At 60.9% G+C, this 111,338-nt stretch carries 112 protein-coding genes, 6 tRNA genes and 1 pseudogene (2 of these 119 only partly in view); 60 read left to right on the forward strand and 59 right to left on the reverse strand.

Going from position 1 to position 111,338, the window contains the following annotated elements; translation table 11 throughout:
- The 8 genes in view from J3D60_RS25190 to sctU are tightly spaced (at most 10 nt apart) and all read left to right on the forward strand, a layout consistent with a single transcriptional unit that may run on beyond the window.
- Positions 1-720 carry the 3' portion of a FliI/YscN family ATPase gene (locus J3D60_RS25190; RefSeq protein WP_253493198.1) on the forward strand. Its footprint begins 639 nt before the window's first position, so only the last 720 of its 1,359 coding nucleotides appear in the window; the start codon falls outside the window, past its left edge; the stop codon is at positions 718-720.
- Positions 707-1,135: a YscO family type III secretion system apparatus protein gene (locus tag J3D60_RS25195; RefSeq protein ID WP_065938433.1), complete on the forward strand. Its 429-nt coding sequence runs from the start codon at positions 707-709 to the stop codon at positions 1,133-1,135. Before J3D60_RS25190 ends, J3D60_RS25195 begins: the two co-directional genes overlap by 14 nt.
- Positions 1,132-1,590, forward strand: coding sequence for a type III secretion system HrpP C-terminal domain-containing protein (locus J3D60_RS25200; RefSeq protein ID WP_065938434.1), 459 nt, complete (start codon positions 1,132-1,134; stop codon positions 1,588-1,590). Before J3D60_RS25195 ends, J3D60_RS25200 begins: the two co-directional genes overlap by 4 nt.
- Complete coding sequence (locus J3D60_RS25205; RefSeq protein ID WP_253493199.1) at positions 1,587-2,600, forward strand: FliM/FliN family flagellar motor switch protein; 1,014 nt, start codon at positions 1,587-1,589, stop codon at positions 2,598-2,600. Before J3D60_RS25200 ends, J3D60_RS25205 begins: the two co-directional genes overlap by 4 nt.
- Positions 2,597-3,250: a type III secretion system export apparatus subunit SctR gene (gene sctR / locus J3D60_RS25210; protein WP_065938436.1), complete on the forward strand. Its 654-nt coding sequence runs from the start codon at positions 2,597-2,599 to the stop codon at positions 3,248-3,250. The genes J3D60_RS25205 and sctR overlap by 4 nt, the downstream gene beginning before the upstream one ends.
- Positions 3,251-3,257: 7 nt before the next feature.
- Positions 3,258-3,521: a type III secretion system export apparatus subunit SctS gene (sctS, locus tag J3D60_RS25215; protein WP_065938437.1), complete on the forward strand. Its 264-nt coding sequence runs from the start codon at positions 3,258-3,260 to the stop codon at positions 3,519-3,521.
- A 10-nt stretch (positions 3,522-3,531) separates the two neighbouring features.
- Positions 3,532-4,320 (forward strand): type III secretion system export apparatus subunit SctT, encoded by a 789-nt coding sequence (gene sctT, locus J3D60_RS25220; protein WP_253493201.1) that lies wholly within the window; start codon positions 3,532-3,534, stop codon positions 4,318-4,320.
- Entirely contained in the window at positions 4,317-5,414 is a 1,098-nt protein-coding gene (gene sctU / locus J3D60_RS25225) for a type III secretion system export apparatus subunit SctU (RefSeq protein ID WP_253493203.1), read from the forward strand. Before sctT ends, sctU begins: the two co-directional genes overlap by 4 nt.
- Here the strand turns inward: sctU and J3D60_RS25230 are convergent, their stop codons facing one another.
- The 18 genes from J3D60_RS25230 to J3D60_RS25315 form a co-directional block, all read right to left on the reverse strand.
- Entirely contained in the window at positions 5,415-5,765 is a 351-nt protein-coding gene (locus tag J3D60_RS25230) for a transcriptional regulator (protein WP_253493205.1), read from the reverse strand.
- An 11-nt stretch (positions 5,766-5,776) separates the two neighbouring features.
- Positions 5,777-5,980 (reverse strand): HrpT family type III secretion system protein, encoded by a 204-nt coding sequence (hrpT, locus tag J3D60_RS25235; protein WP_253493207.1) that lies wholly within the window; start codon positions 5,978-5,980, stop codon positions 5,777-5,779.
- Positions 5,977-8,100: a type III secretion system outer membrane ring subunit SctC gene (gene sctC / locus J3D60_RS25240; RefSeq protein WP_253493210.1), complete on the reverse strand. Its 2,124-nt coding sequence runs from the start codon at positions 8,098-8,100 to the stop codon at positions 5,977-5,979. The genes hrpT and sctC overlap by 4 nt, the downstream gene beginning before the upstream one ends.
- Before the next feature lie 14 nt (positions 8,101-8,114).
- Positions 8,115-8,507 carry a type III secretion protein gene (locus J3D60_RS25245; protein ID WP_253493213.1) on the reverse strand — a complete coding sequence of 131 codons (393 nt, stop codon included), beginning with the start codon at positions 8,505-8,507 and terminating at the stop codon, positions 8,115-8,117.
- A 1-nt stretch (position 8,508) separates the two neighbouring features.
- A complete protein-coding gene (locus tag J3D60_RS25250; protein ID WP_253493215.1) occupies positions 8,509-8,727 on the reverse strand; it encodes a hypothetical protein in 219 nt (72 codons plus the stop codon).
- A gap of 84 nt (positions 8,728-8,811) precedes the next feature.
- Positions 8,812-9,405, reverse strand: a complete 594-nt coding sequence (gene sctL, locus J3D60_RS25255; RefSeq protein ID WP_253493217.1) for a type III secretion system stator protein SctL — start codon at positions 9,403-9,405, stop codon at positions 8,812-8,814.
- A gap of 11 nt (positions 9,406-9,416) precedes the next feature.
- Entirely contained in the window at positions 9,417-9,965 is a 549-nt protein-coding gene (locus tag J3D60_RS25260) for a type III secretion protein (RefSeq protein ID WP_253493220.1), read from the reverse strand.
- A 13-nt stretch (positions 9,966-9,978) separates the two neighbouring features.
- Complete coding sequence (gene sctJ, locus J3D60_RS25265) at positions 9,979-10,779, reverse strand: type III secretion system inner membrane ring lipoprotein SctJ (protein ID WP_253493222.1); 801 nt, start codon at positions 10,777-10,779, stop codon at positions 9,979-9,981.
- Positions 10,780-10,784: 5 nt separating this feature from the next.
- The gene (locus tag J3D60_RS25270; protein WP_253493223.1) at positions 10,785-11,153 is read right to left on the reverse strand and encodes an EscI/YscI/HrpB family type III secretion system inner rod protein; all 369 of its coding nucleotides are present in this window, start codon (positions 11,151-11,153) and stop codon (positions 10,785-10,787) included.
- Positions 11,154-11,696: 543 nt separating this feature from the next.
- Positions 11,697-12,620 carry a sigma 54-interacting transcriptional regulator gene (locus tag J3D60_RS25275; protein WP_253493224.1) on the reverse strand — a complete coding sequence of 308 codons (924 nt, stop codon included), beginning with the start codon at positions 12,618-12,620 and terminating at the stop codon, positions 11,697-11,699.
- A 311-nt stretch (positions 12,621-12,931) separates the two neighbouring features.
- Positions 12,932-14,032 (reverse strand): redox-regulated ATPase YchF, encoded by a 1,101-nt coding sequence (gene ychF / locus J3D60_RS25280; protein WP_253493225.1) that lies wholly within the window; start codon positions 14,030-14,032, stop codon positions 12,932-12,934.
- Between the two features lie 22 nt (positions 14,033-14,054).
- Positions 14,055-14,639: an aminoacyl-tRNA hydrolase gene (pth, locus tag J3D60_RS25285; RefSeq protein ID WP_003208389.1), complete on the reverse strand. Its 585-nt coding sequence runs from the start codon at positions 14,637-14,639 to the stop codon at positions 14,055-14,057.
- A 167-nt stretch (positions 14,640-14,806) separates the two neighbouring features.
- On the reverse strand, positions 14,807-15,406 hold the full coding sequence (locus tag J3D60_RS25290; protein ID WP_027606889.1) for a 50S ribosomal protein L25/general stress protein Ctc: 600 nt from the start codon (positions 15,404-15,406) through the stop codon (positions 14,807-14,809).
- Positions 15,407-15,544: 138 nt separating this feature from the next.
- Complete coding sequence (locus tag J3D60_RS25295) at positions 15,545-16,486, reverse strand: ribose-phosphate pyrophosphokinase (RefSeq protein WP_003171603.1); 942 nt, start codon at positions 16,484-16,486, stop codon at positions 15,545-15,547.
- A 46-nt stretch (positions 16,487-16,532) separates the two neighbouring features.
- Positions 16,533-16,607 (reverse strand) — tRNA-Gln (locus tag J3D60_RS25300).
- Between the two features lie 37 nt (positions 16,608-16,644).
- The gene (gene ispE / locus J3D60_RS25305) at positions 16,645-17,448 is read right to left on the reverse strand and encodes a 4-(cytidine 5'-diphospho)-2-C-methyl-D-erythritol kinase (RefSeq protein WP_253494035.1); all 804 of its coding nucleotides are present in this window, start codon (positions 17,446-17,448) and stop codon (positions 16,645-16,647) included.
- Between the two features lie 49 nt (positions 17,449-17,497).
- Positions 17,498-18,115 carry a lipoprotein insertase outer membrane protein LolB gene (gene lolB / locus J3D60_RS25310; RefSeq protein WP_065938448.1) on the reverse strand — a complete coding sequence of 206 codons (618 nt, stop codon included), beginning with the start codon at positions 18,113-18,115 and terminating at the stop codon, positions 17,498-17,500.
- Between the two features lie 4 nt (positions 18,116-18,119).
- On the reverse strand, positions 18,120-19,844 hold the full coding sequence (locus J3D60_RS25315; RefSeq protein ID WP_065938449.1) for a tetratricopeptide repeat protein: 1,725 nt from the start codon (positions 19,842-19,844) through the stop codon (positions 18,120-18,122).
- Between the two features lie 274 nt (positions 19,845-20,118).
- Between J3D60_RS25315 and hemA the strand changes: the two genes are divergently transcribed.
- The 6 genes from hemA (at position 20,119) to J3D60_RS25345 (ending at position 25,473) form a co-directional block, all read left to right on the forward strand.
- A complete protein-coding gene (gene hemA / locus J3D60_RS25320) occupies positions 20,119-21,405 on the forward strand; it encodes a glutamyl-tRNA reductase (protein WP_065938450.1) in 1,287 nt (428 codons plus the stop codon).
- Positions 21,402-22,484 carry a peptide chain release factor 1 gene (gene prfA / locus J3D60_RS25325; protein WP_027606884.1) on the forward strand — a complete coding sequence of 361 codons (1,083 nt, stop codon included), beginning with the start codon at positions 21,402-21,404 and terminating at the stop codon, positions 22,482-22,484. Before hemA ends, prfA begins: the two co-directional genes overlap by 4 nt.
- The gene (gene prmC, locus J3D60_RS25330; protein ID WP_065938451.1) at positions 22,485-23,315 is read left to right on the forward strand and encodes a peptide chain release factor N(5)-glutamine methyltransferase; all 831 of its coding nucleotides are present in this window, start codon (positions 22,485-22,487) and stop codon (positions 23,313-23,315) included. It abuts the gene before it with no gap.
- A complete protein-coding gene (locus J3D60_RS25335; RefSeq protein ID WP_253493226.1) occupies positions 23,309-24,064 on the forward strand; it encodes a molybdopterin-synthase adenylyltransferase MoeB in 756 nt (251 codons plus the stop codon). The genes prmC and J3D60_RS25335 overlap by 7 nt, the downstream gene beginning before the upstream one ends.
- Positions 24,057-24,851, forward strand: coding sequence for a glutamate racemase (murI, locus tag J3D60_RS25340; RefSeq protein WP_065938453.1), 795 nt, complete (start codon positions 24,057-24,059; stop codon positions 24,849-24,851). Before J3D60_RS25335 ends, murI begins: the two co-directional genes overlap by 8 nt.
- Positions 24,852-24,954: 103 nt before the next feature.
- Positions 24,955-25,473, forward strand: a complete 519-nt coding sequence (locus J3D60_RS25345; protein ID WP_027606880.1) for an acyloxyacyl hydrolase — start codon at positions 24,955-24,957, stop codon at positions 25,471-25,473.
- A gap of 75 nt (positions 25,474-25,548) precedes the next feature.
- Here J3D60_RS25345 and J3D60_RS25350 read toward each other — a convergent pair whose 3' ends face one another.
- From J3D60_RS25350 to J3D60_RS25405, 12 genes are all read right to left on the reverse strand, one after another.
- A complete protein-coding gene (locus J3D60_RS25350; RefSeq protein ID WP_016977069.1) occupies positions 25,549-25,854 on the reverse strand; it encodes a YkgJ family cysteine cluster protein in 306 nt (101 codons plus the stop codon).
- A 54-nt stretch (positions 25,855-25,908) separates the two neighbouring features.
- The gene (locus J3D60_RS25355; RefSeq protein WP_253493227.1) at positions 25,909-26,388 is read right to left on the reverse strand and encodes a DUF2878 domain-containing protein; all 480 of its coding nucleotides are present in this window, start codon (positions 26,386-26,388) and stop codon (positions 25,909-25,911) included.
- Complete coding sequence (locus tag J3D60_RS25360) at positions 26,381-27,652, reverse strand: cyclopropane-fatty-acyl-phospholipid synthase family protein (RefSeq protein WP_065938455.1); 1,272 nt, start codon at positions 27,650-27,652, stop codon at positions 26,381-26,383. Before J3D60_RS25360 ends, J3D60_RS25355 begins: the two co-directional genes overlap by 8 nt.
- Positions 27,639-28,448: a DUF1365 domain-containing protein gene (locus J3D60_RS25365; RefSeq protein WP_253493229.1), complete on the reverse strand. Its 810-nt coding sequence runs from the start codon at positions 28,446-28,448 to the stop codon at positions 27,639-27,641. The genes J3D60_RS25360 and J3D60_RS25365 overlap by 14 nt, the downstream gene beginning before the upstream one ends.
- A complete protein-coding gene (locus J3D60_RS25370; RefSeq protein ID WP_253493232.1) occupies positions 28,445-29,692 on the reverse strand; it encodes an FAD-dependent oxidoreductase in 1,248 nt (415 codons plus the stop codon). Before J3D60_RS25370 ends, J3D60_RS25365 begins: the two co-directional genes overlap by 4 nt.
- Positions 29,689-30,471, reverse strand: a complete 783-nt coding sequence (locus J3D60_RS25375; RefSeq protein ID WP_253493234.1) for an SDR family oxidoreductase — start codon at positions 30,469-30,471, stop codon at positions 29,689-29,691. Before J3D60_RS25375 ends, J3D60_RS25370 begins: the two co-directional genes overlap by 4 nt.
- A complete protein-coding gene (locus tag J3D60_RS25380; RefSeq protein WP_065938459.1) occupies positions 30,468-30,890 on the reverse strand; it encodes a nuclear transport factor 2 family protein in 423 nt (140 codons plus the stop codon). The genes J3D60_RS25375 and J3D60_RS25380 overlap by 4 nt, the downstream gene beginning before the upstream one ends.
- On the reverse strand, positions 30,883-32,325 hold the full coding sequence (gene phrB / locus J3D60_RS25385; protein WP_253493236.1) for a deoxyribodipyrimidine photo-lyase: 1,443 nt from the start codon (positions 32,323-32,325) through the stop codon (positions 30,883-30,885). The genes J3D60_RS25380 and phrB overlap by 8 nt, the downstream gene beginning before the upstream one ends.
- Positions 32,326-33,255, reverse strand: a complete 930-nt coding sequence (locus J3D60_RS25390) for a MerR family transcriptional regulator (protein ID WP_065938461.1) — start codon at positions 33,253-33,255, stop codon at positions 32,326-32,328.
- 15 nt (positions 33,256-33,270) lie between these two features.
- Complete coding sequence (locus tag J3D60_RS25395; RefSeq protein WP_253493238.1) at positions 33,271-34,236, reverse strand: DUF523 and DUF1722 domain-containing protein; 966 nt, start codon at positions 34,234-34,236, stop codon at positions 33,271-33,273.
- 111 nt (positions 34,237-34,347) lie between these two features.
- Positions 34,348-34,563: a TIGR02450 family Trp-rich protein gene (locus J3D60_RS25400; RefSeq protein ID WP_065924060.1), complete on the reverse strand. Its 216-nt coding sequence runs from the start codon at positions 34,561-34,563 to the stop codon at positions 34,348-34,350.
- A complete protein-coding gene (locus J3D60_RS25405) occupies positions 34,560-35,546 on the reverse strand; it encodes an NAD(P)/FAD-dependent oxidoreductase (RefSeq protein WP_027606868.1) in 987 nt (328 codons plus the stop codon). Before J3D60_RS25405 ends, J3D60_RS25400 begins: the two co-directional genes overlap by 4 nt.
- Before the next feature lie 212 nt (positions 35,547-35,758).
- Here J3D60_RS25405 and J3D60_RS25410 point away from each other — a divergent pair, with 212 nt between their 5' ends.
- Positions 35,759-36,658, forward strand: a complete 900-nt coding sequence (locus J3D60_RS25410) for a TIGR01777 family oxidoreductase (protein ID WP_253493239.1) — start codon at positions 35,759-35,761, stop codon at positions 36,656-36,658.
- A gap of 15 nt (positions 36,659-36,673) precedes the next feature.
- Positions 36,674-37,699, forward strand: coding sequence for a ferrochelatase (gene hemH / locus J3D60_RS25415; protein ID WP_253493241.1), 1,026 nt, complete (start codon positions 36,674-36,676; stop codon positions 37,697-37,699).
- Positions 37,700-37,788: 89 nt separating this feature from the next.
- Here the strand turns inward: hemH and J3D60_RS25420 are convergent, their stop codons facing one another.
- Positions 37,789-39,885, reverse strand: coding sequence for a TonB-dependent siderophore receptor (locus J3D60_RS25420; protein WP_253493242.1), 2,097 nt, complete (start codon positions 39,883-39,885; stop codon positions 37,789-37,791).
- Between the two features lie 112 nt (positions 39,886-39,997).
- Positions 39,998-41,152, reverse strand: coding sequence for a Do family serine endopeptidase AlgW (algW, locus tag J3D60_RS25425; RefSeq protein ID WP_027606864.1), 1,155 nt, complete (start codon positions 41,150-41,152; stop codon positions 39,998-40,000).
- A gap of 102 nt (positions 41,153-41,254) precedes the next feature.
- Here algW and J3D60_RS25430 point away from each other — a divergent pair, with 102 nt between their 5' ends.
- From J3D60_RS25430 to cysN, 3 genes are all read left to right on the forward strand, one after another.
- Positions 41,255-42,013, forward strand: a complete 759-nt coding sequence (locus tag J3D60_RS25430) for a Nif3-like dinuclear metal center hexameric protein (RefSeq protein ID WP_253493243.1) — start codon at positions 41,255-41,257, stop codon at positions 42,011-42,013.
- Positions 42,014-42,149: 136 nt separating this feature from the next.
- Positions 42,150-43,067 carry a sulfate adenylyltransferase subunit CysD gene (gene cysD / locus J3D60_RS25435; protein WP_017137614.1) on the forward strand — a complete coding sequence of 306 codons (918 nt, stop codon included), beginning with the start codon at positions 42,150-42,152 and terminating at the stop codon, positions 43,065-43,067.
- A gap of 9 nt (positions 43,068-43,076) precedes the next feature.
- Positions 43,077-44,975 carry a sulfate adenylyltransferase subunit CysN gene (gene cysN, locus J3D60_RS25440; RefSeq protein ID WP_253493245.1) on the forward strand — a complete coding sequence of 633 codons (1,899 nt, stop codon included), beginning with the start codon at positions 43,077-43,079 and terminating at the stop codon, positions 44,973-44,975.
- Between the two features lie 114 nt (positions 44,976-45,089).
- On the opposite strand, the gene J3D60_RS25445 is transcribed toward cysN, so the two are convergent.
- The 3 genes from J3D60_RS25445 to J3D60_RS25455 all read right to left on the reverse strand — a co-directional run bounded on the left by J3D60_RS25445 (position 45,090) and on the right by J3D60_RS25455 (position 48,456).
- The gene (locus J3D60_RS25445) at positions 45,090-45,986 is read right to left on the reverse strand and encodes an acyltransferase (protein WP_253493248.1); all 897 of its coding nucleotides are present in this window, start codon (positions 45,984-45,986) and stop codon (positions 45,090-45,092) included.
- Positions 45,987-48,086, reverse strand: coding sequence for a phosphate acetyltransferase (gene pta, locus J3D60_RS25450; RefSeq protein ID WP_027606860.1), 2,100 nt, complete (start codon positions 48,084-48,086; stop codon positions 45,987-45,989). It abuts the gene before it with no gap.
- A gap of 79 nt (positions 48,087-48,165) precedes the next feature.
- A complete protein-coding gene (locus J3D60_RS25455) occupies positions 48,166-48,456 on the reverse strand; it encodes a DUF3565 domain-containing protein (RefSeq protein WP_367399680.1) in 291 nt (96 codons plus the stop codon).
- Here J3D60_RS25455 and J3D60_RS25460 point away from each other — a divergent pair.
- Positions 48,455-48,940 (forward strand): peptidylprolyl isomerase, encoded by a 486-nt coding sequence (locus tag J3D60_RS25460; protein WP_003188398.1) that lies wholly within the window; start codon positions 48,455-48,457, stop codon positions 48,938-48,940. The two genes, J3D60_RS25455 and J3D60_RS25460, sit on opposite strands and share 2 nt — an antisense overlap.
- Positions 48,941-49,141: 201 nt before the next feature.
- Here J3D60_RS25460 and rpsT read toward each other — a convergent pair whose 3' ends face one another.
- Entirely contained in the window at positions 49,142-49,420 is a 279-nt protein-coding gene (rpsT, locus tag J3D60_RS25465; RefSeq protein ID WP_003188401.1) for a 30S ribosomal protein S20, read from the reverse strand.
- Between the two features lie 253 nt (positions 49,421-49,673).
- On the opposite strand from rpsT, the gene murJ reads away from it, so the two are divergent.
- The 6 genes from murJ to ispH all read left to right on the forward strand — a co-directional run bounded on the left by murJ (position 49,674) and on the right by ispH (position 57,125).
- The gene (murJ, locus tag J3D60_RS25470) at positions 49,674-51,212 is read left to right on the forward strand and encodes a murein biosynthesis integral membrane protein MurJ (protein ID WP_253493250.1); all 1,539 of its coding nucleotides are present in this window, start codon (positions 49,674-49,676) and stop codon (positions 51,210-51,212) included.
- A 119-nt stretch (positions 51,213-51,331) separates the two neighbouring features.
- Positions 51,332-52,270: a bifunctional riboflavin kinase/FAD synthetase gene (ribF, locus tag J3D60_RS25475; RefSeq protein ID WP_065924072.1), complete on the forward strand. Its 939-nt coding sequence runs from the start codon at positions 51,332-51,334 to the stop codon at positions 52,268-52,270.
- 14 nt (positions 52,271-52,284) lie between these two features.
- The gene (ileS, locus tag J3D60_RS25480; RefSeq protein WP_253493251.1) at positions 52,285-55,116 is read left to right on the forward strand and encodes an isoleucine--tRNA ligase; all 2,832 of its coding nucleotides are present in this window, start codon (positions 52,285-52,287) and stop codon (positions 55,114-55,116) included.
- On the forward strand, positions 55,109-55,621 hold the full coding sequence (lspA, locus tag J3D60_RS25485) for a signal peptidase II (RefSeq protein ID WP_065938470.1): 513 nt from the start codon (positions 55,109-55,111) through the stop codon (positions 55,619-55,621). The genes ileS and lspA overlap by 8 nt, the downstream gene beginning before the upstream one ends.
- Positions 55,614-56,066, forward strand: a complete 453-nt coding sequence (gene fkpB, locus J3D60_RS25490; RefSeq protein WP_065938471.1) for an FKBP-type peptidyl-prolyl cis-trans isomerase — start codon at positions 55,614-55,616, stop codon at positions 56,064-56,066. The genes lspA and fkpB overlap by 8 nt, the downstream gene beginning before the upstream one ends.
- A 111-nt stretch (positions 56,067-56,177) precedes the next feature.
- Complete coding sequence (gene ispH, locus J3D60_RS25495) at positions 56,178-57,125, forward strand: 4-hydroxy-3-methylbut-2-enyl diphosphate reductase (RefSeq protein WP_065938472.1); 948 nt, start codon at positions 56,178-56,180, stop codon at positions 57,123-57,125.
- Here ispH and J3D60_RS25500 read toward each other — a convergent pair.
- On the reverse strand, positions 57,079-57,660 hold the full coding sequence (locus J3D60_RS25500) for a GspH/FimT family pseudopilin (RefSeq protein ID WP_253493252.1): 582 nt from the start codon (positions 57,658-57,660) through the stop codon (positions 57,079-57,081). The two genes, ispH and J3D60_RS25500, sit on opposite strands and share 47 nt — an antisense overlap.
- A 203-nt stretch (positions 57,661-57,863) precedes the next feature.
- Between J3D60_RS25500 and pilV the strand changes: the two genes are divergently transcribed.
- The 5 genes from pilV to thiO all read left to right on the forward strand — a co-directional run bounded on the left by pilV (position 57,864) and on the right by thiO (position 61,170).
- The gene (gene pilV, locus J3D60_RS25505) at positions 57,864-58,349 is read left to right on the forward strand and encodes a type IV pilus modification protein PilV (RefSeq protein ID WP_301294593.1); all 486 of its coding nucleotides are present in this window, start codon (positions 57,864-57,866) and stop codon (positions 58,347-58,349) included.
- Entirely contained in the window at positions 58,346-59,047 is a 702-nt protein-coding gene (locus J3D60_RS25510) for a prepilin-type N-terminal cleavage/methylation domain-containing protein (RefSeq protein ID WP_253493258.1), read from the forward strand. Before pilV ends, J3D60_RS25510 begins: the two co-directional genes overlap by 4 nt.
- 7 nt (positions 59,048-59,054) lie before the next feature.
- Positions 59,055-59,585, forward strand: a complete 531-nt coding sequence (locus J3D60_RS25515) for a PilX N-terminal domain-containing pilus assembly protein (protein ID WP_065938954.1) — start codon at positions 59,055-59,057, stop codon at positions 59,583-59,585.
- 11 nt (positions 59,586-59,596) lie between these two features.
- Positions 59,597-59,998 carry a type IV pilin protein gene (locus tag J3D60_RS25520; RefSeq protein ID WP_253493261.1) on the forward strand — a complete coding sequence of 134 codons (402 nt, stop codon included), beginning with the start codon at positions 59,597-59,599 and terminating at the stop codon, positions 59,996-59,998.
- A gap of 62 nt (positions 59,999-60,060) precedes the next feature.
- Positions 60,061-61,170: a glycine oxidase ThiO gene (thiO, locus tag J3D60_RS25525; RefSeq protein ID WP_065938955.1), complete on the forward strand. Its 1,110-nt coding sequence runs from the start codon at positions 60,061-60,063 to the stop codon at positions 61,168-61,170.
- Here thiO and J3D60_RS25530 read toward each other — a convergent pair.
- Positions 61,157-61,390, reverse strand: coding sequence for a PP0621 family protein (locus J3D60_RS25530; RefSeq protein ID WP_027606845.1), 234 nt, complete (start codon positions 61,388-61,390; stop codon positions 61,157-61,159). The two genes, thiO and J3D60_RS25530, sit on opposite strands and share 14 nt — an antisense overlap.
- Positions 61,391-61,516: 126 nt before the next feature.
- Entirely contained in the window at positions 61,517-62,542 is a 1,026-nt protein-coding gene (locus tag J3D60_RS25535) for an outer membrane protein assembly factor BamD (protein ID WP_065938477.1), read from the reverse strand.
- Between the two features lie 149 nt (positions 62,543-62,691).
- Between J3D60_RS25535 and rluD the strand changes: the two genes are divergently transcribed.
- The 7 genes from rluD (at position 62,692) to J3D60_RS25570 (ending at position 67,804) form a co-directional block, all read left to right on the forward strand.
- Positions 62,692-63,654 (forward strand): 23S rRNA pseudouridine(1911/1915/1917) synthase RluD, encoded by a 963-nt coding sequence (rluD, locus tag J3D60_RS25540; protein ID WP_032886184.1) that lies wholly within the window; start codon positions 62,692-62,694, stop codon positions 63,652-63,654.
- Complete coding sequence (gene pgeF / locus J3D60_RS25545) at positions 63,651-64,376, forward strand: peptidoglycan editing factor PgeF (protein WP_253493264.1); 726 nt, start codon at positions 63,651-63,653, stop codon at positions 64,374-64,376. The genes rluD and pgeF overlap by 4 nt, the downstream gene beginning before the upstream one ends.
- A gap of 146 nt (positions 64,377-64,522) precedes the next feature.
- Entirely contained in the window at positions 64,523-67,087 is a 2,565-nt protein-coding gene (gene clpB, locus J3D60_RS25550; protein WP_027606841.1) for an ATP-dependent chaperone ClpB, read from the forward strand.
- Positions 67,088-67,390: 303 nt separating this feature from the next.
- Positions 67,391-67,466, forward strand: a tRNA-Asn gene (locus J3D60_RS25555).
- A 9-nt stretch (positions 67,467-67,475) separates the two neighbouring features.
- Positions 67,476-67,552: transfer RNA gene (locus J3D60_RS25560), tRNA-Pro, on the forward strand.
- Between the two features lie 5 nt (positions 67,553-67,557).
- Positions 67,558-67,633 (forward strand) — tRNA-Lys (locus J3D60_RS25565).
- A gap of 94 nt (positions 67,634-67,727) precedes the next feature.
- Positions 67,728-67,804 (forward strand) — tRNA-Pro (locus tag J3D60_RS25570).
- A gap of 128 nt (positions 67,805-67,932) precedes the next feature.
- Here J3D60_RS25570 and J3D60_RS25575 read toward each other — a convergent pair.
- The 3 genes from J3D60_RS25575 to J3D60_RS25585 are packed head-to-tail and all read right to left on the reverse strand — an operon-like array spanning position 67,933 to position 70,149.
- Positions 67,933-69,231 carry an NAD(P)/FAD-dependent oxidoreductase gene (locus J3D60_RS25575; protein ID WP_065924079.1) on the reverse strand — a complete coding sequence of 433 codons (1,299 nt, stop codon included), beginning with the start codon at positions 69,229-69,231 and terminating at the stop codon, positions 67,933-67,935.
- Positions 69,232-69,291: 60 nt separating this feature from the next.
- Positions 69,292-69,465, reverse strand: a complete 174-nt coding sequence (locus J3D60_RS25580) for a DUF3094 family protein (RefSeq protein WP_016976295.1) — start codon at positions 69,463-69,465, stop codon at positions 69,292-69,294.
- A gap of 54 nt (positions 69,466-69,519) precedes the next feature.
- On the reverse strand, positions 69,520-70,149 hold the full coding sequence (locus tag J3D60_RS25585) for a DUF1780 domain-containing protein (protein ID WP_027604891.1): 630 nt from the start codon (positions 70,147-70,149) through the stop codon (positions 69,520-69,522).
- A 108-nt stretch (positions 70,150-70,257) separates the two neighbouring features.
- On the opposite strand from J3D60_RS25585, the gene J3D60_RS25590 reads away from it, so the two are divergent.
- The 3 genes from J3D60_RS25590 to J3D60_RS25600 all read left to right on the forward strand — a co-directional run bounded on the left by J3D60_RS25590 (position 70,258) and on the right by J3D60_RS25600 (position 71,702).
- Positions 70,258-70,725, forward strand: coding sequence for an FAD/FMN-containing dehydrogenase (locus J3D60_RS25590; RefSeq protein WP_065938480.1), 468 nt, complete (start codon positions 70,258-70,260; stop codon positions 70,723-70,725).
- Positions 70,722-71,411, forward strand: a complete 690-nt coding sequence (locus tag J3D60_RS25595; protein ID WP_065938481.1) for an energy-coupling factor ABC transporter permease — start codon at positions 70,722-70,724, stop codon at positions 71,409-71,411. The genes J3D60_RS25590 and J3D60_RS25595 overlap by 4 nt, the downstream gene beginning before the upstream one ends.
- A 75-nt stretch (positions 71,412-71,486) precedes the next feature.
- On the forward strand, positions 71,487-71,702 hold the full coding sequence (locus tag J3D60_RS25600) for a hypothetical protein (protein WP_003171680.1): 216 nt from the start codon (positions 71,487-71,489) through the stop codon (positions 71,700-71,702).
- Here J3D60_RS25600 and yacG read toward each other — a convergent pair.
- Genes yacG through J3D60_RS25620 form a run of 4 tightly spaced genes read right to left on the reverse strand, consistent with a single transcriptional unit; the run spans position 71,699 to position 74,587 of the window.
- A complete protein-coding gene (yacG, locus tag J3D60_RS25605) occupies positions 71,699-71,899 on the reverse strand; it encodes a DNA gyrase inhibitor YacG (protein WP_027604888.1) in 201 nt (66 codons plus the stop codon). The genes J3D60_RS25600 and yacG overlap by 4 nt on opposite strands.
- The gene (gene coaE / locus J3D60_RS25610) at positions 71,896-72,519 is read right to left on the reverse strand and encodes a dephospho-CoA kinase (RefSeq protein WP_253493267.1); all 624 of its coding nucleotides are present in this window, start codon (positions 72,517-72,519) and stop codon (positions 71,896-71,898) included. The genes yacG and coaE overlap by 4 nt, the downstream gene beginning before the upstream one ends.
- Positions 72,516-73,382, reverse strand: coding sequence for an A24 family peptidase (locus tag J3D60_RS25615; protein WP_065938482.1), 867 nt, complete (start codon positions 73,380-73,382; stop codon positions 72,516-72,518). The genes coaE and J3D60_RS25615 overlap by 4 nt, the downstream gene beginning before the upstream one ends.
- On the reverse strand, positions 73,379-74,587 hold the full coding sequence (locus J3D60_RS25620) for a type II secretion system F family protein (RefSeq protein WP_065938483.1): 1,209 nt from the start codon (positions 74,585-74,587) through the stop codon (positions 73,379-73,381). The genes J3D60_RS25615 and J3D60_RS25620 overlap by 4 nt, the downstream gene beginning before the upstream one ends.
- A gap of 202 nt (positions 74,588-74,789) precedes the next feature.
- On the opposite strand from J3D60_RS25620, the gene J3D60_RS25625 reads away from it, so the two are divergent.
- The 5 genes and pseudogenes from J3D60_RS25625 to J3D60_RS25645 all read left to right on the forward strand — a co-directional run.
- Positions 74,790-75,200, forward strand: a complete 411-nt coding sequence (locus tag J3D60_RS25625; protein ID WP_065938956.1) for a pilin — start codon at positions 74,790-74,792, stop codon at positions 75,198-75,200.
- Positions 75,201-75,235: 35 nt separating this feature from the next.
- Positions 75,236-76,636 carry an O-antigen ligase gene (locus J3D60_RS25630; RefSeq protein ID WP_253493271.1) on the forward strand — a complete coding sequence of 467 codons (1,401 nt, stop codon included), beginning with the start codon at positions 75,236-75,238 and terminating at the stop codon, positions 76,634-76,636.
- Between the two features lie 48 nt (positions 76,637-76,684).
- A tRNA-Thr gene (locus J3D60_RS25635) sits at positions 76,685-76,757 on the forward strand.
- Positions 76,758-76,907: 150 nt separating this feature from the next.
- Positions 76,908-77,213 carry a DUF6388 family protein gene (locus J3D60_RS25640; protein ID WP_027604882.1) on the forward strand — a complete coding sequence of 102 codons (306 nt, stop codon included), beginning with the start codon at positions 76,908-76,910 and terminating at the stop codon, positions 77,211-77,213.
- Positions 77,214-77,234: 21 nt separating this feature from the next.
- Positions 77,235-77,330 (forward strand): annotated as a pseudogene (locus tag J3D60_RS25645) (outer membrane lipoprotein carrier protein LolA); the annotation flags it as partial.
- Here the strand turns inward: J3D60_RS25645 and nadC are convergent.
- A complete protein-coding gene (nadC, locus tag J3D60_RS25650; RefSeq protein WP_027604881.1) occupies positions 77,331-78,179 on the reverse strand; it encodes a carboxylating nicotinate-nucleotide diphosphorylase in 849 nt (282 codons plus the stop codon).
- Between the two features lie 244 nt (positions 78,180-78,423).
- Here nadC and J3D60_RS25655 point away from each other — a divergent pair, with 244 nt between their 5' ends.
- The 5 genes from J3D60_RS25655 to J3D60_RS25675 all read left to right on the forward strand — a co-directional run bounded on the left by J3D60_RS25655 (position 78,424) and on the right by J3D60_RS25675 (position 84,819).
- Positions 78,424-80,574 (forward strand): DUF1631 domain-containing protein, encoded by a 2,151-nt coding sequence (locus tag J3D60_RS25655; RefSeq protein WP_253493273.1) that lies wholly within the window; start codon positions 78,424-78,426, stop codon positions 80,572-80,574.
- Between the two features lie 61 nt (positions 80,575-80,635).
- Entirely contained in the window at positions 80,636-81,199 is a 564-nt protein-coding gene (gene ampD, locus J3D60_RS25660; protein ID WP_092358802.1) for a 1,6-anhydro-N-acetylmuramyl-L-alanine amidase AmpD, read from the forward strand.
- Positions 81,196-82,032: a regulatory signaling modulator protein AmpE gene (ampE, locus tag J3D60_RS25665; protein ID WP_092488999.1), complete on the forward strand. Its 837-nt coding sequence runs from the start codon at positions 81,196-81,198 to the stop codon at positions 82,030-82,032. The genes ampD and ampE overlap by 4 nt, the downstream gene beginning before the upstream one ends.
- 199 nt (positions 82,033-82,231) lie before the next feature.
- Positions 82,232-84,262 carry a methyl-accepting chemotaxis protein gene (locus J3D60_RS25670; protein ID WP_253493274.1) on the forward strand — a complete coding sequence of 677 codons (2,031 nt, stop codon included), beginning with the start codon at positions 82,232-82,234 and terminating at the stop codon, positions 84,260-84,262.
- Positions 84,263-84,387: 125 nt separating this feature from the next.
- Complete coding sequence (locus J3D60_RS25675) at positions 84,388-84,819, forward strand: hypothetical protein (RefSeq protein WP_065938489.1); 432 nt, start codon at positions 84,388-84,390, stop codon at positions 84,817-84,819.
- Here J3D60_RS25675 and J3D60_RS25680 read toward each other — a convergent pair.
- Entirely contained in the window at positions 84,766-85,542 is a 777-nt protein-coding gene (locus tag J3D60_RS25680) for a TatD family hydrolase (protein WP_253493275.1), read from the reverse strand. The genes J3D60_RS25675 and J3D60_RS25680 overlap by 54 nt on opposite strands.
- A gap of 2 nt (positions 85,543-85,544) precedes the next feature.
- A complete protein-coding gene (gene cra, locus J3D60_RS25685; protein WP_065938491.1) occupies positions 85,545-86,540 on the reverse strand; it encodes a catabolite repressor/activator in 996 nt (331 codons plus the stop codon).
- 294 nt (positions 86,541-86,834) lie between these two features.
- On the opposite strand from cra, the gene ptsP reads away from it, so the two are divergent.
- Genes ptsP through J3D60_RS25705 form a run of 4 tightly spaced genes read left to right on the forward strand, consistent with a single transcriptional unit; the run spans position 86,835 to position 93,921 of the window.
- The gene (gene ptsP, locus J3D60_RS25690) at positions 86,835-89,693 is read left to right on the forward strand and encodes a phosphoenolpyruvate--protein phosphotransferase (protein ID WP_253493276.1); all 2,859 of its coding nucleotides are present in this window, start codon (positions 86,835-86,837) and stop codon (positions 89,691-89,693) included.
- Positions 89,694-90,614: a 1-phosphofructokinase gene (gene pfkB / locus J3D60_RS25695; RefSeq protein ID WP_253493277.1), complete on the forward strand. Its 921-nt coding sequence runs from the start codon at positions 89,694-89,696 to the stop codon at positions 90,612-90,614. It begins immediately after the preceding gene.
- An 11-nt stretch (positions 90,615-90,625) separates the two neighbouring features.
- Positions 90,626-92,335, forward strand: a complete 1,710-nt coding sequence (locus J3D60_RS25700) for a PTS fructose-like transporter subunit IIB (RefSeq protein WP_253493278.1) — start codon at positions 90,626-90,628, stop codon at positions 92,333-92,335.
- 44 nt (positions 92,336-92,379) lie between these two features.
- The gene (locus J3D60_RS25705) at positions 92,380-93,921 is read left to right on the forward strand and encodes an alkaline phosphatase (RefSeq protein WP_253493279.1); all 1,542 of its coding nucleotides are present in this window, start codon (positions 92,380-92,382) and stop codon (positions 93,919-93,921) included.
- Between the two features lie 56 nt (positions 93,922-93,977).
- Here the strand turns inward: J3D60_RS25705 and J3D60_RS25710 are convergent, their stop codons facing one another.
- A complete protein-coding gene (locus J3D60_RS25710; protein ID WP_253493280.1) occupies positions 93,978-96,503 on the reverse strand; it encodes a sulfite reductase flavoprotein subunit alpha in 2,526 nt (841 codons plus the stop codon).
- 132 nt (positions 96,504-96,635) lie between these two features.
- Complete coding sequence (locus J3D60_RS25715) at positions 96,636-98,939, reverse strand: TonB-dependent siderophore receptor (RefSeq protein ID WP_253493281.1); 2,304 nt, start codon at positions 98,937-98,939, stop codon at positions 96,636-96,638.
- A gap of 206 nt (positions 98,940-99,145) precedes the next feature.
- Here J3D60_RS25715 and J3D60_RS25720 point away from each other — a divergent pair, with 206 nt between their 5' ends.
- Positions 99,146-99,826, forward strand: coding sequence for a Fe2+-dependent dioxygenase (locus tag J3D60_RS25720; RefSeq protein WP_253493283.1), 681 nt, complete (start codon positions 99,146-99,148; stop codon positions 99,824-99,826).
- Between the two features lies 1 nt (position 99,827).
- Positions 99,828-100,577, forward strand: coding sequence for a tetratricopeptide repeat protein (locus J3D60_RS25725; RefSeq protein ID WP_159932972.1), 750 nt, complete (start codon positions 99,828-99,830; stop codon positions 100,575-100,577).
- A 49-nt stretch (positions 100,578-100,626) separates the two neighbouring features.
- Here the strand turns inward: J3D60_RS25725 and J3D60_RS25730 are convergent, their stop codons facing one another.
- From J3D60_RS25730 to J3D60_RS25750, 5 genes are all read right to left on the reverse strand, one after another.
- Positions 100,627-101,790, reverse strand: a complete 1,164-nt coding sequence (locus J3D60_RS25730) for a type III PLP-dependent enzyme (RefSeq protein WP_014716890.1) — start codon at positions 101,788-101,790, stop codon at positions 100,627-100,629.
- A 460-nt stretch (positions 101,791-102,250) separates the two neighbouring features.
- The gene (locus tag J3D60_RS25735) at positions 102,251-103,408 is read right to left on the reverse strand and encodes a betaine/proline/choline family ABC transporter ATP-binding protein (RefSeq protein ID WP_017138294.1); all 1,158 of its coding nucleotides are present in this window, start codon (positions 103,406-103,408) and stop codon (positions 102,251-102,253) included.
- A complete protein-coding gene (locus J3D60_RS25740) occupies positions 103,405-104,058 on the reverse strand; it encodes an ABC transporter permease (RefSeq protein ID WP_027604864.1) in 654 nt (217 codons plus the stop codon). Before J3D60_RS25740 ends, J3D60_RS25735 begins: the two co-directional genes overlap by 4 nt.
- A gap of 12 nt (positions 104,059-104,070) precedes the next feature.
- Complete coding sequence (locus J3D60_RS25745; RefSeq protein ID WP_253493285.1) at positions 104,071-104,964, reverse strand: glycine betaine ABC transporter substrate-binding protein; 894 nt, start codon at positions 104,962-104,964, stop codon at positions 104,071-104,073.
- A gap of 20 nt (positions 104,965-104,984) precedes the next feature.
- Entirely contained in the window at positions 104,985-105,701 is a 717-nt protein-coding gene (locus J3D60_RS25750; RefSeq protein WP_027604862.1) for an ABC transporter permease, read from the reverse strand.
- Between the two features lie 331 nt (positions 105,702-106,032).
- Between J3D60_RS25750 and J3D60_RS25755 the strand changes: the two genes are divergently transcribed.
- The 3 genes from J3D60_RS25755 (at position 106,033) to J3D60_RS25765 (ending at position 108,414) form a co-directional block, all read left to right on the forward strand.
- The gene (locus J3D60_RS25755) at positions 106,033-107,616 is read left to right on the forward strand and encodes a peptide chain release factor 3 (protein ID WP_027604861.1); all 1,584 of its coding nucleotides are present in this window, start codon (positions 106,033-106,035) and stop codon (positions 107,614-107,616) included.
- A gap of 194 nt (positions 107,617-107,810) precedes the next feature.
- Positions 107,811-108,056 carry a hypothetical protein gene (locus J3D60_RS25760; protein ID WP_141156740.1) on the forward strand — a complete coding sequence of 82 codons (246 nt, stop codon included), beginning with the start codon at positions 107,811-107,813 and terminating at the stop codon, positions 108,054-108,056.
- A gap of 97 nt (positions 108,057-108,153) precedes the next feature.
- Positions 108,154-108,414 carry a hypothetical protein gene (locus J3D60_RS25765; protein ID WP_092488983.1) on the forward strand — a complete coding sequence of 87 codons (261 nt, stop codon included), beginning with the start codon at positions 108,154-108,156 and terminating at the stop codon, positions 108,412-108,414.
- 112 nt (positions 108,415-108,526) lie between these two features.
- Here the strand turns inward: J3D60_RS25765 and J3D60_RS25770 are convergent, their stop codons facing one another.
- The 3 genes in view from J3D60_RS25770 to J3D60_RS25780 are tightly spaced (at most 10 nt apart) and all read right to left on the reverse strand, a layout consistent with a single transcriptional unit that may run on beyond the window.
- Entirely contained in the window at positions 108,527-109,498 is a 972-nt protein-coding gene (locus tag J3D60_RS25770; RefSeq protein WP_016971590.1) for a peptide ABC transporter ATP-binding protein, read from the reverse strand.
- Complete coding sequence (locus J3D60_RS25775) at positions 109,498-110,466, reverse strand: ABC transporter ATP-binding protein (RefSeq protein WP_065938502.1); 969 nt, start codon at positions 110,464-110,466, stop codon at positions 109,498-109,500. The genes J3D60_RS25770 and J3D60_RS25775 overlap by 1 nt, the downstream gene beginning before the upstream one ends.
- A 10-nt stretch (positions 110,467-110,476) precedes the next feature.
- A protein-coding gene (locus J3D60_RS25780; protein ID WP_027604858.1) for an ABC transporter permease subunit crosses the window boundary here: on the reverse strand, positions 110,477-111,338 show its 3' portion. Its footprint extends 50 nt past the window's final position; the window shows 862 of its 912 coding nt (coding positions 51-912); its start codon lies beyond the right edge, outside the window; the stop codon is at positions 110,477-110,479.

Below are 111,338 nucleotides of genomic sequence, written 5' to 3' on the forward strand. Positions count from 1 at the left end.
GAGTTTCTCGACCATGAGCTCGATGACCAGTTGCGCGCCAAGGCGGTCCTGGTGTGCGCCACCTCTGATCGCTCCAGCATGGAGCGCGCCCGAGCCGCGTTCACGGCCACGGCATTGGCCGAAGGTTTTCGGCGCAAGGGGCAGCGGGTATTGCTGCTGATTGACTCCTTGACCCGTTTCGCCCGGGCCCAGCGTGAGATCGGCCTGGCTGCCGGCGAACCCCTGGGGCGCGGAGGTTTGCCCCCTTCGGTATACAGCCTGCTGCCACGACTGGTGGAGCGTGCCGGGTTGACGCGTGACGGTGTGATCACCGCGATCTATACGGTGCTGATTGAGCAGGACTCCATGAACGATCCGGTGGCCGATGAAGTTCGCTCGCTGCTCGATGGGCATATCGTGCTGTCCCGCAAGCTTGCCGAGCGTGGGCACTACCCGGCGGTGGATGTGTTGGCGAGCCTTTCACGGATCTTGAGCAACGTCGCAGAGCCGGAAGACATCCAGGCGGGTACGGCATTGCGACGGTTGTTGTCGGCGTACCAACAGATCGAGCTGATGCTCAAGCTGGGGGAGTATCAACCCGGCAGCGATGCCCTGACCGATCTGGCGGTGGACAGCCGTCAGGCGGTCGACGGGTTCCTGCGCCAGGACTTGCGTGAGCCTTCGCCGATGGTGACGACGCTGGAGCAACTTAAGGAGCTGACCGCCCATGTCCCATTCTGATGTGCTTCTCGGCGAAGTCGAGACGCTGCGGCGCCTGCGCAGGCACAGGGCTGACCGCGCCGAGCGCGCCTTGCGTGAGGCCAGGCGCGCCCAGCAGGCCCTGCTCGTAGATATCCAGCAGGCTAAGGATGCGCTTGAGCAGACTCGGCAGGAGGAGGCTCGGCAAAGTGCTGAATTGCTCAGTCAGCATCAGGGGCAGGTGCTGAGCCTGAAGGCCTTGAAATCCTGGGGCGCACAGGAACGAACATTATCTGCCAGTACCCGGCGGGACCAAGGCCAGCTGGCGCAATTACAAGGCCAGCAAGACGAAAAGGAAAGCCGCGTCGGGAGTGCTCAGAAACACGTCACCGAGTGTCTGCGGCAGGTGGAGAAGCTTCAGGAGTTATCCCTTCTTCTGGCCCAGGAGCCGACATGACCCAGGTTTCAAATAAACCCGTTGAGCGCCCACGTCCGCGTGAGGTGCGTGAGGAGCGGGAGCCGGGCGCTACGGGCGTAGTGTCTTGGGAACAAGGGCGACTGTTCGCTCAACTGTTTGCCGATAACGATGAAGGCACTGGATCGGGAGCTTCCTTATCGGGAATCAAGGCGTCGGCCGGTGCCTCCATGGTCGAGGCCCTTACCGAGCAATTAGCCCCTCGCATACAGGCTGGTTCCCAGTGGCCGCTGCAGGCGGTGTTGTACTTGCCTCGGCTGGGGCGGATCAATGCCAGCGTTCGCCGTGAACAGAGTGCCTGGAGCATTGAACTGGAAGCGGAACATGACGCCACGGCGCGTTGGCTCAGCGGCGTGCGGCAACAGTGTGAGGACCGGTTCTCGGCAGTGCTGGGGTTGCCGGTCAACCTGCTTGTGCCTAGTACTGGCTGCGCATGAAAGTGCCGCACTTGACCTTTCCCTTGATCAAGAGCGACACGGTTGCCGCACGCCGTCGACTGGGGCGCGGCTTGCGCCTGGCGTTTCAGGTCGCCGGCGAGGACGGCGAGCTGCGGCTGGAACCTGGACGGGCACCAGCAGGTGCCAAGGCGTTCTGCTTCGAAACCGTGTGTGGTGTCCTGGCGCTCGCGGAAGCGGGGCCGTTGCTCAGCCTGCTGGGCGAATGCCCGGTGACATTGGCCCCGTCCGGCAACGATCCGGAGTCCTGGTTCTGGGCTTTGTTCCAGCATCACCTGAGCCCGCAGGTGAGTGCGTTATTGGGGGATATCCGATTGCTGGAGACCGACCGGCCCAAGGGGTTTGGTTGCCGGCTCAGCGTAACCCTGGGGGCGTCGCGGGTTGTGGGCTATCTGTGGCTGGCCCCTGAAACGTTCCTGGCGTTGTGCGACGCCGGGCCGTGGCGCACCACTGCCGGGCCGATGTCGACGCGGTTCCAATTGGCTATTGCCGTGACCCTTGGGCGTTTGCAGTTACCGATTGCACAGGCTCGCAGCCTGCGTACCGGTGATGTGCTGGTGCTTGAACAGACCTTTTTTCAAGCCCAGGGCAGCGGCTACATACAGGTTGGCAAACAGCGGCTGCATGGCTGCATTGACGATGCCACTGGCGCTTTGTGCCTGACCCTTACTTCTATCGAGGACACGTCCATGGACGAAGATTTTGCAGCGCCCCATTATTCGGAATACGAGGAAGGGGAGCCCGTGGAGGATGTATTCGGCCATGAGCCGTTCGATGAGTTGAGCATGGCGCTGAATGTGCGCTGCGGAACGCTGAACCTGACATTGGGTGAGCTGCGTAATCTCGCACCCGGCTCGGTGCTGGGTATTGCCGGTTACGCCCCAGGTATGGCGGGCCTCTATTATGGCGACCGCCCTATCGGCCAGGGACAGTTGGTGGAAGTCGACGGGCGCCTGGGGTTGCAGTTGTCCCGCGTGATGTTCGGTCGATGACGCTTCAGGGGATCGACCCCCTCATTCTGGCCGTATTCCTTGGGGCGTTGTCGTTGATGCCCATGTTGTTGATCATCTGCACGTCGTTTTTAAAGATTGTCATTGTGCTGATGATCACCCGCAATGCCATTGGTGTGCAGCAGGTACCCCCTAGCATGGCCATCAATGGCATCGCGCTGGCGGCCACGCTGTTCATCATGGCTCCGGTGGGTTACGAGATTGCGGAGAGCGTCAAAGCTTCCCCTCTGGACATGAGCAATGTGCAAACATTTCTGCAAACGGGAAATGAAGCCATCAAACCGTTGCGTGCCTTCATGCTGCGCAACGTGGACCCGGATGTGCTGACGCACCTGCTGGAAAATACCGCGCGGCTGTGGCCCGCACAGATGGCGCAGGAGGTGCAACGCGAGGACCTGATCCTGCTGATTCCGGCCTTCGTGCTGTCGCAGTTGCAGGCAGGGTTCGAGATCGGTTTCCTGATCTACATTCCCTTCATTGTGATCGACCTGATCGTCTCCAATCTGCTGCTGGCGCTGGGCATGCAAATGGTCTCGCCGATGACCATTTCCCTGCCGCTCAAACTGCTGTTGTTCGTGCTGGTGTCCGGCTGGTCGCGGCTGCTCGACAGCTTGTTCCTCTCCTATCTCTGAGTGGCTTATGGAACCGATCGTGCTGTTCAAACAGGGCATGTTGCTGGTGGTGGTGTTGTCGGCGCCACCGTTGATCGTGGCGGTGGTGGTGGGTGTGCTGACATCCCTGGTGCAGGCACTGATGCAGATACAGGACCAGACGCTGCCCTTTGGCATCAAGCTGGTGGCGGTGGGTATCACGCTGATCATGACCGGGCGCTGGATTGGCGTGGAGTTGATCCAACTGATCAACCTCACCTTCGAGATGATCGGCCGCTCGGCCCTGAACTGAGGCCTCTCCTGTGCTGCTCTATCTCGAATTCCTGCCCAGCCTCTTGATCGGCATGGCGCGTATCTACCCCTGTGCCTTCCTGGTGGCGGCGTTTTGTTTTCAACACATACGCGGCATGCCTCGGCATACCATTGTGATGGTCATGGCATTGCTGCCCGCGCCGGGTATCCATGCGGCGCTGGAGGGGCAGGATTACTCAGCGCTCATGCTCGGTGGGTTGGTGCTCAAGGAGGTGGCGCTGGGGTTGTTGCTGGGAGTGTTGCTGGCGATGCCGTTCTGGATGTTCGAGGCGGTGGGGGCGCTGCTGGATAACCAGCGCGGTGCGTTGGCCGGTGGTCAGCTCAATCCTTCACTGGGGCCGGATGCCACGCCGATAGGGCACTTGTTCAAGCATCTGGCGATTTTTCTGCTGATGGTCAGCCTTGGGTTGGGCGCGTTGACCCAGGTGATCTGGGACAGTTACCTGATCTGGCCCCCTACTGTTTGGTTTCCGCTGCCTGCTCCCAATGGCATGAATGTATTCATCGGCCTGCTGGGCGATACCTTCACACACATGATGCTGTACGCCGCGCCCTTCATTGCGGTGCTGTTGTTGCTGGAGTTCGGTATTGCATTGCTGGGGGTCTACAGCCAGCAATTACAGGTGAGTACGCTGGCGCCGCCGGTCAAGAGCCTGGCAGGTATTGGTATTGTGCTGTTGTACTTTGCCCTGCTGCAGGACCTGATTGTCGGGCGCATGCTCCAGTTGGGCGACCTGAAACACTCGCTGGGGCTTCTCTTCAAGGCCTCAGTACCATGAGTGACTCGGGGGAGAAAAAGCACCCGGCCTCAGCCAAGAAACTGCGCGACCAGCGCAAGAAGGGCCAGGTCGCCCAGAGTCAGGACGTCCCCAAGTTACTGGTACTCACGGCTATCAGTGAGATCGCCCTGTTAACCGCCGAGACCAGTCTTCAGCGCTTCCAGCAATTGATGGTGTTGCCGATGTCGCGCTTGAGCCAGCCCTTTGTACGCGCGTTTGAAGAGGTGCTGGTTGAAGGGCTGGTCATGTTTGCTTCGTTTGCCCTGTTGATGGTCGGAGTGGCGATCACGACGAAGCTGATCAGCAGTTGGATGCAATTCGGGTTGCTGTTCGCCCCGGAAGCGCTGAAGCTCGATTTCAATCGCCTCAACCCGGTCAGCCAGCTCAAGCAAATGTTCTCTCCCCAGTCGGTGATGAATCTGTTGATGAGCATCGCCAAGGCGTTCCTTATCGGCCTGATTGTGTACCTGGTGGTCTGGCCTTCGCTGGGGGTATTGATCAATTTGGCAAACAGCGATCTGCAAAGTTACCTGCTGGCGCTGATCGCCCTGTTCCGCCATCTGCTGCACGCCTGCCTTGGTTTGCTGCTGGTGTTGGCCCTGATCGACCTGGCCTTGCAGAAGCACTTCTTCGCCAAACGCATGCGCATGACCCAGGTCGAGGTCGTCAAGGAGTACAAGGACATGGAAGGCGACCCCCATGTGAAAGGCCAGCGCCGCTCGTTGGCGTACCAACTGGCCCAGGAGGAGCCGAAGGTCAAGCTGCCCAAACTGGAGGAGGCCGATATGTTGGTGGTCAACCCGACGCACTTTGCGGTCGCCTTGTACTACCGGCCCGGTAAGACGCCGCTGCCGTTACTGATCAGCAAAGGCACCGACGCCGAGGCCCGCACGTTGATCGTACGAGCCAAGGCCGCCGAGGTGCCGGTGATCCAGTGTGTGTGGCTGGCCCGCACGCTGTATACGAAACAGCTCGGTGCAAGCATTCCTCGCGAAACCTTGCAGGCCGTTGCGCTGATCTACCGCACCTTGCGCGAGCTGGATGACGAAGCCAAGCGCGAAACCCTGGAGTTGCCGGAGCTTGAGCGGCGTTGATCAGCGACTGGAAGGTGCGTCCAGGGCACCGAGGTTGGCCAGCGATAACATCCGGCTGAGAATCTTGTCCAGCGTGTTACGCGCTGCCGGCAGCGCGTGCCAGATCACCAGGGCGTACTGGGCATCGAGGTAGATGAAAAAGCCATCGTATAACGACGCGTATTCAAAGCGTCGCTCCAGCACCCATTGCAGTTGCCCGGTTTGCTGCGCTTCACGGGCGATATGCAAGGCCACCCCCGGCTGATTGCCGCCTTGCAGCGCACATACCTTGATGCCGGGAGCGAGCGGCAGGTGAGCGGCAGCGCCGCTCACCAGACTGTCCAGAAATACCTGGCGTTGTGCGTCGGGCATTTCCTTCACGCTCATCGTTCCAGCGATACCGTTTGGTAATCTTTTCGCTCCCCGGCGGGGCCAGGCTCGGCACGCATCTGCGGTGGCCACCAGATCACCATTTTGTCCTTGGTCGATTGCGGGCGCGAGCACGAGTCGCCCTTGCAGGTGGGGGTGCAGCCGGCGACGAGCAGCGCGGTGCCGATCAGGGTGATGCAAAATAAGCGGTGTTTCATGGCGTAGCCTTTTGAGCAGGAGTGATCAAGGAGGGGCGGGGCACACTGAGGTGTTCATCCTTCACCACTGGGCGCATGGCGATAAATACCTCGGCTTCTTCACCCGGCTTGAGCCAGGCGCGCGGCCATACGCTGACGGCCAGGGTCTGGGAGTTACTGCACTCCTTTTCGTCGATACGCACATTGCGTTTGAACTGGTTGCGCAACACCACCACCGCTACGTTGTACTCAGGGCCTGCATACCACTGGCTGCGCTCGGTGTTCAGCGCCAGCAAGTCGCGGGTGTTGCACAGGGTATTCAGCCCCAGTGGCATCGGTGCCGCCTTGAACGCCTTGGGCACTTCACCGCTGACCAAATGCGCCAGGGTGCTGATGATATCGCTGCGCTTGATCACCGGTTGGTGAGGGCTATAGCGTCGCGCCAACGGGGCGAGGGCTGCCTGCAATTCGACTTGGTCGTCCTGGGGCAGGTAGCGCGACGGATCGGCTTGGTCACCGATGACGCGTGGGGTGAGAATGAACAGGCGTTCACGCCGATTGTTCTGTCGTTCGGTGGAGGAAAACAGCGCCTTGCCCAGTAGTGGGATATCACCCAGCAGGGGGACTTTGTTGCGCTTGTCGCTGCTTTCGGTGACGTGGAAACCGCCGACCACCAGCGAGCGCTTTTCCGCCATGACCGCCTGGGTGCTGACTTTGCCTCGGCGTACGTCAAGGTTGCCGGGGAGGGGGTTGGTCTCGTCGAAGTTACCATCTTCGATATCCACCGCCAGATGGATCTGATGGCCGCCCCGGCTGGTGATCACACGGGGCACAACCTGGAAGCTGGTCCCCACGGTGACCGGCAAGATGGTTGCATTCTCTCTACCCGGCGTCAGGTATTGTGTGCGGTTGAAGTCGATCACCGCCGGTTGGTTTTCCAGCGTGAGCACCGAGGGATTGGAGACCATGCTCGCCAGCCCCTTGGCTTCCAGCGCACGTATATCCGCGTAGAAACGCTCGCGGTTTTCAATCGACACCTGCGACGAAGTGCCCGGTGCCATATTGACACCGCCACGGAAGCGACTGTTCTGAAACCCCCAGTTCACCCCGAATTCTCGCAATTGCGTGCGTTCGATATCGAGAATGATCGCGTCGATTTCCACCAGCTTGCGCGCCACATCGAGTTGAGTGATCAGCTCGCGATACATGGCCTGGCGCTCAGGCAGGTCATAGATCAGCACAGTGTTATTGCGTACATCGGCTTCGACGCGAACTCTGCTGGGTGAGACCGGGGCTCGCGAGGTGAGTGTCGGGAGCGGATCCAACGGCCCGGTGTTAACGTTTGTACCCTGCATCTGCCCCAGTAAGGGGTTGCTCAATCGGGGAATGTTCGGTACGAGCGGCGCAGGCTGTGACGGGGAGGGTTGGTTCAGACTGTTGAGGATCGAATTGGAACGCGGCTCCAGCAATCCACGCAGAATGCTGGCCACCCCCGGAATAGTGAGCTTCTCGCCGCGGTAATCCACTTGACGATCCGTCGCATTGGCGAATTTAAGCGGGAAACTCAGCACGCTCTGCTTTTCATCCGGAGAGCGGCGCTGGGTACTGAACTGTTTGATCTGCTCGATATAGCGTCGAGGGCCTGAAACCAGTACCACGCCGTCCTCGGGCAACTCGCCCCAACCGAAACGGCTATCGAGCAGGCCAATATCGGTGAGCGCTTGCTTAAGGTCGGCAATGGTCTCGGAAGAAACCTCCAGGCGCGCCGAGTCTTGCTGGTCCAGCGTGCTGATATAGAGGGTGTTGTTGTACAGATACCACTGGAAACGGTGTTCTACCCCCAGGCGGTCAAGCATCGACTGCGGAGTATTGGCGCGAATCTTGCCATTTACGTTGCCTTCAAGCAGGCCCTCGACATGTAGTTGTGTCCCAAAGGTCTGGGCGAAATCCTCCAGCACTTCCCGGAGGGGCTTATGTTCAGCTTCATAAGCGTAGGCGGTGTTTTTCCACTCGGGGGGGATGGCCGCCAGTGTGTTCCCTGCTGGGGTCAGCAGCCAGGAAAGCAGGATAGCGTTACGCCAGGGAAATCCCTTGGGCGAAGCACGGCGTAAGCGACTGTGCTCGTGGTTCTTGTTATGCATTGCCGGTTCTCTGGTTAGTACGACAGTGAGCGTAGTGAGGTGGGTTTGAGGTTTTGGGGGGGGGGAGCAAGGCACGCGACTGTGGCGCGCCAGGTGTCGCGTTGGTTCAGCAGGGCTTCAAGGTAACCGAGTACGTATGCCTCTCCCTGCCCCCCTGGCAGCTTCTGGATCAGCCACAGCTCACCGCTGTCCGCTTTTTGAGCCAGTGCGCCATGGAAGTGATTCAGGCTTGCAGCGCCCAGGCGCATCCAGCTCTGCAAGGTGGCGGTGTCTGGGCGAGTCAAGGTCAGTTGAACACTCAGCACCAAAGCATCTCCCTGACGATTCAGCATGATTTCGTCATCGCCCTCAAACAAACGGAGTTGTTCTTTGCCGCTGACTAACCAATCACGGACGAACGCTTGCATATTATTGGAAACTTTCAAAAGTGCTTTTGAGCAACATATGCGAAACACGGGTATGTTCCAGATATGCCATCTGGGACAGGGTGCTCTTTACTGCAAGCTCATAAAATAACTTTGCATCAGCCTGCTCTTGAGATGTGAGGGCCCAGCGCTGTTTATAAAGTCTGTGGGCATTTTTGGCGTTTTTAGAAAGCTCCTCTGGAAGACTGTTGAAAATACTCATTAGTTACCCTCTTTATTATGTGGAGGTGCATGGGTTAATAGGATTTTGTCAAGGCTCGTTGTCGGTAATGCAAAGCGGATGCAATTAAATGTCTATCCGGTAGTCTCTCCCATGATTGAAAAAGGCATCGAGCATTGAATTCCAGCTGATACGGAAATCACCCTCGTCGGTTTTCAATACAAGTGTCTGAGCAGGGATTGTTTCGTCGTGGTGAAGCTTCCAGAGCGTGGCTTTGTGATGGGCGAGATACTGTTTTACCTCCTCAAAGTCCTGGGGGTGACAGAGAAGAGCCGCTTCGATCTCCTGAATCTGGTCCGCCAGCAATTGCTTCAGCAGGGCTGCCAGCCGTTGAGGGGCCACCGTTTCGCCAAGCAGGCGTCTAATTGCTTGGTTGGTGATCGATGTTGCGTACTCCTCCAGGTTGTCACACATCGCTTGACGGTCACGTTCCCAGCGTTTGAATTGGGCGTCTGCACGTTGCCAGACATCCAGGGACGCCTTTTCCAGCAGAAGTTCGCACTGTCTCTCTGTCTGGTTTATCAGTTCATCGGCCTGTGCCTTGGCGTGGCTGATGAGCTGGTTGGCGTGCTCCCAGTTTGCAAGCTCCTCCCGGGGGATCAGGCAGCGTGACAATCCCGAAGCATCCCTGGGCAATTCAATGGTGTATCGACATAACATCTCTGTTTTCCTTACGCGTTCGAGTCAAGGAACAGAGAGGCGTTTGCCGATGTCGTCACGCGCCAGACTACGGCTTGCCAGAGCGTGTTCAGCCGGCTGCTTGAGTTTTCGAGTGAGATATTACTTTTCTCAACCGCACATACGCGGTTACGGGGGAACCGCAATCGAAGGCGCTGCCACGTATCGGGTTCTATCCAGCTGGAAAGCAATTGCAGCGGATCAGCATCGGGTGACAGCATGGTAGGGGGCAGCGCCTTGGACAAACGCATGCACCACAGATGCTGACTTTCGCTCAACGGCGGCGCGGCCTCGGGATTGAACGTGCCGTGAACCAGTGTCAGCGCCAGGTTGAGTTGCTCCGTGGATGCGAGGGCCAGGCGAAGTACGGTGGGGTGGGGGGCCGGAGGCAAGCACGCGGCAATGCCTGTGAGACCATCCGGGGTGGAACGTCTGCTGTGATAAAGCACGCTAATTGAAGTGTACTTGTCACCTCTCCAGTTCTCGTGAGCGTGCTCCCAGGGAAACGCCCACCATTCAGCCCAGGCCAGGCGTTCACTCATTGAATGATCGAATCTAGGCATCATGAGCTGGGCCAATTGGTTCCTGCGCTACTTGCGGCCCTCGCAGAAGAGTCTGACGTCGATTGAGCAGGAACAGTGTACCGGCCACGGATGACAACACGCCGAGCAGTGCCGCGATAACGCTGCCTCGCCAAAAACCGAGATCATCGCTGGGCACCAGGAACGGGCCGAAATACACCAGCCGTTGCCGCTCCTGATAAGTGGCAGCAGGCACAAAGATCACGCTGAGTTTCTGCAGGTTATCCACGGCTGTGGTCATGCCTGGAATGCTGCTCGCTACCATCCTGCGAACGCGTGCGCGGATATTATCGGGGTCCAGGCGTGGGTCATGCTTAATGAAGACTGATGCGGATGCGGGCTGGACCGGTTCCCCTGGCGCGATGCGTTCCGGCAATACCACGTGTACCCGGGCAATAATCACCCCGTCAATGTTGGACAAGGTGGCCTCTAGCTCTTGGGATAAGGCATAGATGTAGCGTGCCCGCTCTTCCAGTGGGGTAGAAATAACCCCTTCCTTGCGAAAGGTATCGCCCAGCGTCGTCCGCGCCATTCTAGGTAGCCCTGCGGCTTCCAATGTACGTACGGCGCGTCCAATATCGGTGGCGTTGACCGCCACGACGACACCGTCTTTGGCCGGGATTTTTTGGGCGCGAATATGTTTATCCGCCAATTCCGCGACCACCTCATTGGCTTCTTGCTCAGAAAGTTGCCGATGAAGTTCAACGCGGTCGCTGCAACCGTTTAACGTGCATACAAGAATAAAAAGCAGGGCGGCGGGCAGGGATTTAATCATGTTCACTATTGCATGTTACAGATTTTGTCGATGCATTGGCTTGTCTTGCCAAGGCTCTTTACTAACAGTTGGGTAGTGAGCGCCACATTAGAGAGTTCGCGCGGGTACTCTCTGAATTTTTCAGAGTCCATGCCTTTACTTGATGATTTCAGCGCCCGCGCGAGGCGGATTTTTTTATTTTCGATATAACTTGAATGCTCCGCCAGCAGGGCTAATACAGCAGGGGGGGCGACCGTAGGCGTGCTGGCTTTCGAGCCTTCGAGCATTGACGCGAAGAAACCTACATCCGTGCTGGATATTGGGTTTTTCTGTGTAACATCAATGCCTGTGCGACGCTTATTCAGCGTTGAAAAATCAAATGCTTCTATCTGCATATAGGGCCTGCGGTATAGGGGGCTGAAGCAGGTTGGTGATAATGCCGCATTTGCGATTTAAGCTCATATGGCACCTCCCCGGCTAATGAGCCAAGGAGGTGGTCCTGTTAGCTGCGGATTTCTTTAGCCGCGGCATACAAGCCTGTCTTCCTCCTTGCCTCCATAGTCTCTTGGAACGTTTCTTCTGCGACTGCATCTGCGAGAGCAGAGGCTGCTTCAGCACCACCACCACCACCACCAGCTCTAGCTCCCTGAGCGGCACCATTGTACAAAGGGTTGTTGTATGTGTTTGAACCGTGCATATAACTAGCGGATACACCAGCCATAATAAGACTCCGATTTTGATGTTTTGAGCTTTGATTCACTTGTCATGAGTCAAACCTCGTGGATGTCTGGAACTATTTGTAACTTGAACCAGGCTGTGAGTAGGTGGCTCATGGGGCTAAACCGTTCCAAATAGGTTTGTGGCTATTTGTTTCTATAAATGTGTGTTTTGAGTTGGGTGGATAGGGTTTACCGAATATTTAACAGTTCCCTCTGTCTTCAGGGCAGTGGGATGTCCAATTTCTTCATCCTGTAGTACAGCGTGCGTTTTGCCATACCCAATTCAATCGCCACGGTATCCACACAATACAGGTGGCGGTGCAGCGACTCTTCAATAAGGGCTTTTTCAATGTGCTGCAGGCGTGTCTTAAGGCTCACCTGGGCATCCTGCAGCTCGCTCACCGAGGTTGAAAACGGTGGCAGGCCCAGCACGAACCTTTTGGCCGTAGAACGTAACTCCCGAACATTACCCTGCCAGGTGTGGCACAGCAGTTGTTGCAGCAGCCCGTCGGTGGGCGGCGGGGCAGTGCGTTTGAACCGGTGGGCTTCCTGCTGAATCATCTCCAGGAACAACGGGATGATGCGCTCTCGCCGATCACGTAAGGCTGGAAGCTGGATCTTGACGACATTCAGGCGGAAGTACAGGTCGCGCCTGAAGGTTCCGAGTTCGACCATCTGGTGGAGCGATTGTTGGGCAGACGCGATCACACGCATGTCCACCGGGATGAAGCGGGTTGAGCCCAGGCGCTCCACCCCTCGCGACTCCAGCGCTCGCAGCAGTTTGGCTTGCAGGTTCAACGGCATGCTATCGATCTCATCGAGGTACAGGGTGCCGAGATGGGCTGCCTCGATAAAACCGGCACGGGACTGGATGGCGCCGGTATAGGCACCGCTGTTGACGCCGAACAATTGGCTTTCGGCGAGGCCGTCAGGAATAGCCGCACAATTGACCGCGACAAAATTGCCCCGCCGTGTCGATAGGCGGTGAACCCGCTGCGCCAGGGTATCTTTGCCAGTGCCGGTTTCTCCCAGCAACAGTATGTCTATGTTGAGGGGGGCGGTGCTGCTCAGTGTGTTTTCAATATCCGTGTCTTCGAAGAGTGAAGTATCTTTTTCATTTTCTCCAAGGGTGGAGACCGACATCGAAGAGTTCTCCATTATCGCTCGACTTCAGTGTTGAGAGGACAGTTTGTGTTCGTCAATCAGGAATGAGGGTATAGAACCTATACTGGGATATTGCCGTAAGTGTGTGCCGGAATAATGTAGGAAAACCCCGGTATTATTGAGGTTAAATTGTGCAGCTGCCTGGCTGCATTAAAGGCGGGGGGAGTAAGTAGGGGAAGTCTGATAGTGAAGTGTGAGCGATGCTTGTCCTATGTTAGGAAGTTTCACCCACAAAAAAGCCGATGCAGTGCATCGGCTTTTTTATTTGTCGTAGACTTCGCAGGTAGCGTTTACACGTTGAAACGGAAGTGCATCACATCGCCATCTTTAACAATGTATTCCTTACCTTCCAAACGCCATTTACCCGCTTCCTTGGCACCGGCCTCACCCTTGAACTGGATAAAGTCGTTGTAGGCGATCACTTCCGCGCGGATAAAGCCTTTTTCAAAGTCGGTGTGGATCACACCGGCAGCCTGTGGCGCAGTGGCGCCGACTTTTACGGTCCAGGCGCGGACTTCTTCGACACCGGCGGTAAAGTAGGTCTGCAGGTTGAGCATTTCGTAGCCGGCGCGGATCACGCGGTTCAGGCCAGGTTCTTCCCGGCCCAGGGCCTCAAGGAACATGTCTTTCTCTTCGCCGTCGTCCAGTTCGGCGATTTCCGCTTCGATCTTGTTGCACACCGGCACCACGATGGCGCCTTCTTCGTCGGCGATGGCCTTGACCACGTCGAGCAGAGGGTTGTTCTCGAAGCCGTCTTCAGCGACGTTGGCGATGTACATCACTGGCTTGGTGGTCAGCAGGTGGAAGCCCTTGACCACGGCCTTCTCGTCAGCGCCCATGGTCTTCATCAGACCGCGTGCCGGCTTGCCCAGGGTGAAGTGCGCGATCAACTGTTCCAGCAGGCCTTTCTGGACCACTGCGTCCTTGTCGCCGCCTTTGGCGTTGCGCGCGACTTTCTGCAGTTGCTTCTCGCAGCTGTCGAGGTCGGCGAAGATCAGTTCCAGGTCGATGATCTCGATGTCGCGTTTCGGGTCGACGCTGTTGGAGACGTGAATCACGTTCTCGTCTTCAAAGCAGCGGACCACGTGGGCGATGGCATCGGTTTCACGGATGTTGGCCAGGAACTTGTTGCCCAGGCCTTCACCTTTCGACGCGCCGGCTACCAGGCCTGCAATGTCGACGAACTCCATGGTGGTCGGCAGGATGCGCTTGGGATTGACGATGGCCGCCAGTGCTTCCAGGCGCGGATCGGGCATCGGCACGATGCCGCTGTTGGGTTCGATGGTGCAGAAGGGGAAGTTCTCCGCCGCAATACCGGACTTGGTCAAAGCGTTGAACAAGGTGGATTTGCCGACGTTGGGCAGGCCGACGATGCCGCAATTGAATCCCATGGTGTTTCCCCTCGGAAAAAAGTCAGGCCTTCTGGCTGTGCAGGTTTTTCATCGCGCGGTTCCATTCACCGGCGAAGATATCCGGCAGCACGCCGAGGGCAAAGTCGATGCTGGCATCGAGTTTTTCCTGTTCGGCGCGTGGCGCACGACCCAGGACGAAATTTGAAACCATACTGGCGACGCCTGGGTGGCCAATGCCGAGCCGCAGGCGGTAAAAAGTATTCTGATTGCCCAGCTGCGCGATGATGTCGCGCAGGCCATTGTGCCCGCCATGCCCGCCGCCTTGCTTGAGCTTGGCAACGCCGGGTGGCAGGTCCAGTTCGTCATGGGCCACCAGGATTTCTTCGGGTTTGATCCGGAAGAAGCCCGCAAGCGCCGCGACAGCCTGGCCGCTGCGGTTCATGTAGGTGGTGGGAATCAACAGACGAACATCCTGACCCTGATGCGAGAAGCGTCCGGTCAGGCCAAAATATTTGCGATCGGCCACCAGGTTTACACCTTGGGCGTGGGCGATACGCTCAACAAAAAGGGCCCCCGCGTTATGCCGGGTCTGTTCGTATTCGGCGCCTGGATTTCCCAGGCCAACGATCAGTTTAATGGCAGTCACGACAGGGGCCCTTCCTTTGGAGTTGTGGATAACATCGCTACACCTGCGTGCGGCGAAAGTGGACGACAAGAGATCATTTACTCAAGAGTAAACGCCGCGTTATCGCCCGCTTTCTCGCTACGTTTCGGTCCGCGATGTTTCCTCAAGCTCCGGCAATACAGAGTGGATTACTCTGCAGCGCCTTCTTCAGCTTCTGGAGCAACGCGTGGAGCGTGTACGTTTGCAACAGCTTTGTCATCACCGTGAGCCAGTGCAACGAACTCAACGCCTTTAGGAGCCTTGAGGTCGGACAGGTGGATGATTGCGCCGATTTCCAGAGCCGACAGGTCGACTTCGATGAACTCAGGCAGATCTTTCGGCAGGCAAGTCACTTCGATTTCGTTCAGGACGTGAGAGATCTCGCCGCCTTTCTTGACCGGAGCTTCCTCGCCAACAAAGTGCACAGGCACGATAGCGGTCAGTTTCTGGCCGGCTACGACGCGTACGAAGTCAGCGTGCAGAACGTGACCCTTGGATGGGTGACGTTGCAGGGCTTTGATGATGACGTTTTGCTTTTTGCCGCCAACGTTCAGTTCGATAACGTGGCTGTAGGCCGCATCGTTTTCGAGCAGTTTGGCAACTTCTTTAGCCAGCATGCTGATGGATTCAGGGGCTTTGTCGCCACCGTAAACTACAGCTGGAACCAGGCTTGCGAGACGACGCAGGCGGCGGCTCGCACCTTTCCCCAGGTCGGAACGCACTTCAGCATTCAGAGTAAAATCGTTCATGTTGTATCTCCAAAATAACCACATTCGCCCCAGCGTTTGCGACCAGCGCTAAAGGCGATATGGGCAAAAAAGCCCCGCCCCAACAGTCTGCTGGGGCGGGGCGCTTTTCGTCAGTGAGGTGTTCCGAAGGTTTGACCCTTAGCGGAACATCGCGCTGATCGATTCTTCGTTGCTGATGCGGCGAACCGCTTCGGCAACTACCGGTGCAATATCCAGTTGACGGATACGCGCACAGGCTTGAGCGGCGGCGGACAACGGGATGGTGTTAGTCACCACCAGTTCGTCCAGCACGGAGTTCTCGATGTTCTCGATCGCTCGGCCCGACAGCACAGGGTGTGTGCAGTAGGCGAAGACTTTAGCTGCACCGTGCTCTTTCAAGGCTTTGGCCGCGTGGCACAGGGTGCCGGCGGTGTCGACCATGTCATCAACCAGAATACAGGTACGCCCTTCGACATCACCGATGATATGCATCACTTCAGAGTGATTGGCTTTCTCGCGGCGTTTGTCGATGATCCCGAGGTCCACGCCCAGGGATTTGGCAACAGCCCGTGCACGCACGACGCCACCAATGTCCGGGGACACGATCATCAGGTTTTCAAAGCGCTGGTCTTCAATGTCATCCACCAAGACGGGGGAGCCGTAGATGTTATCTACCGGAATATCGAAGAACCCCTGGATTTGGTCAGCGTGCAGGTCAACCGTGAGTACACGGTCGATACCTACCACGGTCAGCATGTCAGCAACGACTTTCGCGCTGATAGCCACACGTGCGGAACGCGGACGGCGATCCTGGCGGGCATAACCAAAGTAAGGGATTACAGCTGTGATTCGAGTCGCTGAGGAGCGGCGGAAGGCATCAGCCATCACGACGAGTTCCATCAGGTTATCGTTGGTCGGAGCGCAGGTCGGCTGGATAATGAAGACGTCTTTACCGCGGACGTTTTCATTGATCTCGGCTGTAATTTCGCCGTCGGAGAATTTACCGACAGAGATGTCACCGAGAGGGATATGCAGCTGACGTACGACACGTCGAGCCAGATCGGGGTTGGCGTTCCCCGTAAAGACCATCATCTTGGACACGCGCAGTACCTAGAGGCTGAGGGTAACCTGGATGAGTATTAGAAAATGGCAGGGGCGGCTGGATTCGAACCAACGCATGGCAGGATCAAAACCTGCTGCCTTACCGCTTGGCGACGCCCCTGTATCTGTTGCAACGAGTACCCAGTACTCGATTCCTTTTAGAGCAGACTTTGCAGCTTGCGATGCAACATCGAAACGTTGCTTCCCTTTGCTACAAACCCTGTAAGGGTCTCTGTAAGAAGGGCCGAGACTTTATCAGCTTCAGCTTTGCTTGGGAAGCCCCCAAACACACAACTTCCAGTTCCGGTTAATTTTGCTTCGGTAAATTTACCTAACAAATTCAAAGCGTTACGTACCTCTGGATAACGCCTTGCTACAACCGGTAAGCAGTCATTTCGACTGTTTCCCTTGGGAACGGGGCGCACTTTAATGGGAGGAGAGTTACGTGTCAACAGCGGATCTGAAAAAATTTCTGCTGTACTTACAGATACTTGCGGGACAAGCACCACATACCACGGCTCTTCGGGGTATTCCGGGGTGAGTTTTTCCCCCACGCCCTCAGCAAAAGCGGCGTGCCCACGCACGAAAACCGGGACGTCGGCGCCCAGCGTGAGGCCCAGCGCAGCCAGGCCATCATGGTCCCACCCCAGTTGCCACAGATGGTTCAGACCCAGCAGTGTGGTCGCGGCATTCGAGCTGCCACCACCGATTCCGCCACCCATGGGCAAAATCTTATCGATCCATATATCGATGCCCTGGGAACAGCCGGACTGCTCCTGGAGTTTTTTCGCGGCCCTCACAATCAGGTTGCTGTCGTGGGGCACGCCTTCGAATTCAGTGTGCAACTGGATCACACCATCGTCGCGCAGGGCGAAGGTGAGCTCATCGCCGTAGTCGAGAAATTGAAACAGCGTCTGCAACTCGTGATAGCCGTCTTCACGGCGACCGAGGATGTGCAGCATCAGATTGAGTTTGGCAGGAGAGGGCAGGGTCAGTTTTTGTACGGCCACGTTATTGCCCCAGCTTGCGCGGTTGCCAGTCCTTGATCACCAGCGTGACGTCAAGGTCGGTGCCATGCAGCTTGATGCGCTCTGGCAGCCAATAACCGCCCTGTTCCACGTAGCTGAGGTACTCGACCTGCCAGCCATCCTGTTCAAGGGTGGCCAGGCGACTGTCACCGTTGAGGCTCAGGCGGCTCTTGCTGTCCGGCGCGGGCAAGCCGCGGACCCACCACACCAGGTGCGAGACAGGCAGTTTCCAGCCAATCTGCTCCTCCAGCAGCGCTTCGGGCGAGGAGGCCTCGTAGCGACCCTGGTTGGCGACTTCTAGGCTGACTTGTCCCGGGCGGCCGGTCAGGCGCGCGGCGCCGCGCCCCAGGGGGCCGGACAAGCGAATGTCGTAGTAATCCTGGCGTTGCAGCCAGAACAAGGTGCCGCTGCCGGAATCTTTCGGTGCGCGCACCCCGACTTTGCCTTCGATCTGCCAGCCGTCGATGCTGCCGAGCTGATCCTTGTGCTGCTTCCATTGCGCCGGGTTGCCCTGGCCCTCAACGGATTCGCGGGCACCGAAGCCCGCGCAACCGGCGAGCAGGGCGATGAAGCTGAAAACGATAACGTGGCGCAAGAACATAAGCTTAAAGGGTCTCGGATCCGGTCAGGCGCTTGATGGTGCCGCGCAGGATGGGGCTTTCGGGTTGTTCCTTGAGGAATTTTTCCCAGATCTGGCGGGCTTCGCGCTGCTTGCCATTGGCCCACAGCACCTCGCCCAGGTGTGCAGCGACTTCCTGGTCGGGGAAGCGCTCCAGGGCCTGGCGCAGCAAGCGTTCGGCTTCGTCGAGGTTGCCCAGGCGATAGTTCACCCAACCCAGGCTGTCGAGTACCGCCGGGTCTTCCGGGTTGAGCTTGTGCGCCTGCTCGATCAGCGCCTTGGCTTCGTCGTAGCGCGTGGTGCGGTCGGACAAGGTGTAGCCCAGGGCATTCAGGGCCATGGCGTTGTCCGGGTCGCGCTTGATGATCAGGCGCAGGTCTTTTTCCATCTGCGCCAGGTCATTGCGTTTTTCCGCCTGCATGGCGCGGGTATACAGCAGGTTCAAATCGTCGGGGAATTGCAGCAAGGCCTGTTGCAGCACCTTCCAGGCGCGATCGCCCTGATTATTGGCTGACAAGGTCTCGGCCTGGATCAGGTAAAGCTGGATCGCGTAGTCCGGTTCGGCATCCCGTGCAGCGGCCAGGCGTTTTTCTGCCTCATCGGTACGCCCGTTGCTCATCAGGATGTCGGCCTGGCGCAGTTGGGCCGGCAGGTAGTCGTTGCCTGGGCCGACTTGTGCGTATTCGAGCAGGGCGGCCTGTGGGTCACTGCGCTCTTCAGCGATGCGACCCAGGTTCAGGTGCGCCGAGTCGACATGACTTTCGCGCTCGATCAGCTCTTCCAGATACCCCTTGGCCTCGTCCCAGGCCTTGGCTTCCAGGCACACCAGCGCCAGGGAGTAACGCAGTTCATCGTCATCGGGGTATTGCTGGAGCAGGTTGGCGAACTGCACTTTGGCGTCCTCCATGCGGTCCTGCTCCACCAGCGTGCGCGCGTAAGTCAGGCGCAGACGCTTGTCGTCCGGGTATTTCTTGATGCTTTTTTCCAGCAGTGGAATCGCTTCCTTGCCGCGGTTGAGGTTCTGCAGCAGGCGCGCGCGCAGTAGAATCGGCGCGATCTCGCCGTCTTCCGGCGGGTTCTGTTCCAGCAGCTTCAATGCGGCTTCGGCTTCATCATCCTGTTGCAGCAGCAGGGCCTTGCCGAACACCAGTTGACTGTTCTTCGGGTGTTTTTGCAGCAGGCGGTCGAAGCTCTTCATCAGGCCATTGCGGGTGTCCTGGTCGGTGTCGGCAGCCGACAGCGCAAGGAAGTCGAAATGGGTGTCGCCCTTGCCTTGCAGGACTTTCTCCATATAGACCATGGAGTCGTCATAGCGCCCGGCCCGCGCCAACTGAATGGCGGCCGCCCGCTGGGCTTCCAGATCGTCCGGCGCGTTCTTTGCCCAGATCAGCGAAGTATCCAGCGCGGCCTGATCGGCCCCGAGGTACTCGGCAATGCGGAACGCCCGCTCGGAAATTCCCGGATCCTGGGTGTTGATGGCCTGGGTCACGTAGTTATCCAGCGCAATATCGAAGCGATTGCGCTGGCCGGCCAGTTCCGCACTGAGCAGGCTGAACACCGTTTCTTCACTGAACGAGGAATAAACCTTGGGCTTTTCAGGGGCGGGTGTGCTGTCTTCCACCGGCGGTGTACCGTCCGGCGACACGGGTGCCATGGCCTGGCAGCCGCTGAGGAAGACAAAAGCAAGGAGCAACGCGGAAGATCTATTCATATAGGAAGAGGACGACTAACCTGCGGTCGGATCATCATGACACAAGCCTTCGGCCAAACATAACCGTGTAGGAGCGAGCTTGCTCGCGAAAAGCCTGAGGACAACGCGTTTTCTCAGGAGGCCGCGTCATGGTTCACGACCATCGCGAGCAGGCTTGCGCCTACAGATGGCCTTTTTATAGGCATAAGCTACTAGGACAATAGACGACGGTGGTTGTTCTGAATCTTTCGAAGTAGGACAATTGTCGGCTTCCCGACATCATCAGCGATATTGAATGGCCTTCCTCGCACTCGGTATTAACCACAAGACTGCTTCCGTAGACGTGCGCGAGCGCGTGGCGTTTACGCCAGAGCAGTTGGTTGAGGCCTTGCAGCAGCTCTGCCGTCTCACCGACAGCCGCGAAGCTGCGATCCTTTCGACCTGCAATCGCAGTGAGCTTTATATAGAGCAGGAACATCTCTCGGCGGATGTGGTACTGCGCTGGCTGGCCGATTATCACCATTTGAGCCTCGACGACCTGCGCGCGAGCGCCTATGTGCACGAAGACGATGCGGCAGTTCGTCACATGATGCGCGTGGCATCCGGCCTCGATTCGCTGGTGTTGGGCGAGCCGCAGATCCTGGGCCAGATGAAATCCGCCTACGCCGTGGCGCGCGAGGCCGGCACCGTCGGTCCGCTGCTGGGCCGTCTGTTCCAGGCCACCTTCAACTCCGCCAAGCAGGTGCGCACCGACACCGCCATCGGTGAAAACCCGGTGTCCGTGGCGTTTGCCGCCGTCAGCCTGGCCAAGCAGATTTTCAGCGACCTGCAGCGCAGCCAGGCGCTGTTGATCGGCGCCGGTGAGACCATCACCCTGGTTGCCCGCCACCTGCATGACCTGGGCGTAAAGCGCATCGTGGTCGCCAACCGTACCCTGGAGCGCGCCAGCATCCTCGCCGAACAGTTCGGCGCCCATGCGGTGCTGCTGTCGGACATCCCGGCCGAACTGGTGCGCAGCGATATCGTCATCAGCTCCACCGCCAGCCAGCTACCGATCCTCGGCAAGGGCGCGGTGGAAAGTGCGCTGAAACTGCGCAAGCACAAGCCGATCTTCATGGTCGACATCGCCGTTCCCCGGGATATCGAGCCCGAAGTCGGCGAGTTGGACGACGTTTACCTCTACAGCGTCGACGATCTTCATGAAGTGGTCGCCGAAAACCTCAAGAGTCGCCAGGGCGCTGCCCAGGCGGCTGAAGAGATGGTCGGCATCGGCGCTGAAGAGTTCATGGTGCGCCTGCGTGAGCTGGCGGCGGTGGACGTGCTCAAGGCGTATCGTCAGCAGGGCGAACGCCTGCGTGATGAGGAGTTGATCAAGGCCCAGCGCCTGCTCGCCAACGGCAGCAGCGCCGAGGAGGTGCTGATGCAACTGGCTCGCGGCCTGACCAACAAATTGCTGCATGCGCCCAGCGTACAATTAAAAAAACTGACTGCCGAAGGCCGCCTCGATGCGCTGGCCATGGCCCAGGAACTCTTTGCCCTCGGTGAGGGCGCGCCCAGCTCTTCGGATAAAAAATCGCAATGAAAGCGTCACTGCTCAATAAACTGGACGTGCTCCAGGACCGTTTCGAAGAACTGACCGCCTTGCTCGGCGACGGCGAAGTCATTTCCGATCAAACCAAGTTCCGCGCCTATTCCAAGGAATACGCCGAAGTTGAGCCCATTGTGGCCACGTACAAAAATCTCACCAAAGTGCAGGCCGACCTTGAAGGCGCCCAGGCGCTGCTCAAGGACAGCGACCCGGACATGCGTGAAATGGCCGTGGAAGAAGTCCGCGAGGCCAAGGAAAAGTTGGCAGAGCTGGAAGGTGACCTGCAGCGCATGCTGCTGCCCAAGGACCCCAACGACGGGCGCAATGTGTTCCTTGAAATCCGTGCCGGCACCGGCGGCGATGAAGCGGCGATTTTCTCCGGCGACCTGTTCCGCATGTATTCGCGTTATGCCGAGCGTCGCGGTTGGCGGGTCGAGATCCTGTCCGAGAACGAAGGTGAGCACGGCGGCTATAAAGAAGTCATCGCGCGGGTCGAAGGCGACAACGTCTATGGCAAGCTGAAGTTCGAGTCCGGTGCCCACCGTGTGCAGCGGGTTCCCGCGACGGAATCCCAAGGTCGCATCCACACCTCAGCCTGCACCGTGGCCGTGTTGCCCGAGCCGGACGAGCAGGAAGCCATCGAGATCAACCCGGCCGACCTGCGGGTCGATACCTACCGCTCGTCGGGCGCCGGTGGCCAGCACGTCAACAAGACGGATTCGGCGATTCGTATCACCCACTTGCCGTCGGGCATCGTAGTGGAGTGCCAGGAAGAACGTTCCCAGCACAAGAACCGTGCACGGGCCATGTCCTGGCTCTCGGCCAAGCTCAATGACCAGCAGACCAGCGCCGCCGCCAACGCGATTGCCAGCGAGCGCAAATTGCTGGTGGGCTCGGGCGACCGCTCCGAGCGCATCCGTACCTACAACTTTGCCCAGGGCCGGGTCACCGACCATCGGGTCAACCTCACCCTTTACTCCCTGGACGAAATTCTCGCCGGTGGCGTGGATGCGGTGATCGAGCCATTGCTCGCCGAATACCAGGCCGATCAGCTGGCGGCGATAGGTGAATAAATGACCATTATCGCCAGCCTGTTGCGCGCCGTAGACCTGCCCGACTCGCCCACGGCGCGCCTGGATGCCGAGTTATTGCTGGCAGCGGCCTTGGGCAAGTCCCGCAGCTACCTGCACACCTGGCCGGAAAAAATCGTCAGCAGCGAACACGCCCTGGCGTTTGCCGGCTACCTGCAACGCCGCCGCGCCGGCGAGCCGGTGGCCTATATCCTCGGTCAGCAAGGTTTCTGGAAGCTGGACCTGGAGGTCGCGCCCCACACGCTGATCCCGCGTCCGGACACCGAACTGCTGGTGGAAGCGGCCCTGGAATTGTTACCGGCCACACCGGTCAAGGTCCTCGACCTCGGTACTGGCAGCGGCGCCATTGCCCTGGCCCTGGCCAGCGAGCGTCCGGCCTGGCACGTCACGGCCGTCGACCGCGTGCTGGAAGCCGTGGCGCTGGCCGAACGCAATCGCCAGCGCCTGCACCTCCATAACGCCACGGTGCTCAACAGCCATTGGTTCAGCGCCCTGGCAGGCCACGCCTACGACCTGATCATCAGCAACCCGCCCTACATCGCCGCCAACGATCCGCACCTGGTGGCGGGCGATGTGCGGTTTGAGCCGGCCAGCGCCCTGGTGGCGGGCCATGATGGCCTGGACGACCTGCGGTTGATCATCGCCCAGGCCCCGGGCCACCTGAACGCGGCGGGTTGGCTGCTGCTGGAGCACGGTTACGACCAGGCTGGCGCGGTGCGCGACCTGTTGCTGAGCCAAGGCTTCGAGGAGGTGCACAGCCGCATCGACCTTGGCGGTCACGAACGTATCTCCCTGGGACGCCGGCCGTGCTGACCGATCAGGAGCTGTTGCGCTACAGCCGACAGATTCTGTTGCAGCATGTCGACATCGACGGCCAATTGCGCCTGAAAAACGGCCGCGCGTTGATCGTCGGCCTCGGTGGCCTGGGTGCCCCGGTGGCGATGTACCTGGCCGCCGCGGGTGTCGGTGAGTTGCACCTGGCGGATTTCGACACCGTCGACCTCACCAACCTGCAACGCCAGATCATCCATGACACCGACAGCGTCGGGCAGGCCAAGGTCGATTCGGCCATGCGCCGCCTGAGCGTCCTCAACCCCGAAATCACCTTGGTCGCCCACCCCATCGCGCTGGATGCCGATACCTTGGCGGCGGCGGTGGCGGGTGTGGACGTAGTGCTCGATTGCAGCGACAACTTCTCCACCCGCGAGGCTGTCAATGCCGCCTGCGTGGCGGCGGCCAGGCCATTGATCAGCGGCGCGGCGATCCGGCTTGAAGGGCAACTGTCGGTATTCGATCCACGTCGCGCCGAAAGCCCGTGCTATCACTGTTTATACGGGCACGGCAGCGATACTGAACTGACCTGCAGCGAAGCGGGCGTGGTCGGCCCACTGGTGGGCCTGGTCGGTAGCCTGCAAGCCCTGGAGGCCTTGAAGTTGCTGGCGGGTTTCGGCGAGCCGCTGGTAGGCCGCTTGTTGCTGATCGATGCGTTGACCACACGTTTTCGCGAATTGCGGGTCAAGCGTGATCCCGCTTGCAGCGTCTGCGGGACGCAACATGGGTAAGGACGCGCCAATCGGTGTGTTCGATTCCGGTGTCGGCGGCTTGTCGGTGCTGGCTGAGATCCAGCAATTGCTGCCCCATGAGTCCCTGTTGTACGTGGCCGATTGCGGGCATATCCCCTACGGCGAGAAAACCCCGGCGTTCATTCTTGGGCGTTCCCGGTCAGTTGCCGGTTTTTTCCGCGAGCAGGGCGCCAAGGCTTTTGTGATTGCCTGCAACACCGCAACCGTGGCGGCCGTCGCGGATTTGCGCCAGGACTACCCCGATTGGCCCCTGGTGGGCATGGAGCCCGCAGTCAAACCCGCCGCGGCGGCCACGCGCAGTGGCGTGGTCGGGGTGCTCGCCACCACCGGCACCCTGCAAAGCGCCAAGTTCGCCGCGTTGCTCGATCGGTTTGCCACCGATGTGCGGGTGATCACCCAGCCGTGCCCGGGCCTGGTGGAACTGATTGAAACCGGTGATCTGGACAGCCTGGCCCTGCGTCAGTTGTTGCAGGGCTATATCGACCCGCTGCTCAGCGCCGGCTGCGACACCATCATCCTCGGCTGTACCCACTATCCCTTCCTCAAGCCGCTGCTGGCGCAGATGCTGCCTGCCAGCATCATCCTCATCGACACCGGCGCTGCCGTCGCACGTCAGCTCAAGCGTTTGCTGGGCGAACGCGACCTGCTGGCCCTCGGCGATCCTGAGCCTGCACAGTTCTGGACCAGTGGCGATGTGTATCACCTAAGAAATATCCTACCGACACTATGGAAACATTCTGCAGTTGTGCGAAGCTTCGGGTCGTGAAAATTTCGTGAAATGTCGCTGAACTTCTGAGTGTGCGTCAGCTTCTATAGCGAGATGGCCTGTAAAAATTCATACAAACTTTGTTTTCAAAGGACTGTTTCTTATGAAGCGCTTGTTCTGTTTGGCCGCGATTGCGGCCGTAGTGGTGGGACACTCTGTTTCGGCCCAGGCTGCAGGCCTGGAGTTTGGGGTGGGCAGTACCAGCGATTCGACGTTGACCTATCGACTGGGCCTGACCTCGGATTGGGATAAAAGCTGGATGCAGAGTGACGTCGGTCGCCTGACCGGCTATTGGAGCGGCGCCTATACCTATTGGGAGGGTGATGACCGTGCAGGTGCCAGCAGCCTGTCGTTCTCGCCGGTATTTGTGTATGAGTTTGCCGGCCAGTCGGTCAAGCCTTACATCGAAGCCGGGATTGGCGTGGCAGTGTTTTCCCGTACCAAGCTGGAAGACAACAACATCGGCCAGGCTTTCCAGTTCGAAGACCGCCTGGGCTTTGGCCTGCGCTTCACCGGTGGGCATGAAGTCGGCATTCGCGCCACGCATTACTCCAATGCCGGGATCAGCAGCAATAACGATGGGGTAGAAAGTTACTCGCTGCACTACACCATGCCGCTGTAATTCCCAGGAACGCTGCAAAACAGTGTGGGAGGGGGCTTGCCCCCTCCCACATTTTGATCGTCATCAGCCTTCAGATCAGCGGTAGGCCGTGGCGATGCCTTCGCGTTCAGTCAGGCACTCCGGTGCGCCCATCTCGAACTCCCGGCAAATCAGCGGCCGACGCTCGTAAATCGTGCACATCATCGTGTCCCGATCCAGCGCCGCGCACCAGCCGTCATCCAGGCGCAGCATCACTTCACCGCCCCAATCGTCAGTGTCGATATAGCGCTCCGGCACGCCGGTGTCGGTGATCAGCATCACTTCCAGCTGGCAGCAGCAGGCCGCGCAGGTCGAGCAGGTGACGGCGGGTTCGGTGATCTGGGTGTGGGGGATGTTGGTCATAGGCGCGCAGTGTAAGGCAAGCGGGTGACGCAGGTGTGAAAGGTCTGACAGGCGTCAGCGCGCCAGCCGGTGCAGTCCGAGGAGCACCACCGCCCAAAGCAGCGCCAGCCCCGCCATGGTGGGTAGCAGTGGGTAGCCAAAATGCACGCCCGCCAACTGGCTGCCGGCGTAATACGACAGCGGGCCCCCGAGCGCACCCAATGCTGCCGCACGCCACCAGGGCCGCGCACTCCAGGCCAGGCAATGGCGCAGGGTGGTGGCCAGTACCGCCCACAGCAGGATCAGCCAGAACGGAATCAGCGGTCCGGGCTCGCTGAAGTGAAACACCCCCAGGCTGCTCAGCAACGTATCCAGTACCGTGCCCAGCAGCGTCACGCGGATAATCAGCGCGCCGTCGGTGGCCCACGAACTTATCCACAGCAGGTGGATTGCCAGCACCGCCAGCCCCACCAGCAACCAAGGGCTATCGCCACCGAGTACGCAGGCAAACCACCCGCACTGGAACAGCACGGCATTGGCCAGTGGTTTAAGCACTGAAGCGCCCGAGCAGCGGAGGGTTGATGGCCGACGGTTTGGCCAACAGCAATTGCGCCGTGCCAATGGTGCGCTCCATAAAGCCGCCCTCGCAGTAGCACAGGTAGAACTCCCACAACCGCAGGAAATATTCGTCGTAGCCCAACTCCGTCAGGCGGCCATGGGCGTGGCGAAAGTTCTCGTGCCACAGGCGCAGGGTTCGCGCGTAGTGCAGGCCGAAGTCCTCCATGTGCAGCAGGTTCATATCGGTGTCGCGGCTGACGATGTGCAGCATGTTCTGCACACTGGGCAGGGCACCGCCGGGGAAGATATAGCGCTGGATAAAGTCGACGCTGTTCTTCGCCTGCTCGAAGCGTTGCTCGCGGATGGTGATGGCTTGCAGCAACATCAGGCCATCACGCTTGAGCAGGTGCGCGCACTGCTTGAAGTAGGTCGGCAGGAAGCGATGGCCCACCGCTTCGATCATCTCGATGGACACCAGCTTGTCGTACTCGCCGGTCAGGTCGCGGTAGTCCTGCAGCAACAACGTGACCTGGTCTTGCAAGCCCAGGGCCGCGATGCGTTTTTCGGTGTAGGCGAACTGCTCTTTGGACAAGGTCGTGGTGGTGACCTTGCAGCCGTACTGCTGCGCCGCATACAGCGCCATGCTGCCCCAGCCGGTACCGATTTCCAGCAGATGATCGGTGGGTTTGAGCGCGAGCTTCTGGCAGATGCGTTGCAGTTTGTTCAGTTGCGCCTGTTCCAGGCTGTCGTCGGGCGTCAGGAACTGCGCGGCCGAATACATCATGGTCGGGTCGAGGAATTCTGCGAACAGCTCATTGCCGAGGTCGTAGTGGGCGGCGATGTTTTTTTGCGAGCCCTTGCGCGTGTTGCGGTTGAGCCAGTGCAGGCCTTGGGTGAACGGCCGTGCCAATCTGGCCAGGCCACCCTCCATCGCGTCGAGCACATCCAGGTTACTCACCATCACCCGCACCACCGCCGTCAGGTCCGGGCTGGTCCAATAGCCGTGGATAAAGGCCTCGCCCGCACCGATGGAACCGTTGGCCGCCACCAGCCCCCAGACCGCCGAGTCGAGAATCTGGATTTCCCCCAGCAGGTGCGCTTCCCGTGCGCCGAATACCTGGCGCTCGCCGTCCTCGATCACCACCAACTGGCCATGGCGCAGTTGGCTGAGTTGGCGCAGCACGCCCTTGCGCAGCAGCGCACTGGTCATGCCGTTGATGTTCAGGCGGTGGGTCTTGACCGATAAGCTAGGGGATTTCATGGCGGCGATCCTTGGTGTACCCGACTGCTGTGCGAGAGGCGCCGTCGGCGGCCTGATGGGAAAAAATCGGTGTGCGCTTGAGCAACAGGCGCAGGGCCTGCCAGTAAATGGCCAGGCAGGTCTTGGCGGTCATCCACGGATAGCGCCACAGGTAACGGTGCAGGCTGGCGCGGTTCAGCGTTTCTTTGTGCAGGCTCAAGGTGGCGTCGAAGACTTTCACGTCGCCCTGCCAATCGGCCATGTGCACGCCGAGCTTGGTGGCGGGCGGGCTGAAGCTCATGCGGTATTCCAGGTCGCGCGGCAAAAACGGCGACACGTGAAACGCCTTGGCCACGGCGAAGTGCTGGTGTTCATCCGCGCCGAGGGCCTGGGCCGGCAGCACGTAGTGATAGCGCTCGCGCCATGGGGTGTTGGTCACTTCGCACAGGATCGCGGCCAGTCGTCCGTCGGCCTCGAAGCAGTAGAAGAAACTCACCGGGTTAAAAGCCAGGCCCCAACTGCGGGCCTGGGTCAGCAGGCAGATAACGCCCAGGGGTGTATGCCCCAGGGCCTTGCCGACTTCCTGGCGCACGGCATCGGTCAAACTCATGCCGTGACGCGTAAATTCACGCAGGTAGTCCTGTTGGCGAAAGCCGAAGGGCGCCAGGCGACTTGCACCGGCCAGGGGCGACAGCCCGAGCACTTCGTCTTGTTCGCTGAGGTCCAGGTACAGCAGGCCGATGCGGTAGCGAAAGGCATGGGCCTTGGGGGCAAACCGCCGATGGGCGATCCAGCCGCTGTACAGGGCGCTGTTCACAGGCTTTCCCCGAAGGCTTCGGCTACGCGCAGGGCGCTGACGACGCCGTCTTCATGGAAGCCGTTGGCCCAATAGGCGCCGCAGTACCAGGTATGGCGGGTGCCGTTCAGTTCTTCCCAGCGTGCTTGTGCGGCCACGGCGGCCAGGCTGTATTGCGGGTGGGCGTAGGTATAGCGCGCGAGGATCTTCAGCGGGTTGATCATCGACGTCTGGTTAAGGCTGACGCAAAAGGTGGTGGCGCTGTCGATGCCTTGCAGGATGTTCATGTCATAGGTGACAGCGGCCTGGCTCTGCACGTCGCCGCTCAGCCGGTAGTTCCAACTGGCCCAGGCCAGTTTGCGCTCGGGCAGCAGGCGCGTGTCGGTATGCAGCACCACGTCATTGTCGGCGTAGGGCAGGGCGCCGAGGATCTCCTGCTCGGCCTGGCTCGGGTCGCCGAGCAGGGCCAGTGCCTGGTCGCTGTGGCAGGCGAACACCACCTTGTCGAAGGCTTCGGTGCCGGCGGCGCTGTAAATGATTACGCCCTCTGCGTCACGCTCGACCAGATGCACCGGGCAGTCGAGGCGGATCTGCTCGCGAAAGCTGCGGGTCAGCGGTTCGATATAACGGCTGGAGCCACCCTCGATCACGCACCACTGCGGCCGGTTGTTCACCGAGAGCAAACCGTGGTTCTTGAAGAAACGCACAAAGAACTGCAACGGGAAATCCAACATGTCCGCCAGGGACATCGACCAGATCGCCGCGCCCATCGGTACGATGTAATGCCGGATAAACCGTGGCCCGTAGCCCCCGGCTTCGAGGTAGTCACCCAAGGTCATCCCGACGCTGATGCGCTGCTCTTGCAGGTCCAGCGGGGCCTGGCGATTGAAGCGCAGGATGTCACGCAGCATGCCCCAGAAGCCCGGCGAGAGGATATTGCGGCGCTGGGCAAACAGGCTGTTGAGGTTGTTGCCGTTGTACTCGAAGCCGCTGCCCTGGTCGCACACCGAAAAGCTCATCTCGGTGGGTTTGAAGGTCACGCCGATCTGCCCCAGCAAGCGGATGAAGTTGGGGTAGGTCCAGTCGTTGAACACGATGAAGCCGGTGTCCACCGCATAGGGTTTGCCCTCGACGGTGACGTTGACCGTGTGGGTATGCCCGCCGATACGGTCGCCCGCCTCGAACAGGGTGATGTCGTGGCGGCGGCTAAGCAGGTAGGCACTGGTCAGGCCGGCGATACCGCTGCCGATAATGGCGATCTTCACAGGTCGTCCTTTTTCGGTGGCGGGCTGCGCAACATGCGTTTGCCGATGATCAATTGCGCGCGGTTCGGCAGTTTCGACAGCGGCCACAGCGTGGCGATAAACAGTGCGGGGAAGGCGATCTCCAGCGGGCGTTTTTCCAGCTTGGCGAAGATATGCCGCGCGGCCTTGTCGGCGGGCCAGCTCAGGGGCATCGGGAAGTCATTGCGCTCGGTGAGTGGGGTGTCGACGAAGCCCGGGCTGATCACCGTGACATCAATGTTTTCGGTCGACAGGCTGATGCGCAGGGATTCGAACAGGTAGCGCAGCCCGGCCTTGGACGCGCCATACGCTTCGGCCCGTGGCATCGGCAGGTAGGTCACGGCGCTGGCGACGCCCACCAGGTGTGGCGTGCGCCCGGCGCGCAACAACGGCAGCGCCGCTTCAATGCAGTAACTGCTGGCCAGCAGGTTGGTGCGCACCACGTGTTCGATAATCGAGGCATCGAATTGCCTGGCGTCGACATATTCACAGGTGCCGGCGTTGAGGATTACGGTGTCGACCGAACCCCAGGCCGCGCCGATGTGCTCACCGATCTCGCGCACGGTCTGGCTGTTGGTCAGGTCGCCGGCCACCACCAGCACCTGGCCGGGGTAACGTTGGGCGAGCGCTTCCAGCGGGCCTTTGGTGCGTGAACTGAGGGCCACGTGGGCGCCGCTGGTGAGCAGCTCCACGGCCAGCGCGGCACCGATGCCACTGCTGGCACCGGTCAGCCAATAACGACGGGGCGGCAGTGCGTTCATCCCACTCTCCTTTTCAACCAACTGACGACCCCGCCCAACACGGGAAGGTGTTCGTACAACAGGGCGCCGGCGTCGAAGTAATCGCGGTGGCGGTACACCTTGTCACGCCACATCAGGTGCGAGCAGCCTTCCACGTAGATGACCTTGCCCTTGTCCAGGCGTGGGTGGCAGAAACTCATGTTCCAGCGCAGGTAGCCTTCGCCTTCGGCCACCTGGTCGAAACCATGGAAGTCGAAGCGCAGCTGGCTGACATTGCTGTACAACTCGGCGAAATACGTGTGCAGCGCGGTCAGGCCATGGACTTCATGCAGCGGGTCGGTGAAGGCGATGTCCTGGCTGTAGAGGCTGTCGAGCAGTTGCAGGTTGTGCTTGTCCAGCGAGGCAAAGGCCTGGGCGAAGCGGCGCAGGAAGTCACTCATGTTCGGCGACCTCCTGGCGTGAAGGCAGGTTGCGAAAGGCCGCCAGGGCGCGTTCGCGGGATTTTTTCAGGTCGACAATCGAGCGCGGGTAATCCGCCACGCCAAACAGGCCGCCGAGCGCTTGCGGGTTGTGCACTTCCTTCTTGTTCAGCGTGGCCAGCTCCGGCAGCCAGCGCTTGATAAACACGCCATCGCCGTCGAATTTTTCCGACTGGCTCAGCGGGCTGAAAATCCGGAAATACGGCGCCGAATCGGTGCCGGTGGATGAACTCCATTGCCAGCCGCCGTTGTTCGCTGCGAGGTCGCCGTCGATCAGGTGGCGCATGAAGAAGCGCTCGCCTTCGCGCCAGTCGATCAACAGGTTCTTGGTCAGGAACATCGCCACCACCATGCGCAGGCGGTTATGCATCCAGCCGGTTTCCAGCAGTTGGCGCATCGCGGCATCGATGATCGGCAGGCCGGTGCGCGCCTGTTGCCAGGCGGCGAGGTCCTCGGGCGCATCGCGCCAGGCCAGGGCTTCGGTCTCGGGACGGAAAGCGCGGTGACGGGAGACCCGTGGGTAACCGACCAGAATGTGCTTGTAGAACTCACGCCATAGCAGCTCGTTGATCCAGGTGATGGTGCCGATGTCGCCGCTTTCGAATTCGCCCTGGTTGGTTTGCAGGGCGGCGTGCAGGCATTGGCGCGGCGAAACCACACCGGCGGCCAAGTAGGCGGAGAGCTGGCTGGTGCCGGGCTTGGCCGGAAAATCCCGTTCGTCTTTGTAGTAGCTGATCTGCTGGTCGGCAAAGGCGTCGAGGCGGCGGCGGGCTTCGTCTTCGCCGGCGGGCCAGAGGGCGCGCAAGGTTTCGCTGGGCGGTTCGAAGCCGTCGACCTGTTCGGGAATCGGATCGCTCTTGAGCGTGAGCGCGGCTTGGGCCTTGGGTGTTGCGACCCGACGCGGCAGGGCGCTGTGCAGGCGCGCGTAGCAGACCTTGCGGAACTGGCTGAACACCTGGAAGTAGGTGCCGGTCTTGGTCAGCACGCTGCCCGGTTGGAAAAGCAGTTGGTCCAGGTAGCTGTGGAACGTCACGCCGTCGGCTTCCAGCGCCTCAGCGACAGCTGCATCGCGACGGCTTTCATGAATGCCGTATTCCTCGTTGACGTGCATCGACTCCACGGACAGTTCCCGGCACAGTTGGCCAAGTACGGCGGGGGCCTGGTCCCAGGTAGCTGCATGGCGGATCAGCAAGGGAATGTTCAGGGAGCCCAGGGCCTGGCTCAAGTGCTGCAGGTTGCGCAGCCAGAAATCCACTTTGCAGGGGGCATCGTCATGGGCCAGCCATTGCTCGGGCGTGACCAGGTACACGGCCGCCACCGGGCCTCGCTGGCAGGCTGCGGCCAGGGCGGTGTTGTCGTGAAGGCGCAAGTCGGTGCGCAGCCAGATCAAGTGCATTTAGATAAGTCCACGCTGGATCAGGAGCTGATGGGCCGACAACGGGTCTTCGGCCACGAACAATTGCGCAATGTCTTGGGTTAATACAGCCAGCTCGGCCTGGTGGATGCAGACCGTGGGGCCGACGAGCAGTTTTGCGCAATTGACGCCAGCCAGCAGCTTGCTCAGTGCCGGCAATTGCAGGGCCTTGCTCGAATACAGGAGCACGGCACGCGGTTGCAGGTGTTCCGCCGCCAGGGCCAGCTCGCCGGTGGGCAACGGCCAGTCGAAGACTTCCACCGGGCAATCGGCGCTGCTGGCCAGCCAAGCGCTGAGCCACAGGTGCGGCTCCAGCGGCAGGTCGGAGTGGTTGACCAGCAGCAGCGGCGCGCCGTGCAACTGTCGGTTGTTGTGGTAGATGCGTGCACCGAACTTGCTGCGCAGCCAGGACAGGAAAAACACCCGCTCCATCTGTGCGCCGAACTGGCCTTGCCAGCGCTGTTCCAGCTCCTGCAGCAACGGCAACAGCAATTGCTCGCACAGGGTGCGCGGCGGGTACAGCGCCATGGCCTGGTTAAACACATCGTCCACCCGGCGTTCGGCCAGTTCGCTGACGGCCTGCACCAGGTTCTGGCGCAAGGCGTGCCACTCGTTCTCGACGGCATCGGGAAGGGCTTGGGCGGAATCGATCAGGCCTTTGACCTGGCTGACCGGCACGCCGCGATTGAGCCAGGTGAGGATGGTGTGGATGCGTTGGACATGGTCGGCATTGAACAGCCGATGGCCCTTGGGCGTGCGCTGGGGCACGATCAGGCCATAACGGCGTTCCCAGGCGCGCAGGGTCACGGCGTTGACGCCGGTCTGGCGCGCCACTTCGCGGATCGGCAGCCAGCCGTCTTCGAGGGCTTGGGCGATGTCTGCGCCGGGTTCGTCTTGCAAGATAGCGGTCATGACGCTTTTCATGGTTTAGATCGCATTCCGCAGGCTGAGATTTTCCGGGTGCGGCTGCAAGTAGGCCTGCTGCGCGATGTAGCGGTCCGGGTGTTGGCGAAAGTGATGCTTGAGCAGGGTCAACGGCACCACGAGCGGCACGATGCCCTGGTGATACTGGCTGATGACCGTCTGCATTTCCTGTTTGTCATCCGCGCTGATGGCCTGCTTGAGGTAGCCGCTGATGTGTTGCAGCACGTTGGTGTGGGTGCCGCGGGTGGCGCACTTTTTCAGGCCGGTCATCAGGTCGCTGAAATAGCAGGCGGCCACCTCGTCGAGGTTGACGTCCCTGGCCATGCTGCCGAGGCGGTGGCCCAGGCTCTTGTAATGCATCAGGCTGTGGGCCATCAGCAAATACTTGTAACGCGCGTGAAACGCCAGCAGACGGTGGCGGGTCAGGCCCTCGGTCAGCAGTTGCTGCCAACTGGCGTAGACGAAGACGCGGGTCAGGAAGTTTTCCCGCAGTACAGGGTCATTCAGGCGGCCATCTTCTTCCACAGGCAGGTTCGGGTGACGCGCGCAGAACGCCTGGGCGTAGATGCCACGCCCGCCGCCCTCCACCGGCGCTCCGTTTTCACGGTAGACCTTGACGCGTTCCAGGCCGCAGGACGGCGACTTCTGCATGAAGATGTAGCCGCACAGGTCAGTGTGTTCGGCGGCCATTTTGCGGCCGTATGCGTCCAGCGGCGCGGTGACATTCAGCTCGCGGTGTACGGTGCCGACGGCCTGGGGCTGTTCGGCATCGCCCACCAAGCGAATGGTTTCACGGGGGATACCGAGGCCGATCGCCACTTCCGGGCACAGCGGCACGAAGTCGAAGTACTCGGCGAGGACCTCGCTGCATAGCTGGGACTGCTTGTGACCGCCATTGAAACGCACGTTCTCGCCCAGCAGGCAGGCGCTGATGCCAATCTTCGGCTTGATGGACGGTGTGCTGGGCATGGCCAAACCTCTGCAAGATTCCTGTACAAGATCTGAAATCTGTACAACTAAATCTCATCATAGGTTTGATGCTGTACAAGTCAAATATTTTGTACAAGTATTTGCGCGGGGCTATTTCCAGCCGATTTGCCAAGCCTCGGCATTTTGCAGGGTTTGCCAGGCCAGGCGCTCGGCGCGCAGGGTCATCACGGCTTGCAATTCGATTTCCAGCACTGTGCCGTCCTCGTCACGAAACAGTTCGGTGACCAGGAAGTGTTTTTCCTTGTTGCGGGGCCGGGCTGCCGTCCACTTCGACAGCAGCAATTTGGCCGGGTTGATGCGGTTCATTGCAGGTGCTCGATCAACCGTCGAGCGGCTTCCTGGCCACTGAGCCATGCCCCTTCCACGCGCCCCGAGAGGCACCAGTCGCCACACACGTACAGGCCCAGGTCGGCGTCGGCCAGCACCCCGAACTCATGGGCGGCTGACGGCCGTGCGTAGAGCCAGCGGTGGGCCAGGCTGAAGGACGGTGCGGGCATGGCGCTGTGCAGCAATTCGGCGAAGGCACCGTGCAGGTGTTCGATCACCGCGTCCTTGGACAGGTCCAGGTGGGCCTTGCTCCAGGTGCTGGTGGCATGCAGCACCCAGGTGTCGAGGGTCGTGTCGCGCCCGGGCTTGCTGCGGTTGCGCGCCAGCCAGTCCAGCGGGCTGTCTTGCACGAAGCAGCCTTCCATGGGGGTATCCAGGGGCTTGTCGAAGGCCAGGGCAATGGCCCAGGTCGGGTCCATCTTCACGCCGGCGGCGGCACTCGCCAATTTGGGCGCTGCCGCCAGCAGGGCTGTGGCCTGGGGGGCGGGCGTGGCGATGATCACATGGCTGAACGGGCCGTGGTTTTCGCCGTCGGCATCCAACAGGTTCCAGTGTTGTTTGCCTTGGAACACCTCGGTGATCCGGCAGCCGAACTCCACCGGCAGGTCATCTAGCAGGGCGCGGGTGATGGCGCTCATGCGTGGCGTGCCGACCCAGCGGATCTGTTCATCGGGGGAGGGAGTGAGTTGGCCGGACTTGAAGTTGTACAGCTGGGGCTTCCATTGCTCGGCCCAGCCGTTGCTTTGCCAGCGCTGCACTTCGTTGACGAAGCGTCGGTCGCGGGCGGTGAAGTATTGGGCGCCCATGTCCAGTGCGCCGGCGTCGCTGCGTTTGCTGGACATGCGGCCGCCGCTGCCGCGGCTTTTATCGAAGAGTTGTACAACGTGCCCGGCGTCTTGTAACGCTCGGGCGGCGGAGAGACCGGCGATGCCGGTGCCGATGATCGCGATGGGGACAGTCATGGGAGGCCTCGTTTTACCGTTGGGTACAGGCTACGCCGACACCAATAGCTGTACAATATTATTTTTTGGTATAAGTTTTGGCGTACCTGATCGCTTGGCGTGACCTATGGTTAAGCATGAGGCTTAAACAAAAGTCACGCTCGATTACAAATTGATCCCTGCTTATAAAATAGACTAGTGATCGGCGGCGAACGTTACATGAGGAGCGTCCCATGCATATTTTGCTGACCGGCGGTACCGGCCTGATCGGTCGCCAACTCTGCCAACACTGGATTGCCCAAGGTCATCGCCTGACGGTGTGGAGCCGCCATCCTGAAGACGTCGCCCGGTTATGCGGTGCAACGGTGCTCGGGGTGGCTCGCTTGGAGGAGGTGATTGGCGCGGTGGACGCGGTGGTCAACCTGGCAGGCGCGCCGATAGCTGACCGTCCCTGGACCCACAAACGCAAGGCGCTGCTCTGGAGCAGCCGCATCGGCTTGACCGAAACCCTGCTGGCCTGGCTCGAAAGCCAGGCGCAGAAACCGGCGGTGCTGGTTTCCGGTTCGGCGGTGGGCTGGTACGGCGACGGTGGCGAGCGCGAACTGACCGAGGCGAGTGGGCCGGTACAGGACGATTTTCCCAGCCAACTGTGCATCGCCTGGGAAGAAACCGCCCAGCGTGCCGAAGCCTTGGGTATCCGCGTGGTGCTGGTGCGCACCGGCCTGGTACTGGCGGCCGAGGGCGGCTTTTTGTCGCGCCTGTTGCTGCCGTTCAAACTGGGGCTGGGCGGGCCTATCGGCAACGGGCGGCAGTGGATGCCGTGGGTGCATATCAAGGATCAAATCGCCCTGATTGATTTTCTTCTGCACAAGGATGACGCCAGCGGTCCTTATAATGCCTGCGCGCCGCACCCAGTGCGTAACCGCGAGTTCGCCAGGACATTGGGCCAAGCGCTGCACCGCCCGGCGTTCATGCCGATGCCGGCCTTTGCGTTGAAGGTGGGTTTGGGCGAGTTGTCCGGCTTGTTGCTGGGCGGCCAGAAAGCATTGCCCGAACGCCTGCTGGCGGCCGGTTTCACTTTTCAGTTCACTGAGTTGCGTGCGGCCTTGGACGACGTTTCCAGCCGCCGCTAAGAGATAGGATGTTGCATGACGGATCACGCGTTGTTACTGGTCAACCTGGGTTCACCGGCGTCCACTTCGGTGGCCGATGTGCGCAGCTACCTCAATCAGTTCCTGATGGACCCTTATGTCATTGATCTGCCGTGGCCGGTGCGGCGCTTGCTGGTGTCGCTGATCCTGATCAAGCGCCCCGAGCAATCGGCCCACGCCTACGCCTCGATCTGGTGGGACGAGGGCTCGCCGCTGGTGGTGCTCAGCCGTCGCCTGCAACAACAGATGACCGCGCAGTGGACCCAGGGGCCAGTGGAGTTGGCGATGCGTTATGGCGAGCCTTCCCTGGAAACGACGCTCACGCGGTTGGCCGCCCAAGGTATTCAAAAGGTCACCTTGGCGCCCTTGTACCCGCAATTTGCCGACAGCACCGTGACCACAGTGATTGAAGAAGCCAAGCGGGTAGTGCGTGACAAAAAGCTCAACGTACAGTTCTCGATCCTGCAGCCATTCTACGATCAGGCGGAATACCTCGACGCGTTGGCAGCCAGCGCCCGACCTTATATAGACGCGCATTACGACCACTTGCTGCTGAGCTTCCACGGCTTGCCCGAGCGCCATCTGAAAAAGCTCGACCCGACCGGCCAGCATTGCTTCAAGGATGCGGACTGCTGCAAGAACGCCTCGCCTGAGGTGCTCGCGACCTGCTACCGCGCGCAATGCTTCAGCGTTGCCCGCGACTTCGCCGCGCGCCTGGGCTTGCCCGACGACAAATGGTCGGTGGCGTTCCAGTCGCGCCTGGGCCGCGCGAAATGGATCGAACCCTACACCGAGGCACGCCTGGAAGCGCTGGCCCTGCAAGGGGTGAAAAAGCTGCTGGTGATGTGCCCCGCGTTTGTTGCCGACTGCATCGAGACCCTGGAAGAGATCGGTGATCGTGGTCGGGAGCAATTCCGCGAGGCGGGCGGTGAGGAGTTGGTGCTGGTGCCGTGTTTGAATGACGATCCGCGGTGGGCGGCGGCGCTCAATACGCTCTGCGAAAGAGCACCGCTGTCACTGTAGGAGCGAGCTTGCTCACGAAGGTCGTTAACGATAACGCAGCGCCTCTGGGGTAACGCGGCGCTCTCAGGTGCTTCGCGAGCAAGGGGGGGTTAGAGGTTGAGGGTCAGGCTGACGGTGAGATTGCGCGGCTCGCCGGGATTGACCCAGTAATTGCTATAGGACCGCTCGTAGTACTTTTCATCGAACAAGTTATTGAGATTCAGGCCCACGGTGACGTTCCGCGTGGCCTTGTAATGGGCCAGTAAATCGACGGTGTGGTAGGCGGGCAGTTCAAAGCGGCTGCCCGCTTCACCTGAGCGATCCCCCACATAGGTGAACGCCGCGCCCAGGTCTGAACCGCGCAGCGCGCCGTCCTGGAATTCATACACCCCCAACAGGCTGCCACTGCGCTTGGCTACGCCGAGGATGCGGCTGCCCGCAGGAATGGCTTTATCACCCTTGGTCACTTCGGCGTCGATGTAGGCAAGCGCGCCGATCACGCGTACGGCATCGGTCAGTTGTCCTGTCAGTTGCAGGTCGAAGCCCTGGCTGCGTGCCTTGCCCATGGCGCGGTTGGTATTGGTGGCCGGGTCCAGGGCCAGCACGTTTTCCTTTTCGATATGGAAGGCGGCGAGGGTGGTGCTGAGGCGGTCGTCGAACAGCTCGCTCTTGATCCCCACCTCATAGCCCACGCCTTCTTCGGGCTTGAAGGTCTTACCGCTGGCGTCCAGGCCGCTGTTGGGCTTGAACGAGGTGGAGGCGTTGGCGAATACGCCGACCTCTGGCGTCAGTTGATAGATCAGGCCGGCGCGCTGGGTAAGTGCGTCGTGGGTTTGCCGACTCTTGGCGTGGTTACGGGTGAAGTCGTCTGTGCTTTGTTCGAAGTGCTCGAAGCGCGCGCCGATCATGCCGCGCAGGCGGTCGGTGAAGATGATCTGGTCTTGCAGGTTCAGCGCCTGGCTTTTGGTCTGTTCGAAGAAGTCGGTGCCGGAGCGTGCGCCATTGGGTTTGGGCTGGCCGTAGACCGGGTCGTAGAGGTCGATGGCGTAGGGGCTGCCGGCTATGGCGGTGACGCGCTCCTTCTTGCGGTAGTCCTCGTATTCGGTGCCGACCAGCAGTTCGTGCTGCCAACTGCCAACCTCGAACAGGCCGCGCAGTTCCAGCTGGGTGATGCTGTCGTGCCAGCCCGTGGAGCGTTCGCGGTAACGGCGGTTAAGGGTATGGCCGTCGGCGTTCAGCGCGCGGTTTTCCGAGGCGTCGCCCCACAGGCTGCCTTGTTTGTAATGGCTGGCCAGGCGCAGTTTCCAGGCGTCGTTGAGATGATGCTCGAGGGTCGCCTGGATGCGGTTGTTGTGGTTGTCGATATCGCCGTCGTTGGGTTCGCCGAGGAAGGTGGAGCGCGATACGCCTGGGGCATCGACGATGCCCCGGTCGAAGGTGGAGCTGTGGCGTACGAATTCGCTTTCCACCAGCAGGTGGGTGTCCGGATCCAACTGCCAACTGAATGAGGGCGCGACGAATACGCGCTTGCTCTCGACGTGATCGCGGAAGCTGTTGTTGTCCTCCACCGCCAGGTTGACCCGCGACAGCAGGTCACCCTCGCTGTCCAGCGGCGTATTGACGTCCAAGGCGGTGCGATAGCGATCCCAACTGCCCGCGCTGGTTTGCACGGTGGTGAAGGCTTCAGGCTGGGGCTTTTTGGTGACGATATTCACGGTGCCGCCGGGATCACCACGGCCATACAGGCTGGCGGCCGGGCCTTTGAGCACTTCGATGCGTTCGATATTGGCCGCGTCCGGTGTGCTCGGGTAGCCACGGTTGGCGCTGAAACCATCCTGATAGAACTCCGACGTGGTGAAGCCGCGCACGCTGTATTCGTAGAGGGTGAGGCCGCCAAAGTTGTTCTGCTTGGATACCCCGCCGGCAAACTCCAGGGCGCGTTCCACGTGGGTGCTGCCCAGGTCCGTAAGTACCGAGGCGGGAATCACGCTGATGGACTGTGGGATGTCGCGCAGGGCTGTGTCGGTTTTAGTCGCGCTGGCAGAGCGGGTGGCACGGTAGCCTTTGACCGGGCCGGTGGCGGATTCATAGGCGTCGGTGGTGACGCTGATGGTGTCCAGCTCAACGGTGTTTTCTTCGGCAAACGCGGGATCCAGCAGCAGACCCAAGGCCAGGCCAGCCAGGGGGGCAAACTTTCGAGACGGCATGATAGAGCGTTCCAATGGCAATATTGAAACAATATAACATGTCCAATGAGAATGCTTTTGCTTTGAAATATATGCTTACAGGTACCCGCGAACGGGTACCTGTGGAGGCGGTTTATTCCTCTTCTTTGACCGGTGCAGGCGGTGGACGCAGGCCAATTTCCGCCAGCAGCTTGATCTCTTTACCATTGCGCATCACCTGGATCGCCACCTTGTCGGTCGGCTTGATCCGCGCCACCTGGTTCATCGACTTACGGCCATCTCCGGCCGGTTCGCCGTTGATACTGAGGATCACGTCCCCGAGTTGCAGGCCGGCTTTCTGCGCCGGGCCATCGCGGAAGATCCCGGCGACCACGATGCCAGGGCGCCCGGTCAGGCCGAACGACTCGGCCAGCTCCTTGGTCAGCGGCTGTACTTCAATCCCCAGCCAGCCGCGAATCACTTGGCCGTGCTCGATGATCGACTTCATCACCTCCATCGCCAGCTTTACCGGGATCGCAAAGCCGATGCCCTGGGAGCCGCCGGACTTGGAGAAAATCGCCGTGTTGATGCCGGTCAGGTTGCCATTGGCATCCACCAGTGCGCCGCCGGAGTTGCCCGGGTTGATCGCCGCATCGGTCTGGATAAAGTCCTCGTAGCTGTTCAGCCCCAGCTGGTTCCGCCCGGTGGCGCTGATGATGCCCATGGTCACCGTCTGGCCCACTCCGAACGGGTTGCCGATGGCCAGTGCGACATCGCCTACCCGCAGTCCATCGGAACGGCCGAGGGTGATGGAAGGCAGGCTTTTCAGATCGATCTTCAGGACCGCGAGGTCGGTTTCCGGGTCGCTGCCCACCACACGGGCCAGGGTTTCGCGGCCGTCACGCAGGGCCACCACAATCTGGTCGGCGCCGGTAGTCACGTGGTTATTGGTGAGGATGTAGCCTTCGGGGCTCATGATCACCCCCGAACCCAAGCTGGACTCCATGCGGCGCTGCTTGGGTCCGTTGTCACCGAAATAACGGCGGAACTGCGGGTCTTCAAACAACGGATGGGCCGGCTTGTTGATGACCTTGGTGGTGTACAGGTTGACCACCGCGGGAGCGGCGATGACCACCGCGTCCGCGTAAGTCACCGGGCCTTGCACCACCGAGCTGGTCTGGGGCGCCTGTTGCAGGTTGACATCAAGGCTGGGCAAGCCCACCCACTGGGGATAACGCTGAATAATCAGCATCGCGATCAGCACGCCAGCCAGCAATGGCCATCCAAAAAAACGCAGTGCCTTGAGCATCAAGTAAGTCCTGACAGGTTGCAGGGGGCGGGAGAGCGCCCATAATGTCGCGCATTATACGAGGCTGCGAGCGCCTCGGAACGGGATATTTAGGAGTCTTTTATGGCCGTCCCCCTTACCACCCTCGTCGAGGAAGCGGACCGCTACCTTGGCAGCGCAAAAATTGCCGATTACTGCCCCAATGGCCTGCAGGTCGAGGGGCGGCCGCAAGTGATGCGCATCGTCAGCGGCGTGACCGCCAGCCAGGCCCTGCTGGACGCGGCCGTCGAAGCCCAGGCCGATTTGATCCTGGTGCATCACGGTTATTTCTGGAAAGGCGAAAGCCCCTGTATCACCGGCATGAAGCAACGCCGCCTGAAAACCCTGCTCAAACACGACATCAGCCTGCTGGCCTACCACCTGCCGCTGGACCTGCACCCCGACGTTGGCAATAACGTGCAACTCGCCCGCCAGTTGGATATCACCGTCGAAGGCCCACTGGACCCGAGCAACCCCAGGATCGTCGGCCTGGTCGGCTCGCTCGTCGAACCGCTGTCGCCCCGCGACTTCGCCCGGCGTTTGCAGGACGTGATGGGCCGCGAGCCGCTGCTGATCGAAGGCAGCCAGATGATCCGCCGCGTCGGCTGGTGCACCGGTGGCGGCCAGGGTTACATCGACAACGCCATCGCCGCGGGCGTCGATCTGTTCCTGAGCGGCGAAGCTTCCGAGCAAACCTTCCACAGCGCCCGGGAAAACGACATCAGCTTTATCTCCGCCGGCCACCACGCCACCGAGCGCTACGGCGTACAGGCGCTGGGCGATTACCTGGCGCGGCGCTTCGCCCTGGAGCATCTGTTCATCGATTGCCCCAACCCGATTTGATGGCCAAACCTTGGGGCATATTGATATACCGTTTCGATCTAGCTGGCGCCCTGAATAGAAGAAGGTGCTGTGCTAGCATGCCCCGCTCGAACACGGCCCGCTGGCCGTCCATAAGATCGTTTTTCCGTGAGTAACCATGGTCGACAAACTGACGCATCTGAAACAGCTGGAGGCGGAAAGCATCCACATCATCCGCGAGGTCGCCGCCGAGTTCGATAACCCGGTGATGCTCTACTCGATCGGTAAAGACTCCGCCGTGATGCTGCACCTGGCGCGCAAGGCCTTCTTCCCGGGCAAGCTGCCGTTCCCGGTGATGCACGTCGACACCCGCTGGAAATTCCAGGAGATGTACAAGTTCCGCGACAAAATGGTCGAAGAGCTGGGCCTGGACCTGATCACCCACGTCAACCCGGATGGCGTGGCGCAGGGCATCAACCCGTTCACCCACGGCAGCGCCAAGCACACCGACATCATGAAGACCGAAGGCCTCAAGCAGGCCTTGGACAAGCATGGTTTCGACGCCGCCTTCGGCGGTGCCCGTCGCGATGAAGAGAAATCCCGTGCCAAAGAGCGCGTGTACTCGTTCCGCGACAGCAAGCACCGCTGGGACCCGAAGAACCAGCGCCCGGAGCTGTGGAACGTCTACAACGGCAACGTCAACAAGGGTGAGTCGATCCGTGTGTTCCCGCTGTCCAACTGGACCGAGCTGGACATCTGGCAGTACATCTACCTGGAAGGCATCCCGATCGTGCCGCTGTACTTCGCCGCCGAACGCGATGTCATCGAGAAGAACGGCACGTTGATCATGATCGACGACGACCGCATCCTCGAGCACTTGTCCGACGAAGACAAAGCCCGAATCGTCAAAAAGAAAGTACGTTTCCGTACCCTTGGCTGCTACCCATTGACGGGCGCGGTGGAGTCCGAAGCCGAGACGTTGACGGACATCATTCAGGAAATGCTCCTGACGCGAACTTCCGAGCGCCAGGGCCGTGTCATCGACCACGATGGTGCCGGCTCGATGGAAGATAAAAAACGTCAAGGCTATTTCTAAGGGGCTGTCATGTCGCATCAATCTGATTTGATCAGCGAGGACATCCTCGCCTACCTGGGCCAGCACGAGCGCAAAGAGATGTTGCGCTTCCTGACCTGTGGCAACGTCGACGACGGCAAGAGCACCCTGATCGGGCGCTTGCTGCACGACTCCAAGATGATCTACGAAGATCACCTGGAAGCCATCACCCGTGACTCGAAAAAGTCCGGCACCACCGGTGACGACATCGACCTGGCGTTGCTGGTCGACGGCCTGCAGGCCGAGCGTGAGCAGGGCATCACCATCGATGTCGCCTACCGCTACTTTTCCACCGCCAAGCGCAAATTCATCATCGCCGATACCCCCGGCCATGAGCAGTACACCCGCAACATGGCCACCGGTGCGTCCACCTGTGACCTGGCGATCATCCTGATCGACGCCCGTTACGGCGTGCAGACCCAGACCCGTCGCCACAGCTATATCGCCTCGTTGCTGGGCATCAAGCACATCGTGATCGCCGTCAACAAGATGGACATCAATGGCTTTGACCAAAGCGTGTTCGAGTCGATCAAGGCCGATTACCTGAAGTTCGCCGAGGGCATCGCCTTCAAGCCGAGCACCATGGCATTCGTGCCGATGTCGGCGCTCAAGGGCGACAATGTGGTGAACAAGAGCGAGCACTCGCCCTGGTACACCGGCCAGTCGCTGATGGAGATCCTCGAGACCGTCGAGATCGCCAACGACCGTAACTACACCGACCTGCGTTTCCCGGTGCAGTACGTCAACCGACCGAACCTGAACTTCCGTGGGTTTGCCGGCACCCTGGCCAGCGGCATCGTGCACAAAGGCGACGAAGTCGTGGTGCTGCCGTCGGGCAAGAGCAGCCGCGTCAAATCCATCGTAACCTTCGAAGGTGAGCTGGAACACGCCGGCCCAGGCCAGGCCGTGACCCTGACCATGGAAGACGAGATCGACATCTCCCGTGGCGACCTGCTGGTGCATGCCGACAACGTGCCGCAAGTGACCGACGCCTTCGACGCCATGCTGGTGTGGATGGCCGAAGAACCGATGCTGCCGGGCAAGAAATACGACATCAAGCGCGCCACCAGCTACGTGCCGGGTTCCATCACCAGCATCGTGCACCGTGTCGACGTGAACACCCTGGCCGAAGGCCCGGCGAGTTCGCTGCAGTTGAACGAGATCGGCCGGGTCAAGGTCAGCCTCGACGCCGCCATCGCGTTGGATGGCTATGACAGCAACCGCACCACCGGTGCGTTTATCGTCATCGACCGCCTGACCAACGGCACCGTGGGCGCCGGCATGATCATCGCACCGCCGGTCACCCACGGCAGTGCGGCGCATCATGGCAAGTTGGCCCATGTCGCCACCGAGGAGCGCGCCCAGCGTTTCGGCCAGCAACCGGCCACCGTGTTGTTCAGCGGACTGTCAGGCGCGGGCAAGAGCACCTTGGCCTATGCGGTCGAGCGCAAGCTGTTCGATATGGGCCGTGCGGTGTTCGTGCTGGACGGCCAGAACCTGCGTCACGACCTGAACAAGGGCTTGCCCCAGGACCGTGCCGGGCGTACCGAAAACTGGCGCCGTGCCGCTCACGTGGCGCGTCAGTTCAACGAAGCCGGCCTGCTGACCCTGGCCGCATTCGTTGCCCCGGATGCCGAAGGCCGTGAACAGGCCAAGGCGCTGATTGGCAGCGACCGCCTGCTGACCGTGTACGTGCAGGCCTCCCCGCAGGTGTGCGCCGAGCGTGATCCGCAGGGCTTGTACGCGGCGGGTGGGGATAACATCCCTGGCGAATCCTTCCCGTACGACGTGCCGTTGAATGCCGACCTGGTAATCGACACCCATGCCCTGTCGCTGGAAGACAGCGTCAAGCAAGTGCTGGAACTGTTGCGTCAGCGCGGCGCGATCTAAGCCTCGCGCAGTCAAATGTGGGAGGGGGCTTGCCCCCGATAGCAGTGTGTCAGTCAGTACATCTGTCACTGATCCACCGCTATCGGGGGCAAGCCCCCTCCCACATTTTGTTCATCATTTGTCTGGAAAGTCTTTGTGAAGTCGGTCCAGCAACGCATCCTTGGTTTCCCACAGCTGGTTGATCCACCCCTGGAACGCCAACCGATACTCCCCATCCTGCTCATAATTCCTGCCGATAAACTCGGCCGGAATCTGCACCTCTTCAAACTGCACCACAACGTCCTTCACATTCCCGCACAGCAGGTCCCAATACCCAGGACGTCCGCCAGGGTAGTGAATGGTCACGTTGACCAGTGATTTGAGTTGTTCCCCCATGGCATCCAGCACAAACGCGATACCACCCGCCTTGGGCTTGAGCAGGTAGCGAAACGGCGACTTCTGCTGCGCATGCTTGCCCGGTGTAAAACGCGTGCCTTCGGCAAAGTTGAAAATACCCACCGGGTTGTCGCGAAACTTCGCACAGGTCTTGCGAGTGGTTTCCAGGTCCTTGCCTTTCTTCTCCGGGTGTTTTTCCAGGTAGGCCTTGGTGTAGCGCTTCATGAAGGGAAAACCCAGTGCCCACCACGCCAGGCCAATCACCGGCACCCAGATCAACTCCTGCTTGAGGAAGAATTTCAGCGGGCGAATCCGACGATTGAGCACGTATTGCAGGACCATGATGTCGACCCAGCTCTGATGGTTGCTGGTCACCAGGTACGAGTGCTGGTAGTCCAGGCCTTCAAGACCTTTAAGGTGCCAACGGGTATGGCGCACCAGATTCATCCAGCCCTTGTTGTTGGTGACCCAGGCTTCATGGGTGTGGTTCATCAGCCATTCGCTGAAGCGCTTGGTGAAGGGCAGCGCCTTGAACAGCGCCACGATGAACAGGAATGAGCACAGCAGGATCGTGTTAAGCGCCAGCAACAAGGACGCGATCACCCCGCGTACGGCGGCAGGTAGAAAATCCAGCATTTAGATATCCATAGGTCGGTTGGCGGCTTGAATCGCAGTCAGCGCGATGGTGTACACGATGTCGTCGACCTGGGCACCCCGTGGCAGGTCGTTGACCGGTTTGCGCAGGCCTTGGAGCATCGGCCCCAGGCTGACGCAATCGGCACTGCGTTGCACGGCCTTGTGGGTGGTGTTGCCGGTGTTCAGGTCCGGAAACACGAACACGGTGGCTTTGCCGGCGACCAGGCTGTCGGGGGCCAGTTGGCGGGCGACGGTTTCGTTGGCGGCGGCGTCGTATTGCAGCGGGCCGTCGATCAGCAGTGAGCTTTGCTGTTCATGGGCGAGCAGGGTGGCTTCGCGGACTTTCTCCACTTCCTCACCGCTGGCCGAGTCGCCGCTGGAGTAGCTGATCATCGCCACACGCGGAGTGATGCCGAAGGCAGCCGCCGAGTCGGCGCTTTGCAAGGCGATTTCCGCCAGCTCGGCGGCACTGGGGTGCGGGTTCATCACACAGTCGCCGTAGACCAGCACCTGCTCGGGGAACAGCATGAAGAACACCGACGACACCAGGGTGCAGCCCGGTGCGGTCTTGATCAGCTGCAGAGCCGGGCGAATGGTGTTGGCGGTGGAGTGGATAACCCCTGAAACCAGGCCGTCCACTTCATCCAGCGCGAGCATCATGGTGGCGATCACCACGGTGTCTTCCAGTTGCTGCTCGGCCATCGGCGCATTCAGGCTCTTGCTCTTGCGCAGGGCAACCATGGGCTCCACGTAGCGCTGGCGAATCAGGTCCGGGTCGAGAATCTCCAGGCCTTCGGGCAATTCGATGCCCTGGGCGCGCGCGACGGCTTCCACGTCAGCCGGCTTGGCCAGCAGCACGCAGCGCGCGATGCCCCGGGCCTGGCAGATGGCGGCGGCTTGCACGGTCAGCGGCTCGCTGCCCTCGGGCAGCACAATGCGTTTGTTGGCCGCCTGGGCGCGCTGGATCAACTGGTAGCGGAACACCGCCGGCGACAGGCGCATCTCCCGTGGCGTGCCGCAGCGCTGGTGCAGCCAGCGCGCATCGAGGTGGCTGGCGACGAAATCGGTGATGATCTCCGCGCGCTCGCGGTCATCGATGGGGATTTCCTTGTTGAGATTGTTGAGCAGGTTGGCGGTCTCGTAGGAACCGGTACTCACCGACAGCACCGGCAACCCGGCCTGGAACGCGCCGCGGCAGAGCTCCATGATGCGCGGGTCGGGCAGGGTGTCGCTGGTCAGCAGCAGGCCGGCCAGGGGCACGCCGTTGATCGCGGCCAGGCTGACGGCGAGGATGATGTCGTCACGGTCTCCGGGGGTCACCACCAGCACGCCGGGCTTGAGCAGCTCCACGGTGTTACGCATGGTGCGGGCGCAGATGATGATCTTGGTCATGCGCCGGGTTTCGTAGTCGCCGGCGTTGAGGATTTGCGCGCCCATCAGGTCGGCCACGTCGCGGGTGCGCGGCGCGTTGAGTTCCGGCTGGTAAGGAATGCAGCCGAGCAGGCGGAAATCACCGCTGCGCAGCAAGGGCGAATGCTCCTTGAGGCGCGCCGAGAAGGCTTCCATGCTTTCGTCGGTGCGCACCTTGTTCAGGATTACGCCGAGCACTTTCGGGTCTTTCGGGCCGCCGAACAACTGGGCCTGCAGTTCCACGCGGCCGGAGAGTTCGGTGAGCACTTCGTTTTCCGGGGCCGAGACCAGGATCACTTCCGCATCCAGGCTTTTGGCCAGGTGCAGGTTGACCCGGGCCGCATAGCTGGCGCTGCGGGTCGGTACCATGCCTTCGACGATCAGCACGTCCTTGCCCACGGCGGCTTGCTGGTAAAGGGTGATGATTTCTTCGAGCAGCTCGTCGAGCTGGCCGTCGCCCAGCATGCGTTCCACGTGAGCCAGGCCTAGCGGCTGTGGCGGCTTGAGGCCATGGGTGCGAGCCACCAGCTCGGTGGAGCGCTCAGGGCCGGTATCGCCGGGATGTGGTTGGGCAATCGGCTTGAAAAAACCGACTTTCAGGCCGGCTCGCTCAAGGGTACGCACCAGCCCAAGGCTGATGGAGGTCAGACCCACACCAAAATCGGTGGGCGCGATAAAAAAAGTCTGCATGCGAATTCTCTGGAGGTGCATGGCTTCGGTGGCGCCCTATGGTTGAGTGCCTACCGGGAATCAGGCGCCAAGGTTATCGTTATTCGGGCGCTTGCGCACACCAGCCGCAGGCAAAGGGCTGGCCTATTTTTTCCAGGCGCTGCGCGGCGTCGAGTACCCAGGCGCGAGACTGCCATGGCGGCTGGTGGCGCAGGTGCTGGGTGTGGCCGCAGGACAGCCCGGCAACCCAGTGACCCTCCTCGTCCTGATGGAAACCGATGACCAGGGATGCCGTTGATCGGTCCCGTCCGTCCGGGTTCTGTTCGCTTTCGGGCAAATCCTTGTTTAGACTTGTCCGTTCTTCATTCTTATGCAAAAGGTCTCGCCCCATGACGATCGCCGCTAACAAGGCTGTCTCCATCGACTATACCCTGACCAACGACGCTGGTGAGGTCATCGACAGCTCAGCCGGCGGCGCGCCGCTGGTCTACCTGCAAGGCGCAGGTAACATCATCCCAGGCCTGGAAAAGGCCCTGGAAGGCAAGAACGTCGGTGATGAGCTGACCGTTGCCGTAGAGCCTGAAGATGCCTACGGCGAATACTCCGCCGAACTGGTCAGCACCCTGAGCCGCAGCATGTTCGAAGGTGTTGATGAGTTGGAAGTGGGCATGCAGTTCCACGCCTCCGCGCCGGACGGTCAAATGCAGATCGTCACTATCCGTGACCTGGACGGCGACGACGTCACCGTCGACGGCAACCACCCCCTGGCTGGCCAGCGCCTGAACTTCCAAGTGAAGATCGTTGCCATCCGCGACGCTTCCCAGGAAGAAGTGGCTCACGGTCACGTCCACGGTGAAGGCGGCCATCACCATTGATTGATGTTTTGATCAAGTGGTAGCAAAAACGCCCCGACTGGTTCGGGGCGTTTTTTGTGCGCTTGAAAATCTCTACCGGATACCCCGGCCACATTTTGATCGTGGTGTATTTTCAGTCACAAACAAAAATGCCCCAGACCTTTCGGTATGGGGCATTTCTTAACTGTTTCGCAACCGGGGTTGCGTTGCAGTTGCTACCACTTAGGCTGCAGCAGGAACGCTCAGAGCCTTGATGTGGCCATTCAGGCGGCTCTTATGACGAGCGGCCTTGTTCTTGTGGATGATGCCTTTATCGGCCATACGGTCGATAACTGGCACAGCCAGAACGTAAGCTGCTTGAGCTTTTTCAGCGTCTTTGGTGTCGATGGCTTTAACTACATTCTTGATGTAGGTACGAACCATGGAACGCAGGCTGGCGTTGTGGCTGCGACGCTTCTCAGCCTGTTTTGCACGTTTTTTGGCGGAAGGTGTGTTGGCCACCGTCGAGCTCCTCGAAAGACTTTTTAGGAAATAGCAAACAAAATAGGCCGCGAATCATGCCGATGACTTGATGTGTTGTCAAGGCCGGCTGATGCGAACTGCTGAGTGGTCGATCTGAAGAGGCGGGTGATTTATTTCCGGCGCTTGACCTGTAAACTCGCGAGCTTTGGCGCTGTGCTGTTGCAGGCGCGCAGTATCGCATAAGTAGGCGCTTAGTTCGCCTGCTCTTTATCTATAGGCGCAAACTCTTTCAATGAATCTGCTCAAATCGTTGGCCGCCGTCAGCTCTATCACGATGATCTCCCGGGTTCTGGGGTTTGTGCGTGACACCCTGCTGGCGCGTATCTTCGGCGCCAGCATGGCCACGGATGCGTTCTTTATTGCGTTCAAACTGCCCAACCTGCTGCGGCGGATCTTTGCCGAGGGCGCGTTTTCCCAGGCGTTCGTGCCGATTCTGGCCGAGTACAAGACCCAGCAGGGGGAGGAGGCGACCCGTACCTTCATTGCCTACGTCTCGGGCCTGCTCACCCTGGTGTTGATGCTGGTGACCCTCGTCGGCATGCTCGCCGCGCCCTGGGTGATCTGGGCCACGGCGCCGGGTTTTGCCAATACGCCGGAAAAATTCGCGCTGACCACTGATCTATTGCGGGTGACCTTTCCTTATATATTGCTGATCTCGCTGTCATCCCTGGCCGGTGCGATCCTCAACACCTGGAACCGTTTCTCGGTGCCGGCGTTCGTGCCGACGCTGCTTAACGTCAGCATGATTATCTTTGCCCTGTTCCTGACACCTTACTTCGATCCACCGGTCATGGCCCTTGGCTGGGCCGTGCTGGCCGGTGGCCTGGCGCAGTTGCTCTACCAACTGCCGCACCTGAAAAAGATCGGCATGCTCGTATTGCCGCGCCTGAACTTCAAGGACACCGGCGTCTGGCGCGTCATGCGCAATATGTTGCCGGCGATCCTGGGGGTGTCGGTGAGCCAGATTTCCCTGATCATCAACACCGCGTTCGCCTCGCTGCTGGTATCCGGCTCGGTGTCATGGATGTATTACGCCGACCGTCTCATGGAGTTGCCTTCCGGTGTGCTGGGCGTGGCCCTGGGCACCATTTTGCTGCCGACGCTGGCACGCACCTATGCCAGCAAGGATCGCCAGGAATACTCGCGCATCCTTGATTGGGGGCTGCGCCTGTGCTTCGTGCTGGTGCTGCCGTGCGCACTGGCGTTGGGGATCCTGGCCGAGCCGCTGACAGTGTCGCTGTTCCAATACGGGCAATTCGATGCCCATGACGCGTTGATGACCCAGCATGCGCTGGTGGCCTATTCCGTCGGCCTGCTCGGCATTATCGTGATCAAGGTGCTGGCGCCTGGCTTCTATGCCCAGCAAAACATCCGCACGCCGGTAAAGATCGCGATCTTCACCCTGATCGTCACGCAACTGCTCAACCTGGTGTTTATTGGTCCGCTGGCCCACGCCGGCCTGGCCCTGGCCATCAGTGCCGGTGCGTGCATCAATGCCGGCCTGCTGTTTTATCAGCTGCGCAAACAACAGATGTTCCAGCCTCAGCCTGGCTGGGGCATGTTCGCCCTCAAGTTGCTGGTGGCGGTTGCGATGATGTCGGCGGTATTGCTCGGCCTGATGCACTTCATGCCGGCCTGGGATGAGGGGCATATGCTGGAGCGCTTTATGCGCCTGGGCGTGCTGGTCGTGGCCGGCGTGGTGGTGTACTTCGGGATGTTGCTGCTGCAAGGCTTCCGCCTGCGGGATTTCAATCGCAAGTCGTTGAGCTAGAGAGTTTGCCGCGATAAAACGGTTGTTTTATCGATTCGATCCATTTGCCCTGCGCTGTTGCCTGTCGTCCGGGGCCGGGTGTGGTTATAATCGACCACTTTATGAGCAAGAAGCGCGTTATGCAGCTGGTTCGAGGTCTCCACAACCTGCGCCCTGAGCATCGGGGCTGCGTCGCCACTATTGGCAACTTTGACGGTGTTCACCGTGGCCACCAGGCTATCCTGGCCCGGCTGCGCGAGCGTGCGGTCGAGTTGGGCGTACCCAGCTGCGTGGTGATTTTCGAGCCGCAGCCGCGGGAATATTTCACCCCGGAAACGGCACCGGCACGTCTGGCCCGTCTGCGGGACAAGCTGCAACTGCTGGCCGAAGAAGGCGTGGACCGCGTCCTCTGCCTGGCTTTCAACCAGCGTTTGCAAAGTCTCAGCGCTGCCGAGTTCGTCGACCGCATACTGGTAGACGGTCTGGGCGTACAGCATTTGGAGGTCGGCGACGACTTCCGTTTTGGCTGCGATCGGGTCGGGGATTTCGAGTTCCTGCAACACGCCGGTATCACCCAGGGCTTTACCGTCGAAGCCGCGCAAACCGTCGAACTGGACGGCCTGCGCGTGAGCAGCACCCAGGTGCGTAACGCCCTGGCCGCTGCCGACTTCGCCTTGGCCGAGCGTTTGCTCGGTCGCCCGTTCCGCATTGCCGGGCGGGTACTGCACGGCCAGAAGCTGGCGCGCCAACTGGGCACGCCAACTGCCAACGTGCAACTCAAGCGCCGCCGTGTGCCGCTGACCGGGGTTTACCTGGTCAGCGTCGACATCGACGGTCAATCGTGGCCGGGAGTCGCCAACATAGGTGTCAGGCCCACGGTTGCAGGTGATGGCAAGGCCCACCTGGAAGTTCATCTGTTGGATTTTGCCGGTGATCTGTATGACCGGCGTTTGACGGTGGTTTTCCACCAGAAGCTGCGTGAAGAGCAGCGTTTCGCCTCGCTTGAGGCGTTGAAAACGGCGATCAATGCGGATGTCGCCGCCGCCCGTGCACTAGCCGCACCTAGCGCCCATCGCTAACCGAAGAGCCTTAAATGACCGACTATAAAGCCACGCTAAACCTTCCGGACACCGCCTTCCCAATGAAGGCCGGCCTGCCACAGCGCGAACCGCAGATCCTGCAGCGCTGGGACAGTATTGGCCTGTACGGAAAGTTGCGCGAAATTGGCAAGGATCGTCCGAAATTCGTCCTGCACGACGGCCCTCCTTATGCCAACGGCACGATTCACATCGGTCATGCGCTGAACAAGATTCTCAAGGACATGATCCTGCGCTCGAAAACGCTGGCGGGTTTCGACGCGCCTTATGTCCCGGGTTGGGACTGCCACGGCCTGCCGATCGAACACAAGGTCGAAGTGACCTACGGCAAGAACCTGGGCGCGGATAAAACCCGTGAACTGTGCCGTGCCTACGCTGCCGAGCAGATCGAAGGGCAGAAGTCCGAGTTCATCCGCCTGGGTGTGCTGGGTGAGTGGGACAACCCGTACAAAACCATGAACTTCAAGAACGAGGCCGGTGAAATCCGTGCCTTGGCCGAAATCGTCAAGGGCGGTTTCGTGTTCAAGGGCCTCAAGCCCGTGAACTGGTGCTTCGATTGCGGCTCGGCCCTGGCTGAAGCGGAAGTCGAATACGAAGACAAGAAGTCCTCGACCATCGACGTGGCCTTCCCGATCGCCGACGATGCCAAGCTGGCCGAGGCGTTCGGCCTGGCAAGCCTGAGCAAGCCCGCGGCCATCGTGATCTGGACCACCACCCCGTGGACCATTCCCGCCAACCAGGCGCTGAACGTGCACCCGGAGTTCACCTACGCCCTGGTGGACGTCGGTGATCGCCTGCTGGTGCTCGCCGAGGAAATGGTCGAGGCGTGCCTGGCTCGCTACGAGCTGCAAGGTTCGGTAATTGCCACCACCACCGGTTCCGCGCTGGAGCTGATCAACTTCCGTCACCCGTTCTATGACCGTCTGTCGCCGGTGTACCTGGCTGACTACGTAGAGTTGGGTTCGGGTACGGGCATTGTTCACTGCTCGCCTGCCTATGGCGTGGACGACTTCGTGATCTGCAAGAAGTACGGCATGGTCAACGACGAGATCATCAACCCCGTGCAAAGCAACGGCGTTTATGTGCCGTCGCTGGAGTTCTTCGGCGGCCAGTTCATCTTCAAGGCCGACCAGCCGATCATCGACAAGTTGCGTGAAGTCGGTGCGCTGATGCAAACCGACACCATCAAGCACAGCTACATGCACTGCTGGCGCCACAAGACCCCGCTGATCTACCGCGCCACGGCGCAATGGTTCATTGGCATGGACAAGGAGCCAGCCAGCGGCGATACCCTGCGTGTACGCTCGCTCAAAGCCATCGAAGACACCCAGTTCGTCCCGGCCTGGGGCCAGGCGCGCCTGCACTCGATGATCGCCAACCGTCCGGACTGGTGCATCTCCCGCCAGCGTAACTGGGGCGTGCCGATCCCGTTCTTCCTCAACAAGGAAAGCGGCGAGCTGCACCCACGCACCGTCGAACTGATGGAAGTGGTGGCCCAGCGTGTCGAACAGGAAGGCATCGAAGCCTGGTTCAAGCTGGACGCCGCCGAGTTGCTGGGTGACGAAGCGCCGCTGTACGACAAGATCAGCGACACCCTCGACGTATGGTTCGACTCGGGTACCACCCACTGGCACGTGCTGCGCGGCTCGCACCCGATGGGTCACGAAACCGGCCCGCGTGCCGACCTGTACCTGGAGGGCTCCGACCAACACCGGGGCTGGTTCCACTCGTCGCTGCTGACCGGTTGCGCCATCGACAACCACGCGCCATACCGCGAGCTGCTGACCCACGGGTTCACCGTCGACGAGACGGGCCGCAAGATGTCCAAGTCGCTGAAGAACGTGATCGAGCCGAAAAAGATCAACGACACCTTGGGCGCAGACATCATGCGCCTGTGGGTGGCGTCGACCGATTACTCCGGCGAGATCGCCGTGTCGGACCAGATCCTGGCCCGCAGCGCCGATGCCTACCGCCGTATCCGTAATACCGCGCGCTTCCTGCTGTCGAACCTGACCGGTTTCAACCCGGCCACCGACATCCTGCCGGCCGAGGACATGCTCGCCCTGGACCGTTGGGCCGTGGACCGTACCCTGTTGCTGCAGCGCGAGTTGCAGGAGCACTACGGCGAATACCGCTTCTGGAACGTGTACTCCAAGATCCACAACTTCTGTGTGCAGGAGCTGGGTGGTTTCTACCTCGACATCATCAAGGACCGCCAGTACACCACCGGTGCCAACAGCAAGGCCCGCCGTTCGGCGCAGACCGCGCTGTACCACATCTCCGAAGCGCTGGTGCGCTGGATCGCCCCGATCCTGGCCTTCACCGCCGACGAACTGTGGGAATACCTGCCGGGCGAGCGTAACGAGTCCGTCATGCTCAATACCTGGTACGAAGGCTTGACCGAACTGCCGGCCGACTTTGAACTGGGCCGCGAGTACTGGGAAGGTGTAATGGCCGTCAAGGTTGCGGTGAACAAGGAGCTGGAGGTTCAGCGTGCGGCCAAGGCCGTCGGTGGCAACCTCCAGGCCGAAGTCACCCTGTTTGCCGAGGAAGGCCTGACTGCCGACCTGACCAAACTGAGCAACGAGCTGCGCTTCGTGTTGATCACTTCCACTGCGAGCCTGGCACCGTTTGCCCAGGCACCGGCGGATGCCGTGGCCACCGAAGTGCCGGGCCTCAAGCTCAAAGTGGTCAAGTCGGCCTTCCCTAAGTGCGCCCGTTGCTGGCACTGCCGTGAAGACGTCGGGGTGAACCCTGAACATCCGGAAATCTGCGGTCGTTGCGTCGACAACATTTCCGGTGAAGGCGAGGTTCGCCACTATGCCTGATGCAGCCAGTCGTTTCGGACGTCTGGGCTGGCTCGTACTGAGCGTGCTGGTCCTGGTCATCGACCAGGTCAGCAAGGCTCACTTCGAAGGCTCCCTGGAAATGTTCCAGCAAATCGTGGTGATCCCGGATTACTTCAGCTGGACCCTGGCCTACAACACCGGCGCGGCTTTCAGCTTCCTGGCTGACGGTGGTGGCTGGCAGCGCTGGCTGTTCGCTCTGATCGCCGTAGTGGTCAGTGCGGTGCTCGTGGTCTGGCTCAAGCGCCTGGGGCGCGATGACACCTGGCTGGCCATCGCCTTGGCCCTGGTGTTGGGCGGCGCCCTGGGCAACCTGTACGACCGTATAGCCCTGGGCCATGTGATCGACTTCATCCTGGTGCATTGGCAGAACCGCCATTACTTCCCCGCGTTCAATTTTGCCGACAGCGCCATCACCGTTGGTGCAATCATGCTGGCGCTGGACATGTTCAAAAGTAAGAAAACCGGAGAGACCGTCAATGACTGATCAGGTATTGGCTGGGCAACGCATCGGCCAGAACACGGAAGTCACCTTGCATTTCGCACTGCGCCTGGAGAATGGCGACACGGTCGACAGCACGTTCGACAAAGCCCCGGCGACCTTCAAGGTCGGCGACGGCAACCTGTTGCCAGGTTTTGAAGCGGCACTGTTCGGTTTCAAGGCCGGCGACAAGCGCACCCTGCAGATCCTGCCGGAAAACGCCTTTGGCCAGCCCAACCCGCAAAATGTGCAGATCATCCCGCGTTCGCAGTTCCAGGACATGGACCTGTCGGAAGGCTTGCTGGTGATTTTCAATGATGCGGCGAATACCGAGCTGCCCGGTGTGGTCAAAACCTTCGATGATGCGCAGGTAACTATCGACTTCAACCACCCGTTGGCCGGTAAAACCTTGACGTTCGACGTTGAAATCATCGACGTTAAAGCTCTTTGATCAACGCCCCGATCTAAAATGTGGGAGGGGGCAAGCCCGCTCCCGCCTTTGGTCGCCATTGTCAGTTCAGTAGCATCAACTCTGGCCCAAGCGCCAGACACGAGGCACAGCATGCAAATCAAACTCGCCAACCCCCGTGGCTTCTGCGCCGGCGTGGACCGGGCGATCGAAATCGTCAACCGCGCCCTGGAGGTCTTCGGGCCGCCGATCTATGTGCGCCATGAGGTCGTCCATAACAAGTTCGTGGTCGAAGACCTGCGCGCACGTGGCGCCATCTTTGTCGAAGAACTGGAGCAGGTGCCGGACGACGTCATCGTTATTTTCAGCGCCCACGGTGTTTCCCAGGCCGTGCGTTCCGAAGCGGCCGGTCGTGGCCTGAAAGTATTCGACGCCACCTGTCCGCTGGTCACCAAGGTACATATCGAAGTCGCGCGCTACAGCCGTGATGGTCGCGAATGCATCCTGATTGGCCATGCCGGCCACCCGGAAGTCGAAGGCACCATGGGCCAATACGACGGCAGCAATGGTGGCGCCATCTACCTTGTGGAAGACGAAAAAGACGTCGCCAGCTTGCAGGTTCACAACCCAGAGCGTTTGGCATTCGTAACCCAGACCACCTTGTCCATGGACGACACCAGCCGCGTGATCGACGCGCTGCGCAGCCGTTTCCCCGCCATTGGTGGGCCACGCAAGGACGACATCTGCTACGCCACCCAAAACCGCCAGGATGCAGTCAAACAGTTAGCCGATGAATGCGATGTAGTGCTGGTGGTCGGCAGCCCTAACAGCTCCAACTCCAACCGCCTGCGCGAATTGGCCGAACGCATGGCGACACCGGCGTATCTGATCGACGGCGCTGAAGATATGCAGCGCAGCTGGTTCGATGGTGTCGAGCGTATTGGTATCACGGCGGGCGCTTCGGCCCCGGAAGTCCTGGTGCGTGGCGTCATCCAGCAGTTGCATGCGTGGGGTGCTACGGGCGCCGATGAGTTGGCCGGTCGTGAAGAGAACATCACTTTCTCCATGCCCAAGGAGCTACGGGTTCGCTCGCTGCTCTGAATGCCAGGGTGCCGGAGTAACTTCGGCACAACGCCTGTTCGGCTCTATCGCTGCGCAGGCTGATGCGCCCACTGGGCGCCAGCACCACTTGGTACAGGCTCTGCACCGAGTCCGTGGCGCATATATGTACAGTGCCCGCACGAAAACCTCCCCCAACAAATACCGGTTCGCCCAACCCGCTGAAGCGTACCTGGCTTTTGACCGGTCCATTCCCGACGATCGGTACCCGACCGCTGCCCTGGCGCTCCAGTAACACCGGGTTGTCGTCGTCCAGATGGCCACGCCCGCTAACATCCAGCACGACCCGCCAACCCTGGCTCCAGTCATCGTCCAGTGCGTGGATGACCACCGCCCGGTTACGCGTGATGGCTTCAGTGCGCGCGAAGCGAAATCCGTTCGTCAGTGATTGCGCCGCGCTTTGTCGCTGCTGTGATTCCAGCAGGCCGATGAAATTGGGCGTAGCCAGATGCGCCAGGATGCCGCTCACGATCAATCCGAGAAGCAGTTCTATCAGGGTGAAACCTCGTTGTTTCATAGGTCGTCCCTCCGTGGACGGGTGTACATATCGGGTTGAAACATAGGTATAGCGTCCGGTTCGACGTGTCGAATGATGGCCTTCATGTCCAAAGTATTTCCCTTTGTTCCGTGACCTGCACCGTCGAAAAACTGACGCTAGTCTTGGTTCGCACAGCAGGGTTTTCCTGCTTTTTTCGGCCTTCGACATGGATGACGACGGTAATGCCCGCTTGCCTGAAAACCCGTTTTCCCCTGATTTTTCCTCGGTACCAAATCGGCATGACATTGATCGAAGTGCTGGTTGCAGTGCTGATTCTCGCCGTCGGGCTGTTAGGCGCTGTGATGCTCCAGCTCAACGCGCTCAAGTACACCGACAGTTCGAGGATGACCAGCCAGGCCAGTTTCATCGCCTACGATATGCTCGACCGAATCCGTGCCAATTCCGGTGCCGACTATTCGTTGCGCCGTGGCACTCGAGCGCCGGCCAGTACCGCGACCACCAACGTACGTGATGTGGATCTGCATGACTTTGAAGCCAATATTCGCGGTTTTGCCGGGGAGAGCGGCAAAGGCTCTGTGGTGGTCAGTGCAGATGAAGTGACTGTCAGTATCAGTTGGGATGACAGCCGGGGTGCAAACACCCCCGGCGCGAGGGAAACCTTCACCCTGACCAGTCGCCTCGACAATGAGCCGGGGGTGATGCAATGAGGCATCGGGGTAGAGGTTTCAGCCTGGTGGAATTGTTGCTGGCCCTGGCCGTCGGTTTGGTGCTGGTGCTTGGCGGGAGTCAGGTGCTGATCAATTCACGAGCGACCGACGCCAGCCAGCAGGCGGCCATGTTGCTGCAGGATGATGCGCGGTTTGTGCTGGGCAAGATGATCCAGGACATTCGCCAGGCGGGCATGTTTGGCTGTTTGGCCACGGCCTTTATCGAGAACGCCCCGCCAGCCTTTGATAGGCCTGTCAGCTGGAATGCCGGGGGCAGTTCAAAGTCGCTGACGCTGGTTACCGCCGATGTCGGCGACGGCCGGCCTGATTGGACGGTGCTCTCCGACTGCACGGCTACCGCTCAAGCCTATTCAGGCAGCTCACCTGCGCCTGCTCCCGGGCAGATTCGTTTTACGATTCGGCAACTGACCTACACCTTCGAGGCGGGCCAGTTGAAAGTCAGCACGCTTGCCGCGCCGGCCAAGGCTGTGTTGGTGGATAACGTAAAGGCTTTCGATATCAGTTTCGGCGTGGCTGCCAGCCCGGCGTCAATTCGGGTTGTGCGTTATGACGCTATCCCGACCGATGAGTCCTTGATCCGCAGTGTGCGCATCCGCATGACGTTGCAAGACCCGACGGGGCGGGTAAAAGATCAAACCTACAGCGTCGTGGCGGCGCTGCGAAACCGTGTGGGGTAGGGCGACCATGGTGCTTGCTGAGGGTGTTTCTTTGCGGCAGGGGGGAATGGTCCTGCTGATAAGCCTGGTGTTTTTGTTGCTGTTGTCGTTGATCGGCCTGTCTTCGATACAGGGGGCGGTCACCCAGCAAAAGATCACCGGGAGCCTGTGGCACCGCAACCAGTCGCTGCAAACCGCAGAAAGTGGTTTGAGGCTGGGAGAGCAAGGTGTGAGGCGAAAGGGCGCGGCCTTGCCGCAGTGTCAGTCGATCGCTGCCTGTGGGCCACCGGATGAAGCGTTTTCGGTGGTGGGTGCCGGGCCCCATCCAGTGTCATCGGTTAACTGGGTTGCCATCAAGGGTGGGCTCTACGGTATTCAATCCCTGGGGCCGGGTGTAGGGCTGCCGCATGTGCCGCCGCAAACCCTGGCGACGTTGTACCGGATAACAGCGGTCGGGCTCAGTGGCCAATCGCGCACGGTATTGGAGAGCGTGTATGCGCGGGTGGAGGAGGAGAGTGGCTCGCGATTTCGGCGGGTTTCGTGGCGGCAACTTCAATAAGGAGCAATGAAATGGGCATGGACAGCCAGGGGTTTACCCTGATCGAGCTATTGATCGCCGTAGCGATCATCGCGTTTATGGCCGGAATCGCTTACCCCGGGTACACCGGCCATGTGAAAAAGGTCTATCGCGCGGAAATCGTCGCGCTGTTGACCGAGCAGGCTCAGCACCTGGAGCGGTTTCATATGAGGAACGGCACTTTTATTGACGCAAGCGGCGTCAGTACGGGCAATGATCGCTATAGAATCACCGCAGCGTTGAACCCTCAGGATTTCTACCTGGTTGCTACACCGGGCGCCGATTCTGTGATGGCCGGCGACCCTTGCGGTGACTTCAGCCTGGAAAGCAGCGGTGCGCGTGGCAATCCGGGGGCGGCACCTGAAATGTCGCGCCAGACATGCTGGGGGCAGTGATGAGGGTGCTGGATGATTGGGCGCCGGGCGCGTTTATTCCTATTTATCGGCTGGATCAAATGATGGCTAAGCAACAGCAAGTGGTGATTGTCGGTGGCGGAGTCATCGGCTTGTTGACGGCGTTCAATCTGGCGACCCAGGGGCAGGCTGTGATCCTGCTGGAGCGTGCCGGTGTGGGGCAGGAGTCGTCATGGGCGGGCGGAGGCATTGTTTCGCCACTGTATCCGTGGCGCTATAGCCCAGCAGTCACGGCGCTGGCCCATTGGTCCCAGGATTTTTATCCGCAACTGGCTGAGCGGCTGTTTGCCGCTACCGGTGTCGACCCGGAGGTCCATACCACGGGGTTGTACTGGCTGGACCTGGACGATGAAACCGAGGCGCTGGACTGGGCTGCTCGTGAAGGGCGGCCTTTGAGCAAGGTCGATGTGTCTGCCGCCCATGATGCGGTTCCTGTCTTGGGTGGAGGGTATTCCCAGGCGATCTATATGGCCAACGTGGCCAACGTGCGCAACCCGCGCCTGGTCAAATCTTTGAAGGCCGCGCTATTGGCCTTGCCTGCCGTGACTGTTCACGAACAGTGCGAAGTGACCGGCTTTGTTCTGGATGGCGGCAACGTAGTGGGCGTGGATACGGCACAGGGGCCGATTCTGGGGGACCAGGTGGTGCTCGCAGCGGGGGCGTGGAGCGGCGAGTTGCTCGGCACATTGGGCTTGGCGTTGCCGGTGGAACCGGTCAAGGGGCAGATGATTTTGTACAAGTGCCCCTCGGACTTCCTGTCGAGCATGGTCCTGGCCAAAGGGCGTTATGCGATCCCTCGGCGCGACGGGCACATCCTCATCGGCAGCACTCTGGAGCATGAGGGGTTCGACAAGACGCCCACCGACACCGCGCTGGAAAGCCTCAAGGCCTCGGCTGTGGAACTGATTCCCGCCCTGGCCGACGCCGAAGTGGTGGGGCATTGGGCCGGCTTGCGGCCCGGCTCGCCGGAGGGCATCCCCTTTATCGGTCGGGTACCCGGCTTCAACGGGCTGTGGCTCAACTGTGGGCATTACCGCAACGGGTTGGTCCTGGCGCCGGCATCGTGCCAGTTATTTGTCGATTTGCTGTTGGAGCGTGCGCCGATCATCGATCCGGCACCCTATGCCCCCGAAGGTCGGATCAACGCTGGATAGACTTCGGTCCTTGCTCCAGATGCGCCTGGGTGCAATACCACTCCTGGCGCGAACTCAGGGCGCGATCCTGTGGCAAGTGCACGCCGCAGTGTGCGCAGCGCACCATCAACGCAGCGCCGGGCTCGCTGGTGCGTTGCTGCCTGGCGGTCGGGCTTTTGAATTTGCGCCAGAACCATACCGCGGCAGCAATAACGGCAATCCAGAACAGAAGACGAAGCATGATGGGCGGTTTCTCGATAAGGAATGCGCCAGTTTAGCCAAGGACGTGGCAGGCGCACAGCGCAATAATCCTTGCCCATAAAAAAGGAGCCCCGAAAGGCTCCTTTTTTGCGTTGCGTCGACAGACTCAGTCGAACACACCGAAGGTCATGTAGCTGAACCACGAACGATCCTGGTTGTTGCCCAGGGCCTGCGGCTCTTCTTCTTCGATCACGTCGCCGTTCTCGTCGTGCGGCTTGAGGTCCGAAGGAATGGCTTCCTTGGCGTCCTGGAACTGCTTGATCACGTCCTGGTTGGCGCGAGTTTCGCCCGGCGGCAACGGCGGACGCGACTCGATCAGGCCCAGGGTGTACTTGCTCAGCCACGAGCGGTTGTCCGCTTCGGCCACCTGAGGCACGAACTGGCCGTCTTTCAGGCTCGGGTGATCAGGGTAGTTGAGCTTCAGGGTCTCCAGGCTGGTGCTGGCCAGCTCGTCCAGGTGCAGGCGCTGGTAAGCCTCGGTCATCACCGCCAGGCCGTCACCCACGGATGGGGTTTCCTGGAAGTTTTCCACGACATAGCGACCACGATTGGCTGCGGCTACATACGCCTGACGGGTCAGGTAGTAGTGGGCCACGTGGATTTCGTAGGAAGCCAGTAGGTTGCGCAGGTAGATCATGCGCTGCTTGGCGTCCGGCGCGTAGCGGCTGTTTGGGTAGCGGCTGGTCAGCTGGGCGAACTCGTTGTAGGAGTCACGGGCGGCGCCCGGGTCACGCTTGGTCATGTCCAGCGGCAGGAAGCGCGCCAGCAGGCCGACATCCTGGTCGAACGAGGTCAGGCCCTTCAAGTAGTAGGCGTAGTCCACGTTCGGGTGTTGCGGGTGCAGGCGGATGAAGCGCTCGGCGGCGGACTTGGCAGCCTCCGGCTCGGCGTTCTTGTAGTTGGCGTAGATCAGCTCAAGCTGGGCCTGGTCGGCGTAGCGCCCGAACGGATAGCGCGACTCCAGGGCCTTCAGCTTCGCTGTGGCGCTGGTGTAGCTATTATTGTCCAAGTCTTTCTGTGCCAGTTGGTACAGCTCGACTTCGCTCAGGTTTTCGTCGACGACTTCCTTTGTTGACGAGCAAGCAGCAGTCATGGCGAGGATGGCGATCAGCAGCAGGTGTTTCACTTGCATGGCGGCTTGCGTCCCTATGACGGCCGCTGTCTTGGGCGGGGCCGTCCTGTTATGATGAGCGCCCCGTTGAAAGCCTCGGGGCAAAAGACGCCGTATTTAACCACAAGCGCGCAGCCGAAACCAAAGGCTGTGCCACGCCTAGTCTGAGCATGTCCGATAAAATTGAACTTCGCGCAGAGGTGCCGTCCGAATTGGGCGGCCAACGCCTCGATCAAGTCGCCGCACAATTATTCGCTGAGCACTCGCGCTCGCGCCTTTCCGCCTGGATCAAAGACGGCCGCCTGACTGTGGATGGAGCGGTTATCCGCCCGCGAGACATAGTCCATGGCGGTGCGATTCTTGAGCTGACTGCCGAGCAGGAAGCCCAGGGAGAATGGGTTGCCCAGGACATCGAGCTGGATATCGTCTATGAAGACGACGACATCCTGGTCATCAACAAACCCGCAGGCCTGGTGGTTCACCCGGCGGCCGGGCACGCTGATGGCACCTTGCTCAATGCCTTGCTGCACCACATCCCCGACATTATCAACGTGCCGCGTTGCGGCATCGTGCACCGTCTGGACAAGGACACCACCGGCTTGATGGTGGTGGCCAAGACCATTCAGGCGCAAACGCAACTGGTCACGCAATTGCAGAGCCGCAGTGTCAGCCGTATCTACGAGTGCATCGTGATCGGCGTGGTTGTGGCGGGCGGCAAGATCAATGCCCCGATCGGTCGCCACGGCCAGCAGCGCCAGCGTATGGCGGTGATGGAAGGCGGCAAGCAGGCGGTGAGCCACTACCGCGTGCTCGAGCGTTTCCGTTCCCACACCCATGTGCGGGTCAAGCTGGAAACCGGTCGTACCCACCAGATTCGCGTGCATATGGCCCACATCAACTTCCCGTTGGTGGGCGATCCGGCCTACGGTGGCCGCTTCCGCATTCCGCCTGCGGCGAGCCAGACCATGGTCGAATCGCTCAAGACGTTCCCGCGCCAGGCGTTGCATGCACGTTTCCTGGAGCTGGACCATCCGACGAGCGGTAAGCGCATGAGCTGGGAATCACCACTTCCAGACGATTTTGTCTGGTTGCTGTCGCTGCTCAAGCAGGATCGCGAGGCGTTTGTCGGATGAATGACTGGCTGATTCCTGACTGGCCCGCGCCTGTCGGGGTGAAAGCCTGTGTGACTACCCGCACGGGCGGCGTCAGCCAGGCGCCGTTCGACAGCCTTAACCTGGGCGATCACGTTGAGGACAGCCTTGAGGCCGTCCTTGAGAATCGTCGTCGCCTTACCGAAGCCTTCGATATTCAGCCGGCCTGGCTGCGCCAGGTCCATGGCGTGGATGTGGTCGAGGCCGACCCTGGCCGCACCGCCGAGGCCGACGGTAGCTGGAGCAGCACCCCCGGCATCGCCTGCACCGCGATGACCGCCGATTGCCTGCCTGTGTTGTTCTGCAACCGTGCCGGCACTCGTGTGGCTGCGGCCCATGCCGGTTGGCGTGGGCTGGCGGCGGGCGTGCTGGAGGCAGTCTTCGAAAGCCTCGACGCAGAGCCTTCGGACGTCCTGGTATGGCTGGGCCCGGCGATTGGCCCGCAAGCCTTTGAGGTTGGCCCTGAAGTGCGTGAAGCCTTCATGCAGCACCTGCCGACAACTGCCGAAGCCTTTGTACCAAGCCTCAATCCAGGCAAATTCATGGCCGACATCTATCAGTTGGCCCGCCTGCGCCTTGCTGCGCGGGGTGTCACCGCTGTTTATGGTGGTGGCTTCTGCACCGTGACCGACCCACGCTTCTTTTCGTACCGGCGCAGCCCCCGCACCGGACGTTTTGCCTCCCTTGTCTGGCTTGAGCGCTAGACTCTGCTGATCTGGGTCAACGCTGATCCATATCAACCGCCGCTCGCTTGAATCTTCCAGAATCCACCCCATCTATAAGGGTATCTGGCAGGTTTCTTCATTCAGGATGTTTTATAGCTCCGGCCTGCTCAAAAGGAAGGTGACTAATGCGTATTGATCGTTTAACCAGCAAATTGCAGTTGGCCTTATCGGACTCCCAATCCTTGGCGGTGGGGCTCGACCACCCGGCCATTGAGCCTGCGCACTTGATGCAGGCACTCCTGGAGCAGCAAGGTGGTTCTATCAAGCCCTTGCTGATGCAGGTGGGCTTTGATGTCAACAGCCTGCGCAAGGAGTTGAGCAAAGAGCTCGACCAACTGCCGAAAATCCAAAACCCTACCGGCGACGTGAATATGTCGCAGGATCTGGCGCGCCTGCTTAACCAGGCCGACCGCCTGGCCCAGCAGAAGGGTGACCAGTTCATCTCCAGCGAACTGGTGCTGCTCGCCGCCATGGACGAGAACAGCAAGCTTGGCAAGTTGTTACTCGGCCAGGGTGTCAGCAAGAAAGCCCTGGAAAACGCCATCAACAACCTGCGTGGCGGTGATGCGGTTAACGACCCTAACCACGAGGAGTCGCGCCAGGCCCTGGACAAGTACACCGTCGACCTGACCAAGCGTGCCGAAGAGGGCAAGCTTGACCCGGTGATCGGCCGTGACGATGAAATTCGTCGCACCATCCAGGTTCTGCAGCGCCGCACCAAGAACAACCCGGTGTTGATCGGTGAACCTGGCGTGGGTAAAACCGCGATTGCCGAAGGCCTGGCCCAGCGCATCATCAATGGTGAAGTACCGGACGGCCTTAAAGGCAAGCGCCTGCTGTCCCTGGATATGGGGTCGTTGATCGCCGGTGCAAAGTTCCGCGGTGAATTCGAAGAGCGCCTGAAATCCCTGCTTAATGAACTGTCGAAGCAGGAAGGGCAGATCATTCTGTTTATCGACGAACTGCACACCATGGTCGGCGCCGGTAAAGGCGAGGGCTCCATGGATGCTGGCAACATGCTCAAGCCCGCCTTGGCGCGGGGTGAGTTGCATTGTGTCGGTGCTACCACGCTTAACGAATATCGCCAGTACATTGAGAAAGATGCGGCCCTTGAACGGCGTTTCCAGAAAGTCCTGGTGGAAGAGCCGAGTGAAGAGGACACCATCGCGATCCTGCGGGGCCTGAAAGAGCGCTACGAGGTCCACCATAAAGTGGCGATCACCGACGGTGCGATCATTGCGGCGGCCAAGTTGAGCCATCGCTACATTACCGACCGTCAATTGCCGGACAAGGCCATCGACTTGATCGACGAAGCGGCCAGCCGCATTCGCATGGAGATCGACTCCAAGCCGGAAGTGCTCGACCGCCTTGATCGTCGCCTGATTCAACTGAAAGTCGAATCCCAGGCCCTCAAGAAAGAAGAGGACGACGCGGCCAAGAAACGCCTGGAAAAACTCCAGGAGGAAATCGTCCGCCTGGAGCGCGAGTATTCGGACCTCGAAGAAATCTGGACCTCGGAAAAAGCCGAAGTACAGGGCTCTGCGCAGATCCAGCAAAAGATCGAGCAGTCGCGCCAGGAGTTGGAAGCCGCACGTCGTAAAGGCGACCTGAACCGCATGGCCGAGTTGCAGTACGGGGTGATCCCGGACCTGGAACGCAGCCTGCAAATGGTCGACCAGCACGGTAAGGCTGAAAATCAGCTGTTGCGCAGCAAGGTGACCGAGGAAGAAATCGCCGAAGTCGTTTCCAAGTGGACCGGCATCCCGGTGTCGAAAATGCTTGAAGGCGAGCGTGACAAGCTGCTGAAGATGGAGCACCTGTTGCACCAGCGCGTGATCGGCCAGGAAGAGGCGGTCGTGGCGGTGTCCAACGCGGTACGGCGTTCCCGCGCCGGCTTGTCCGACCCGAACCGTCCGAGCGGCTCGTTCATGTTCCTCGGCCCGACCGGCGTGGGTAAGACCGAGCTGTGCAAGGCCCTGGCCGAGTTCCTCTTTGATACTGAAGAGGCCATGGTACGGATCGACATGTCCGAGTTCATGGAGAAACATTCGGTGGCTCGCCTGATCGGGGCTCCACCAGGCTATGTGGGCTACGAGGAGGGCGGTTACCTGACCGAGGCCGTGCGGCGTAAGCCTTACTCGGTGATCCTGCTGGATGAGGTCGAGAAGGCTCACCCGGACGTGTTCAACATCTTGCTGCAAGTGCTGGAAGATGGACGACTCACGGACAGCCACGGGCGCACTGTGGACTTCCGCAACACGGTGATCGTCATGACCTCCAACCTGGGCTCGGCGCAGATCCAGGAACTGGTAGGTGATCGTGAGGCCCAGCGCGCTGCTGTAATGGATGCGTTGACCACGCACTTCCGTCCGGAATTCATCAACCGGGTCGACGAAGTGGTGATCTTCGAGCCATTGGCGCGGGATCAGATCGCGGGCATCACCGAGATCCAGCTGGGGCGTCTGCGCGGTCGCCTGGCGGAACGCGAGTTGTCGCTGGAGCTGAGCCGCGAGGCGTTGGACAAGCTGATCGCGGTCGGTTACGACCCGGTGTATGGCGCACGGCCTTTGAAACGTGCGATCCAGCGCTGGATCGAGAACCCGCTGGCGCAGTTGATCCTGTCGGGCAGCTTTATGCCGGGCACCAGCGTCGAGGCGACTGTGGAGAACGACGAAATCGTCTTCCACTGAGCCCGGATTGCACTGCAATAAGAGAAGGCCCTGCATCCCAGGGCCTTTTTTTTCGATAGGGCGTTGAACTGTAAGGCAAAGGCTTGTAAAGTGCGCCCCGCAGCAACGTCAGCCCACGGGTTTCTTCTCCCCAAGAAGAAATCAGAAAGAAGCGCAAATCATTGTCTTAAAAGCAATTTAAAGGGTTGACAGGGGTTTTTAAGATTGTAGAATAGCGCGCCTCAGAGACGCTAACGTAGCGATACGGACAGGGTCGAAGAGAAGGTTACACAGCAGTAAAAGTTGTACTTTGAAATATGTAGTTCCGTGATAGCTCAGTCGGTAGAGCAAATGACTGTTAATCATTGGGTCCCAGGTTCGAGTCCTGGTCACGGAGCCAATTTCAAACCGGGGTATAGCGCAGTCCGGTAGCGCGCCTGCTTTGGGAGCAGGATGTCGGGAGTTCGAATCCCCCTACCCCGACCATATTTGGGTCGTTAGCTCAGTTGGTAGAGCAGTTGGCTTTTAACCAATTGGTCGTAGGTTCGAATCCCACACGACCCACCATTTTTGAGACCAGTTAACGCTGGAATCGAATCTTAAGATCAGAGGCCAAAAGCGCTGATCGAAGAAGGCGACTGAAAGGTCGCCTTTTTTTTACCGGGGTATAGCGCAGTCCGGTAGCGCGCCTGCTTTGGGAGCAGGATGTCAGGAGTTCGAATCCCCTTACCCCGACCATATTAAAAATCCTCGTATCGAAAGATACGGGGATTTTTTTTGCCTGGAATTATCTCAAATCCAACACACAACCAATGTGGGAGGGAGCGCCCCCCCCACATTAGCCAGTCCCGCAAGGGACTCTGTTGTTAGTGAAGCTTCAGGCGCGGTTCAGTCCCGCGTCCGATCTTGCTGCCCAACATCAGCATCGCCGTGCGGAAGAAGCCATACAGCGCCATCTGGTGCATGCGGTACAGCGACACATAGAACATCCGCGCCAGCCAGCCTTCCAGCATCACGCTGCCGGTCAGGTTGCCCATCAGGTTACCTACCGCCGAGAACCGCGACAGCGAGATCAGCGACCCATAGTCGGTGTACTTGTACGCCGGCAGGTCCTTGCCCTCGATACGCAGTTTCAATGACTTGGCCAGCAGCGAGGCCTGTTGGTGCGCGGCCTGGGCCCGTGGCGGCACATTGCGGTCGGTGCCCGGTTGCGGGCACGCGGCGCAGTCGCCAAAGGCGAAGATGTTTTCATCACGGGTGGTTTGCAGCGTCGGCAGCACTTGCAGTTGATTGATGCGGTTGGTTTCCAGGCCATCGATGTCCTTGAGGAAAGCCGGTGCACGAATCCCGGCGGCCCACACCTTGAGGCTGGCGGGAATCACCTGGCCACTGCTGGTGATCAATGCGTCGGCAGTCACTTCGCTGACCGCTGAGTTGGTCAGCACCGTCACCCCGAGCTTCTCCAGGGTTTTATGTACAGGCCCGCCAATCCGCTCCGGCAAGGCAGGCAGTACACGAGGGCCGGCTTCGATCAGGGTAATGTGCATGTTTTCCGGCTTGATGCGGTCCAGGCCGTACGCCGCCAGCTCGTGGGCCGCGTTATGCAGCTCTGCGGCCAGCTCGACGCCCGTTGCACCCGCACCGACGATGGCGACGCTGATCTTTTCCACCACATCGGTTTGCCCGGCGTGGGCGCGCAGATAGTGGTTGAGCAACTGTTGGTGGAAACGCTCGGCCTGCTTGCGGGTATCGAGGAACAGACAGTGCTGCGCCGCGCCCTCGGTGCCGAAATCATTGGTGGTGCTGCCCACCGCAATCACCAGGCTGTCATAGCCCAGCACGCGCGCGGGCACCAGTTCGCGGCCTTCTTCGTCGAGGGTGGCGGCCAGCTGGATTTTCTTCTGTTCGCGGTCGAGCCCGCTCATGCGCCCCAGTTGGAACTCGAAGTGGTTCCATTTGGCCTGGGCGACGTAATTGAGTTCGTCTTCCGAAGAGTTCAGTGAGCCGGCAGCGACTTCGTGCAGCAAAGGCTTCCAGATATGGGTGAGGTTGGCGTCCACCAGCGTGATGCTGGCGGTGCCGCGCTTGCCCAGAGTCTTACCCAGGCGGGTAGCCAACTCCAGGCCGCCGGCGCCGCCGCCGACGATAATAATACGATGGGTCATGGGGGTATCTCGCAAGGCTAAAGGAAATCGGAGCAGTTACCCTCGCGAGCGCCAGGCAGCTCATAGCGTCAGGTAACTCAAAAGGCGGCTGAGCAGGCCGAGCCCGATCACCACCACCAGCACCACACCAAGGAGCAGCCACGGCCGGAAAGGCTTGCGCTCGACTCGGTTCTGGGAGAGTTGCAGGTACTCTTCGACATGCTGTTGGTCGTCGGGGTTCAGGCGGCTGGTCATATAAGGTCTCGTCAGGTAGACGTTGCAAAAGGGCGCCACGTTACAGTGGGAGGCTCAGAGGCTGATGCCCACGTCGAACACTATGCTGCGCCCCAGGTTGTTGCGCAAGAAATCCGGCGCGTCCGGGTGGGCGAACAGCACCCGGGCAAATGTCGGCCCCACCAGCGACAGCGAGCGCCAGCCCTGGCGCAAGTATTCGGTGGGCGGTGGAAAGTGGCTGTTGAGGTCGAGCACTTCGCGCTTGAGGCTGGTGAACGCGACGATATCCAATTCGCCCAGGTCCATCCCGCGCTCTTTGTAGTTATGGGCCTTCTTGCGCAACGTGGGCGCCAGGCGCAGCAGGAATTCATGGGCGGGGATGCGCCGCGGCTTGGCTTCGCGCCGCACCAGTTGGCTCAGGGAGAATGCACTGCGTCGACGCAACAGCTCGTCACGCCATTCGTCGTTCAGGCGGCGCCCTTCATCGAGTACGAAAAACACCTCGAAACTGGCATCGCGAAACAGCACGTCGGGTGGTTCTTGCCCGGCGGGGTGAAACTCTTCGGCGCGGTAGGGCACATTCAAGCCTTGCAACAGGCGCTGGCAGACCCAACGCTCACGCTCCCATTTGCGGGCATTGGACAGGAACGCATTGGCTTGTTCGGCCGCTACGGTGAGCAGGCGCAAGTAATCTGAGTCATCCATGCCTGCAGCTTAGCGTCCAAATGATGACCGCAGGAAGTCCTGCTGCAAAAGCCAGGGTGTAGACTGGCCTTTCAAGCGTAATTCCCCCCCCCTTATGAGGAGCGTGCGGTGAAGTGTCTGGTGGTGCTGTTGCTGAGTGTTTTACCGGTATGGGCGCAGGCTGTTGAAGTGGGCGAGCGCCTTGCTCCCTGGACTTTGCTCGATCAATTCGACCAAGCCTATACCCTCGATAACCAGGCACGGATTCTGTTGGTGGCGCGCAGCATGGATGCGGCCAAGCAGGTGGATGCTGCGCTGCAAGGCCAACCTGCAGGCTACCTCGAAGCGCGGCATGCCGTGTTCGTCGCTGACATCCAGCGCATGCCTCGACTGATCGCCAAATTGTTCGCGGTACCGGCCATGCAATCCTACAACTACCGGGTCATGCTGGACCGTGACGCACGTATCGCCCCGCGTTATCCCGCGGCGGCGGATAAAGTGCTGTGGCTGCAGTTGGATAACGGTAAGTTGGTTTCCCAACATGAATACGGCACCGCTGTCGAACTGCGCCAGGCCCTGGAGCAGGTGAAGCCGTGATCAGTGCCGCAGTGCTGGCGCCCACAACCCTCGGCATCGGCTGGCTGTTGTATGCACCGGTACTGCTGTGGGCGATCCTGCGTTCGCCCTGGGTCGAGTTGTTTGCCGACCGGCGGCGCCAGCATTTGCTGTTCGGTACGGTGTTCGCACTGTTCATGCTGTGGCTGGTACGACGGGATTTCGATACTGGTGTGTCCTACCACTTTATCGGTATGACCGCCGTAACCCTGCTGTTGGACTGGCCCCTGGCTATCGTCGGTGGTTTTGCCGCCCAGTTCGGGTTAATGCTGCTTGGGCGCCAGGACCTGGCAGCCCTTGGCGTCAACGGCCTGCTGCTGATCGTGCTGCCGGTGCTGATCACGGAAGGCTGTGCGCTTGTGGTCGAGCGGGCGCAGCCGCGCAATCCCTTCGTGTATATCTTCTGCTCCGGTTTTTTTGCTGCCGCGTTGTCGGCCTTGTTTTGCCTGCTGCTGGGGCTGGGGTTGCTGTGGTTCGACGGTCGTTTTGCCATGCCTGAATGGCTGGAGGATTTCGTCGGCTACCTGTGGCTGATCATCTTCCCCGAAGCCTTTATCAACGGCATGGTGATCAGCGCCCTGGTGGTGTTTTGTCCGGAATGGCTGGAGACATTCAACCGCACACGCTACCTCTCGGCGCCCTGGAAGGATGACGAATCGCAGCGTTGACCCAGATCAAATCCCGCGCAGCCGAGCAGGCCCATGCTCTGCGAAATTTTCCTAGGCAAGGCGGGAGCACGAATCATGAGTGTGTACGAGTGGGCACGGCAGGAGTTGCGCAGGAGCCAGGATGCGGCACAGGAAATCGGTTTCGACCCGGGCTTGACCCTGCGCGCCATGCTCAGCGCGGTGGTGCAGCAGAGCAAGGGCGTACGCAGCTTCGAAGACCTGGCCGACGAGCTGCAATACCTCGCAGAAAACCTCGACGACCAGCAGGAATACGCCTTTATGCGGCCTTAGTGGCGCGGCGGCAAGTCTTCGGAAAACAGCTCGTCTTCGGCATCCGGCGCCACGGGAATCTTGTGTTCCTCGGCGGCCCACGCGCCCAGGTCGATGAGCTTGCAACGGTCCGAGCAGAACGGCCGGTTAGGGTTGGCTGCATTCCATTCCACGGGTGCACCGCAGGTTGGGCAGTCGACGGTCAAGGGTTGGCTCATGATCGGCCTCCACGCAAAGTAAGGTAAAAGTGGTGCAGTCGCTCGACCTCGCTGTGCAGCCAGGCGAGGTCCTGGTCATTGACCAGCACGTCATCGGCATGGTTCAGGCGGTCTTCACGGCTGGACTGTGCCTTGAGAATTGCCTGAACCTGTTGTTCGCTGATGCCGTCGCGCTGCAGGGTACGCTGAATCTGCAGCGATTGCGGCACGTCGATCACCAGGATGCGCTGGGTCATGCTGTACTGGCCGGATTCGATCAGCAGCGGGGACACCAGGATCGCGTAAGGCGAGCGGGCGCTAGCCAGGTGACTGCGAATCTCCTCGCCAATCAACGGGTGCAGCAAGGCTTCCAGCCAGCGGCGCTCTTCGGGCACCTCAAAGATCAGCTTGCGCAACGCGGCGCGGTCCAACTGGCCGTCAGGCTGCAATACGCCGGCACCAAAATGCTCGGCGATGCGGGCCAGCGCCGGCCGGCCGGGTTCGACCACCCAGCGCGCGGCGTGATCAGCGTCCACCAGGTCAATGCCCAGGTCGATAAAGTGCTGGGCTGCCGCACTTTTACCGCTGCCGATGCCACCGGTGAGGCCAAGAATCCAAGGTGTTGCAACAGGAGTGGTCATCTGAAACCGACAGACTGCAAATAGAAGTCGGTTATTTGACCACCCCAGAGCAATGCAATCCAGCCGGCAATTGCCAGATACGGACCAAACGGCATCGGCGTGGACGCCAGGGTCTTGCGCAGGCGCATCAGGATCAACCCGACAAACACCCCCACCAGCGACGACATCAACAGTGTCATCGGCAATATCTGCCAGCCGCCCCAGGCGCCGAGCAAGGCCAGTAACTTGAAATCACCGTGGCCCATGCCGTCTTTGCCGGTGACCAGCTTGAACAGCCAGAACACGCTCCACAGGCTCATGTAGCCGATCACTGTGCCCCATAGTGCGTCGGGTAATGTCGTCAGTAATCCAAAACTGTTGACGATCAGGCCCAGCCACAGCAATGGCAGCACCAGCACATCCGGGAGCAACTGGTGGTCTGCGTCGATCAGGCTCATTGCCAGCAACCCCCAACTCAACACCAGCACCGCTGCGGCCTGCCAGCCAAAGCCGAAATGCCAGGCGACCCAGGCCGAGATCAACCCGCAGGCGAGTTCCGTGAAAGGGTAGCGAGGGCTGATGGCTCCCTGGCAATGGGCGCAGCGCCCCCTGAGCATCAGGTAGCTGAGCAGTGGGATATTTTCCCACGGCCGGATGGGATGGTCACAGTGTGGGCAGCATGAGTTGGGGTGCATCAGGTTGTAGGTCGGCCCGCCAGGTTCGGCAGGCAAGCCGAGCACTTCATGGGCCTGGGCACGCCATTCCCGTTCGAGCATTTTTGGCAGGCGCCAGACCAGCACGTTGAGGAAACTGCCGACGATCAGCCCCAGTACCAGCGCGATTGTGACAAAGGCCAATGGGTGCTCGTTCAGCAGCAGGCTCAAAATGCACTCCCCAGTTGGAAGACCGGCAAGTACATGGCGATGACCAGCGCGCCGACAATGCCCCCCAGCACCACCATGATCAACGGTTCCATCAGGCTGGTGAGGTTGTCGACCAGGTTGTCCACGTCAGCCTCATAGTGGCTGGCGACCTTTTCCAGCATGTGTTCCAGGGTGCCCGACTCTTCGCCGATCGCTGTCAGTTGGATCGCCATGCCGGGAAACAGACCGCTGTTGACCATGGATTGATTCAGTTGCATGCCGTTGGATACATCGTGACGCATATGTTCGATTGCCTGTTTGAACGGGCCGTTTCCCACGGCGCCGGCGACTGAGTCCAATGCCTGTACTAGTGGAACACCGGCGGCAAAGGTCGTGGAGAGCGTGCGGGCGTAGCGGGCCACGGCGGATTTTGTCAGCAGTTTGCCTGCCAGGGGCGCTTTCAACAAACCGGTGTCCAGCCAGCAGCGAAACCCCGACGAGGTCCGATAGGCCTGGCGCAGCGCAGCGGCTCCCGCGACGATGCCCAATACCAGCATCCACCATGCGTGCTGCATGAACGCCGACAGGGCGATCACGTGCAAGGTAAATGCCGGCAGTTTGCCGTCGACTCCGGCGAACAAGGCCTGGAACTGCGGCACCACGTGGACCAGCAGTATGCCGGTGACCAGGCTGGCAACCACCAGGACAGCAATGGGGTAGGTCATGGCCTTTTTGATCCTGGCCTTGAGCTGCTCACTCTTTTCCCGGTGGATCGCCACCCTCTCCAGCAGTGTCTCAAGCGCCCCGGCCTGTTCGCCGGCGGCCACCAGGTTGCAGTACAGCTCATCGAAATGACGCGGTTGTTTGCGTAATGCCTCAGCCAGGCTGCTGCCGGCGGCGATCGCTTGTTTAAGCCCCATCACCTGTTCACGCACAGCGCGATTGTCGACGCCTTCGCTGATGATGTTGAAGGCTTGCAGGAGTGGAACTCCAGCCTTCAGCAGCGTAGCCAGTTGGCGCGTGAACAGCGTGATATCAGCCGCTTTGACTGATGGGGTGAGGTTTGGCAGCAGCAGGGATTGCTTGCGCACACGACCGGGGCTGATCCCTTGCTGGCGCAGTTGTGCCTTGACCAGGGCCGCGTTGTGCCCCTTGGTTTGCCCGGACACCCTGCGCCCTTTACGGTTGATGCCTTCCCAGGCGTAAATCGTTGAAGCGTTGTTCATGTTGCGGTTCCGCATACAGGCTGTCGAAGATTTATAGCTTAGTCAGGTGACGGATTCGGGCATGCCGATGGCGCGGGATAAAAATGTCAGAATGTGCGTCTTGAGCGCGATTGGCCGCTTGCGGGTGAGTACACTGGCGCCGTTGCAAAAACGGGGTGCAGGACGCGCCTTGTCATGAGTTCTATTCGGGAGAGTGAATGTGATACGTCAGAAAGGCTTTACCTTGATCGAGTTGTTGATCGTCGTGGCAATCATCGGCATTTTGGCCACCATCGGCCTGCCCATGTACACCACCCACCAGGCCAAGGCCAAGTTCACTGCCGGCCTGGCTGAAATTGCCGCGTTGAAGGCCGGTTACGAAGACACCATCAACCAGGGCACTGTACCCACCGTGGCCTTGATCGGCGGCACCAGTCCTACGGCCAACTGCAAGATCGAGGTGGCAGGCGATGTGGCCACGGGTGCGGGCTCCATCAGCTGCGAAATACTCGACGCACCGGCACCGGTGCTGGGCAAGACCATCACCCTGGTCCGCAGCGCCACCGGCTGGAAGTGCACGACGACCGCTGAAGCGAAATATGCCAGCAAGGGCTGCGGCACCGACGGCGCGTAACTGCTAAACCATCCACACGGAAGTAGAGGTGGCCGATGGTGTTATCCGTACAGCAGCGAGGCGGTGTTTTCCTGGTAGCAGCGGTGTGCCTGTTGAGTGTCGGGATTTGTGCGCCGTTCGGCGGGCATGATCTACAGCGTGTCATGCAAATTGCCATCGGGTTTTGCGCGGTGCTGTATGGGTTATCGGTTACTTCCACTGAACCTTGGGTAGACAGGCCCACTGCCTGGGGCGTGGCGCTGGTTGTGGGGCTGGGCGTGCTGTCGTCGGCGCTGGCCCATCAGCCGCTGTGGGCGCTTACCGAAGTGGCGCTGTTTGTCAGCTGCGCGGCGATTGCCGTCGCCTTTGCCCTGGTTCGTCGTCACGGCGGCGAGCCTTTGGATCGCGTGCTGATCCTGGTTGTGGTGTTGCTGTGCCTGATCAAGTCGGTTCAGTATCTGTATGCCGGTACGTTGCTGCTCGTCAGTGGCGAGCGCGTACTGGACCCTGGCGGGTTGCTGTCGGGCTTTTCCAACAAGCGTTTCTACGGACAGTTTCAGACATTTACCTTGCCATTGCTGGCGCTGCCTTTACTGATACCCAATGTCTCCCGCGCCTTGCGGGGGATGGTGTTTGCGTTGCTGTGTGTCTGGTGGATGATCGCAATCAGCGGCGGTACGCGGGGTACCTGGCTTGGCATGGGCGTGGCGGGCGTGATGTTGGCGCTGCTTGGGCCCTGGGGGCGTCGCTGGCTGGGTTGGCAGTCGGCCGCAGCGTTGATTGGGCTGTGGCTGTATTGGCTGGTATTCACGGGACTGTCGGATTACCTGGGGATTGCGCTCACCAGTGATGCCGGAGATCGCCTCACCACCTCGCTGTCGGGACGGGGCCCGATCTGGTGGCAGGCGTGGTACATGCTCATCGAGCGCCCGTGGCTTGGTTTTGGGCCGATGCATTTTGCCGATATTGCCAACAGGATTGCCGCTCATCCCCATCAGGCGATTCTGCAATGGGCCAGCGAATGGGGGGTGCCCTCGGGGCTGTGCGTGGCGGTGTTGGCATGGCGAGGCGGCTGGGCCGCGTTGGCTGTGCTGCGCGAGCGAGCGCTGTCCGCCGCGCGGGTTGACCTGCTGCGCTTGTGCCTGTTCGCGGCGTTGGTGGGGGCGCTGGTGCAGTCCATGGTCGATGGCGTGATAGTGATGCCCAACTCCCAGGTCTGGTTGGCGCTGGTGGTGGGCTGGCTGATGGCGCTGCATGAGCTGCGCACGCCAGCAAGCGCTGCGCTGCCGTTGGCCCGTAGGCTATGGAAAGCCTTGGCTGTGTTGGCCGTTGGTCTGTTGGTGTTTATTGCGGTGCGCGATGTGCCTCACCTCCAGCAAGCCCAAAAACAGTACCTGGGCGATGAAGGTCGTCACCTGCAACCACGCTTCTGGGCCCAGGGGGTCATTGCCCGTTGACGGGCGCAAGTTGCCGGACGCCCGATGCGGTGCTAGCTTTAGCCCACCGCCCGTGTAGCTCAGTTGGTAGAGCAGCGCACTCGTAACGCGAAGGTCGCAGGTTCGATTCCTGTCTCGGGCAAAAAGGCAATACTGCTTCAAAGGCAATGTTTTCAGATGATCCCAGAATGGTTCTGAAGGCCAGACGAGTTGGCACGTGTGCCGGCTCTTTTGTATCTGCGCAACCTTGATGACCCAGATGCATCCCCATTCCTCGATCTAAGAGAACGACATGACCACGACTGAAATGACCCAGGAAGTTCGGCATCAAGCAGCCCTCGAAAAATACCTTGAGGAATCGCCGCAGCTCAAAGAAGAGATCAAGGACCTGAGCGCCGATGATCAGCGCGACCAGATCCAGTGGGCGTTTGAGGACGAGGCCGAGAGCCAGGGCTTCCAGCCTTGGGAACTGACCCTCAAGTACACCTCGACGCCGGAAGAGTTCGAAGCGGCACGGCTGGCCTTGCACAAAGAGGCGGCCGAGGTGCTGGGTGTCGAATGGGAAGAATACTGCGAGATGAACGACCTGGTCGTTTAAAAGCAGCTTGTAGGAGCGAGCTTGCTCGCGAAAATCGCTAACGATGACGCGGGCTGCCTGGTTCCCTGCGGCGTTCTCAGGTTTTTCGCGAGCAAGCTCGCTCCTACAGTTAGGTGTTCAGATACTGAGGCGCATCGACAAATCCACCGCCTTCACATCCTTGGTCATCGCACCAATGGAGATGTAGTCCACCCCCGTCTCCGCGATAGGCAGCAGGGTGCTTTCATTGATCCCGCCGCTGGCTTCCAGCTTGGCCTTGCCGCCGTTCAGGCGCACGGCTTCACGCATATCTTCCAGGCTCAACTCATCGAGCATGACGATGTCGGCGCCCGCCGCCAGCGCTTCGCGCAGTTCGTCCAGGCTCTCCACTTCGATTTCAACCGGCTTGCCGGGTGCGATCTTGTGGGCGGCGCTGATGGCTTGGGCAATCCCGCCACTGGCAGCGATGTGGTTTTCCTTGATCAGGAACGCGTCATACAAACCGATACGGTGGTTGTGGCAGCCACCGCAGGTCACCGCGTATTTCTGCGCGAGGCGCAGGCCGGGCAGGGTTTTTCGAGTGTCCAGCAGCTTGACCTGGGTGCTGGCGACAAAATCCGCCAGGAACCGGGCGCGTGTGGCGACCCCGGAGAGTAACTGCAGGAAGTTCAAGGCAGAGCGCTCGCCACTGAGCAGCGAACGCGCCGGCCCCTCCAGGTGGAACAGTGCCTGATTAGGGCTGACGCGTTCGCCGTCGGCCACCTGCCAGTGCACGGCGACCCTTGGGTCCAGTTGGCGGAATACGGCATCCACCCACGCAGTGCCGGCGATGACTGCGGCGTCGCGGGTAATGATGGTGGCCGTGGCCAGCCGCTCGGCCGGGATCAACTGTGCGGTGATGTCGCCGCTGCCGATGTCTTCCAGGAGCGCGCGGCGCACGTTGGCTTCGATTTCAGCGGTGAGGTCGGCAAGACGGAGGTTCGGCATAACAGGCTCCACAAACAAAGTGTCCCGATTATAGGGGCAGCGTGCGTTTGAACCCAGGCTCACCACTCATTTACAGCGCAATGTCAGAGTTTGCTGGCGCAACGGCACTCATTTGCAAGATAATCTCGCGCCTTGCAATTGGCGTCATAGCTTTGACGTCCTGGTGATAACCGGTTATCCACAGCCTTATTGGGCCTGTACCCGATCTTTCCCCAACGCTTTACCGCCGTTTCAGGAGGCCAGGATGCACAATGACGGAAAGGTGGTGCCAATCAACAAGGCACAAGCCACGCCATCGCCGCTCGCGCGCCTGCCGGTGGTGCTGCTGCAGGTTCGCGACAAGGCGGCGCAGCAGTTGCAGCAGGGTTTACAGGAACTGTTCGATAACGCCGACGACACCTTGTTCGAAATGGCCGACAAGGCCCGCAGCAACGTGGACCACCATATCTTCTTTGAGGCCATGCGCGACCTGCGCCTCAAGCGCAAGAATTTCGAGCGCGTGTTCATGGAGCGGCTGTTCGAAGCCTTTGGCAACCTGGGGCTGGCGGGCCGTGGTGAACTTCAGTTGGTGCCGGTGGTGTCCTATGACGCGGCCTCAGGCACGTCCAAGGATGACCTGGAAAAAGCCGTCGCGCTTGAGGCCATGCTGGGCCGGGTGCGCCACCGCGACGGCCTGGCGCTGTCGCAACTCACGGCACGCTTGAGTGCCTTGCTCGGCAATCGCCTGGACGACCGTGAAAACCCCCTGGGCCCGGCGCTGTTGTGCGAGTTTTTCCTGCGTGCCGGGCGTAGCCTGGGCGTGGAGATCCGCGTCAAGCTGATCATGCTCAAGCTGTTTGAAAAATACGTCCTCAGTGATGCTGACCTGCTGTACGGTGAAGCCAATCAACTGCTGGTCGCGACCGGCGTGTTGCCGGAACTCAAGGCTGCGCCATCCCGTCGTCCCTGTGGCCGTGCCACCCGTGATCATCAGTGCGAAGAGGTATTGCCGAGCACCGACCAGCCCATCGACGAAAATGGCCAGCAAGCCTTCAGCGCCTTGCAGGCGTTGTTGACCGTTGTGCGTGGTAGCGTGTCGCCTACCCTTGAAGTCAGTGCCGAACCCCAGCCCATCGCCACCCGCGATCTGCTGCGGCTGTTATCCCACTTGCAACAGTACGTCCCGGAGCCGGAAGCCGAGGATGATTTCGACCTGTGTAACCAGCTCGAGCAGTTGCTCACCCGTGTCAGCGTCAAGAGTGGCAAGTCGCGGGTGGTGGAGGATGCAGATGAAGATGTGATCAACCTGATCGCCCTGCTGTTCGAATTCATCCTCAATGATCGCGCAGTGCCGGACGCCTTCAAGGCCTTGATCGGCCGCCTGCAGATCCCGATGCTGAAAGTGGCGGTGCTGGACAAGAGTTTTTTCAGTCGCCCCGGCCACCCGGCTCGGCGCCTGTTGAATGAAATCGCGACCACCGCCATGGGCTGGAGCCCGGTCGATGACTTCCAGCGCGACAGCCTGTACCTGCGCATAGAGCGGGTGGTTCAGCGTTTACTCAATGAGTTTGTTGAAGATCCGGCGATTTTTTCCCAATTGCTGACTGAATTCACTGCGTTCACCGCCGATGAGCGTCGTCGCAGCGAATTGCTTGAACAGCACACCCGCCATGCTGAAGAAGGGCGCGTGCGCACTGAAGCGGCGCGTGCACGGGTGGCCGAGGTACTGAATCGACGGATGCTGGGCAAGGTTTTGCCGCAGGCGGTGGTGCAGTTCCTGCAACAGGCCTGGAGCCAGGTGCTGTTGCTGGCCAGCCTCAAGCACGGCGAGCAGTCGGTGCAATGGCAAGCAGGGCTGCGCACCATGGATGAGCTGATCTGGAGTGTCAGCCTGCCGGCAGACACTGAAGCCGGGGTGCACTTGCTGGAGCAGTTGCCCGGGTTGCTCAAGGCACTGCGCGATGGGTTGACCAGCGCTGCATTCGACCCCTTCAGCACCCGTGATTTTTTTGTGCGCTTGCAGACCCTGCATGTCCGGCCGCCCGAGGGTGGCGATGGATGGCTCGAAGTGCGTGAACCCTTTGTGTTCAGCGTACTGCCGCTCGATCCCGTCGAGGGCCTGCCGGAGGATGATCCGGACCTGGCCAAGGTGCACCAATTGCGAGTCGGTGACTGGGTCGTGTTCCAGCAGGGCCAGGCAGGCACCCTGCGGTGCAAGCTGACGGCGATCATGGCGCCGGCCAACACCTACGTTTTTGTCGGCCGTACCGGGCTCAAGGTCCTGGAGAAAAGTGCCGGCCAACTGGCGATGGCATTCAAGCGTGACGCGCTGCATCACCTCGACGATGAGCCGCTGTTCGAGCGGGCGCTGGCGGCGGTGGTGGGCAAGCTGCGTCAACTCAATCGCGGCAAGTGATCGCAACCACGGGGTCGAACGCGGCATACTGGTCACACTTAGTCACGTTCAAGGATCCTGTATGCAGTTGGACCCCGCCAGCGGCTGGTGCCAGGGCATTCGCCATTGCCCTTCACCCAACTTCAACGAGCGCCCGGCAGGCGAAATCTCACTGTTGGTGGTGCATAACATCAGCCTGCCACCCGCGCAGTTCGCTACCGGCAAAGTGCAGGAGTTTTTCCAGAATCGCCTGGACGTCACGGAACATCCCTACTTTGAAGGGATTGCCGACCTACGGGTGTCTGCGCATTTTCTGATTGAGCGCGATGGCACAGTGACGCAGTTTGTGTCCTGCATAGACCGGGCCTGGCATGCCGGGGTCTCGTGTTTCGAAGGGCGTGAGACGTGCAATGACTTTTCCCTGGGCATAGAGCTTGAAGGTACGGATGATTTGCCGTTCACCAACCCCCAGTATGTGTCGCTGATCGATCTGACACGGCAGTTGCTGGCAGCCTATCCAGGTATTACGCCGCAGCGTATCTGCGGTCATAGCGATATCGCTCCGGGGCGCAAGACCGATCCCGGCCCCGCTTTTGATTGGGTGCGCTTTCGCAGCGCCCTGCAGGATGGAGGACACGCACGATGAGTTTTCTGGTGTTGGTGCTGGCCGTGTGGATCGAGAAGTTCTCGGCCCTGCGCCAGCGGTTGCAGCGTGATGGCGGCTGGTTGCGCGAATTGGCCAAGTTGGAGTCGAGCCCGCGCATGGGCAAGCAGCCGTGGCTGATTCTGGTCCTGCTGGTGTTGCTGCCGGTGGCGTTGCTGGCGTTGTTGTTGCTGGTGCTGGAACCGGTGGCCTATGGTTTGTTGGCGCTGCCGGTGCACTTGCTGGTGGTGATCTACAGCCTGGGCCGTGGCGATCTATTGGCTGGGCTGGGGCCATTTCGCGATGCCTGGCGCCGTGGTGACCTGCAGGCGGCCGAACATGTGGCCGAGCGCGACCTGAAGCTGGGCGCCGACAGCGGAGAGCAACTGCTGGAGCGCGTCCAGGGCCATCTGTTGTGGCAGGCCTACCAGAGTTTTTTCGCCGTGATTTTCTGGTACTTCCTGTTAGGACCGGTCGCTGCGTTGGCCTATCGGCTGCTGGCGCTCGCCAGTGAGCATAGCCACAACCCTCTGGTGGCCGAGCGCGCCGGGCAATTGCGTCACGCGTTCGACTGGCTGCCGGTGCGCCTGCTGGCGGCCAGTTTTGCCCTGGTGGGCAACTTCGTCGCGGTCAGCCGTGTCATGCTTCACGAGTTGTTGAGCTGGGACATCAGCGCGGCGCAACTGGTGGAAAAAGTTGGCCTGGTCGCCGCTGAAATCCCGCCTCCGGCCGTGGGTGCCGACGGCATCAACAGCCTGGATCGCCTGTGGGAACTGCTGCTGCGTGCCGCGGTGCTGTGGTATGCCGGTTTCGCCATTTGGACCGTGTTGCCCTGACTCCTGTGATAAGCGGGCTTGTCGAATCGTCGCACCGCCCGCGCCGGGCTGCGTAGCAGCCCGCTGCAATCTTCGTCCGTTAACTTTACGTTACAAAACTCCCTTTCAAATTGAGCTATACAGACAGAGCGCCAAATAGTGGCTTTCTGCCGCCGCCCTGCGCCTGAATAAAAATAAAACAAAAAAAGGGAGATCACCTGTGAAGAGCTTGCTCTATCCCGCCGTCGCGCTGATGAACCGTCTTAGCTTCGGCATGAAGTTCAGCCTGATCAGCGTGCTGTTCCTGCTGCCGATGCTGGCTACCAACTATTACCTGGTGCGTGATTCCTGGCGCGAATTCCAGGGCACCCGTGTCGAGCTGCAAAGCCTGGATTTGCTCGGCAGCAGCCTGGTCCTGCGCCGTGACCTGGAAACCCTCAATAACCAGGTGCAGATCAACGCAATACTTGGCCAGTCCGGCAAGGCCGCTGACCTTGAGGGCAAGATCAGCGCCCTGGAGCAGAGCGTGCTCGCCCGTCTGCAAGGCCTCACCCCGATGGCTGCCGAACCTGAGCAAATCGCCGCCTTTGAAGGTAAGCGTGACGAACTGATCACGGCCTTCCAGGCCCAGCAACAGGAAAGCTCGCTGCAGAGCAAAAGTGCGTTGATCGGCAAGTTGCTCAACAAGGCCCAGATGCTCAGCCAGATCGTTGCCAGTCAGTCCGGCTTGAGCCGCGATCCCCAGAGTGACTTGCGCCAACTCAGCGAGCTGATCACCAGCGTCACCCCGCAGGTCACCCAGACCCTGGGAGAAGGCCGGGCGATGGGGGCCTACTCCCTGGGCCAGGGTTTTCTCAACTCATCTTCCAGTACCCGCTTCGACGAACTGCTGCAACAGTTGGAAAAGCTCCAGGGCGAATACGCCTTGAAATTGCAGGACGTCCTGGGCTCCAGCAACGCCGCGCATGCGGCGCTCGACAGCCTGGCCAAGACCAGCAACGCCAGCCTCAAGCACGGCAGCGAGTTGTTCGAAGAACAGGTGGTGATGGCCGAAACCCTTGACGCGCCCTGGCAGGGTTTCTATGACAGCGTCAGCCAATTGATGGAGCACACCTATCAGCTCGATGACGCCACCCTGACGTTCCTCGGGCAGCAGCTGGAGCAGCGCCTGGCGCAGAACCGTACGCACATGGTGGTGCTGGTCTCGGCGCTGACGGCGGTGTTTTTGCTGATCTTCTACCTGTATGCAGGGTTCTACGCGTCTACGCGCAATACGTTGCGGCGCCTGGGGGCGATGATGGACAAGGTGGCCGCCGGCGACATGACCGTTACCTTTGTTGCCCGAAGCCGCGATGAGTTGGGCGACCTGGGCCAAGTGTTCAACGGCACCGTGGCGAAAATCCATGACTTGATCGAGCGCGTCGGGCATACCGTCAGCCAGGTCGAGTTGCAGGCCGGCCAAGTGGAAACGGTCTCGGCCCGGAGCAATCAGGCGGTCTCTGGCCAGCGCATGCAGATTGAGCAGGTGGCGACGGCCATGAACCAAATGTCCTCCACCGCCCAGGAAGTGGCGCGCAGTGCCGCGGCGGCAGTCAGCAGTGCCCACAGCGTCAACGATGAAACCGTCAATGGCCGTGGCCTGGTGCAATCCCAGCAGGGCAGCATTGCGCGGTTGGCCTCGGAGATCGACCAGTCGGTAAGGGTGATCAACCAATTGGCCACCGACAGCCAGTCCATCAGCAGCGTCCTGGAGGTGATCAAGAGCATCGCCGAGCAGACCAACCTGCTGGCACTCAATGCGGCCATCGAGGCCGCACGGGCCGGTGAGCAGGGACGCGGCTTTGCCGTGGTGGCCGACGAGGTGCGAACCCTGGCCCGGCGGACCCAGCATTCCACCGAAGAAATCGAGCAAATGATCAGCCGCCTGCACAGCGGCGTAGCCGCAGCCGTGAAGGCCATGGGCACCAGCCATGAAATGGCCAGCGGCACCGTGGAACAGTCGGACAAGGTCCAGCAAGCCTTGGAAAATATCCTCGGTGCCGTGGGCATGATCGTCGATCAGAATCAGCAGATCGCCGCAGCGGTGGAGCAGCAGACCGCCGTTGCCCATGACATCGACCAGAATATCGTCGAAATCAATCGTGCCGGCGAGCATGCTGCCCAAGGCGCGCATCAGACTGAAGCGGCGAGCCGGCAGCTGTCGATACAGGTGATCGAGTTGAAGCAACTGATCGGGGCCTTTCGTGTGTAAGTCGATGGCGTAGGATTGGTCTTGGGTTGGTGTAGTGCCTGTCCTGATTTCCTGAAGTGCCTTTTATGCGCGGGTGAATGAGTGAAAATTTGTGTCACTCAATCAGGTCCAAGAGAGGCACGACGATGAGCATTGCAGTCGGCATCAAGGGGCACTGCGCCCATTGCGACATCACGTTCGAACTCAAGCCTTGGCAGTTGAATGCCATCGCCATTGAAGAACCCTTTGATTGCCCGTATTGCCAGCGCGTCCTGGAATTGAACTGCCCCCGGCAGTTGCGACATTTCAAGGCGCTGGACCACTGGGCGCTGGTACGCCCGAGCATGGCTGTGCTGACCTGCGTGGTGCTGATCGTGGCGCTGGTGACGGAGTGGATTGGCCTGATCAGTGTGGTCGGGCAGCTCAACGTGTCATTGGTGGTGCTGCTGGTGCACTTCCTGGTGCTGCGCTATGTCCGCCATCGGCAGCGCATGACCTTGAACCTGCAAGCGGTGACCCCGGTACTACCAATTGAACAGCTCGCACGCATTGCGTGTGCTCGCCTCGGCCAGCGCTAGGGGGCTGGTGCCCATGCGCTCGGCCAGGGCGGTGCAGATCGCCGGGAGGTGCTCCGGGCTGTTGCGCTGGCCCGGGTACATGGCCGGCGCCATGTCGGGGGCGTCGGTTTCCAGTACCACCGCGTTCAGCGGCAGCTGTGCCAGCACCTTATGCATGCGCAGGGCCTGGGGCCATGTGGCTGCGCCGCCCAGGCCGAGCTTGAACCCGAGCTTGATGTATTCGTGGGCTTCTTCCCGGCTGCCGGCAAACGCGTGGATGATGCCGCCCCGTGGCAGGCGGATGCGCTTGAGCGTGGCGATCACGGCCGCGTGGCTGCGGCGTACGTGGAGCAGCGCAGGCAGTTGGAAGTCCACTGCCAGCTTGAGTTGGGCTTCGAACAGGCCTTGCTGGCCTTCGCGATCCAGCTGTTCAAGAAAGTAATCCAGGCCGATCTCACCTACCGCGCAGAGCTGTCGATGGCCGTGGAGGCGGGTTAACCAGTCGCCCAACTCCGTCAGGTCGTCGGGCTTGTGCTCATCGAGGTACACCGGATGCAGGCCAAAGGCCGCGAACAAACCGGCATCCGCCTGCACCAGATCCCACAGCCGCTGCCAATTCTGCTGATACACCCCCAGCACCACCATGCGCCGCACGCCCAACTCACGACTGTGAGCGAGGACTTCCCGGCGATCGCTGTCGAAGTCCGGGAAGTCCAGGTGGGTGTGGGTGTCGATCAGCTCCACGCTCAGGCCTCGTGGATACGCTGCTTGAAGGTCCGGCCGATGGCGTGCACGCCCGGTTGGTACTGTTCTTCTTCAATGGCGGCCAGGGCCAGGCGCAGGGCGGTGTCGGCAATCAGCTGATGTTGCTGGGCCATGGCGTTGACCGGCAGCGGCAGGAAGTCCAGCAACTGGGTGTCACCAAACGTGCCCAGGCGCAGCGGGCGTGACTTGAGCGGGAAGTCATGCAATGCGTCGAACACACCTTGCAGCAGCACGTAGGACGTGGTCACCAATGCGTCAGGCAAGTGCCCCAGTTGATGCAGAAGTTGCTCCATCAGCTGTCGGCCACAGTCGCGGCTGAAGGCTTCACCGTGTTCGACGATGACCTCGCCGGTGAAACCGTCAAGCGCTTCACGGAAACCGGCCGCACGCTCCTGGCTGATGCTCAGCTCGGGCCGCGCGCCAATCAGCACGATTTGCTTGGGCAGCGGTTGCAGCAAGCTGCTGGTCAATTGCTGGCAGGCCTGGCGGTCGTCGCTGACCACCGAGCAGAACTGGTCCGCCCCCATCACCCGGTCGATGGCAATCACCGGCAAACCCTTGGCTTGCAGCTCGCGGTAACTGTCATCGCTGGCCGGCAGGCAACTGGCGACGAACAGCGCGTCGCAACGGCGGGCGCGGAACAGTTGCAGCAGTTGGCGCTCGCTGTCGGCTTCATCGTCTGAGCTGGCGATCAGCAACTGATAGCCGCGTGCCCGCGCACCTTGCTCCAGCAGCTTGGCGATGCGTGCGTAACTGGGGTTTTCCAGATCCGGGAGGATGAACCCCAGGGTACGGGTATGCCGGCTGCGCAGCCCGGCGGCCTGGGGGTTGGGTGTAAAGCCATGGGCTTCGACCACGGCACGCACGCGCTCGACGGTCGCGCTGCTGATGCGTTGCTGTGCGGCTTTGCCATTGATGACATAGCTGGCGGTGGTCACGGACACACCGGCCAGACGTGCGATATCACTGAGTTTCAAACCGGGATTTCCTTGTTTTTTGGAGCTCGCCCCGACATTTTGTCCAATCGTAACCGATTCCTGCACACGACCAATGTCCCAGCTCAAGTGCCGAGTGGTCCTTCAAGGATGCGCAATTAACGCGTAACCTGCCATAAATTCTAGATTAAACGTTTCATCAAGCGTATTTTTACGACGTTATCCACTGAGTGCCTACTGCCAATTGACTACTCAGTCAGCTAGTCCGGAACACCATTACACTGTTTTATTCAAAACAATACCTAGTGCGTCCATCGCACTAACTAGGAGAACGGCATGCTTGAGCTCACTGTAGAGCAGATTTCCATGGGCCAGGTGGCTGTGGATAAATCTGCTGCCCTGCACCTGCTCGCTGACAAACTGGTGGCTGATGGCCTGGTCGCCGAGGGGTATCTCAGCGGCTTGCAAGCCCGTGAAGCCCAAGGCTCGACCTTTCTTGGCCAAGGTATTGCCATCCCCCATGGCACCCCCGAAACCCGCGACCAGGTGTTTTCCACCGGTGTGCGCCTGTTGCAGTTCCCCGAAGGCGTGGACTGGGGCGATGGGCAGATTGTGTACCTGGCCATTGGTATTGCCGCCAAATCCGACGAACACCTGCGCCTGCTGCAACTGCTCACCCGCGCCCTCGGTGAAACCGACCTGGGCCAGGCGCTGCGCCGCGCGGGCACGGCTGAAGCCTTGCTGAAACTGCTGCAGGGCGCACCCCAGGAGCTGGCGCTGGACGCGCAGATGATCAGCCTGGGCGTGTCTGCCGATGACTTCGAAGAGCTTGTCTGGAGAGGCGCACGCCTGCTGCGCCAGGCCGATTGCGTCAGCAATGGGTTTGCCGCCGTGCTGCAACAGGTCGATGCGTTGCCCCTGGGTGATGGCCTGTGGTGGCTGCACAGCGAGCAGACGGTCAAGCGCCCGGGCCTGGCGTTTGTTACGCCTGATAAGCCCATGCGCTATCTCGGCCAGCCCCTAAACGGTCTGTTCTGCCTGGCCAGCCTGGGTGAAGCCCATCAGGCCTTGCTTGAACGCTTGTGCGCCTTGTTGATTGAAGGTCGCGGCCAGGAATTGGGCCGCGCCACCAGCAGTCGAGCGGTGCTCGAAGTGCTCGGCGGCGAGCTGCCACCTGACTGGCCCAGCGCCCGCATCACCCTGGCCAACGCCCACGGCCTGCATGCGCGGCCGGCAAAGATCCTCGCGCAGTTGGCCAAAAGTTTTGAAGGCGACATCCGCGTGCGCATCGTTGATGGCCCGGTAGGCGCCGTGTCGGTGAAGAGCCTGAGCAAGCTGCTGAGCCTTGGCGCCCGGCGTGGCCAGGTGCTGGAGTTTGTTGCTGAACCGACGATTGCCGGCGATGCGTTGCCCGCGCTGCTGGCCGCCGTCGAAGAGGGCCTGGGCGAAGAGGTCGAGCCACTGCCGACCGTGAGCGCACAGCCCGAAGCCCTTGATATTGCGCCAGTGATCAGCGCGCCACAGGCCGGCAGCCAGCTCCAGGCCATCGCTGCGGCGCCGGGCATTGCCATTGGTCCTGCACATATCCAGATTCAACAGGTGTTCGATTACCCCTTGCGCGGCGAGTCCTCGGCCATTGAGCGCCAGCGCCTGCAAGATGCCCTGGCCGATGTGCGCCGGGATATCCAGGGCCTGATCGAACGCAGCCAGGCCAAAGCCATCCGCGAGATTTTCATCACCCACCAGGAAATGCTCGACGACCCGGAACTCACCGATGAAGTCGACACCCGTCTCAAGCAAGGTGAAAGCGCACAAGCGGCGTGGATGAGCGTGATCGAAGCCGCCGCCAGGCAGCAGGAATCGTTGCAGGATGCCTTGCTTGCCGAGCGCGCCGCCGACCTGCGCGACATCGGTCGCCGGGTGCTGGCGCAATTGTGCGGCGTTGAAACCGCCCAGGAACCGAGCGAAGCCTACATCCTGGTGATGGACGAAGTCGGCCCTTCCGACGTCGCGCGCCTGGACCCGGCCCGCGTCGCCGGCATCCTCACCGCCCGCGGCGGCGCAACCGCCCACAGCGCCATTGTCGCGCGGGCCCTCGGTATTCCCGCGTTGGTCGGTGCCGGCCCGGCGGTGTTGCTGCTGGCCGCCGGCACGCCGTTGTTGCTGGATGGCCAGCGCGGTCGCCTGCATGTAGACCCCGACGCGGCCACCCTGCAACGTGCCACCGTCGAGCGCGATACCCGTGAGCAACGCTTGCAGGCCGCCTCGGCCCAGCGCCACGAACCGGCGCTGACCCGTGATGGTCACGCCGTGGAAGTGTTCGCCAATATCGGCGAAAGCGCCGGTGTGGCCAGCGCCGTGGAGCAGGGCGCCGAAGGCATTGGTTTGCTGCGCACCGAACTGATTTTCATGGCCCACCCCCAGGCCCCGGATGAAGCCACCCAGGAAGCCGAGTACCGCCGTGTGCTCGACGGCCTCGGTGGCCGCCCGCTGGTGGTGCGCACCCTCGATGTGGGCGGCGACAAACCGCTGCCGTATTGGCCGATTGCCGAGGAAGAAAACCCCTTCCTCGGCGTACGCGGTATTCGCCTGACCCTGCAGCGCCCGCAGATCATGGAAGCGCAATTGCGCGCACTGCTGCGCTCGGCGGATAACCGCCCGCTGCGCATCATGTTCCCCATGGTCGGCAGCGTGGATGAGTGGCGTGCCGCCCGCGACATGACCGAACGCCTGCGCCTGGAAATCCCGGTGGCTGACCTGCAACTGGGGATCATGATCGAAGTGCCGTCCGCCGCGCTGTTGGCGCCGGTGCTGGCCAAGGAAGTGGACTTCTTCAGTGTTGGCACCAACGACCTGACCCAGTACACCCTCGCCATCGACCGTGGCCACCCGACCTTGTCGGCCCAGGCCGATGGCCTGCACCCGGCGGTGCTGCAACTGATCGACATCACCGTGCGTGCGGCCCATGCCCATGGCAAATGGGTCGGGGTGTGCGGCGAACTGGCGGCGGACCCGCTGGCGGTGCCGGTGCTGGTCGGCCTGGGTGTGGATGAGTTGAGCGTGTCGGCCCGCAGCATTCCCGAAGTGAAGGCGCGGGTGCGTGAATTCAGTCTGAGCGAGGCCCAGGGCCTGGCGCAAAAAGCACTGGCGGTGGGTTCGCCCGCCGAGGTGCGTGCCCTTGTGGAGGCCGTGTAGATGGCAAGGATTCTAACCCTGACGCTGAACCCGGCGTTGGACCTGACGGTACGCCTGGCGCACCTGGAACCGGGTGAAGTCAACCGCAGCGAAACCCTGCTCACCCATGCCGCCGGCAAGGGCGTGAATGTGGCGCAAGTCCTGGCCGACCTGGGCCATCAAGTGACCGTGGGCGGTTTTCTCGGCGAGGACAATCCCCAAGCCTTCGAGGCGCTGATTGCACAACGTGGTTTTGCCGACGCGTTTATCCGCGTGCCCGGCGAAACCCGCAGCAATATCAAGATTGCCGAGCAGGACGGCCGGGTCACCGATATCAATGCGCCAGGGCCGTTGGTCAGTGAGCAGGCGCAGCAAGCGTTGCTCGACCAATTGACGTGCATTGCGCCGGGCCATGATGCGGTGGTCGTCGCCGGCAGCTTGCCGTGTGGCGTCAGCCCGCAGTGGTTTCAGGGGTTATTGGAACACCTGAAGCGTCTGGGCTTGAAAGTCGCCCTGGACACCAGCGGCGAGGCGTTGCGTGCCGGTCTCAAGGCAGCCCCGTGGTTGATCAAACCCAATACCGAAGAGCTCGCCGAGGCCCTGGGCGATGCCACCAACGTCATCAGCCAACTGCATCAGCAGGGTGTTGAGCATGTGGTCGTCTCTGACGGTGCCGCGGGCGTGAGCTGGTACAGCCGGGCCACCACCCTGCATGCCACGCCGCCCAAGGTGACGGTGGCCAGTACGGTAGGCGCCGGCGACTCGCTGCTGGCCGGGATGCTTCACGGTTTGCTTGAGTCTGAAGCGCCTGAACACACCCTGCGTCGCGCCACGGCAATTGCCGCCATGGCGGTGACACAGATCGGTTTCGGCATCCGCGACGCTGCGCAGCTGGCGCGTCTTGAAAGCGGCGTCGCTGTACGCCCGCTGACAGAACAATAAGAGGGTTTGTCATGAAGTTAGCCATTGTTACCGCCTGCCCCAACGGTATGGTCACCAGTGTGCTGTGCGCCCGCTTGTTGGACGCTGCCGCGCAACGCCAGGGCTGGAGCACCAGCGTCGAGGTGGTGGATGTACAGCGCCCGGAGCGCCAGTTGTCCCAGGCCACCATCGACGACGCCGAATGGGTGTTGCTGGTCAGCAGCACGGCGGTGGATATGCAGCGGTTTGTCGGCAAGCGGGTGTTCCAGAGCACACCGGCCCAGGCGCTGGCGGACGTCGAGGCGGTGTTGCGCCGGGGCGCGCAGGAGGCCGAGGTCTACATTGCGACGGCACAGGCAGCTCAAAATGCGCCGCGTATCGTGGCCGTCACGGCCTGCCCCACCGGCGTGGCCCATACCTTCATGGCCGCTGAGGCCTTGCAACAGACCGCCAAGCGCCTGGGCTATGACCTGCAGGTCGAGACCCAGGGCTCGGTCGGTGCGCGTACGCCGTTGAGCCCCGAGGCCATCGCCAACGCCGATGTGGTACTGCTGGCGGCCGACATCGAAGTGGCCACCGAGCGTTTCGCCGGCAAGAAGATCTACCGTTGCGGCACCGGTATTGCGCTCAAGCAATCCGAGGCGACCCTTAACAAGGCCCTGGCCGAAGGCGCGGTGGAAAGCGCGGGCAGCGGTGCCGTGGCCAAGAAAGAAAAAACCGGCGTCTACAAACACCTGCTGACCGGTGTGTCGTTCATGTTGCCGATGGTGGTGGCGGGCGGTTTGCTGATCGCCTTGTCGTTCGTGTTCGGCATCCATGCGTTTGAGCAGGAAGGCACGTTGGCGGCGGCGCTGAAAACCGTCGGCGACCGCGCCTTTATGCTGATGGTGCCGCTGCTGGCGGGTTACATCGCTTACTCGATTGCCGACCGCCCGGGCATTGCCCCCGGCATGATCGGTGGCCTGTTGGCGGGCACTTTGGGAGCCGGTTTTATCGGCGGGATTTTCGCCGGGTTTCTCGCCGGTTATTGCGTCAAGCTGATCACCCGTGCGGTGAAGTTGCCGCAGAGCCTGGAAGCACTCAAGCCGATCCTGATCATCCCGTTGCTGGCGAGCCTGTTCACGGGCCTGGCGATGATCTACCTGGTGGGGCCACCGGTGGCGCGCATGCTCACGGGCCTGACCGATTTTCTCGCGACCATGGGCACCACCAATGCGGTGCTGCTGGGCATCCTGTTGGGCGGCATGATGTGTGTCGACCTGGGCGGGCCGATCAACAAGGCGGCGTATGCGTTTTCCGTCGGCTTGCTGGCGGCACAGAGCGGCGCACCGATGGCTGCGACCATGGCGGCCGGCATGGTGCCGCCAATCGGCATGGGCATCGCCACGTTCCTGGCGCGACGCAAGTTCGCCCAGACCGAACGCGAGGCCGGCAAGGCCGCGATGATCCTGGGCATGTGCTTTATCTCCGAAGGCGCGATCCCGTTTGCCGCCAAGGACCCGTTGCGAGTGATCCCGGCCAGCATCGCCGGTGGCGCGTTGACCGGGGCGCTATCGATGTACTTCGGCTGCAAACTGGCAGCGCCCCACGGCGGCCTGTTTGTGCTGGTGATCCCGAATGCGATGAACCACGCGCTGCTGTACCTGCTGGCAATCGTTGCCGGTAGCCTGCTGACCGGTTTGGTGTATGCGCTGATCAAGCGTCCGGAAGCGGTGGAGCTGGCTGTCGCACCGGTGTCATAAGCGCATGCTTTAGTGGCCCTTTTGATACTCAAGAGGGCACCTGCATGAGCCACTTCGATCTCGGCCGTCGCCGTGTGATGCAAGCCGTCGGCGCCGGCCTGTTACTACCGGGCCTGGCCCCGGCGGTGATCGCGTCGGTCAAGGACCGGCCGCAACTCACCGACGGCGTGCAGTCCGGCGACCTGCTCAGTGATCGCGCGATGATCTGGAGCCGCAGCGACCGCCCGGCGCGCATGGTGGTGGAGTGGGACACCCGCAGCGTGTTCAGCAACCCGCGCAAATTCGTCTCGCCCCTGGCCGATAACCGCACCGACTTTACCGCCCGCGTCGAACTCACCGGACTGCCCGCCGACCAGGCGATTTTCTACCGCGTGCACTTTGAAGACGCCCAGACCGGCGTCGCCAGCGAGCCGTGGTTCGGCCACCTGCGCAGCGTGCCGCAACAGCGCCGCGACATCCGTTTTGTGTGGAGCGGCGACACCGTCGGCCAAGGCTTTGGCATCAACCCGGACATCGGTGGCATGCGCATCTACGAAGCCATGCGCCTGCGCCTGCCGGACTTCTTTATCCACAGCGGCGACACCATCTACGCCGACGGCCCGGTGCCTGCGCAATTGCCCACCGAAGGCGGGCGCATCTGGCGCAATATCACCACCGAAGCCAAGAGCAAAGTCGCCGAAACCCTCGACGAATATCGCGGCAACTACCGCTACAACCTGCTGGATGAAAACGTGCGTCGCTTCAATGCCGAAGTGCCGCAGATCTGGCAGTGGGATGACCATGAAGTGGTGAATAACTGGTCGCCCGGCAAGCAACTCGACGAGCGCTACCAGACCAAGGACATCAACACCTTGGTGGGTCGTGCACGCCAGGCCTGGCTGGAGTATTCACCCATGCGCCGGCAAAGCGCGGACGGCGGCGGGCGGATTTATCGCAAGCTCAGTTATGGCCCGCTGCTGGATGTATTCGTGCTCGACATGCGCAGCTATCGCGGCCCCAACGATGACAACCTGGGCGGTGAAAAACCCTTCCTCGGCCGCGAGCAGTTGGACTGGCTCAAGCGCGAACTCAAGGCCTCCCAGGCCCAGTGGAAGGTGATCGCCGCCGACATGCCCATCGGTCTCGGCGTGCCCGACGGCGAAGTCAGCCCCGGCGTACCGCGCTGGGAAGCCATTGCCAACAATGACCCAGGCCCGGCGCAGGGCCGCGAGCTGGAAATCGCCGAATTACTCGGCTTTCTGCGCGCGCAGAAAGTGCGCAATCATGTGTGGCTGACGGCGGATGTGCATTACTGCGCGGCCCATCACTACCACCCGGATCGGGCGGCGTTCCAGGATTTCGAGCCGTTCTGGGAGTTTGTCGCCGGGCCTCTGAATGCGGGCAGCTTTGGCCCCAATCCACTGGATAAAACCTTTGGCCCTGAGGTGGTGTTCGAGAAGGCTCCGCTCGCGCAGAACACCTCGCCGTTTGCCGGGTTTCAGTTTTTTGGCGAAGTGCAGATTGACGGGCAGACAGCGGAGTTGACCGTGATTTTGCGCGACCTGGATGGGGTCTCGGTATTCGAACAGAAGCTGCAACCGGTCTGACCTGAAATGCAATCTAAATGTGGGAGGGGGCAAGCCCCCTCCCACATTGGATCACATCAGTAGACATCCCGGCGGTAGCGACCTTGTTCGATCAAACGCTCCACCGTCTCACTCCCGAGGATGTCGACCAGCGCCTGGTCCACGCCCGTCGCCATCCCCTGCAAGCTGCCGCACACATAAATCGCCGCGCCGTCCGCGAGCCATTTACGCAGGACATCGGCGGATTCACGCAGGCGGTCCTGCACGTAGATTTTCTCCTCCTGATCCCGGGAAAACGCCAGGTCCAGCAGGGCCAGGTCACCACTGGCCAGCCAGCCTTGCAGCTCGTCCCGGCACAGGTAGTCGTGGGCGAGGGTGCGTTCGCCGAACAGCAGCCAGTTGCGCTGCTGGCCATCGGCAATGCGCGCCTTGAGCAAGCTGCGCAAACCGGCCAGGCCGGTGCCGTTACCCAGCAGGATCAATGGCACCGGCGCCTCCGGCAGGTGGAAGCCACTGTTACGGCGCAAGCGCAGGCTGATCGCCGAACCAATGGCCGCATGTTCGGTGAGCCAGCCCGAGCCCACACCCAGGCTGCCATCGGGGTGGCGTTCCTGGCGCACGATCAATTCCAGCACGCCGTCGCTGGTAATCGAGGCGATGGAGTATTCGCGCATGCCCAGGGGCGCGAGCGCGTTCACCAGCGCTTGAGCGTGCAGGCCCACCAGATGCGCCCGGTTGTCCGGCAGTTGGCGGGTCGCAAGGGCCTGGTTGAGGGTGTGTGGCAGGCCGTCGATCAGCACGCCGTCAGTGCCGATCAGCCCCAGGCCTTCGAGGAAATGCTCGATGGCCCACGGGCAATTGCGCGGCAGGATTTCCACCAGGTCGCCGGCCAGCCAGTTTTGTTTCGATGGCGATGTGAGGCCCAGCAGGTAGACGTCCGAGCTGGCGCTGCCGGGGTTGAGCAGGGTGCGCTGGCTCAGCGTCCAGTTTTCATACTGGGCGGTCGGCCAGGCGGCGGCGGGTGCCTGGCCCGTCAGTTGTCCAAGCTGTTGTTGCCAGTGCAGCAGGGCGGCACTGTCGCCGCTGTCCACTTCCACCGGGGCGAACAGTGGGTTACCGCCCTGGTGGGTCAGCCAGAAATGCAGGCGCCGGGCAAAGCCACAGAAGTGTTGGTACTGGCGATCACCCAGGGCCAGTACCGAGTAGTTCAGGCCTTTGAGTGACAGATCCTGGCCGAGCACGCTGCGCTCGAAACCGCGGGCGCTGTCGGGGGCTTCGCCGTCGCCGAAGGTGCTGACTACGAACAGCGCATTTTCCGACTGGCGCAAGTCGTCCTGGCTGACACTGCCCAGAGGCTGCACCTTCACCGGCAGGCCGGCCGCCTGCAATTGTCCGGCGGTCTGCCAGGCCAGTTGCTCGGCAAACCCGCTCTGGCTGGCAAAACCGATCAGCCAGGCCGGGGCATCACTGTGGTTGGCACTGAGGCCTTTGCGTGCGTCGAGTACCTGGCGTTTTTTGCGCCGACGGTCCAGGTACAGCAGCCAGCCGGTGATGAAGAACAGCGGCATGAGCAGCGAGCTGACAGTGAGGATAATGCGCCCCGCCAGGCCGAAATAACTGCCGGTGTGCAGCGCGTAGATGCTGGTGAGTAACTGCGACTTGAAGGTTTTGCCGGCGTACGTGTCATGGGATTTGACCTCGCCGGTGGCCGGGTCCAGGTTGATCTGGTTCAGTGCGCGGTCGTGGGGGGAGTCTTTGAGCAGGTAATAGACGATGGCGGGTTGCCCGGCGACGGCTGGCATGCGGATGTTATAGGCACTCAAGCCTGGGCCGGCGTTGCTGTAGATGCTGCTCCAGATCGCGTCGTAGTTGGCCACCGGTGCCGGGCCTGCGGGCGGTGGGCCGCGCTTGCGCATTCGTTCATTCTGCGGCGCGTCGGACAGCAGTTTGGTCAGGCCCTGGCTGTACCAGTCGTAGGACCAGGACAGGCCGGTCAGTGCCGCCAGCAGGTAGGCCAGCAGGCACCAGGTGCCGAACACCGAATGCAAATCCCAGTTGAAGCTGCGGCCCTTTTTGCGCCAGTCCAGCGTCAGCCAGGCACGCCAGTTGGCGACCTGGCGCGGCCAGCGCAGGTAGAGGCCGGACAGGCAGAAGAACACCAGGATCAGCGTGCAGGCGCCGGTGATCTGCCGGCCGGTTTCGCCCATGGCCAGGAAGCGGTGCAGTTGCAGGATAAAGCCGAGTACATCCTGGCCGACCGCGTCGCCCATGTAGTCGCCGGTGTAGGGGTCGAAATAGCGCATCTGGCCACGGCGCTCACCCGACGGCGGGGTGAAGAACACGCGGGCGGCGTTGCCGCTTTCGCTTTCCACCCACAGCATGGACACGGCCTTGCCTTCGGTGGCTTCCAGCTTGTGCACCAGCTCGGCGGGCGGCAGCACGCCGGCTTCGCGTTTCTCCACGCTCAACACACTTGGGTTGAGCGCCCGCAGGATCTCATCCTGAAACGAGACCGCAGCCCCGGTGATCCCCATCAAGGCCAGCACCAGCCCGGCAGTGATGCCGAAGAACCAGTGCAACTGGAACAGGGTTTTCTTCAACACGTCGGACCGCCTCGTCTATCTGAATATGTAGGGCACGGCGCGCATTATGCCGTGGGTTGTCGAGAAACATTCTGTTTGACACGCAAAAGCCCCACGCATCCGATGCGTGGGGCTTTGTGGGCTGCTGACCGTTTAGAAGTGGAAACTCGTGGACAGCAGCGCCGTGCGGCCCGCCGCCTGGTTGGCGAAGTGCGAGGCGTAGGCTTTGTCGTAATAGGTCTTGTCTGTCAGGTTTTGCACGTTCAATTGCAGGTCGACGTTTTTGCTCAGCTTATAGCTGGCCATGGCGTCGTAGCGGGTGTAGGAGGGCACATACACGGTGTTGGCCGCATCGCCGTAAACCTGATCGACGTAGAACGCGCCACCGCCGATGGTCAGCTTCGGGGTCAGGTTATAGGTGGTCCACAGGCTGAACGAGTTCTCCGGCGTGTTGGGCATTTGGTTGCCTTTGTTGGAACCGGCCTGGACGACGCCCTGGCGGTTGCCGTTTTTGCCTGGGTCAACCAGTTCGGCTTTCAGGTAGCTGTAGCCGGCGAAGACTTGCCATTGTTCGGTGATCTTGCCGCTGGCGGACAGTTCCAGGCCATCGACCCGCGACTCGCCTGCCGTTTCGTAGGTGTTGGAGTCCACCAGGATGCGGGTGTTTTTCTTCTCGGTACGGAACACTGCGGCAGACAGGGACAGGCGGTTGTGGAGCAGGTCCCACTTGGTGCCCAGCTCGTAGTTGACGGTTTCTTCGGGCTTGAGGTCGCTGGTGTTGATGCCGGTAGGAATCGCATTGTTGTCGACCCCTTCGCCCACCAGTCCACCTGCCGGTGAGGCCGAGGTCGCGTAGGAGGTGTAGATGCTGCCGTTCTCCAAAGGCTTCCAGACCAGGCCCGCCTGCCAGTTGAAGAACTGGCTGTCGTCCTTGACCTTGCTGCGTGCCCTGACCGTCGAGGTCGGTACGGCGTTGGTGTTGGCTTCGGTGTCGAAGGTGTCGTAGCGCAGGCCGACGTTCAGCAGCCATTTCGGATCGAGTTCGATGGTGTCGAACACATAGGCGGCACGGCTGGTGGCCTTGGTGTTGGTGCCGTTGTAATTGCGCGCGATGCTGCCGGTCCAGGCGTCGTCCGGATTCGGGTTGCTCAGCGAGGTGCACTGTCCACCCCGGCCGCCGCCGGCCACGGTGCACGTCGGGTTGCTGTTCGGTGTGACGGTGTAACCGCTGACGCGGGTTTCTTCGCCGGTGAATTCCAGGCCGGTGGAGTAGCTGTGCTTGAAGCCAAGCGCCTGGAAATTGCCGAACAGATCTGTCTGGTTGGTGGTGGTCGTGGTGGTGGAGACGCGAGTGTTCGCGCGACGCCACACGGTGCCGAAACGGTTGACGTTGCGTTGGCTATCGTCCGGCTGCGTGAGCACGTAGTCCTGACCGGTGCTGCCATGGCGCAGGGTGTTTTTCAGCGTCATGTCGTCGTTCAGGTCGTGCTCGATGGAGAACGTGCTGATGTCCGCGCGGGTCTTGCGGAAGTCGCGGTCCTTGAGACCGTAGAAGTTATTGCTGTCGCCGCCGTCGGTGGGTTTGTCGTGCGCGTGAGTGGTGGCGGTCGAAGAGCTGTAGCCATACGGAATGCCTGAATCCGGCAGGTCATTGCTTTCCATATGGTAGTAGCTGAGGTTGACGCGGGTCGGCGTGCCCAGGCCGAAGGTCAGCGATGGGGCCACGCCCCAGCGGTCGTAATTGACTGCGTCACGGCCAGCCACGTTCTGTTCGTGGCTCATCAGGTTCAGGCGGAACGCGGCGCTGTCGTCGAGGAACTGACGGTTCACGTCGAGTACATAACGACGAGTCTGGTCGGAACCGTAAGTGAAGCCGCCGTTGGTGAAGTCCCGGGCTTGCGGGGTCTTGCTCACCAGGTTGAGGCTGCCACCGGCCGAGCCACGACCGCCGAAGGAGGAGTTCGGGCCTTTGCTGACTTCGATGGACTCGATGTCGAAAATCTCACGGCTCTGGCCGCCGGTGTCGCGCACGCCGTCCAGGTAGGTGTCGCCCTGGGCGTCGAAACCACGGATGAATGGACGGTCGCCCTGTGGGTTGCCGCCTTCGCCGGCGCCGAAGGTAATCCCCGGTACGGTGCGCAGGGCATCCTGCAACGAGGTGGCGGCGGTGTCCTTGAGGACTTGTTGTGGCACCACGGTCACCGAGCGCGGCGTGTCCACCAGCGGCGCGGTGTATTTTTGCGACGAGGCTTTTTCGACCTGGTACGCGGTGTTGTCCTGTTCTTCGCCGGTGATGCTGGTGGCGCCGAGGGCGATGCTGTTGCGCTGGCCTTTTTGTTCAGTGTCTTCGGCCGCCTGTGCCAGATGGGCGACAGAGCTGGCGCTGAGCGCAACGCCGATGGCCGAAGCCAGCATACGGGGTGAGCCAACAGGTGTTTTTGTGGTGGTGCGCGACATGACGTGTCCTTTCCCCAAGGAGGTGAGGCCGCGGAATATAGGGCGAACAAGACTTTCTATCAATTGCGATACATTACTATTCGCACTGAATTTACATTCTTTACACTTTTACCTTACGGTTTTTACGTTCTCGTTCGTCTCCGGCGTTTTACAGGGCGGATAAGAATCAATACCATTGGCGCCTCTTTGCCTACAGGTATTGCCCCATGCTGCTGCACATTCCCGGCCTGTTCTCTCGCGAGGAAGTGCAGCGCATCCGCCACGCCCTGGAAACCGCCGATTGGGCCGATGGCAAAATCACCGCCGGGCACCAGTCCGCCAAAGCCAAGCACAACCTGCAATTGCCCGAAGGCCACCCGCTGGCCAAGGAGATCGGCGCGGCGATGCTCGAACGGTTGTGGAAAAATCCTATGTTTATGTCAGCGGCGTTACCGCACAAGGTCTTCCCGCCGCTGCTCAATTGCTACACGGCCGGTGGCAGCTTCGACTTCCATATCGACAATGCCGTGCGCCAGGCCAGGGGCAGCCATGAACGGGTGCGCACGGACCTGTCGTCCACGCTGTTCTTCAGCGATCCGGATGACTATGACGGCGGCGAACTGGAGATCCAGGACACTTTCGGCCTGCAGCGCGTGAAGTTGCCGGCCGGCGATATGGTGCTGTACCCAGGCTCCAGCCTGCACAAAGTCAACGCCGTGACCCAAGGTGCGCGCTATGCCGCGTTTTTCTGGACCCAAAGCCTGGTGCGTGAAGACAGCCAGCGCACCCTGCTGTTCGAGATGGACGGCGCCATCCAGCAATTGAGCCGTGATGTGCCCGACCACCCTGGGCTGATCCAGCTCACCGGCACCTATCACAACCTGTTGCGTCGCTGGGTCGAGGTCTGACATGGGCTTTTTATTGCGCCGCGAAGAAGTGCTCAACGTTGAGCAATTGCAGGGCATGCTCGACGACTCGCCGGTGCGTGCGGCCCAGGCGATTCTGATCGCGGCCAAGGAGGGCGTGGTGGATGCCCAGGCCTTGCTCGGGCAAATCCTGTTGGAAGGCCGCGGTATTGCGCGCGACGAAGCGCTGGCGCTGCGGTGGTTCCAGATTGCGGCGCAGGGCGGGCATTTAATGGCGCGCAATATGGCCGGGCGTTGCCTGGAGCATGGTTGGGGGTGTGCCATCGACGAAGCGGCGGCTGCGCGGGAATACCGCTTGGCGGCAGACGCGGGATTGGATTGGGGCCAGTACAACTATGCCAATCTGCTGGCGACGGGCCGGGGTGTTGCCGAGAACCCGCAGCACGCGCTGGCTTTGTATCGGCAAGCCGCAGAACAGGGGCATGCCAAGTCGATGAACCTGCTGGGGCGCTACCTGGAAGACGCTCAGGTTTGCCCGAGGGACCTGGAGGCGGCTGTGGAGTGGTATCGACGCTCAGCCGAGGCCGGGGATTTTCGCGGGCAGTTCAGTTACGCGGCGGTGTTGGCCGACAGGGGCCAGGTCGAGGCGGCGCTGGAGTGGTTGCGCAAGGCGCTGGCGGGCGGAAATCTCAAGTTCCTGCGAACAGCCCACAAGGCCTTGGCGGCGGCGAGTGATCCGCGGGTTCGAGCGCTGGCCGAGGCCTTCCGCCAACGGGCCGTGAGCCTTGCCTGAGGCATAAAAAAACCCATGACATGTCATGGGTTTTTTGTGCGCGGGCGTCTTACACGTAGAACGACTTCAACGGCGGAAAGCCATTGAACTCAACCGCGCTGTAGCTGGTGGTGTAGGCACCGGTCGACAGCCAGTACAAACGATCACCGATCGCCAGGTTCAGCGGCAGGCCGTACTTGTAGTTTTCGTACATGATGTCGGCGCTGTCGCAGGTCGGGCCGGCGATGACCACTTCTTCCATCTCGCCTTTCTTCTCGGTCCAGATCGGGAACTTGATGGCTTCGTCCATGGTTTCGATCAGGCCGGAGAACTTGCCCACATCCGTGTACACCCAACGCTCGACGGCGGTACGGGATTTACGTGCAACCAATACCACTTCACTGACCAGGATGCCGGCGTTGGCGATCAGCGAACGGCCTGGCTCGAGGATGATTTCCGGCAGGTCATCGCCGAAGTCTTCCTTGAGGAAGCGGATGATTTCTTCGGCGTAGGTTTCCAGGCTGTTGGTGCGGGTGATGTAGTTGGCCGGGAAGCCGCCGCCCATGTTGATCAGCTTGAGGTGGATGCCGTCTTCTTCCTTCAGGCGTTCGAAGATCACCTTGACCTTGGCGATTGCCGCGTCCCACACGCTGATGTCGCGTTGCTGCGAGCCAACGTGGAACGAAATGCCGTAGGGCACCAGGCCCAGGTCACGAGCGAGGATCAGCAGGTCCATGGCCATGTCGGTCTGGCAGCCGAATTTGCGCGACAGAGGCCAGTCGGCCGTGGTCGAGCCTTCGGTGAGGATACGTACATACACTTTCGAACCCGGCGCGGCCTTGGCGATGTTGCGCAGGTCGGCTTCGGAGTCGGTGGAGAACAGGCGCACGCCCTTCTCGTAGAAGTAGCGGATGTCCTTGGATTTCTTGATGGTGTTGCCGTAGCTGATACGGTCGGCGCTGACGCCGCGGTCCATGACCTTGTCCAGCTCGTAGATCGAGGCGATGTCGAAGCTCGAGCCCTTGTCTTTCAGCAGGTCGATGATCTCGACGGCCGGGTTGGCCTTGACCGCGTAATACACCTTGGCGAATTCGAAACCGGCGCGCAGGTCATCGTAGGCCTGGCTGATCATCGCGGTGTCGATCACCACGAACGGGGTTTCCTGTTTGTCGGCGAACGCCTTCATTTTGTCAAAAGTGGCGCGCGCGAAATAATCTTCGACGTTGATCGACATGCTGGGAACTCCTAAGGGCAAACTAAATTGATCAATGGGTGCAAATGAACGTCCTCCGTATCCCCACTTTGGTTCGCCTACTTCCCAAGGCATGTCGCCGAAAGCAAAAAGGCCATGGGAATAGTCGCTTCCCTTGGCCTTGCTGTCTCGTCGTCAGTACTTGAGCCGGATGGATCGTTTCCAGCATGGACGTTCGGCGCGAACTTTAGGACGTGAGGGGCCATAGATCAACTAAAAATGTCGCGTTTTTGCACGCGTTCGTCGCGGGACCGCGCGCAGCTACTTATGTAACCGACACGTGTGACGGAATGATGTTCCCCGCTGAGTGGTAATCGAGGCGATTTCCCTGACTCACCGAAGGGGAAATGTGGGAGGGGGCTTGCTCCCGATAGCGGTGGATCAGTGACAGATGAAGTGACTGACACACCGCCATCGGGAGCAAGCCCCCTCCCACATAAGATCAGGCCAGGGCGGTCTCGGCGGGGGAGACAATACTGGTCTTGCCCCCACGGGACTTACCGGAACTCAGGTACTCGGCAATCGACTCCTGGGTCACTTCACCCAGGAACACCCGTTCCGCATCCATCACCGGCAACCACGAGCGGTTGAACTCGTACATGCGCGACAACAGGATGCGCAAATGCTCGTCATACGCCGCCGTGGCGTTGAACTCGCGCAGGTACTGGCCGCAGGTACCGGTCTGACGGTGCAGGTCGCGACGGCGTACATAGCCGAGCGCCTTGTTCTCGGCGCACGTGACTACCACATAGCGGCGGTCAGTTTCGTCCATCAGCTCCAGGGCATCGGCCACCGGGGTTTCCGGGCTCACCGACGGGGCGTTGTCCGCCGCGTCTTCAGCCTTCACCAGCAACAGGCGTTTGAGGGTGCTGTCCTGGCCCACGAAGTTGCTGACGAACTCGTCGGCCGGATGGGCCAGCAGGGTGTCCGGATGATCGATCTGCAGCAGCTTGCCGGCGCGGAAGATGGCGATCTTGTCACCCAGCTTGATGGCTTCGTCGATATCGTGGCTGACCATGATCACGGTCTTGTTCAGCGCCCGTTGCATCTCGAAGAACTCGTTCTGGATCATCTCGCGGTTGATCGGGTCGACCGCGCCGAACGGCTCATCCATCAGCAGCAACGGGGCATCGGCCGCCAGTGCGCGAATCACGCCGATGCGCTGTTGCTGGCCGCCCGACAGTTCACGCGGGTAGCGATGCAGGTACTGCTTGGGTTCCAGCTTGATCATGCTCATCAACTCGCGGGCGCGGTCGTGGCATTTCTGCTTGTCCCAGCCCAGCAGCTTGGGCACGACCACGATGTTTTCCTCGATGGTCATGTTCGGGAACAGGCCGATCTGCTGGATCACGTAGCCGATGTTGCGACGCAGGGTCACTTCATCGAGGTCGGTGGTGTCTTCGCCGTTGATCAGGATCTTGCCCGAGGTCGGCTTGATCAGGCGGTTGATCATTTTCAGCGTGGTGCTCTTGCCGCAGCCCGAAGGGCCGAGGAATACGCAAATCTCGCCTTCATTGACGGTCAGGCTTACGTCGTTCACGGCCGAAACAGTTTTGCCGTTGCTTTGAAAAGTCTTGGTCAGGTTTTGAAGTTCGATCATTTGAGCAGTCCTTTTGGAGTCAGCGAGCGTTGCAGCCATTGCAGAAGCAGGTCGGCGAAGATGGCCAGGAGACTGACCAGCACGGCGCCGACGATCAGCATCGACATGTCGCTGCGGCTGATGGAAGCCAGAATAAGTACACCCAGGCCACCGGCGCCGATGGTGGCGGCGATGGTCATGACGCCAATGTTCATCACCACGGCGGTACGCACGCCGGCGAGGATCACCGGCACGGCGATGGGCAGTTCGACCATGCGCAGGCGCTGGCCGAAGGTCATGCCGATGCCTTTGGCTGCTTCGCGGATGCCCGGTTCGACGCCGGTGAGGGCCAGGTAGGTGTTACGCATGATCGGCAGCAGGGAGTAGAGGAACACGGCGGTGATCGCCGGCATCGGCCCCAGGCCCTGGCCGAATTTGGAGTAGAACGGCAGCAGCAGGCCGAACAGGGCGATGGACGGCACGGTCAGCAGCACCGTGGCGCTGGCTTGCAACGGGCCGGCGAGGGTCGGGAAGCGGGTCATCAGCACGCCGAGGGGTACGCCGACGACAATCGCCAGGATCACCGCGATACCGACCAGGGTGATGTGCTGCCAGGTCAGGTGCAGGACCTGGGCCCAATCAAGATGGGAAAAGGCGTTCAGGAATTCCATGTCTTCTCCTTCTTAGTTGATCGGATGTTGGCGCAGGAAATCGGCGGCAACAGCGGATGGGCTTTCATGGTCGACGTCGACCCGCGCGTTCAACTCGCGCATGGTCTTGTCGTCGAACAGCGCGGCCAGAGGCGCAAGGTCTGCGGCCAGCTGCGGGTGTGCGTCGAGGTAAACCTGGCGCACCACGGGGGCGGCGGTGTAGTCCGGGAAATAGTGCTTGTCGTCGGCCAGCAGCTTCAATTTGAACGCGTTGAGGCGACCGTCGGTGGTGTAGACCAGGCCGGCAAACACCTGGCCGTTACGCAGGGCGGTGTAGACCAGGCCCGCGTCCATCTGCCGGGTGTTTTTGCGCGTCAGGTTCATGTCATACAGCTTGACCATGCCGGCCAGGCCGTCGGAGCGGTTGGCGAACTCGGTGTCCAGGGCCACCAGGCGGTGTTCCTTGGTGTCTTCCGCCATGGCGTTGGTGAGGTCGCTGATGCTGTTGATCTCTGGATGCTCCTCGGCCACTTTCTCGGGCAGTGCCAGGGCGTAGGTGTTGCTGAAGCGCGACGGCGACAGCCAGACCAGGCCTTTTTTCGCGTCGAGCTCTTTCACTCGGGCGTAGGACTGTTCGCTGTCGAGCTTCTCATCCACATGGTTGTAGGCCACGAGCGACACGCCGGTGTATTCCCAGATCAGGTCCAGTTGCCCGCTTTCCTGGGCACTGCGCGCCAGGTTGCTGCCCAGGCCGCCGGTCACGCGGGTGTCGTAGCCCTTGGTGCGCAGGTACTGAGAGGTGATTTCGGCCAGCAGGGTCTGTTCGGTGAACACCCGCGCGCCAATGCGGATCACGGGTTTTTCGGCAGCTTGCGCAAAACCTGCAAACAGCAGGACGCAGCTCAGTATCAAGGTGATTTTTTTCATGTGTATTCCTTTGCCAAGCCTTAAGACGGACGCAACCCGCGTTCCAGCCAGAGGCGGCTGGCCATGGTTACCAGGCCGTCGAGCAGCAACGCCAGCAACGCGGTGCACGCGGCGCCGAGCAGCAGTTGCGGCTGGTTGTTCAGGGCGATGCCGGGGAAAATCAGGCTGCCCAGGCTATTGGCACCAATCAGGAACGCCAGCGGCGCGGTACCGACGTTGATCGCCAGGGCCACGCGCACACCGCCGATGATGATCGGCACGGCGTTCGGCAATTCGACGCGAAACAGCACCTGGCGCGGGGTCATACCGATGCCGGTGGCGGCTTCTTTCAGCGAGCCTTGAACGTTTTTGAGGCCTTCGTAGGTGTTGCGCACGATGGGCAACAAGGAGGCGAGGAACAACGCGAAGATGGCCGGGCCACTGCCGATGCCGAGGACGCCGAGGGCGATGGCCAGTACGGCCAGGGGCGGGACGGTGTTGCCGATGTTGAAGATCTGCATGAAGCGTTCTGCGCGCCCGACCATGTTCGGTCGGCTGAGCAGGATACCGGCGGGGATGCCCACAACGAGGGCGGCCAGCATGGAGACTAGAACCAGGATCAAATGAGCTTGCAGGTAAAACAACAAATCGTCGCGGTACAGTTCGATCGTGTTGATGCCGATCCAGTGGACCAGCAGGGCCAGGAGAGCGACGACAACCACTCCTCCTATCAGCCCTTTGCCATAGCGAATAGCCACAGGCGGACTCCTTTTTTCTTTTGTCGGCGACCACATTCCCGAGCGGCAATGCCATTCCTGGCTGTCGGCGAATAGGGTCGCGAAAAGCAGCTCGCCAATACCGGCAATGCGGTATCAAATCGAGCCATGAGCGCAGCCTCGTCAGGCTAACTTGCTGATTTTTCAGCCCCTGTTACGAGTGCGGTAGCAGGGGAGTGGACGTCTCTACCTTTTAAAAGGTTCCATACTTGGCAGCATTTAGCCACCCCCAATGGGGTGAACGGTGGTCCGGCCCCTGCGGTTTGCGCTATACTCGCCGCCCTTTTTTGACTCACCTGCCAGGCGATTTCCCATGACCCACCAGGCCGCCGAAGTCGCGAAACGCCGCACTTTCGCCATTATTTCCCACCCCGATGCCGGTAAAACCACCATCACCGAGAAGCTCCTGCTGATGGGCAAGGCGATCGCAGTGGCCGGCACGGTGAAATCGCGCAAATCCGACCGCCATGCCACCTCCGACTGGATGGAAATGGAAAAACAACGGGGTATTTCCATTACCACGTCGGTCATGCAGTTCCCGTATCGCGACCACATGGTCAACCTGCTCGACACCCCGGGCCACGAAGACTTCTCCGAAGACACCTACCGCACCCTGACCGCGGTGGACTCGGCACTGATGGTCCTCGACGGCGGTAAGGGCGTCGAGCCGCGTACCATCGCGCTGATGGACGTATGCCGGCTGCGTGATACGCCGATTGTCAGCTTCATCAACAAACTCGACCGTGATATCCGCGACCCGATCGAATTGCTGGATGAAATCGAAGCCGTCCTGAAGATCAAGGCTGCGCCGATCACCTGGCCGATCGGTTGCTACCGCGACTTCAAGGGCGTGTACCACCTGGCCGACGACTACATCATTGTCTATACCGCCGGCCATGGTCATGAGCGCACCGATGTGAAAATCATCGAGAAGCTCGACTCCGACGAAGCCCGCGCCCACCTGGGTGACGAGTACGACCGCTTTGTCGACCAGTTGGAACTGGTGCAGGGCGCCTGCCATGAGTTCAATCAGCAGGAATTCCTCGACGGCCAACTGACCCCGGTGTTCTTCGGCACCGCCCTGGGCAACTTCGGCGTCGACCACGTGCTCGACGCCGTTGTGAACTGGGCACCGAAGCCCCTGGCCCGTGTCGCCAACGAGCGCACCGTAGAACCGGTGGAAGAGAAATTCACCGGTTTCGTGTTCAAGATCCAGGCGAACATGGACCCCAAGCACCGCGACCGTATTGCCTTCATGCGCATCTGCTCGGGCAAGTACGAAAAAGGCATGAAGATGCGCCACGTGCGCACCGGCAAGGACGTGCGCATCGGCGACGCCCTGACGTTCTTCTCCTCCGAGCGTGAACAGCTCGAAGAGGCCTACGCCGGCGACATCATAGGCCTGCATAACCACGGCACCATCCAGATCGGCGACACCTTCACCGAAGGTGAAACGCTGGGCTTCACCGGTATCCCGCACTTCGCCCCGGAACTGTTCCGCCGCGTGCGCCTGCGCGACCCGCTGAAATCCAAGCAACTGCGCCAAGGCCTGCAGCAACTGGCGGAAGAGGGCGCTACCCAGGTGTTCTTCCCTGAGCGCAGCAACGACATCATCCTCGGCGCCGTGGGTGTGCTGCAGTTCGATGTGGTCGCCAGCCGCTTGAAAGAGGAATACAAGGTCGAATGCTCCTACGAGCCGATCACCGTGTACTCCGCGCGCTGGATTGAATGCGCCGATAAGAAGAAGCTGGAAGAGTTCTCCAACAAGGCCGTGGAAAACCTCGCGCTCGACGGCGGTGGTCACCTGACCTACCTGGCCCCGACCCGGGTCAACCTGGCGCTGATGGAAGAGCGCTGGCCTGATGTGAAATTCCGCGCGACCCGCGAGCACCACTAAGGTCTGAGCGCCGCAAAACAAAATGTGGGAGGGGGCTTGCCCCCGATAGCAGTGTGTCAGCCAATATATTCGGGGCAGACAGTACGCTATCGGGAGCAAGCCCCCTCCCACATTTTTTTCTCCTCCAGGCATGGGATTGGCGAGAATCCGGCATCGGGTCTAGCGTTTAACCACCGACTGCAAAGGAGATCACCGTGCGAAATGCTCAACGCGCCATCCCTCTGGTGTTGCTGGCCGTCCTGGGGCTGACGTCCCTTCCGGCACTGGCGGGCGCAGGAGCGCCGCAGTGGAAGGACACGGGGCCGGTCACCAAGAAAAAGCAGAACGAGGTCAACTCCGGCAGTTGGCAACCCCAGGCCCAGCCTGCGCCCAAGGAGGATGCAGAAAACCCTTATAACGAAGGGGAAGACAGCGAAACCTATGACGATGGTGACACCTGACGCGCGAGTGGCATAAAACCAGGATCGGAACTAGCTTAATTCACAGCGACGGTCGAACGCCGGCGCGAGTGATTCACTGACTGGACGGAAATTGACCATGAGTATTTTTCAACGTTTAGTGATGTTGCTAAAAGTGCTGGTGATGTTATCGCTGGGGATCTCCTCTGCATGGGCCAATACCGCAGTGCAGAGCCAGGTCCCAGGGTTTGTGGCGGCGAAAACGGCGCAGGCGGGTGGTTTACAACTGGCCAAGAGCGAGTCGGAGCCCGGTGATGAGGACCAGGGCGGCTCCAAGGATGACGATGACCAACAGGCCCCTGCGGACGATGATGACACTGAGGGTGATAGCGATACCTGAGTCGAGCTGAAAAAAAGCCCCACCTACCGGACTGATGCGCAATCCGACGGGTGGGGCGGTAGAACTCATGTCATGCCCTGGACTGAACCTCCAGGGCATTTTTATTGCTGGGTCAGGCCACAAACTGCTCCGCGTAGTGGCACGCCACCTGGCGGTTATCCAAGGCGCGCAGTTGCGGCTCCTCGCTGCTGCAACGTGCCGTCGCATACGGGCAGCGCTTGTGGAACGCGCAGCCCGGCGGCGGGTTCAGTGGGTTGGGCAACTCGCCCACGATTTTGATCTTCGGTTTGTTCGGATCCGGATGAATGGTCGGGGTGGCCGATAGGAGCGCCTGGGTGTACGGATGCAGGGGGCGTGCGTAGATGTCTTCCTTGGGGCCCACTTCCACCGGGCGACCGAGGTACATCACCATCACATCGTCGGCGACGTGCTGCACCACCGCCAGGTTGTGGGAGATGAACACGTAGGCGGTGTTGAATTCCTGCTGCAGGTCCATGAACAGGTTGAGCACCTGGGCCTGGATCGACACGTCCAGCGCCGAGGTCGGTTCATCCGCCACCAGCACTTTCGGTTGCAGCATCATCGCGCGGGCCAGGGCGATCCGCTGGCGCTGGCCACCGGAGAACATGTGCGGGTAGCGCTGGTAATGCTCAGGGCGCAGGCCCACTTGCTTCATCATCGCCTGCACTTTCTCGCGGCGTTCGGCGGCGGACAGGTTGGTGTTGATCAGCAGCGGCTCGCCCAGTTGATCACCGACCTTCTGGCGTGGGTTCAACGAGGCATACGGGCTCTGGAACACCATCTGCACGTCTTTGCGCAATTGCTTGCGCTGGGCCTTGTCGGCACCGGCGACTTCCTGGCCGGCGATTTTCAGCGAGCCGGACGATGGTTCTTCAATCAGCGTCAGCGCACGGGCCAGGGTGGATTTGCCGCAACCTGACTCGCCTACAACCGCGAGGGTCTTGCCGGCTTCCAGTTCGAAGGACACACCGTTGAGGGCGCGCACGGTGGCGTGGCCCTTGAACAGGCCACGGGACACTTCGTAATGACGGGTCAGGTCGCGGGCAGTAAGAACGACGGCCATTACGCCACCTCCTGGTTCAAGGGGTAGAAGCAGCGCGCAAGGCTGTTGCTTTTCGGATCAAGGCCGGGCCGCTGGGCACGGCAGCTTTCCTGCACATACGGGCAGCGTGGCGACAGCAGGCAACCCTGCGGGCGGTCATAGCGGCCGGGCACGATACCCGGCAGCGTGGCCAGGCGCGTGGCGCCGAGGCTGTGTTCGGGGATCGCCTTGAGCAGCGCTTCGCTGTACGGGTGCGCCGGGATGTCGAACAACTGCGGCACCTGGCCGACTTCCACGGCTTGGCCGGCGTACATCACGCACACGCGCTGGGCGGTTTCAGCCACCACTGCCAGGTCGTGGGTGATCAGCACCAGGCCCATGTTCTGCTCTTTTTGCAGGGCCAGGAGCAGGTCCATGATCTGCGCTTGAATGGTGACGTCCAATGCCGTGGTCGGTTCGTCGGCGATCAGCAGTTTCGGCTCGCCGGCAATCGCCATGGCGATGGCCACACGCTGGCTCATACCGCCGGACAACTGGTGCGGGTAGGCGTCCATACGGCTGGCGGCGCCCGGGATCTCGACTTTTTCCAACAACTCGATGGCGCGCTTGCGGGCTTGCTTGCCGGACATTTTCAGGTGCAGGCGCAGCACTTCTTCGATCTGGAAACCCACGGTGTAGCTGGGGTTCAGCGCGGTCATCGGGTCCTGGAACACCATCGCCAGGTCTTTGCCGACGATCTGGCGGCGCTGGCGGTTGCTCAGCTTGAGCATGTCCTTGCCGTCGAAGTTCAGGGCGTCGGCGGTGACGATGCCGGGGTGCTCGATCAGGCCCATCAGCGCCATCATGGTCACGGATTTACCCGAGCCCGACTCGCCAACAATGGCCAGGACTTCGCCCTTGTCGACGGCAATGTCGAGGCCATCGACCACCGGCACGGCGGTCTTGTCGCCGAAGCGGACGTTGAGATTCTTGATTTCTAACAGTGACATGGGAATCTCCTCAGGCGGCGTTCTTGAGTTTTGGGTCCAGCGCATCGCGCAGGCCGTCACCCATCAAGTTGATTGCCAGCACGCTGAGCAAAATGGTCAGGCCGGGCAGGCTCACCACCCACCAGGCGCGTTCGATGTAGTCACGGGCCGAAGCCAGCATGGTGCCCCACTCCGGGGTTGGCGGTTGTACGCCAAGGCCAAGGAAGCCCAGGGCCGCGGCATCGAGGATCGCCGAGGAGAAACTCAGGGTCGCCTGCACGATCAGCGGTGCCATGCAGTTGGGCAGCACGGTGATGAACATCAGGCGCGGCAGGCCGGCGCCGGCGAGGCGGGCGGCAGTCACGTAGTCACGGTTCAGCTCGCCCATCACCGCAGCGCGGGTCAGACGTACGTAGGACGGCAGCGACACGATGGCGATAGCGATCACGGTGTTGATCAGGCCAGGGCCGAGGATCGCGACAATGGCAACCGCCAGCAGCAGCGAGGGCAGGGCCAGCATGATGTCCATCAGGCGCATGATGGTCGGGCCGAGCAGGCGCGGGAAGAAACCGGCGAAAAGACCCAGCAGGATGCCCGGGATCAGCGACATCACCACCGACGACAAGCCGATCAGCAAGGACAGGCGCGAGCCCTGGATCAGGCGCGAGAGCAGGTCGCGGCCCAGTTCGTCGGTGCCGAGCAGGAACTGGATCTGCCCGCCTTCCAGCCACGACGGCGGGGTCAGCAGGAAGTCGCGGTATTGCTCGCTCGGGTTATGCGGCGCCACCCAGGGGGCGAAGATCGCGCAGAACACGATCAGCAACATGAACAGCAGGCCGGCAACCGCGCCCTTGTTCTTGGAGAAGGCTTGCCAGAATTCTTTGTACGGCGAC

Source organism: Pseudomonas sp. S3E17 (genome assembly GCF_024168685.1).
Lineage (GTDB): Bacteria > Pseudomonadota > Gammaproteobacteria > Pseudomonadales > Pseudomonadaceae > Aquipseudomonas > Aquipseudomonas marginalis.

Excerpts from the sequence above, each read along its gene's own strand:
- J3D60_RS25195 (WP_065938433.1), top strand. The coding sequence starts at position 707 with ATGTCCCATTCTGATGTGCTTCTCGGCGAAGTCGAGACGCTGCGGCGC.
- J3D60_RS25200 (WP_065938434.1), top strand. The coding sequence starts at position 1,132 with ATGACCCAGGTTTCAAATAAACCCGTTGAGCGCCCACGTCCGCGTGAG.
- J3D60_RS25205 (WP_253493199.1), top strand. The coding sequence starts at position 1,587 with ATGAAAGTGCCGCACTTGACCTTTCCCTTGATCAAGAGCGACACGGTT.
- sctR (WP_065938436.1), top strand. The coding sequence starts at position 2,597 with ATGACGCTTCAGGGGATCGACCCCCTCATTCTGGCCGTATTCCTTGGG.
- sctS (WP_065938437.1), top strand. The coding sequence starts at position 3,258 with ATGGAACCGATCGTGCTGTTCAAACAGGGCATGTTGCTGGTGGTGGTG.
- sctU (WP_253493203.1), top strand. The coding sequence starts at position 4,317 with ATGAGTGACTCGGGGGAGAAAAAGCACCCGGCCTCAGCCAAGAAACTG.
- J3D60_RS25230 (WP_253493205.1), bottom strand. The coding sequence starts at position 5,765 with ATGCCCGACGCACAACGCCAGGTATTTCTGGACAGTCTGGTGAGCGGC.
- hrpT (WP_253493207.1), bottom strand. The coding sequence starts at position 5,980 with ATGAAACACCGCTTATTTTGCATCACCCTGATCGGCACCGCGCTGCTC.
- sctC (WP_253493210.1), bottom strand. The coding sequence starts at position 8,100 with ATGCATAACAAGAACCACGAGCACAGTCGCTTACGCCGTGCTTCGCCC.
- J3D60_RS25245 (WP_253493213.1), bottom strand. The coding sequence starts at position 8,507 with ATGCAAGCGTTCGTCCGTGATTGGTTAGTCAGCGGCAAAGAACAACTC.
- J3D60_RS25250 (WP_253493215.1), bottom strand. The coding sequence starts at position 8,727 with ATGAGTATTTTCAACAGTCTTCCAGAGGAGCTTTCTAAAAACGCCAAA.
- sctL (WP_253493217.1), bottom strand. The coding sequence starts at position 9,405 with ATGTTATGTCGATACACCATTGAATTGCCCAGGGATGCTTCGGGATTG.
- J3D60_RS25260 (WP_253493220.1), bottom strand. The coding sequence starts at position 9,965 with ATGAGTGAACGCCTGGCCTGGGCTGAATGGTGGGCGTTTCCCTGGGAG.
- sctJ (WP_253493222.1), bottom strand. The coding sequence starts at position 10,779 with ATGATTAAATCCCTGCCCGCCGCCCTGCTTTTTATTCTTGTATGCACG.
- J3D60_RS25270 (WP_253493223.1), bottom strand. The coding sequence starts at position 11,153 with ATGCAGATAGAAGCATTTGATTTTTCAACGCTGAATAAGCGTCGCACA.
- J3D60_RS25275 (WP_253493224.1), bottom strand. The coding sequence starts at position 12,620 with ATGTCGGTCTCCACCCTTGGAGAAAATGAAAAAGATACTTCACTCTTC.
- ychF (WP_253493225.1), bottom strand. The coding sequence starts at position 14,032 with ATGGGATTCAATTGCGGCATCGTCGGCCTGCCCAACGTCGGCAAATCC.
- J3D60_RS25290 (WP_027606889.1), bottom strand. The coding sequence starts at position 15,406 with ATGAACGATTTTACTCTGAATGCTGAAGTGCGTTCCGACCTGGGGAAA.
- ispE (WP_253494035.1), bottom strand. The coding sequence starts at position 17,448 with ATGCTGCACATCCTCGGTCGCCGTGAAGACGGCTATCACGAGTTGCAG.
- lolB (WP_065938448.1), bottom strand. The coding sequence starts at position 18,115 with ATGTTCTTGCGCCACGTTATCGTTTTCAGCTTCATCGCCCTGCTCGCC.
- J3D60_RS25315 (WP_065938449.1), bottom strand. The coding sequence starts at position 19,844 with ATGAATAGATCTTCCGCGTTGCTCCTTGCTTTTGTCTTCCTCAGCGGC.
- hemA (WP_065938450.1), top strand. The coding sequence starts at position 20,119 with ATGGCCTTCCTCGCACTCGGTATTAACCACAAGACTGCTTCCGTAGAC.
- prfA (WP_027606884.1), top strand. The coding sequence starts at position 21,402 with ATGAAAGCGTCACTGCTCAATAAACTGGACGTGCTCCAGGACCGTTTC.
- prmC (WP_065938451.1), top strand. The coding sequence starts at position 22,485 with ATGACCATTATCGCCAGCCTGTTGCGCGCCGTAGACCTGCCCGACTCG.
- murI (WP_065938453.1), top strand. The coding sequence starts at position 24,057 with ATGGGTAAGGACGCGCCAATCGGTGTGTTCGATTCCGGTGTCGGCGGC.
- J3D60_RS25345 (WP_027606880.1), top strand. The coding sequence starts at position 24,955 with ATGAAGCGCTTGTTCTGTTTGGCCGCGATTGCGGCCGTAGTGGTGGGA.
- J3D60_RS25350 (WP_016977069.1), bottom strand. The coding sequence starts at position 25,854 with ATGACCAACATCCCCCACACCCAGATCACCGAACCCGCCGTCACCTGC.
- J3D60_RS25360 (WP_065938455.1), bottom strand. The coding sequence starts at position 27,652 with ATGAAATCCCCTAGCTTATCGGTCAAGACCCACCGCCTGAACATCAAC.
- J3D60_RS25375 (WP_253493234.1), bottom strand. The coding sequence starts at position 30,471 with ATGAACGCACTGCCGCCCCGTCGTTATTGGCTGACCGGTGCCAGCAGT.
- J3D60_RS25380 (WP_065938459.1), bottom strand. The coding sequence starts at position 30,890 with ATGAGTGACTTCCTGCGCCGCTTCGCCCAGGCCTTTGCCTCGCTGGAC.
- phrB (WP_253493236.1), bottom strand. The coding sequence starts at position 32,325 with ATGCACTTGATCTGGCTGCGCACCGACTTGCGCCTTCACGACAACACC.
- J3D60_RS25390 (WP_065938461.1), bottom strand. The coding sequence starts at position 33,255 with ATGACCGCTATCTTGCAAGACGAACCCGGCGCAGACATCGCCCAAGCC.
- J3D60_RS25395 (WP_253493238.1), bottom strand. The coding sequence starts at position 34,236 with ATGCCCAGCACACCGTCCATCAAGCCGAAGATTGGCATCAGCGCCTGC.
- J3D60_RS25400 (WP_065924060.1), bottom strand. The coding sequence starts at position 34,563 with ATGAACCGCATCAACCCGGCCAAATTGCTGCTGTCGAAGTGGACGGCA.
- J3D60_RS25405 (WP_027606868.1), bottom strand. The coding sequence starts at position 35,546 with ATGACTGTCCCCATCGCGATCATCGGCACCGGCATCGCCGGTCTCTCC.
- J3D60_RS25410 (WP_253493239.1), top strand. The coding sequence starts at position 35,759 with ATGCATATTTTGCTGACCGGCGGTACCGGCCTGATCGGTCGCCAACTC.
- hemH (WP_253493241.1), top strand. The coding sequence starts at position 36,674 with ATGACGGATCACGCGTTGTTACTGGTCAACCTGGGTTCACCGGCGTCC.
- J3D60_RS25420 (WP_253493242.1), bottom strand. The coding sequence starts at position 39,885 with ATGCCGTCTCGAAAGTTTGCCCCCCTGGCTGGCCTGGCCTTGGGTCTG.
- algW (WP_027606864.1), bottom strand. The coding sequence starts at position 41,152 with ATGCTCAAGGCACTGCGTTTTTTTGGATGGCCATTGCTGGCTGGCGTG.
- J3D60_RS25430 (WP_253493243.1), top strand. The coding sequence starts at position 41,255 with ATGGCCGTCCCCCTTACCACCCTCGTCGAGGAAGCGGACCGCTACCTT.
- cysD (WP_017137614.1), top strand. The coding sequence starts at position 42,150 with ATGGTCGACAAACTGACGCATCTGAAACAGCTGGAGGCGGAAAGCATC.
- cysN (WP_253493245.1), top strand. The coding sequence starts at position 43,077 with ATGTCGCATCAATCTGATTTGATCAGCGAGGACATCCTCGCCTACCTG.
- J3D60_RS25445 (WP_253493248.1), bottom strand. The coding sequence starts at position 45,986 with ATGCTGGATTTTCTACCTGCCGCCGTACGCGGGGTGATCGCGTCCTTG.
- pta (WP_027606860.1), bottom strand. The coding sequence starts at position 48,086 with ATGCAGACTTTTTTTATCGCGCCCACCGATTTTGGTGTGGGTCTGACC.
- J3D60_RS25460 (WP_003188398.1), top strand. The coding sequence starts at position 48,455 with ATGACGATCGCCGCTAACAAGGCTGTCTCCATCGACTATACCCTGACC.
- J3D60_RS25455 (WP_367399680.1), bottom strand. The coding sequence starts at position 48,456 with ATGGGGCGAGACCTTTTGCATAAGAATGAAGAACGGACAAGTCTAAAC.
- murJ (WP_253493250.1), top strand. The coding sequence starts at position 49,674 with ATGAATCTGCTCAAATCGTTGGCCGCCGTCAGCTCTATCACGATGATC.
- ribF (WP_065924072.1), top strand. The coding sequence starts at position 51,332 with ATGCAGCTGGTTCGAGGTCTCCACAACCTGCGCCCTGAGCATCGGGGC.
- ileS (WP_253493251.1), top strand. The coding sequence starts at position 52,285 with ATGACCGACTATAAAGCCACGCTAAACCTTCCGGACACCGCCTTCCCA.
- lspA (WP_065938470.1), top strand. The coding sequence starts at position 55,109 with ATGCCTGATGCAGCCAGTCGTTTCGGACGTCTGGGCTGGCTCGTACTG.
- fkpB (WP_065938471.1), top strand. The coding sequence starts at position 55,614 with ATGACTGATCAGGTATTGGCTGGGCAACGCATCGGCCAGAACACGGAA.
- ispH (WP_065938472.1), top strand. The coding sequence starts at position 56,178 with ATGCAAATCAAACTCGCCAACCCCCGTGGCTTCTGCGCCGGCGTGGAC.
- J3D60_RS25500 (WP_253493252.1), bottom strand. The coding sequence starts at position 57,660 with ATGAAACAACGAGGTTTCACCCTGATAGAACTGCTTCTCGGATTGATC.
- pilV (WP_301294593.1), top strand. The coding sequence starts at position 57,864 with ATGCCCGCTTGCCTGAAAACCCGTTTTCCCCTGATTTTTCCTCGGTAC.
- J3D60_RS25510 (WP_253493258.1), top strand. The coding sequence starts at position 58,346 with ATGAGGCATCGGGGTAGAGGTTTCAGCCTGGTGGAATTGTTGCTGGCC.
- J3D60_RS25515 (WP_065938954.1), top strand. The coding sequence starts at position 59,055 with ATGGTGCTTGCTGAGGGTGTTTCTTTGCGGCAGGGGGGAATGGTCCTG.
- J3D60_RS25520 (WP_253493261.1), top strand. The coding sequence starts at position 59,597 with ATGGGCATGGACAGCCAGGGGTTTACCCTGATCGAGCTATTGATCGCC.
- thiO (WP_065938955.1), top strand. The coding sequence starts at position 60,061 with ATGGCTAAGCAACAGCAAGTGGTGATTGTCGGTGGCGGAGTCATCGGC.
- J3D60_RS25530 (WP_027606845.1), bottom strand. The coding sequence starts at position 61,390 with ATGCTTCGTCTTCTGTTCTGGATTGCCGTTATTGCTGCCGCGGTATGG.
- J3D60_RS25535 (WP_065938477.1), bottom strand. The coding sequence starts at position 62,542 with ATGCAAGTGAAACACCTGCTGCTGATCGCCATCCTCGCCATGACTGCT.
- rluD (WP_032886184.1), top strand. The coding sequence starts at position 62,692 with ATGTCCGATAAAATTGAACTTCGCGCAGAGGTGCCGTCCGAATTGGGC.
- pgeF (WP_253493264.1), top strand. The coding sequence starts at position 63,651 with ATGAATGACTGGCTGATTCCTGACTGGCCCGCGCCTGTCGGGGTGAAA.
- clpB (WP_027606841.1), top strand. The coding sequence starts at position 64,523 with ATGCGTATTGATCGTTTAACCAGCAAATTGCAGTTGGCCTTATCGGAC.
- J3D60_RS25575 (WP_065924079.1), bottom strand. The coding sequence starts at position 69,231 with ATGACCCATCGTATTATTATCGTCGGCGGCGGCGCCGGCGGCCTGGAG.
- J3D60_RS25580 (WP_016976295.1), bottom strand. The coding sequence starts at position 69,465 with ATGACCAGCCGCCTGAACCCCGACGACCAACAGCATGTCGAAGAGTAC.
- J3D60_RS25585 (WP_027604891.1), bottom strand. The coding sequence starts at position 70,149 with ATGGATGACTCAGATTACTTGCGCCTGCTCACCGTAGCGGCCGAACAA.
- J3D60_RS25600 (WP_003171680.1), top strand. The coding sequence starts at position 71,487 with ATGAGTGTGTACGAGTGGGCACGGCAGGAGTTGCGCAGGAGCCAGGAT.
- yacG (WP_027604888.1), bottom strand. The coding sequence starts at position 71,899 with ATGAGCCAACCCTTGACCGTCGACTGCCCAACCTGCGGTGCACCCGTG.
- coaE (WP_253493267.1), bottom strand. The coding sequence starts at position 72,519 with ATGACCACTCCTGTTGCAACACCTTGGATTCTTGGCCTCACCGGTGGC.
- J3D60_RS25620 (WP_065938483.1), bottom strand. The coding sequence starts at position 74,587 with ATGAACAACGCTTCAACGATTTACGCCTGGGAAGGCATCAACCGTAAA.
- J3D60_RS25630 (WP_253493271.1), top strand. The coding sequence starts at position 75,236 with ATGGTGTTATCCGTACAGCAGCGAGGCGGTGTTTTCCTGGTAGCAGCG.
- J3D60_RS25640 (WP_027604882.1), top strand. The coding sequence starts at position 76,908 with ATGACCACGACTGAAATGACCCAGGAAGTTCGGCATCAAGCAGCCCTC.
- nadC (WP_027604881.1), bottom strand. The coding sequence starts at position 78,179 with ATGCCGAACCTCCGTCTTGCCGACCTCACCGCTGAAATCGAAGCCAAC.
- J3D60_RS25655 (WP_253493273.1), top strand. The coding sequence starts at position 78,424 with ATGCACAATGACGGAAAGGTGGTGCCAATCAACAAGGCACAAGCCACG.
- ampD (WP_092358802.1), top strand. The coding sequence starts at position 80,636 with ATGCAGTTGGACCCCGCCAGCGGCTGGTGCCAGGGCATTCGCCATTGC.
- ampE (WP_092488999.1), top strand. The coding sequence starts at position 81,196 with ATGAGTTTTCTGGTGTTGGTGCTGGCCGTGTGGATCGAGAAGTTCTCG.
- J3D60_RS25675 (WP_065938489.1), top strand. The coding sequence starts at position 84,388 with ATGAGCATTGCAGTCGGCATCAAGGGGCACTGCGCCCATTGCGACATC.
- ptsP (WP_253493276.1), top strand. The coding sequence starts at position 86,835 with ATGCTTGAGCTCACTGTAGAGCAGATTTCCATGGGCCAGGTGGCTGTG.
- pfkB (WP_253493277.1), top strand. The coding sequence starts at position 89,694 with ATGGCAAGGATTCTAACCCTGACGCTGAACCCGGCGTTGGACCTGACG.
- J3D60_RS25700 (WP_253493278.1), top strand. The coding sequence starts at position 90,626 with ATGAAGTTAGCCATTGTTACCGCCTGCCCCAACGGTATGGTCACCAGT.
- J3D60_RS25705 (WP_253493279.1), top strand. The coding sequence starts at position 92,380 with ATGAGCCACTTCGATCTCGGCCGTCGCCGTGTGATGCAAGCCGTCGGC.
- J3D60_RS25715 (WP_253493281.1), bottom strand. The coding sequence starts at position 98,939 with ATGTCGCGCACCACCACAAAAACACCTGTTGGCTCACCCCGTATGCTG.
- J3D60_RS25720 (WP_253493283.1), top strand. The coding sequence starts at position 99,146 with ATGCTGCTGCACATTCCCGGCCTGTTCTCTCGCGAGGAAGTGCAGCGC.
- J3D60_RS25725 (WP_159932972.1), top strand. The coding sequence starts at position 99,828 with ATGGGCTTTTTATTGCGCCGCGAAGAAGTGCTCAACGTTGAGCAATTG.
- J3D60_RS25730 (WP_014716890.1), bottom strand. The coding sequence starts at position 101,790 with ATGTCGATCAACGTCGAAGATTATTTCGCGCGCGCCACTTTTGACAAA.
- J3D60_RS25735 (WP_017138294.1), bottom strand. The coding sequence starts at position 103,408 with ATGATCGAACTTCAAAACCTGACCAAGACTTTTCAAAGCAACGGCAAA.
- J3D60_RS25740 (WP_027604864.1), bottom strand. The coding sequence starts at position 104,058 with ATGGAATTCCTGAACGCCTTTTCCCATCTTGATTGGGCCCAGGTCCTG.
- J3D60_RS25745 (WP_253493285.1), bottom strand. The coding sequence starts at position 104,964 with ATGAAAAAAATCACCTTGATACTGAGCTGCGTCCTGCTGTTTGCAGGT.
- J3D60_RS25755 (WP_027604861.1), top strand. The coding sequence starts at position 106,033 with ATGACCCACCAGGCCGCCGAAGTCGCGAAACGCCGCACTTTCGCCATT.
- J3D60_RS25765 (WP_092488983.1), top strand. The coding sequence starts at position 108,154 with ATGAGTATTTTTCAACGTTTAGTGATGTTGCTAAAAGTGCTGGTGATG.
- J3D60_RS25770 (WP_016971590.1), bottom strand. The coding sequence starts at position 109,498 with ATGGCCGTCGTTCTTACTGCCCGCGACCTGACCCGTCATTACGAAGTG.
- J3D60_RS25775 (WP_065938502.1), bottom strand. The coding sequence starts at position 110,466 with ATGTCACTGTTAGAAATCAAGAATCTCAACGTCCGCTTCGGCGACAAG.